Below are 112,870 nucleotides of genomic sequence, written 5' to 3'. Positions count from 1 at the left end.
AACGCACATAGACGACGCCGGTCTCCTTATTGGAGTTCTCCTTGAGGCCGATGACCTCGGAGCTCGCCGTCAGCGTGTCGCCCGGATAGACGGGCGCGAGAAATTTGAAATCCGCATAGCCGAGATTGGCGATGGCGTTCAGCGAGACGTCCGGCACGGTCTTGCCGAGCACGAAATGGAAGACGAGAATATCGTCGATCGGCGCTTCCCTATAGCCGATCGCCTGGGCGAAGGCCGCCGAGGATTGGACGGCGAAGCGCGGCAGATAGAGCGCCGTGTAGAGCGCGACGTCGCCCGCCGTCACCGTGCGCGGCGCGGCGTGGCGGATCACCTGACCCAGCGAGAAATCCTCGAAAAAATTTCCGACCTTCGACTTGCTCATGCCTCAACCATTTCTTGTCGCGCCGGTCTTCTCCAGCGCTGCGAGGAGCCGTGCGGGATCGCCCGCGATGAAGAGCTTTTTCAGCCGCGCCGTGTGGCCGGAGGCGATCGACACGGTTCTGCGCGGCGCGCCGATCGTCTCGGCGACAAGTTCGACCAGCGCGTCATTGGCGCGCCCATCCTCGGGCGCCGCCCGCACCCTGGCCTTGAGCACCGCCCGGCCGTCGGCGAGACGCTCGACGCCTTCCACGGCGTCGCGACCGCCCTTGGGCGTCAGCCGAACCCAGAGAACGACTCCGTCGCCCTCCGCGCTCCAGGCCGCGGCCTGTGTCATGTCAGCCTAGGCCGCCGAGCTGGCCGGCGACGAGATTGCGCAGGAATTGCAGCGCGAGCAGCAGGATGATGGGCGAGATGTCCATTCCGCCCAGGCTCGGCAGCACGCTGCGAATCGGCCGCAGCACCGGCTCGGTCAGCGCGTTCAGCGCGTTCCACAGCGAGTAGACGACACGCGATCTGGTGTTCACCACATCGAAGGCGATGAGCCAGGACATGACCGCCATTGCAATGACGACCCACCAATAGAGATCGATGATCGTGAAGATGAGATTGGCTACGGCATATTGCATCGTTGCGCTTCCAACGGTCGAATTCGTGAGAATTCTCTATCCTTCCTGCTCCGCCGCCGCAATCCCCGAGCGCCTCTGGCGCGGCCATGACGCGCTCGGCCTCGCGGTCCCGAGCCCGCCCCGAGCGGGAAAGCTCCGGCTCGGCCGTCGGGCGCAGGCATTTCGGACGGGGGAACGATTTCGACGCGGAGCGGATTGACAGCCGGATAGGCGCCGAAGTATCCAGCGCCTCGGAACGGGGCTGTAGCTCAGATGGGAGAGCGCTGCAATCGCACTGCAGAGGTCCGGGGTTCGATTCCCCGCAGCTCCACCAGGCCGAATTCGGCCGCCCGCTCACCTCTTCCCACGACCTCGATCGTCATGCCCGAGAGGTCGGGACGCGCTCGTCGAAGCGGCGACGTGGGAAAGCCGCCCTGAACAGCATTATGACGAGATTGAGCAGGACGAGCCCGACGAGCAGCGTCAGCGCCCAATCGCCTATGCTCGCGGTGGCGGGCGTCTGCAGCACCGAGTTGAGCGCGGTTTCACCCTTCGCCCATACGCAGCTCACCGCCTCGCAGAATGTCATCGACGCCAGCGGCTGTTCGCAGGACTCCATGATACGGCTCCCGATTTTGCATATATCGCACTGCAATTAGCGGCGCTGCGGACGACTTCAATCCCACATTTGGTTGCGCTGCGGCGTGGACGTCTGGGCGGCGCCGCGCCCACGAAGTGATTCGCACGAAAAAGTAGAGATATGCCGCGCCGCATCTATCGTCGCGTGCGGTAGAGTAACAAATTTGTCACCGCGCGGGCATTTTCGCTCGACATCGGCTAAGTATTCGCCCACTCTACCCGTGTTCGGAATTTCCGTTCATCCTGGGAAAACTCGGAGCCGGCCGACCGATTCGGACGAACAATCGTCCGACGGAAGTCGTTTCGCCCCTATCGACGCCGGAGACCCATGCGCCGCATCGTCCGCCCTTTCGTCAAGGAATTCAAATCTCGCTCCGCCAAGGCGGCGGCGGGTCGCCTCGGCCCGCTCGACGAGGCGACGCCCGATCCCAAGCCCGCATTTCTCGATCTTTCGACCTTCGCGCCGCGAGTCGTGGAACGCGAGGTTCATCACGACGACAGCTATGAAGCCGCGATGAAGGCGGCCGATCTCGTCTTCGGCAAGAAGGCCGAGCCCGTGACGACGGAAGCCACGCCCGGCGCGACGACGACGACCGGCCGCGTGCTTCCCAGCCTCATAGAGATCGTCGCGCCGCAGCCAGAGCCGGAGGAGCCGGTTCGCCGCGGTCCCGGCCGTCCGCGCGGCGTGAAGAAAGCCGTCGAGCCGAAGATCGAGGCCGAGATCGAAGCTGCGACGCCAGCGCCGGCGCGCGCGCGCCCCGGCCGTCCGCGCAAGACGGCGGAAGCGGCTCCGGCAGCGCCACGCCGCGCGCCCACGCCGGCGGCCATCGCCGTACAGCCGCGAGCGCCGATCGCCATGCCGGTCGCTGTGGAAAGGCCAATCCCCGTGGAAAGGCTTGCCGCCGTTGACAGCGAGCCGAAAGGCCGCCGCGTCCGCCGCCCCATTCAGCTGCGCTGGGTCCTCGACAAAGAGCTGCGCGCCGGCGAAAGGTGGAAGCGTCGCCTCCCCGAGGCCGCTCGCTGACCAGTTCCGAGCGCCGTCTTTCGGCAAGACGGCGCTAACCTTCGGCTACGCCATTCGCTCAAAATCCTTGCTCCTCGGGCCGATCGGCGTCATATACGGAGAGCGATGACGGACGCTCAAGAAACCACGCTGATCGAGGCCTTGAAGAAGGTCGATGCGCATGGCGACATCGCGCCGCCGCATGTGCAGGATCCCATGACCATGGCGCTGCGCCAACGCGCCATAGCGGCCGATCTCATGCGTTGGGACGATAGTCGCGGCCGCTATGTGCTCACCGGCACCGGCCGTAGCCGCATCAGCGCCCGCAATCGCGCGCCCGGCGCCGTGCTGCGCTTCCGCCGCCGCGACGAGAGCGACGGCGCCTCGCAGCGCAAGGCAGACTGAGGCGCGGCCGCCTCCGGCCCTACTTCCCCTTCCCGAAGGTTCCGTTTTTCACATCGGCCACGGCCGCGTGATATTTCTTCGTGATCTGCGCCAGATCGACGCGCGTCGGCGGCAGCTTCAGCCCCATCTCGTCCAGCGTGTCGACGACGATGCGCGAGATGACGAGATCGCGAAACCATTTGTGATTCGACGGAACCACGAACCAGGGCGCGTGCTTCGTGCTGGTGCGCGACAGCGCCTCCTCATAGGCCTCCACATATTGCGGCCAATATTCGCGCTCCGTGTAGTCGCTCTCGCTGATCTTCCAATTGCGCGCGGGATCGTCGAGCCTCTGCTTGAAGCGCGCGAGCTGCTCTTCCGGGCTGATGTGCAGATAGAACTTCAAAATCTTCACATTGCCGTCGCGCGTCAGCAGATGCTCGAACTCGTTGATCTCGTCATAGCGTTTCGACCAGACGTCCCGCGGAACGAGCTTGTGCACGCGCACGACGAGAACATCCTCGTAATGCGAGCGGTTGAAGATGACGACGCCGCCCTTGGACGGCGCATGGGCGTGGATGCGCCAGAGAAAATCATGCTCGTGCTCGATCGGCGTCGGCTGCTTGAAGCAGGCGACGGAGACACCCTGCGGATTCATGCCGGAGAACAAATGGCGGATGGTGCCGTCCTTGCCGGCGGCGTCCAGACCCTGCAGCACGATGAGCAGCGCCTGCGAGCCGTCGGCGTAGAGCAGATATTGCAGCTTGGCCATGCGCTCGACATGGTCCTTGATCTTGGGCAGCGCCTCCTCATGCGACTTTTGCTTGCCCGTGTCCGAGGGGTCGTAATCGGAGAGGCGGAGCTTTCCGCCCGGCTCGACCCCGTATTTCTCACGCCAATCCATCGGCTCTTTCCTCTCAATTGGACTTTTGGGCCGCCAGCACGAGCCCGCCGGCCAGCGGCCGCTCGACGGTGGCGACGCTCTTCTCCTGCCGTTTCATGCGATGGTCCACGACGCGCGCCACGATCTTGCGCACCAGGCCGAGGACGAACATGAAGGCGATGCAATAGGCCCAGACGATGCCGATGAGCCGCAGCGAGATCGGCGGCACGAGCCAGCCGAAATAGCACATGGCGGCGGCGAGAATCTGCGTCGCTACGATCGCGAAGAGAAGCTTCCACGCCGGAAAAGGCGGCATGAAGAACCAGCGCCGCGTGCGCGCGACCAGCAGCAGCAGATGGCCGCCGACGACCAGCTGCAGGAACATCATCGTCTGCAATTGCTGCGGCGTGAACAGCTGCATGGCCTCTTTCAGCGGCTCATGCGCCAGAGCGCGAACGCCGATGAGCAGCAGCCCGAAGGATTCGATGACGCAGACGAGGCCGAGCATTGTCGCTATGGCGAGCAGCCGCGGCATGCGCCAGCGTATGGGCCGCGGCTCCACCGGCGTATTGTCATAGGCGATGGTCATGATCGGCGCGTCGTCGAGCAGCGACATGACGACGATCATCGCCGCGGTGAGCGGCGTGAAGCCGAGGAAAACGCTCGACAACACGACGACGAACATGATGTCGATCGTCAGCGCCACACGATAGGTGGTGTAGCTCTCTATGCGTCCGAAGATGCGCCGCGCCTCGTCTATGGCGCTGGAGATGACCGAGAGGCCGGGCGCAGTGAGAATCAGCGCCGCGGCGCCGCGGGCGGCGTCGGTGGCGCCGGAGACGGCGATTCCGCAATCGGCCTGCTTGAGCGCCGGCGCGTCATTGACGCCGTCGCCGGTCATGGCGACGAGATGGCCCCGCTGCTGCAAGGCCTTCACGATCGCATATTTATGCTCGGGAAACACGCGCGCGAAACCGTCCGCCCGCTCGATGGCGTCGACGACATCGACGGAGAGATGATTGGGATCGAGATCTTTCGGGAAGATATCGGCGGCCGCGACGATGTGATCGCCGAGGCCGAGCTGACGCGCCGTCTCTATGGCGATCGCCGTGTCGTCGCCCGTCACCATCTTCACCACCACGCCCTTGGCGCGCGCGGCGGCGATGGTCGCCTTGGAGTCGGCGCGCGGCGGATCGAACATGGGCAGCACGCCGAGCAGCCGGAAGCTCGCGCCATCGTCCTCCGAGCGCGCCACGGCCAGCGAGCGCGAGCCCTTCTCGGCGAGCTCGGCGACAATGCTCTTCACGCGCTGCGCCACGCTGGCGTCGGGATGGACGAGATCGACGATCGCCTGCGGCGCGCCTTTGGAGACGATGATCGATTTGCCTCGGCGATCCGTGACCATCGCCTGGGTGCGCTTGCTCACCGGATCGAAGGGCGTGAATTTGGTCATCGAATAGGCTTTGAGCGCATCCTTGTCCTTCAGCGCATCGATGCAAGCCGTGTCTATGGCGTCGCGATCCTCGAGCTTGGAGGCGAGCGCGGCGGCGAGAATGCAATCCTGCGCATCCTTGGAATCGAAGAGGATCGGCTCGCTCGAGGTCAGCTGATTCTTCGTGAGCGTGCCGGTCTTGTCGGAGCACAGAATATCGACGCCCGCCATCTCCTCTATCGCCGAGAGCTTGGAGACGATCGCCTTCTCCTTGGAGAGCGCGAGCGCGCCTAGCGCCATCGTCACCGAGAACACAGCCGGCATGGCCACAGGAATGGAGGCGACCATCAGCACCAGCACGAATTGCAGAATGGAGAGCGCGTCCGCCGTGCTCCAGTCGTCGGCGACGACGAGATCGCGAAAGACCTTCACCGCGACGAGAACCACCGCGAGCGCGACGGCGACGACGATGAGAAAATCGCCGATCTCGAACATGGCCTTTTGCGCATGGCTCACCGCGCCGGCGCCGGCGACGAGGCTCGCCGTGCGGCCGAAAAATGTGTTGCCGCCCGTCGCCGTGACGACGCCGATCATCTCGCCCTGCTTCACTATGCTGCCGGAATAGGCCACATCGCCGACCTTCTTGCCGACCGGTAGAGATTCGCCCGTCAGCGCGGCCTGATCGATCGAGGCGTAATCGCCGGCGACCAGCCGCAGATCGGTGGGAACGACCACGCCGAGCCTTATCTTCACAATGTCGCCGGGCGCCAGCTCGGCCGCGGGCTCGGCGCTCCAATCGCCATCGCGCAGCACCGTGGCCTCGGGAGCGAGGCCTTTCTTCAGCGCCGCCAATGCGTTGGAGGCTTTGCGGTCCTGCCAGAATTCGAGCCCGGCATTGAACAGCAGCAGAGCCAGAATAATGGCGAAATCATTCCAATGGCCGATCAGCGCGGAGACGATCGCCGCGGCCTCGATCATATAGGCCATGGGTCCGGCGAAATAGCCGAGGACCTTGCGCCACAAGGGAATGCGCTTCTCGGGGAGCGCATTGGGGCCATAGGCTTTCAGCCTTCGACGCGCCTCCTCCGGCGAAAGCCCGCGCTTCGGATCGACGCCGAGCCGCGTGAGAACCTCATCCAGCGGCATTTTCCCGTAATCCGCAGCCGCCAACGGAACATCTGCGGCATGCGTCGGGCGCGTCCTGGTCGTCAGCGACATGGCGTGTCTCTTGTTGGGATTGCCTCTCGAGGGCGCGCCCGCGACGACGAGCGCTCTGCTGACATAGAGCCGCGCGCGCTCGGAAATAGTCTCCCCTTCATGGTGAATCGCGCCGAGGCGCTCCATTCACCATGACATTGACAAGCCGGCGCCCCTCGCCCAAGAGGACGATCGCCGGCGGGGGCCGCAGATCGAGAATTGGATCGCATTTGACGAAGCAGGCAATCGCGCTCCTTCCGCAAAAGGACGTCGCCATTGAGGACGGCCGCTTCTTCTCGCTCTCGAAGGAGCCCTGGCTGCGCGTGGAGGGCGACTTCGGCGCGCGTCCTTTCGTCGAGATCGTCTTTCGCGCGAGCCTGCTCGACGATCCTGTGCGGCCGGTGCTGCGCTTCGTGACGAAAGATCGCGTCATCGATCGCATTCTCCCCGGCCCCGTGGCCGGCGCCGGCGTCTGGATCGGCGCGCTGCCCCGCGGCGCGCGCGCGATTCTCATCAGCCCCACCAACAGGCCGGGCGCTTTCGGCTTTGCGATCGAGAGCTTGCGGCCGGTCGGCCTCGTCGAGGCGCTCGCCCGGGTCTGGCGCCGCAAGCCCGCGAAGCTCTGGTCCTATTTCCTGCCCACGCTCTTCGGCTATCGCGCGGAGGCGGAGAGCGCGATCGATTGGGCGAGCAATTTCGAGCCGCTCGACGCGTTCGAGAATTGGCGCGCGCGCCGCGCCCGTCCCTTCGAGCCCGCGGGCCTGGACGCGCCGCGCGGCGCGCCGGGCGGCGCGCCGCGCTTCGCCATTCTCCTCTCCGGCGCTGAGGCGACCCCAGAGCAATGGGCGCGCACGCTCGCCTCTATCGAACGCCAATCCTATCCTTCGCCCGCACGCCTCGCGCGCAGCGAGGCCGAGCTGCTCCCACTTCTCGCGGAGGCGGATTTCGTCGCGCATCTGCGCGCGGGCGATGAATTGGCCGATCACGCCTTCGCCGCGCTCGCGGCGCGGATCGCGCGCGCTCCGCAGACGAAGCTGATCTACGCCGACGAGCTGCTGCGCACAGAGAGCGGGCTGCGGCCGCGCTTTGCGCCCGATTGGAGCCCGACGCTGGCGGCGGCGCGCCCCTATTTCGGCCGCTGCGCCTTCTACGCCGCCTCGACGCTCGCCTCAGAATCGATCGACGCGGCAATGCGCAAGGCGCCCTTCCGCCTCGCCCGCGAGGAGATCGCGCATCTGCGCCGCTGGCTGCTCACGCGCGACGAAGAATCGGAACCGCCGATCGTCACGCCGCCTGCACCCGCAGAGCCGGCGCCGAGCGTCTCCATCATATTGCTGACGCGCGACCGCGCCGATCTCCTCGCCCCTTGCGTCGAGAGCGTCTTGCGCCTCTCGACGCATCCGTCCTTCGAGCTCGTCATTGTCGACAATGGCAGCCTCGAGCCGGAGACCTTCGCCATTTTCGAAAAGGCGAAGAAAGACCCGCGCGTGCGCGTGCTGTCGCGCCCGGAGCCGTTCAATTTCGCACGCCTCAACAATGACGCCGTCCGCGCCTCGCGCGGCGAGGTCGTCCTCTTCCTCAACAATGACACGGTCGTCGTCAGCCCGGATTGGCTGGAGACGCTGGGGCGCCGGGCCATGGCGCCGCAGACGGGCGCCGTCGGCGCGCTGCTGCTCTATCCCGACGGCCGCATACAGCATGCGGGCGTCACCATAGGGCTCGGCCAGGACGCCGGCCATTTCGGCGCGCTGGTCGCGCCGGAGGCGCCCTCATGGCTCGGCCGCGCCGGCCTTCCGCATGAGTGCTCCGCCGTCACCGCCGCCTGCATGGCGTTGGAGCGCCGCAAATTCGACGTGGTCGGCGGTTTCGACGAGATCAATCTGCCGATCGAGTTCAACGACACCGATCTCTGCCTGCGTCTCGCCGACCGCGACTGGACGTCGCTCTATGAGCCGGCCGCGCGGCTGCTGCATTATGAATCGGCGTCCCGCGGCTCGGCCAGGTTTCGTCCGATGAGCGTCTATGCGAAGGAGCGCGACTATTTCCGCGACCGCTGGCGAGACGCCATTCGCGACGATCCCTATTATCATCCGGCTCTGTCGCTCTATTCGCGCCAACCGGCGCTCTGGTAGGAAAAGAAAATGACGCGCCCGATCGTCTATGACGCGACTCATCTCGTGTCCTGCGGACGAGCTGCGGGCGCGGCCGGCATCGGGCGTATCGATCTCTCTTACGCCCAGCATTTCGCGGCGCATCCGCGCCTGTCCTGCGGCGCGCATTACGGCGCACGCGGCCCGCATGCGCTCGCGCCGTCTCGCCTCTCCCGAATCGTCGCCGATGTCGCGCCCGCTGCACCAGACGATTCGGCGGAATGGACGCGGCTCCGCGGCTGGCTGCTCGGCGAGGAGCCTACGCCGATCGCCTCGGCCCCTGCGGCGCGCGACGCTCTCGGCCAATTTCTCTGGCGCGCGCCGCTGCGTCTCGCCAATGACGGACCGAGCCCGCTGCCGCCAAATGCGCTCTATTTGAACATTGCGCAGCACGCCTGCGAGTTTCCGCTGCTGTTTCGGTGGCTGGAGCGACGGCCGGACATGCGCGCCGTCTTCTTCCTGCACGATCTTCTGCCGCTCGATCGGCCGGAGCTCTTCCGCCGTGGCTATGAGGCGCTGTTTCGTAGGCGAATCGACACGATCCTGCGCCACGCCAATGCGCTGCTGACGACGAGCGAAGCCGTCGCCGAGCGTCTCGAGCGCGAGATCGTGCGCAAAGGCGCGCGCATTCCGATTCATGTCGAGCCGCCGCCGTCGACGCAGGGCGAGGCCATGGTCGCGCGGGACGAAGATCTGGCGCGCTGCGATTATTTCGTGCTCGTCTCGACGCTGGAGCCGCGCAAGAATCACCTGATGCTGCTCAATGTCTGGCGCGCGCTGGCCGCAGGCCCGCGGCCGGCGCCCAAGCTCGTCCTCGTCGGCGGACGCGGCTGGGAGAATGAGCAGACCATCGGCATGCTGAATCGCTGCGAGGCGATCCGCCCCAGCGTTCGCTGGAAGAGCGATCTCTCCGACGCCGCGCTGCGCCGTCTGCTTTCCAACGCCAATGCGCTGCTGATGCCGAGCTTCGCGGAAGGCTATGGCCTGCCGGTGGTCGAGGCGCTCTCGCTCGGAACGCCGGCCATCGTCTCCGACATTCCCGTGTTTCACGAGATCGCGCGGGAGCGCGCGCTGTTTCTGTCGCCCATAGACGGGCTCGGCTGGAAGCGCGCGATCGAGGATTTCTCCACGACGGATTCCCCCCGCCGTCTCGCCGCCATCGACGCCGCGCGCCGATTCGAGGCGCCGAATTGGACGCGCTATTTCGAGCGTGTGGAAGCTTTTCTCGACAGTCTCTGATCTTCGCGCCCGAGCCGCCGAGCCCCTCTCGCCAGCAGCCCGGTCGGCCCCATCGCGACCGCGATAGACCTCGAAAATGCAAAGAGCCCGGCGCAGCGGCCGGGCTCCTCGTTTCCATTCACTCGCCCCTATCGGGCGACCGCCAAATCAGTATTTGGCGACGACCGGAGCAGCGGCCGGGCTGAACAGGTTGAAGTGGTAGTTCACGCCGGCGCGAACGACATGGCCGTTGAAGCGAGCCGAGGTGGCGGTGGTGGCGACCGGAGCTGCGATGCCCGTGAAGCCGATCACGCCCGAGGTCGAGACAGTGCCGAGATCGTAATAGAGATATTCGACCTTGGCGCTCCACTTCGGCAGGAACAGCCACTCGACGCCGCCGCCGGCCGTCCAGCCCACGCGGGTGTCGGAGAAGGCGCTCGACGAGGTGCCGACGAGACCGCCGACAGCCTGGAAGACGCTGCTGCTCAGATTGGCCTGGCCATAGGCGAGACCGCCCGTGCCGTAGACGAGCAGCGAGGGGGTGACGAGATAGCCGAGACGGCCGCGGACGGTGCCGAGGTAGTCGATCGACTTCGAAGCGCTGATCGTCGAGGTCAGCGGGCCGAAAGCCGCGACCGAGGACACGCCGCTGTTGCTGCCGGCGACGCCCTGAATGTCGGCCTCGATGCCGGCGACGAAGACGTTAGAGAACTGATAGTTGTAGCCGATCTGGCCACCGCCGATGAAGCCGTCGACGCTGGTGCCGAGCACGCCCGAGCCGGCGATGCCGACGATCGGGTTGAAGGGAGCCAGCGAGCCGGAAGCCACCGTCACCGAGCTGCTCTCGTCCCAGGTGTAGCCAGCGTTCAAGCCGACGTAGAAGCCGGTCCACAGAGCCGGCGGCGGCGGGGGCGGCAGCAGGGGGGCAGCCTTCTTGGACGGCAGGTCGGCAGCCAACGCCGAGCCCGCGGAAACGGCCAGCGCGAGCGCGGAGGCGGCGAGCAAAGACTTTTTCATCATACGGCCCTCAGTTAGATTTATCGGTCTTCGATCCGCCGCCGCCGGAGCCCCCCAGGGCGCCCAACGATCGATCGCCGACCGCGACAACCGGCCACCAGAGGTGCGCCGTCTGTGGTGAATAGCTACGGATCATTACGATTGTCGTCAACAAAGGCGGGGCCGTTGGAGGGCCGATCGGCGGATTTTGTCCAAGCCTGTGTCAATTGCGCAACAGTGCGGAAGGCCGTGCATAAATAATTCGCGCGCAACACTGCGCTTGCCAATAATTTGCCGCTTTGGCATATCTCAACTCGCGCTCGCCGGAGCGCCGAGATTCGGAAGCTTCGGCGTCAGCGCATCGAGCGCCTGCGGAGACGTGGCCGAGAGGCTGAAGGCGGCGGTTTGCTAAACCGTTATAGGGTTGTAAAGCCCTATCGAGGGTTCGAATCCCTCCGTCTCCGCCAGCGCCTCGGCGCCCTCAGTTCCCCGCAGTCTATGCCTCTGACGGTTGCGCTCCGCTTCGCGCTGGGGCTAGATTGGCGCGATTGCGGCCCGTGGGCGCGCGCCATTGCTTTTTCGAATCACAGGTTGGACCGCCCATGCGTAGACTTTCCGCGGCGCTCGCGGTTTCGGCCGCGCTCGCGTCCCCCGCCTCGCCCGTGATGGCGGAGCCGGCGATCGGCTCGGCCGCCACCATCGAGAAGGACGTGCGCGGCGAGATCGCCGAGCGCGCCGCCGCCAAGCTCGCCGTCGGCGACGAGATTTTCGCGCAAGAGGTTCTGCTGACCGGAACCGAGAGCCGCGGAAAATTCGTCTTCCAGGACCGCACCGATCTGCAGCTCGGCCCCTCCTCCCGCGTCAAGCTCGATAATTTCGTCTATTCGGGCGAGAATGGCGTGACCTTCAACGCCGCCAAGGGCGTGTTCCGCTTCGTCAGCGCGCCGGCCGGCCACAAGGACTATGTCGTGCGCACGCCCAATGCGACGATCGGCGTGCGCGGCACCGCCTTCGGCGTCCGCGTCGTCTTCGGCCGCACCGATGTGGTTCTCTACGACGGCGCCGTCGAGGTCTGCTCGATTCTCGGCGGCCTGTGCCGGACGCTCGCCTCAGCCTGCACCTTCGTCACCGTCACCGGCGATTTCGTCACTCCGCCGCAGCCGCTCGGACGCGAAGATTGGAGCTTCGACGACAGCTGCGGCGGCGCCGGCCAGCGCGCCGCGCGGACCTATCGAGCCGGGCCGGTCTTCTATCCGGGCGCCGGGGGCCTCGCCTCGGGCGGCGGCGGGGGCGTCGGGCGCCCGCTCGTCAGCCCGAACTGACCATTTCCCGTCTGCTCCTTTTTAAAGGATGTGGACTTTTTTCGTGGGGCGGCGGCGGGCGGCTCATTGCCGATGCGCCCGGCAACGCCTATAAAACAGCGGCGTTCCGTCCTCGGGCGCACAGCCCTTTTCAAAAAGAGACGATATGCCCTGGAGCAGTCAAGGCGGCGGCCCTCGCAAGCCGAACGACAATGGCCCTTGGGGCCAAGGACCCTGGGGTAGCGGCGGCCCGCCCGGCGGCGGTGCTCCGCCCGATCTCGAGGAGCTGCTGCGCCGCGGTCAGGACGGCCTGCGCCAGATGCTGCCGTCCGGCCTCGGCGGACGCGGAATCGCAATCCTCGCTCTGCTGACGGTGCTCGCCTGGCTCGCCAGCGGCTTCTACACGGTCGGGCCGAACGAGGTCGGGCTCAATCTGATCTTCGGCAAATATCGCGGCAAGACGCAGGCCGGCCTCAACTACAACCTCCCCTCGCCGATCGGGACGGTGATCAAGCTCGCCGTCACCGACCGCAACGCCGTGGACATCGGCTTTCGTGAGCAGCCGGCCGCCTCGCGCCGCGGCCCGCTCGCGCCCGAGGCGCCGGAAGAGAGCCTCATGCTCACCGGCGACGAGAATATCGCCGACGTCAAATTCCGCGTGTTCTGGCAGATCGATCCGGCCCATCCGGAGGATTTCGCCTTCAATGTCGCCAATCCGCCGGCGACGGTGAAGGCGATCGCCGAGAGCGCGATGCGCGAGATCATCGGCCAATCGCAGATTCAGAAGATTCTGACCGCCGACCGCAAGCTCATCGAGCCGGCCAGCCAGCAGCTGATGCAGAAGGTGCTGGACGATTATCACAGCGGCGTTCTGGTGCTGCAGGTGCTGCTGCTCTCGGTCGATCCGCCCGCCTCGGTCATCGCCGCCTTCCGCGACGTGACCGCCGCCCAGCAGGATCTCCAGCGGCTCGGCAATGAGGCCGAGGCCTACGCGAATCGCGTCGTGCCAGAGGCGCGCGGCGCCTCCGCCCGCATCTTGCAGGAGGCCGAGGCCTATCGCGAGCAGGTGGTCGCCGAGGCGCAAGGCCAGGCAGCCCGCTTCGACAAAATCTACGACCAATATAAGAAAGCGCCCTCGGTGACGCGCCAGCGCCTCTATCTCGAGACGATGGAGCGCGTGCTCGGCGGCGCCGAGAAGGTCATCATCGACGAGGCGCCGGGGAGCGGCTCGGTCGTTCCCTATCTTCCCCTGCCCGGCTTCTCCGCGGCGCAAGGAGGCCGCAAGTGAAGGGTTCTCTGGCTCTCTTCGGCGTTCTCCTCGCCCTCGTGGCGCTGATCGCGGCGGGCGGCGCGCTGTTCACCGTCACCCAGACGGAGCAGGCGCTGGTGCTGCGATTCGGCGAGCCGGTCGCCGGCCGCGGCCTCATCACCGAGCCCGGCCTGCATTTCAAGATTCCCTTCATCGAGAATGTGATCTTCCTCGACAATCGCATTCTCGACGTCGAGAGCCCCAATCTCGAGGTGCTCGCCTCCGATAATCAGCGGCTCGAGGTCGACAGCTTCATCCGCTACCGAATCGTCGATCCGCTGCGCTTCTACCAATCGGTGGGCGGCATAGCCGGCGCCAATAATCAGCTCGCCTCCGTGCTGAACTCGGCCGTCCGCCGCGTGCTGAGCGAGGCCAATCAGCAGCAGATCGTGCGCGACGAGCGCGCAGGGCTGATGGTGAAGATTCGTCAGCAGGCCAATCTCGAGGCGCGCAAGTTCGGCGTCGACGTCGTCGACGCCCGCATCCGCCGCGTCGATCTCCCGCAGCAGATTTCCGAGAAAGTCTACGGCCGCATGCAGACCGAGCGCGCCCGCGAGGCGGCGGAATATCGCGCGCAAGGCGCCGAGCAGGCGCAGAAGATCACCGCCAAGGCCGATCGCGACGTGATCGTGCTGAAGGCCGAGGCGCAGCGGCGGGCCGATCAGCTGAAGGGCGAAGGCGACGCCGAGCGCAACCGCATTTTCGCGGAGGCCTTCGGCAGGGACGCGGATTTCTTCTCCTTCTACCGCTCGATGCAGGCCTATGAGGCCGCCTTCAAAACGGGCGATACACGCTTCCTGGTCAGCCCGCGCTCGGATTTCTTCAAGTTTTTTGGCGCGCCCTCGGCCGGCAAGCCCATCGAGGAGCCGACGCCCCCGACGCCGCAAAAGAAATAGAGTCGCGAAGGCGATCAAAATAAGGTACAGAAGGTAGGATTTAAGCGAACGCCCAACTCTCGCCGTTTTGCTGGCAGAGTGCGAGCGCAGTCATCCGACAGTCTACGCAGCCCGTCGAGTCGCGCGAGACGCAAATCGCGCCTTCGCCGCAGCTCGAGGCGCCGTCCGGTCTCAGGAGAGCAATAGTATGACATCTGCCGCGTCCGTTTCGCTTTTCACGGCGCTGAGGCGCGCCCTCGCCGCGGGGCTCGTCGGCGCGCTCGTCTCCCTCCCGCTGGCGGCGACGCCGGCGCGCGCCAAGGGACCCGATTCGCTGGCCGATCTGGCCGCATCGGTGCAGGACGCGGTGGTCAACATCTCCGCCACTCAAACCGTCGACCCGAAGCGGCAGTCCAAGGACGCCGCTCCGAACGGCCAGCCCTCGACGCCCTTCGACGAATTGTTCGAGGAATTCCTCAAGCGCCGCCAGCAGCAGGGCCAGGGCGGCCCGGAGCTGCCGCGCCAGCGCAAATCCGCCTCGCTCGGCTCTGGCTTCGTCATCGACGCCTCCGGGATCGTCATCACCAACAACCACGTCATCGCGGACGCCAATGAGGTGACGGTCATCTTCACCGATGGGCAGAAGCTCAAGGCGGAGGTGATCGGCAAGGACCAGAAGGTCGATGTGGCGGTGCTGAAGGTGAAGCCCGAGAAGCCGCTGAAGGCGGTGAAATTCGCCGACAGCGACAAGGCCCGCGTCGGCGATTGGGTGCTCGCGGTCGGCAATCCCTTCGGCCTCGGCGGCTCGGTGACGGCCGGCATCGTCTCGGCCCGCAACCGCAATATCGACAGCGGCCCCTACGACAATTACATCCAGACCGACGCCTCGATAAACAAAGGCAATTCCGGCGGCCCGCTGTTCAATCTCGACGGCGAGGTGATCGGCATCAACACCGCCATTCTATCCCCCTCGGGCGGCTCCGTCGGCATCGGCTTCGCGACCCCGGCCAATACGGTGCAGCCGGTCGTCGAGCAGCTGCAGAAGTTCGGCGAGACGCGGCGCGGCTGGCTCGGCGTGCGCATCCAGAATGTCGATGACACCATCGCCGAGAATCTCGGCATCGGCCAGACGCGCGGCGCGCTGGTCGCGGGCGTCGACGACAAAGGCCCTTCCAAGACCGCGGGGCTGAAGGCCGGCGACGTCATCATCAAATTCGACGGCAAGGCCATCAAGGAATCGCGCGATCTGCCCAAGCTCGTCGCCGCGACGCCGGTGGGCAAGGAGGTCGAGGTCCTCATCGTCCGCAACGGCAAGGAGCAGACGAAGTCGATCAAGCTCGGCCGCCTCGAGGATGGCGAGAAGCTCGCCTCCAATGATTCGCCCAAGAGCGAGAATATCGAGAAGACCGCCGCGCAAAAGGCGCTCGGCCTCGAGCTCTCCTCGCTTTCCGACGAGCTGCGCAACCGCTTCCAGATCAAGGAAAATGTGAAGAACGGCGTCATCATCACCGGCGTCGATCCGCGCTCCGACGCGGCGGAGAAGCGCCTGCAGGCCGGCGAGATATTGCTCGAGATCAATCAGGAGCCGGTCGCCGATCCCGCCGATGCGGTGAAGAAGGTGAAGGCGCTGAAGGACGGCGGCAAGAAATCGGCGCTTCTGATCGTCGCCAACGCCCAGGGCGACACGCATTTCGTCGCTCTGACGCTCGACTGACGACAGCCCCAGGCTTTCGCCTTCGCGCGAGCGCCCTATCTGGCGAAAAGATCGCCCGCGTCGGAGATCGACGCGGGCGTTTTCTTTTGCCGGACAGCCTTTCCCATGCGCTCGATCATCGCCCGCGCCAATTTCCTCTCGGTCGTCCTCATCGGCGCCCTCGCGCTGGCGCTCGGATGGCTCGCCGCTCAATCGGAGCGGCCGCTCGCCAGCCCGCCTTTCGCTCTGCATGTCGCGCTCGGCGTCCTCGCCGGCGCTCTGCTCATCGCGCAGATCGCGCTGCGGCTCGCGGTTCCGCCGCCGGCCTTGCCCGCGCGCTGGTCCAAGGGGCGCCGCGTCGCGGCGGCCTTCTGCGAATTTCTCGTCTATCTCTCGCTCGCGCTTCTGGTCGCGACCGGGGCGCTCTGGGGCTATTTCGGCGGCGCGCCGCTGGAGGTCTTCGGCCACCCCCTGCCCGTTTCGTCCCCCGCCGACCCTCGGCTCTCCGATATTCTCGGCGCAACCTGGACGCGGCCGCTCGGCCTCGAGGGAACGACGGCCTCGGAGACGCTGCTGGCGGCGCATCGGCTGCTCGCCTATGCGCTCGCCGGCGCGACCATCCTCTATTTCGCGCTGGGGGGCTTCTCGCGATTCTCCCCCGCGCCGCCGCCGCCAGAATCGGCGAAGCTCGCGCCCGTGCTGATCGAGCGCTCGCCGACGGCGGGCCTCTCCGCGCGTCTGCGCCTGTTCGGCTGGCTGCAATTCTGGCCGCAGTTCGCCATAGCGCTGGCCAGCGCCGTGCTGCTGCAATTTTCCACCTCCGGCCGCGCCTTCAGCCCCAGCCAATCCGGCTATGGCGACGCCATCTATTGGAGCCTCTTCGCTTTTCTGCTGCTCTGCGCGGCGACGGCGCTCGCCTTTTTCTACACGCGCGCGGCCCCTTCCGTGGCGCAGGCGGATTATCTCGGCGTCCACAAGCTCACGGCCTTCTGGTTTCTCACGCTCGGCCTGGCGATCGGCCTCGTCGGCGTGATCCTCTCCTTCATCGGCCTGTCGCTCAGCGTTTCGCTGCTGGTCGCCAAAACCGTGTCGCAGCCGCCCGGAATCGCCATCACCGATCCCAATAAGATCATCCGCGCGCTGGATGTCTTCGTGCTGCTGGTGAATTTCGCGCTGCTGCTGGCGCATTTCATCGGCGTCGGGATCGCCGCCTTTCTCACCTCCGAGGCGACGCGCGCCCGCTTTCGCTTCACCATCGCCGAGCCGCCGCAGGAGAGCCGGGCCTGAGAGCCGGGCCTGAGCCTTCAACCCTCGCGAATGTCCGCCTCGACGAAATCCTCGCGTCGATAGCCCTGCGCGAACAGCAGCGCCGAAAGATCGGCGCGATCGACGCGAGCGGCCGCGGCTTCCGCCACTTTCGGCTTGGCGTGATAGGCGACGCCGAGGCCGGCCGCCGCGAGCATGTCGAGATCATTGGCGCCGTCGCCGACCGCGAGCGTCGCCTCCGCCGGCAGAGCCAGCCTCACGCGCAATTCCTCGAGCGCCTCGCGCTTGGCGGCCGCGCCCGCGATCGGCGGCAGGACCACGCCGGTGATTCTTCCCTCGCACGTCTCCAGCCGATTGGCGCGCGCCTCGTCGAAGCCGAGGCTGGCCGCGATGCGCTCGGCGAAAAGCGTGAAGCCGCCGGAGACCAGCGCCGCATAGGCGCCATTGGCGCGCATGGTCGCGATCAGCCGCCGCGCACCCGGCGTGAAGCTTATGCGTTCGGCGAGTATCGTCTCGATGATCGTGACCGGCAGTCCGGCGAGCAGAGCGACGCGCTCGCGCAGCGCCGGCTCGAACTCCAGCTCGCCGCGCATGGCGCGTTCGGTGATTTTCGCGATGCTCTCGCGAATCCCGGCGAATTCGGCCAGCTCGTCGACGCATTCCTGGCCGATCATGGTCGAATCCATATCGGCGACGAGGAGACGCTTGCGCCGCCCGGCCTTCGGCTGGACGATCACATCGGCGCCGGCCTCACGCGCGGCCGCCTGAAGCGAAAGACGCCGCTCCGGCAAAGCATCCGGCGCGAGGGGAAAAAAGACATCCGCAGCGACGCCCTGCTCCAGCCACTCCACCGCGCCGGCGGGCGCAGCGGCGCGCACGGCCTCGACCGTCAGCTTCGGGCCGCCGGCGCCGGCGATGAAAGTCGCGACATGTTCGACGAGGGCTTTTGACATTTCGCTCGTTTTGTCGTTGCGAAGGACCGATGACGAGACGCGCCATTCTCATCGCAGGACCGACGGCGAGCGGCAAGTCCGCTCTCGCGCTGGCGATCGCCCAGCGCCTCGGCGGCGCAGTGGTCAACGCCGATTCGATGCAGGTCTATCGCGACCTGCGCATTTTGACCGCCCGCCCGACGCTGGAGGAAGAGCGCAGCATTCGCCATGAGTTGTTCGGCCATGTCGACGCTTCGGTGAATTATTCCGTCGGCCGCTGGCTCGAGGATTTTCGGCGTCTTCTCGGCACGCTCGAGCAGGAGGGCGTCACGCCCATCATCGCCGGCGGCACGGGCATGTACTACAAGGCCGCGCTCTATGGCCTCTCGGACATTCCGCAAGTCCCGCCCGAGATTCGCGAAAAAATCCGCGCCGAGGCGGAAGGCCGGACGCCGGAATATCTTCATGCGCGCCTTTCCGAACGCGATCCCGAGACGGCGGCGCGGCTGCGGCCGACCGATCCGCAGCGCATTCTGCGCGCGCTGGAAGTCTTCGCGGCGACGGGCAAGCCGCTCGCGTCTTTCCAAGGCGCGCGCATGGCCTCGCTGCTGGATCCATCGCAATGCCTCGCCTTCTTCCTCGCGCCGGAGCGCGAGGAGCTGTATCGGCGCATAGACGCGCGCTTCGACGATATGCTCCGCAAAGGCGCCCTCGAGGAGGTGGAGGCGATGGGCGCGCGCGGGCTCGACCCCGCTCTGCCGGCGATGCGCGCGCATGGGGCTCCGCATTTGCTGCGCTATTTGCGCGGCGCGCTGCCGCTCGAGGAGGCGGCGACGCAGGGCAAGCTCGACACGCGCCATTATTCGAAGCGGCAATTCACCTTCGCGCGCCACCAGCTGCCGTCGTTCCGCTGGATCGCGCCGGGGGAGACAGAGGCGGCCGTCGAAGAGGCGGCGCGCTTCATCGGTCGGTGAGCGCGCGCCGCTCGGCGAGATTGGCGACGGCCAGCAGCGTCGCGCCGATCAGAGATATCCCGCCGATGAGCGCGAAAAAAATCCCGAGCCCGCTCGGCGCCAGCGCGCCGAACAGGAAGGACGTCGAGAAAATGCCGAGGTTGAGCAGGCTCGCGTGATAGGAGTTGATCGTGCCGCGAAACTGCGCCGACATTCCGCTGAGCCGGGCGTGATGCAGCGGCCCGCCGCAGCCATAGCCGAAGGCCCAGGGCAGGCCGATGAGCGCGAGCTGCGCGACCGAGCCGACCGGCAGCGCAAAAGCGAAAACGCCGACCGAGGCGGCAAGGCAGGCGATGGGCAGCGCCCGATAGGCGAGAAGCCGGCGCGCGAGCGGCCCGGAAAGATTGCCGGCGATGGTGACGAGGCCGAAGAAGCCCGCCAATAGGCCGGCGTCCGTGGGCGAGAGCGACAGCTTGCGCGCCGCGACATCGGCGACCACCACGCCGAAGCCCGCCACCGAGCCGAGCCAGAAATAGCTCGCCGCCAGACGTCGCAGGACGCCCGGCGTCGCCAGCGCGCCTCTATGGGTGGCGACGAAGGAGACCACTCCGCCGCCATGCGCGCGGCCGGGCCGGAACGCCGCCGAGACCGCCACAAAGGCGAGCGCCGCCAGCAGCGCCAGAAGATAATAGGCATAGCGCCAGCCGAAACGATCGGCGATCCATCCGGCGATGGAGGGCGTGACGACGAAGGCCGACATCAGCCCGACGAAGACGCGCGCCGTGCGAATGTCCACTTCCTCGGGCGAAGAGGAATCGGCGACGAAGGACAGAGAATTGGGCTGAACGAAAGCCCCGCAGAGGCCGGCCAGGCCGCTGAGCGCTATGGCCACGGAAAGATTGGAGGAATTGGCGAGCGCGGCGCTGAGCAGCGCGAAGCCGAGCAGCCCCGCCTGCAGCGGACGCTTGCGGCCGAATCGGTCGGACAAAGGCCCGGCGATGATGGCGAAACCGGCATAGGCGAGGCCATAGGCCGCAGGCAGATAGGCGATGGCCGCCGGCGGCACGCCGAAATCCGGGGCCATAGCGGTCATCAGCGGCCCGGCGACGACCTCCGCCGAACCGACCAGAAACAGAGCCGCGGCCAGAATGGAGAGCTGGCCGAGGGTCACGCGCGGGCTTTCGGCATAAAGGGCCTCAATGCGCCCGCTGCACGAATATCTGGAACAAGGTGAGCAGAATTTCCGCGAGAATCAGCACGACGACCGTCGCCTCCAGCCGCACGGAGCGATCGACGTCGATGATCTCGGTCAGCGCCCGCGCCGTCTCGCCGATGACGTCGACCTTGGCTTTGAGCGTCTGGCCGCGGGCCTCCAGCTCATATTCGTCCTCGAGCCTGGAGTACAGGCGCTCCAGATCCGGCCGGTCCCAGAGCACGTCCGGCTTGTCCTCGACGGCGACGCGGCCGGAGACGCGATGCTGCACCAGCAGCGTCTGGCCGATCAGCTCCAGCATGGCGCGGCGGCGGAAGGGCGGCCTTCCTTTGCTGGCGAGCTCGGCGGCGAAAGGCTCGATCGTATCGAAGACGGCGTTGACGCGGCGCTCGTCGCGGGCGAGCGCCACGCTCTTGGCCAGCGCGTCGGCGACCACCAGCAGACGCTCGCCGGAGGCGTCCTTGATCGCGAGGCGGCCATTGGCCAGCGTCTTGTCGTCGCCCTCGGGCGTGATCTCGAGCACCAGGGTCTCGTCGTCTCGGCGCGCGGCGGCGCCGGCGACGCGGGCGCCGACCTTGGCCAGAATCTCGTCCTCCTCGAGCGGCGACAAGCCGAACAACACGGCGACGCCGAATCGGTAGAGCACGACGAAGCCCGACTGCCCCGCCGGAAAGGCGAGCGGCGATGTGGAGACGAGATCGGCCCGCTCGAGCCCGCCCGTATCGATTCGCTCACCGAGCAGCAAGGCCCGCGCCGTCACGCAACGCGCCGCCGGCAGCGCCGAGACGCCCTGCGAGGCCGATTCGATTTCCGCCATAGACCGATTCCCTTCCAACCCCTCGCAGGATATCATGCGCGCCGCGCGGGCCGGGAGGCCGCTTGCAACCCAATCTCAAAAACGCTAGCAAGCCCGCGGATCGAGGACGCCCCATGCCTTACGTCGTCACGGAAAACTGTATCAAGTGCAAATATATGGATTGCGTCGAAGTCTGTCCTGTGGACTGCTTCTACGAAGGCGCCAACATGTTGGTGATCCATCCTGACGAATGTATCGACTGCGGCGTGTGCGAGCCTGAATGCCCTGCCGAGGCGATCAAGCCCGACACCGAGCCGGACCTCGAGAAGTGGATGGCGCTGAACGCGGAATACGCTCAGACTTGGCCCAATGTGACGGTCAAGCGCGACCCGCCTGCCGACGCCAAGGAATGGGACGGCAAGCCCGGCAAGCTGGAGGCGCATTTTTCGCCCGAGCCCGGCGAAGGCGACTGACGCGCAATCGTCCACAGCGGACGCGCTCGCGAAATCGTTAAGAGATTCAAAGGCGCCAGCGCGGCCGCTCGTAACCATGCGGAAAGGCGCCGGCGCCTTTCCTTTGATTTTTCCCGTACCACATGATATACGGAACATTAAGAATTAGCTTTCGGGCGCGAGGGGCGCAAGCGTCGCGATTTCCACAGCGGAAATAGCGGCCAGCCGCCGACGTCGAGAATGGGCGAAGATGGCGGCGCTCGCCGCCAATGTCGGCTCTATATTGTAGAAGCGTCGGACTTTCGCCAGCCAAAGCATGCGCGGTCATTGGCGCTGTCCTGGCCGGGGCGCGATGAGCCCATTCGGTCACGAGGCTTCCCGTCCCGTCTCCACAGCGGGGCAACAGAAGGAGTATCCGCGTATGCCCTCGTCCAGCAAGAAGACCGCAAAGAACCGCAAGGCGTCCGTCGCCGGAGCGCGACGCGGCGCGGCGAGCAGGACGGCGCGGACCTCGGCCGCCGCGGCGGAGCCTTCGACCAAAAAGCCCGCGAGCGCGAGCGCCGCCGGCAAGACCAGCAAGACTGCGGCGGCCAAAGCCGCCAAGACTTCCGCATCGTCGAAGAGCGCAGCCGCCAAAGCCGCGGCTCCGAAGGCCCCTGCTTCCGCCAAAAGCGCGAAATCCGCCGCCGGCAAGACGGCCGCGAGAACGAGCGCTTCGCGAGCGCCCGCCGCGAGAACGACAACGAGCAAGGCCGGGGCCAAGACGAGCTCCGCCGGGACCAAGACGGGCTCCGCCGGGACCAAGACGGGCTCCGCCGCCAGGACGCGCGCCGCCGCCAAGACTGCGGCCAAGGCGAGCGCCGCCCGCTCGGGCGCATCGCAGTCGGCCGCCTCGAGGAGCGTCAAGGCCGCCCCTGCAAAAGGCGTCGCCGCGCGCAAGGCTGCGGGAGCGGGCAAGGCCAGAGCCCGCGCCAGCGCCGCCCATAACAGCGACGCCAAGCGTAGCGCGAGCGCCACGACCACGCCCACGAAGAACGCCGAGGCTCCGCCTCACGCGAAAAGCATCGCTGCGCCGAGCATCGAGGCGCCGGTCGAGGCCACCCGCCCGCAGGCCTCGAAAGCGGCTCCGCAGGGAACTTCACATGAGACTTCAACCGCCGTTGCGGCCGGCGTAACCGGGGAGACGAGAATTACAACGTCCTTGCGCCAGAGCGCGATCAAAACCGATATCGAGCACTCCGACGTCGCCGCCTCCGCGCTCGTCCCCGATGCGGGGACGAGCGAGCCGAATGCGACGGCGCCCGTTTCAACTCCAGCTTCGAGCGAAACCATTCCAGTGCCAAAATCGACACAAGGAAAGGCGATCACCGCCAAATCTTCGCCGGCGCCCAGAGCCCCCGTCCCCGCCGCTCCCACGAGCGCCGCGACGGGCTCGGCCCTTTCGCCCAAGGCCATCGTCGCCGCGCGCACCGCGGCTGCGGCCCCCATCAAGCCGAGTCCCGCCGTCGCCGTGAAGGCGAAGACCTCGGCGCAGAAGCTCGGGTTCAAGACGAACGAGTTCATCGTCTATCCGGCGCATGGCGTCGGACAGATCATCGCGATCGAGACGCAGGAAGTGGCCGGCTTCAGCCTCGAGCTGTTCGTCGTCAGCTTCATCAAGGACAAGATGACGCTGAAGGTGCCGACCAGCAAGGTCGCGGCCGTCGGCATGCGCAAGCTGGCCGAGACCGAGGTCGTCGACAAGGCGCTCTCGACGTTGAGCGGCCGCGCGCGCGTCAAGCGCACCATGTGGTCGCGCCGCGCGCAGGAATATGAGGCCAAGATCAATTCGGGCGATCTCGTCACCATCGCCGAGGTGGTGCGCGATCTCTACCGGTCCGACACGCAGCCGGAGCAATCCTATTCGGAGCGCCAGCTCTATGAGGCGGCGCTCGATCGCATGGCGCGCGAGGTCGCGGCCGTGCGCAAGCTGCTCGATTCGGAATCGCTCAAGCTGATCGAGTCCTTCCTGCAGAAGGGTCCGCGCCGCGGCGGTCCGAAAGGCGACTCCGATGCGGACGCCGGCGACGATGCGAGCGACGACGAAGGCGAAGAGGACGACGTCGAAGAGCGCGCCGCCTGACGTCGCGCCTCCTCTTCTTTCGATTTTGCACGAAAAAACGCGGCCCGTCGGGGCCGCGTTTTTTTTTGGGGAAACGGCGAAGGCGGCGCGCTCACTCGGCGGCCGCGGCCGAGTCCGGCGTCTCCTGGGCTTTGGTCAGCGCCTTGCGCAGCTTGCACAGCGCGCGATTCTCGATCTGGCGCACGCGCTCCTTGGAAATGCCGAGACGATCGCCGAGCGATTCCAGCGTCACCAGGCTCTCGCTGAGCCGCCGCTCCTGCACGATGCGCAGCTCGCGCTCCGACAAGAGCTTCAGCGCATCGGCGAGCCAGCGCGCGCGACGATCGGAGTCGACGCGATCCTCGACGACCTCGTCCGGCAACGGCCGATCATCGACGAGAAAATCCATGCGCTCGGCGGAAGTGGAGGAATCGTCCTCCACCAATTGGCTGTTGAGCGAGACGTCGGAACCGGCGAGACGCGAGTTCATCAGCTCGACATCGGCGCGCGAGACGCCGATGGCGCCGGCGATGGCCTGAAAGGCGTCGCCCGCTTCCGACTGCGGCGCGTGCGCGAGCTTGGCGCGAAGCCGGCGAAGATTGAAGAACAGCGCCTTTTGCGAGGAGCTGGTGCCGCCGCGCACGATCGACCAATTGCGCAGCACATAGTCCTGGATCGAGGCGCGAATCCACCATGTCGCATAGGTGGAGAAGCGCACGTCGCGCTCCGGCGCGAAACGCGCGGCCGCCTCGAGCAAGCCGACATGCCCTTCCTGCACCAGATCGGCGACGGGCAGGCCGTAATGGCGAAAGCGCACGGCGAGCGCGATCACCAGCCGCATATGCGCGGAGGCGAGCTTGTCCAACGCATTCGTGTCCTTATGGTCTTTCCAGGCGACCGCCAGACGTTTCTCTTCCTCGCGTTCGAGAAAGGGCGCATCCATGGCCGCTTTTACGAGCTCGCGTCCAACTCCGGGCAAATAAGCCATTCTCGCTCTCCGGGGTGGCAGTCGCGCGCGAAAGGCTTTCGATCGAAGGGATCGATCGAGTAAAAAGCGCTGCGACGATGCCTCGATTGAGGAGAATCCCCGAGCGGCCACACAACCGGCGCCGCCGTCCGCCCCCCCGGGAATTCTAAGGCTTACAACATTTTCGGAGCGCGACGGTTCCATCCGCCGTGAGCGTTTCTCACTCGACGACGAGCTTGTATCTCTCGCCTGGCGTGAGGCGGCCTCCATGCTCGAGGCCGTTCAGCAATTGGAAATATTCGAGCGGACGATTGGGAACGACCATGCGCTGCGCCATGGATTCCGCGGTGTCGTCCGCGCCCGCGCTGACAATGGAGAGACGCAGCGGACGCGCGTCCAGCGATTCTTCCCAGCTCGAGCGTCGGAATGTCGCGACGGAGGCGGCGAAACGTCGCTCCGCCGCCTCGTCGAGCGCGCGTACGGCGAAAATCATTCGAAAGAGCTCGTCGTCGATCTGTATGACGGCGAGCTTGAAATTCCATTCGCCGGCGCGCGCGCTGGCGACCACCGCCGGCAATCCATTGACGTCGATGCGCTTCATCGATGAGCGCAGCAGCCCGTCCACCCAGCCCGATTCGACATAGGCCTCGAGCGTCTTGCCGACCGGCGCGCGAACACGGTCGAGCCGCAGCGCCTCGTCGTCGCCCTCCTTCACGCCGAAAACGGCCTCGCTCGAATTCTCGAGCAGAAAGCCTTCCGGCGCGACGAAGGAGAAGCGCAGCCGCGGATGCGCGAACTTGCGGCCGCGCACGAAGCCGTCATTGGGATCGTCGCCATAAGCGAGGCCGTTGATCGCGGCGAGATAGCCCTCGCGATCACGCGAGCCGACGCCGGGCGCGCTGATCTGGCGCGCCGCCGCGACCGCCTTGGCGATGCGATCGGGCGTCGAGGGATGCGTCGCCAATATGTCGAGGTCGGGCGTTTTCTTCTTGCCGTAGAGAACCGCGCGCAGCTCGGCCGATTTGCCGAGCGCGGCGAGGAAGCGCGACGCGCCGTACGGATCGAAGCCCGCGCGCGCCACCACGCGCACGCCGATGGCGTCGGCCTCCAGCTCCTGCAGCCGCGAGAAGCTCGCGAAGGAGAGCCGCTGCGAGGCGCGCACGTCATCGCCCTTTTGCTTGCTCTGGATAACGGCGGCGGCCTGGCTGATGACCTCCGCCTCGCGCTCGCGCTCGGCGCGCAGCGCGCTGTGCCGCGCGCTCACATGGGCGATCTCATGCGCCATCACCGCCGCCGCCTCGGAGGCGTCGCCGGCGAGCGCGAGCAGGCCGCGCGTGACATAGAGATTGCCGCTCGGCAGGGCGAAAGCGTTGACCACCGGCGTGTTGAGGATCGTCACGCGATAGGCGGCCTGGCCCGGCGTGTCGCTCGCCTGCGCGAGCTTGACCAATATTTCGTCGAGATAACGCTCCGCCACAGGGAAGCGATATTCGCCGCCGAATTGCGAAACCAGCTCCTTGTGCTCGGTGGTGGAAGGCTGCTCGCCGCCGACTGTGCGCGGCACGGCGGGGGGCAGCCGCGCATGTTGCGCGCCGCCGCCATTGAGCAGCTCGCCCTGCCGCTCGAGCTGAGCGCAGCCGGACAGGCCGAGAAGGACGAAGACCGCGAGAGCGGCGAGACGCGCGCCGGCCGCCGGCCGCACGTCACCGCCGGCCGGACGAGCCCAGGCCTTCGCCTCCGACACGCTCGTCGCCGAGGAGGAGCTCGATCTGCGCCGGAGAGAGGATCTCCATGCGCGGTCCAAAAGCTGTGTCAATCAATCCTCGCACGCGCACTCGCCGCCCCGTGAGCATTCTGGGCGACGTTCCGGCCCGCGCGAATGTCTCGAGATTGCGTTTCCAGATCACGACAGCGAAATCTCCGCGGCGCGGCCCGAAATTCAGATAGAGAGAGCCGCCCGCCTCGCCGATCGCGCCGACGACGCCCTCCACCAGAACCATTCCCTTCTTCCCGAAGAGCGTTTCGGGCCGGCCGGCGTCGAGGATGTGATACTCGCCCGAGGTCCAAAGTCCAAGCTTTCGTCTGCGCGCCTGCTCCTCCGCGGCGAGCAGCCCATTGCGGCAGGCGAATGCGGCCGGATCGGGGCGAAAGCGCGCGAGCCCGGCGCCGATCGCCGCTTCCGCCAGCGAGACGAGCGGCGCGTCGCTCCCCTCCCCTTCGACGAAGAGTCCCGCCGCAGCGGCTCCCCAGCGGCCCGGCGTCGCTGTCGGCGCGGCGAGGAAAACGAGCCGGCCGGCGTGCAAACGCTCGGCTAGGAAGCGCTGCAGGCTCGCGCGCGCGCCCACGCCCGGTGGTGGCTCGAGCCCCGAAAGGGTCAAGCGGCGGCCGTCCATCGTCCACAGCTCGAGATCGGCGCCCGGCGTCGCGATCTCGACCGGAACAGCGGATTCGAGCGCGCAGACGCCCGCCGCCTCCTGCGCCGAGACGGCGCCGGGCGCATGAAAGGCGCCCGCGCAGACGAAGAAGCGGGCGGCGTGGCGGAGCTTCGTCATTCCAGCGGACATTGCGAGCGAACATTGGAAGCAGGGGCGAAACAGTCGCGAGACTAGCGAGCATGACCGCACTTCGCCACATCTCGCGCGACGCTCGCCGCGGCTTCGTCAAATTTTGGTCGAAAGCCGGCTTATGCTACGCCTCGTCCCACTCCGCTCTCGCGATCGATTCCTCCCATGACCCTTTCGTCACGCTCCATTTTCGCCGGCGCCGCCCTCGGCGCCATGATGGCCGCAAGCACGGCGCTCGCCGCCGAATCCGATAATAGCTCTCGCCTCGACAAGCTCGGCCAGGGCATACAGAACATCGGCCAGAATATCGGCCGCCGTCTCGATGTGACGCAGCTATTCGGCCATCGCGATCCCGAGGAGGACGCCGCCGGCCGCGAGGCGAGCGCCTCGAGCGTGCGCATCGATCGGCTCGAGAACCAGATTCGCGCCCTCAACGGCCAGGTCGAGGAGCTGCAGCATAATGTGCGGCGGCTCGAGGAGCAGCTGCGGCGCGCTCAGGAGGGCGCGGCCTCCGCCCCTCCGCCGCAAGCGCCGCGCGTGGCGGCGACGCCGGAGACGTCCCTCCCCGGCCCGAGCTCTATCTCCCCGGTCGGACCGCGGCGCAACGACGCTCTCGACCCCGGGCCAACGCCGGGCGCGTCGGGCGGAACGCGCCACAATGACGCTTTCGACGCCGGCTCCAACCCCAATGCGCCGGGCGCGCCGCGTCCTCTCGGCTCGACGCCCCCGAGCGCGCCGCTGCCGGCGTCCGCCTCTGCAAACGGCCCCGATCTGCGCTCGCCGGGCGCTCCGCTCGATCTCGTCCATGGGCGGCTCGACGCGCCGGCGCCCCCGCCGGCCGTTCCGCCGACGCCCGGCCCTTCCGCCGCGCTCTCGCCGACGCCCACCGCGCCGCAGACGCCGAGGGATGAGTTCGACCTCGCCGTCGCCAAATTGCGTCAAGGCGAATATGAAGCCGCTGAAGTGGGTTTCGCCGGCTTTCTCACCCGAAACCCGAAGAGCCGGCTGGCGCCGCAGGCGATCTTCAACTTGGGCGAGAGCTACTTCTTGCGGAAGCGCTATCGCGAGGCGGCGGAGAAATATCTCGAGATCACCGCCAAGCATTCGGCGTCGCCGCAGGGGCCGGAGGCCATGCTGCGTCTCGGCCAATCGCTGCATGAGATCGGCGCGAACGAGCAGGCCTGCGCCTCCTTCGGCGAGATCGCGGTGAAATATCCGGGCGCGCCGGCGCGGGTGAAAGAAATCGCTCAGCAGGAAAGCAAGAAGGTGCGATGCTGACGGGCGCAAATGCCCGCTGAGCCGCCGCTTCCCGATCCAGACCATGCGCTGGCGCCCCTCGCCGGCCATGACGCTCTGCTGCTCGCCGTCTCCGGCGGGCCGGATTCCATCGCCCTCGCCCTGCTCGCGGCGCGCTGGACGCTCCGCGCGCAAAAGCGCGTCGAGATCGCCACCGTCGACCATGGGTTGCGCGCCGAAGCGGCGCAGGAGGCGGCGCAGGTCGGCGAATGGGCGCGCGCTTTGGGATTTGCTCATCATATTTTGCGGTGGGAGGGCGAAAAGCCCGCCACCCGCATTCAGGAGCGCGCGCGAGAGGCGCGCTATCGCCTGCTCTGCGCGCGCGCGCGGGAGATCGGCGCGAGCGCCATCGTCACCGCCCATCACGCCGACGATCAGGCCGAGACCGCGCTGTTTCGGCTGACGCGCGGCAGCGGCGTCGCCGGGCTCGCGGCCATGACCATGGAGTCGCGCGTGGACGGGCTGGCGCTGCTGCGGCCGCTGCTTCATTTTCGCAAGACGGAACTGGAGCGCCTCTGCGCCGCCGCGGAACATGCTTTCATCCGCGATCCCTCCAATGAGAACCCCGCCTATGCGCGCGTGCGGCTGCGCCGTCTGGCCGCTACTCTGGCCGCGGAAGGGCTGGACGCAGAGGCGCTGCTGCGCCTTTCCGCCCGCGCCGCCCGCGCCGAGGAGGCGCTCGCCTGGTCCGCCGCGCGCGCTGCGCTGGAGCTTTCGGCCGAGCGCGGCCCGGGACTGTTTCGCGCCGAGGCCGCGGCTCTGCGCGCGCTGCCGCGCGAGCTGCTGCTGCGCCTGCTGGCGACCGAGATCGCCCGCATCGGCGGCGGCGAGCCGCGGCTCGAGCGTCTGGAGCGCGCCGTCGAAAGGCTGGCGGCGGCGCTGACGGCCGAAGGGCGCTTCAAGACGACATTGGGCGGGGCGTGCCTCACATTGGCCGGCGGCGCTCTCGCGATCACGCCCGAGCCCCCCCGACGCGCCGAGATCGCGCCACGGCCGTAAAAAAGCCACTGCGCTTCGATCGTATGAGCCTCGGCGACACGCCCCTTCGCGCTGCGAAACGCAGGCGACGCGCGCATCGCGAGACGGCGAGAACGTTGCGGCGAGGCGATCTCTTGGCAATCGCTTCCGACGCGCCTAGATTACAAGAAACGACTTCTGTTTTCCGGGATGGCCCCGGCGGAATCGTCATTCGCAAGGTTCGACATGAACGCAAACTTCAGGAACATCGCTCTCTGGGCGATCATCGGGCTGCTCGTCGTGGCGCTCGTCATGCTGTTCCAGCAGCCGGGTCAGCGGACTCCGATCCGCGATATCACCTTCAGCGAATTGCTCACGCAGATCGATCAGGGCCGCGTCCACGATGTGACGATCGCCGGCAATGAGATCACCGGGCACTTCTCCGACAATCGGCCGTTCTCGACCTATGCGCCCAATGATCCGTCGCTCGTGCAGCACCTGACCGCGAAGAATGTCGCCATCAGCGCGCGTCCGCCGGCCGACGGCAACAGCTGGCTGATGACTCTGCTCATCAACGGCCTGCCGCTCATCGCTTTCCTCGGCGTGTGGATCTTCCTGTCGCGCCAGATGCAGGGCGGCGCCGGGCGCGCCATGGGCTTCGGCAAGTCCAAGGCCAAGCTGCTGACGGAAACGCAAGGCCGCGTCACTTTCGAGGACGTCGCCGGCGTCGACGAGGCCAAGGAGGATTTGCAGGAGATCGTCGAATTCCTGCGCGATCCGCAGAAGTTCCAGCGCCTCGGCGGCCGCATTCCGCGCGGCGTGCTGCTCGTCGGACCGCCCGGCACGGGTAAGACTTTGCTCGCGCGCGCCATCGCCGGCGAGGCGAATGTCCCCTTCTTCACCATCTCCGGCTCGGACTTCGTCGAAATGTTCGTCGGCGTCGGCGCCTCCCGCGTGCGCGACATGTTCGAGCAGGCGAAGAAGAACGCGCCCTGCATCATCTTCGTCGACGAGATCGACGCGGTGGGTCGTCACCGCGGCGCGGGGCTCGGCGGCGGCAATGACGAGCGCGAGCAGACCTTGAACCAGCTGCTCGTCGAGATGGACGGTTTCGAGGCCAATGAGGGCATCATCCTCATCGCCGCGACCAACCGTCCCGACGTGCTCGATCCTGCGCTGATGCGTCCGGGCCGCTTCGATCGTCAGATCAATGTGCCGAACCCGGACTTCATCGGCCGCGAGAAGATCCTCAAGGTTCACGCCCGCAAGGTGCCGCTGGCGCCGGATGTGGATCTCAAGGTCGTCGCGCGCGGCACGCCGGGCTTCTCGGGCGCCGATCTGATGAACTTGGTGAACGAGGCCGCTCTGCTGGCGGCGCGTCGCAGCAAGCGCATCGTCACGCGGCAGGAGTTCGAGGACTCGCGCGACAAGATCATGATGGGCGCCGAGCGTCGCACTCTGGTGATGTCGGAGGAGGAGAAGCGCCTCACCGCTTTCCACGAGGGCGGCCATGCGCTGGTGCAGCTCAACATGCCGGGCTCCATCCCGATCCATAAGGCGACGATCATCCCGCGCGGCCGCGCGCTGGGCATGGTGCAGGGCCTGCCGGAACGCGACCAGATCTCGCAGAGCTACGAGCAGCTCAAAGCCATGCTCGCATTGGCGATGGGCGGACGCGTCGCGGAGGAGCTGGTGTTCGGCCACGACAAGGTGACGTCGGGCGCCGCGAGCGACATTCAGCAATGCACGCGCATCGCGCGGGCGATGGTGACGCAGCTCGGCTTCTCCGACAAGCTCGGCACGGTTGCTTACGCCGAGCCGCAGCAGGAGCAGTTCCTCGGCTATTCGATGGGCCGCACGCAGACGCTCTCCGAGGCGACGCAGCAGACGATCGACTCGGAAGTGCGGCGTCTGGTGCAGGAAGGCTATGACGACGCCAAGCGCATCCTCACCGAGAAGCGCGCCGACCTCGACGTGCTGGCCAATGGCCTGCTCGAGTTCGAGACGCTGACCGGCGATGAGCTGATCGGCCTCCTGCAAGGCAAGCGCCCCGTGCGCGAGGATGTGCCGCCGGCCACGCCGCCGGCCCGCCCCTCGCCGGTGCCGTCGACGGGCCGCACCCGGCCTTCGCCGGAGCCCGATGCGGGCGGTCTGGAGCCGCATCCGGTCTGATCGCCACGAAATGAGACAAGATCGGAAGCCCGGCTCCAAAGGCCGGGCTTCTTCTTTTTCCAGCGGCCACCACGCCTCGGGCGCACTGCTCGTCACCTCCACCCTGGGCGCTCGTCTGACCGGCGCGCTCATCCGCGCGGGGCGAAGAGAATGAGGCCCGCCCCCGCGAGACAGATCGCCGCGCCGGCCATGTCCCAATGGTCCGGCCTCACGCCCTCGACCGCCCACAGCCAGAGCAGCGAGGCGGCGATATAGACGCCGCCATAGGCCGCATAGGCGCGGCCGGCGGCGTCCGTCTCGACGCGGGTCAGCAGAAAGGCGAAGGCAAAGAGCGAAAGCGCCCCCGGCGCGAGCCAGAGCGGCGATCTGCCGAGCCGCGCCCAGGCCCAAAAGGCATAGCAGCCGCCGATCTCGGCGAAGGCGGCGCCGATATAGGCGAGGAGCGTCGCCGCGCCGATCGGACCGCTCACGCGAGCAGCGTTTCGACCGCCTCCGGCGGGCGGCACAGCACGGCCTTGTCGCCGATGACGACGATCGGCCGCTCGATCAAAATCGGATTCTTCTCGATCGCGTCGAAAATCGCCTCGTCCTTCACAGAAAGGTCGCCGAGGCCGAGCTCCTCATAGGGCGTGCCGCGCTTCCGCAGAATGTCTCGTACGCCCTTGCCCATCTGCTTCAGCAGCGCCTTCAGCGTCTTTCGGTCCGGCGGCGTTTTCAGATATTGCACGATCTCCGGCTCGAGCCCGGCCTCCTTCAGCCGCGCCAGCACCTTGCGAGACGTGCCGCAGGCGGGATTATGGTAGATGACGACCTTCATCGAGCCCCCCGGATCATGTTAGCTTGCACGAGCATAGCCCCGTCCGCTCGGAGAGCGAAGCGGCGGCGCGGCGCGTTCCGGGCCGCGTTCGGGAATACGCATTAACCACAGGACGCGAAAGGCGATGGAAGCGGCCAGTATGGATCACGATATTTCTTCATATCCTTTTCCGATCATGCCCGCAGGGTCGGCGTTTGGACCGAAAACGCCCACAATCTCGAGTTCGACTGGCGCCGCAGCGGCGGCTCTCTCGCCCTTCCGGCGCCGCCGCCCGCGCCGTTTCCCGGAGAACGACAAGCAATGACGCGCAGCTATTTCGGCACCGACGGCATTCGCGGACGCGCCAATCAGAAGATCACGCCCGAGCTCGCCCTGAAGGTTGGCCAGGCGGCCGGCCTCGTGTTCAATCGCGACAGCGAGAGGCGCCACCGCGTCGTCATCGGTAAGGACACGCGGCTCTCCGGATATATGATCGAATATGCGCTGGTCGCCGGCTTCACCTCCGTCGGCATGGAGGTGCTGCTGCTCGGCCCCATGCCGACGCCGGCCGTCGCCATGCTGACGCGCTCCATGCGCGCCGATCTCGGCGTGATGATCTCGGCCTCGCACAATCTCTACGAGGACAATGGCATCAAGCTGTTCGGCCCGGACGCCTATAAGCTCTCCGACGAGACCGAGGCGGCGATCGAGAAGCTGCTCGACCGCGATCTGACCAGCCGGCTCGCCGGGCCGCACGAGCTCGGCCGCGCCAAGCGCGTCGAGGACGTGCGCGCCCGCTATATCGAATACGCCAAGCGCACGCTGCCGCGGAACATGAGCTTCGAGGGGATGCGCGTCGTGCTCGATTGCGCCAATGGCGCCGCCTATAAGGTGGCGCCGGAAGCGCTATGGGAGCTCGGCGCCGAGGTCATCACCATCGGCGACCAGCCCGACGGCTTCAACATCAATCGCGACGTCGGCTCGACCGCCCCGCAAGCGCTGCGCGACAAGGTGCGCGAGATGCGCGCCGATGTGGGCATTGCGCTCGACGGCGACGCTGATCGCGTCATCATGGTCGACGAGCTCGGCCATGTGATCGATGGCGATCAGCTGATGGCCGTGGTCGCGCGCAGCTGGCGCGACGAGGGACTGCTCGCCAAGCCCGGCGTTGTCGCCACCATCATGTCCAATCTCGGCTTCGAGCGCCATTTGCAGGGGCTCGGATTGAATCTCGAACGCACGGCCGTCGGCGACCGCTATGTCATCGAGCGCATGCGCGAGCTCGGCTACAATCTCGGCGGCGAGCAGTCGGGCCATGTGATCCTCTCCGATTACGGCACCACCGGCGACGGACTCGTCACCGCCATGCAGGCGCTCGCCGCGGTCAAAAAGCTGAATCGCAATGTGAGCGAGGTGTGCCGCTGCTTCGAGCCGCTGCCGCAAGTGCTCAAAAATGTGCGGGCGCGCGGCGCGCGGGCGCTGGAGCAGGAACCCGTCGTCGCAGCGATCGAGGCGGGACGCCGCCGCCTCGAGGGCTCGGGGCGCCTCGTCATCCGCCCCTCGGGCACAGAGCCGGTCATTCGCGTGATGGGCGAAGGCGACGATCCGGAGATCGTCGGCAGCGTCGTGGACGATATTTGCGACGCGCTCACGCGGGCGGAAGCGGCGTGACGTTTCGAGCGAGCAGCGAATAGAGCGTAGCGAGTAGCCGATTTGCTACTCGCCGTTCTCTCCTTGCTCTCACATAGGTACATCGACAGTAAGGTTAACTCCACTTTAAGCGTTCTCGCTCAATCTTCCTTCACATTGGCGAAAGCCAAGGGTCCGCGCCGCGGTCCTCTATCGTGAAGGGAAGATATTTATGGGCAAGACCAGAGCCCTCCTCATAGCGGCCGCGATCGCTTCCGCCATGAGCGCAGGCCCCATGAGCACTGGCGCATTCGCCGCCGATCTGCTGCTCCCGCCGCCTCCGCCGATCGTGGAGCCGCCGCCGCCCGCCGATTTCGGCGGCTGGTATCTGCGCGGCGACGTCGGCGTCGGCGTCAATCAGATTTCCGATCTGCGCTCGACCTTCAGTCCGACCGTGACGGTGATCGCCCCGCAATTCGAACAGCGTTCGATCGGCGACAGCGCCTTCATCGGCGCCGGCGTCGGCTATCAGTTCAACAGCTGGTTTCGCGCCGATGTGACCGGTGAATATCGCACCGCCTCCAATTATCGCTCGACGCAGAGCTACACCGACATTTGGACCGCCAATTGCGGATTCGTCGGCGCGCGCTGCCAAGACATCTACAATGCGCAGCATCGCGCGGCCGTCTTTCTCGCCAATGGCTATGTCGATCTCGGAACCTGGTGGGGCATAACGCCCTATGTCGGCGGCGGCGTCGGCGTCGCCGTGAACTGGCTCGACAATCTCACCGACTACGGACCCCAGACCGGCGGCTATGGCGCCGCCCGGGATTCGAGCCGCGCCAATTTCGCCTGGGCCGTCGGCGCGGGCCTCGCCTACAATGTCACGCCCAATTTCAAGGTCGAGCTCGGCTATCGCTATCTCGACATGGGCAGGTTCCAGACCAATGTGATCGGCTGCGCCGCCGCCGGCTGCGCGGGCGAGCGCCAGTATTTCGACGTCTCCTCGCACGACATTCGCCTGGGATTCCGCTACGCGTTGCTGGCGCCGCCGCCAGTGCTGCTGGCGCCTCCCGGCCCGCTGGTCCGCAAATACTGACCCGAAAGGTCTTCTCCGAAGACTCTGGGCGCGCGGCTCGCGAGAGCCGCGCGCCTTTTGTTTGCGTGTGCGCCGTCGCAATCCTCTGGACGAACGCCCGGTCCCCCTCGCGAGACGGCGTAAAATCGGCCATATCTCCCTCATGGCCAAGCGTCCCGCCAAATCCCCCGCCCCCGAGGGCGATGATCCCGCCCCGCCGCTCGCCGCCGGGCCGAATGTGCCGGAGCTTTCCGTCTCCGAGCTCGCCAATGCGCTCAAACGCACGGTGGAGGATCGCTTCGGCCATGTGCGGGTGCGCGGCGAGATCACCAATTATCGGGGGCCGCATTCCTCCGGCCACGTCTATTTCAGCCTGAAGGACCAGAACGCCCGCCTCGACGCCGTGATCTGGAAGATGACCTTCCTGCGCCTGCGCGTGAAGCCGCAGGAGGGGCTCGAGGTCGTCGCCACCGGCAAGATCAGCACATTTCCGGGCAAATCCTCCTATCAGATCGTCATCGAGACTCTGGAGCCGGCCGGCGCCGGCGCGCTGATGGCGCTGCTCGACGAGCGTCGCAAGCGCCTCGCCGCCGAGGGGCTGTTCGACGCCGAGCGCAAAAAGCCCCTGCCCTTTCTGCCCCTCGTCGTGGGCGTCGTCACCTCGCCGACCGGCGCGGTGATTCGCGACATATTGCACCGGCTGCTCGATCGCTTTCCGCGCCGCGTGCTGGTCTGGCCGGTTCGCGTGCAGGGGGAGACCTGCGCGGCCGAGGTCGCCGCGGCGATCGACGGCTTCAACGCTTTGCCCGCAGGCGGGCCTATTCCACGGCCGGATGTGCTGATCGTCGCGCGCGGCGGCGGCTCGCTCGAGGATTTGTTCGGCTTCAATGAAGAGATCGTGGTGCGCGCAGCGGCGGCGAGCGCCATTCCGCTGGTCTCGGCCATCGGCCATGAGACCGACACCACGCTCATCGATTTCGCCGCCGATCTTCGCGCCCCCACCCCCACGGGCGCCGCGGAAAAATGCGTGCCGGTGCGCGCCGAGCTGATCGAGCAGACGGCCAATCTCGCCCGCCGCCTCGGCGGGGCGGAGCGGCGGCTTCTCGACGCCAACCGTCGCCAGCTCGCCTCGCTGCAGCGTGTGCTGCCGGCGGGGGCGCAATTGTTGCTCGCTCCCGCCCAGCGCGCCGATCGCGCCGGCGAGCGGCTGCGCGGCAATTTGCGACGCGCGCTGGACGGCAGGCGGCTCGCGCTCTCGCGCGTCTCCCATGTGCTGGCCCGCCATTCCCCGCAGGCGGAGCTGGCGCGCGCCTCCGAGCGGCTGAAGGGCCTGCACGCCCGCCTGCGCCAGGGCCTCGCCGCCCGCCTCGCCCTCTCCCGCCGGGAGGCCGAGGGCGCGCAGAGGCGGCTCGACCATGCCGAGCAGCGGCTGCGCTCGGCCTTCATCCGCATTTTGGACGAGCGGCAGGCGCGGCTCGACCGGCTCGACCAGCTACGCAAGACGCTCGGCTATGAGCAGGTGCTGGCGCGCGGCTTCGCCCTGGTGCGCGACGAGACGGGCGCGCTGCTGCGGCAGGCGTCGGACGTCGCGCCGGGCCAAAGGCTGGACGTGCAATTTTCCGACGGCCATATCGCCGCGCAGGCGGACGGGGACGCGCCGTCGCCTGCTCCGGCCCCCGCCGCCCGGCCGAAGCGCGGAAAGGACAAGGGCGGCGGCGACCAGGGGTCACTCTTTTGAAACCACGCGGCAAACTTCCACTCGGCGTGCGCCATCGCCTCAGCGGCGCGGTTGCGCAGCGAAACGGCGCTCGCCATATGCTCGAACAGGAGGCCCGCTCCATGTTCAAGCGCTCGTCATCGCCACAGCACGATGGTCTGAGGCTCCAGGCAATGGACGCCGAGGACCTCTCCTGCCTCTCCGCTTTGCTTCAGGACGCGCTGGTCCGCGTCGGGGACATCGCCTTTCTGCCCGAGCAGCGGCGCTTCGCCTTTCTCGGCTGCCGCTATGATTGGGCCGCCGCCGAGCAGGGCAAACGCGAGCGCTGCCATTCCGGCGTCCATTTCGACGGGGTGCGGCGGGTGCGCCAGCTCAAAATCCCGCGCGCCGAGCCCGAAGCGATTTTGGACCTTCTCGCCGTCACCTTCGAGCCCGCCGCCGAGCCTCCCGGGGGCGTCGTCACGCTGATTTTCGCCGGCGGAGCGGCGATTTCCCTGGATGTGGAATGCGTCGAGGCCCGCCTTCAGGACCTCGGTCCGCGCTGGGCCGCGAAGGCCTGTCCGTCACATGAGCTTGACGAAGACGGCGAGGGAGGGTCATGACAACCGGAAATACCGGTTGGAGAAGAACATGACTTGGCGATTGGATGCGTCGGCGGCGGATTTCGAGGAGCGCTTCACCGCGCTGCTGGCGACGAAGCGCGAGGCCGCCCAGGACGTCGACGACACCGTCCGCGGCATTATCGAGGATGTGGCCGCCCGCGGCGACGCGGCGCTGATCGACTATTCCAAGCGCTTCGACCATATCGACCTCGCGCAGACCGGCATAGCGCTGACGAAAGCCGAGATCGACGCGGCAGAGGCCAAGGTCCCGAAGGAGACGCTCGAAGCGCTCGACCTCGCCCACGCCCGCATCAAAGCCTTCCACGAGCGCCAGCGGCCGCAGGACCTGCGCTATAAGGACGAGGCCGGCGTCGAGCTCGGCTGGCGCTGGAGCGCGCTCGAATCGGTCGGCCTCTATGTGCCGGGCGGCACCGCCTCCTACCCCTCCTCCGTGCTGATGAACGCCGTGCCGGCCAAGGTGGCGGGCGTCGATCGGCTGGTGATGGTGGTCCCCGCCCCGCATGGGGTGATCGACCCGCTCGTGCTGGCCGCCGCCAAGCGCGCCGGCGTCGACGAGGTCTATCGCGTCGGCGGCGCGCAGGCCGTCGCGGCGCTCGCCTATGGCACAAAGACCATTCGCCCCGTGGCCAAGATCGTCGGCCCCGGCAACGCCTGGGTGGCCGCCGCCAAGCGCCGCGTCTTCGGCCTCGTCGGCATAGACATGATCGCCGGCCCTTCGGAAATTCTCGTGCTCGCCGACAAGACCGCCAATCCCGATTGGGTGGCGATCGATCTGCTCGCCCAGGCGGAGCACGACGAATCGGCGCAGTCGATCCTCATCACCGACGATCCCGCCTTCGCCGACGCCGCCGCCGCCGCCGTCGAGCGCCAGCTGGCGACGCTGTCGCGCTTCGAGATCGCCTCCAAGAGCTGGCGCGACTATGGCGCGATCATCGTGACCAAGAGCCTCGCCGCTTCCATTCCGCTCGCCGACCGCATCGCGGCCGAGCATTTGGAGATCGTCTCGGAAGACGCCGAGGAATTGGCCGCCAAGGTGCGCAACGCCGGCGCGATCTTTATCGGCGCCTATACGCCGGAGGCGATCGGCGATTATGTCGGCGGCTCCAATCACGTTCTGCCGACGGCGCGCTCGGCGCGCTTCTCGTCGGGCCTCAGCGTGCTGGATTTCGTGAAGCGCACGTCGATCTTGAAGTGCGACGCCGCCTCGCTGAAGGCGATCGGCCCCGCCGCCGTCGCTCTCGGCGACGCCGAGCGGCTGCAGGCGCATGCGCGCTCTGTGGCCGTGCGCCTCGATCAGCGCGGGGCGTGAGGTGGCGACGAGCGCGACCAAGCGGCTGATCTCCGTCACGCTCGATGAGGCATCCATCGGGCGCGGCACCGCGGATCAGGAGCATGAGCGCGCCATCGCCATCTATGATCTCATCGAGGACAACAGCTTCGCGCTGGAAGGGCATGACGGCGGGCCTTACGCCCTCGTCATCGCCCTGCATGACGCCAAGCTCGTCTTCGACGTCCGCGACGAGGCCGGCGCCACCATCGTCACGCATATTTTATCGCTGACGCCCTTCAAGCGCCTGCTGAAAGACTATTTTCTCGTTTGCGAGACCTATTACGCCGCGATCCGCACCGCGACGCCGAGCCGGATCGAGGCGATCGACATGGGCCGGCGCGGGCTGCACAATGAAGGCGCGGCCCTGCTCGCCGAACGGCTGAAGGGCAAGATCGACTGCGACACGGACACTGCGCGCCGCCTCTTCACGCTGGTCACGGCCCTGCACTGGAAGGGCTGAGCCCATGCCGGACGAAGGCGGACCCGTATCACGGCCGAGCGCCGTGCTGTTCGCCTGCACGCAGAACGCCGTGCGCTCGCCCATGGCCGAGGCGCTGGGGCGACATTATTTCGGCCGCGAGATCTATTTCGCCTCCGCCGGCCTGAAGCGCGGCGAGCCCGATCCTTTCGCCATCGCCGCGATGGACGAGCTCGGCGTCGACATCTCCCGCCACAAGCCGCACACATTCGAGGATTTGGAAGATTCCAACTTCGATCTCATCGTGACCTTGTCGCCGGAGTCGCATCACAAGGCGCTGGAGTTCACGCGCACAATGGCGGTCGACGTCGTCTATTGGCCGACGCTCGACGCCACCGCGACCAGCGGCTCGCGCGAGACGATTTTGGATTCTTATCGCGCCGTGCGGGATTCACTGTCGAAGCGCATTTTGAAGCTGCTGTCGGTGGAGCATGGATCGGATTGACCGCCGAAGCGAGCGAGCCTGAAGGCTCGCGGTCCCAGGGCGCGCGCCGGACCGCGAGCCTTCAAGCTCGCATCGTCCACAATCACCCACGCGCCAGAATGGCGAAGAGCAGCGTGAGCTGACAGAAGAAGCCGATGAGGAACATCGGCGTGCGCAGCCATGGCAGGCCGAGCGTGTAGACGACATAATGCGCGGCGCGCGAGGCGAAGAACAAGAGCGCCGCCAGCGCCGTCGCCGACGTGCCGCCGCCGACGATCTGAATCGCCAATGCGAGCACAGCGAAGACGACGAGATTTTCGATCATATTCGTGTGAGCGTTTTTGGCGCGCAGCGCCCATGGCGCCTTGGTCGCGACCTCATGCCGAGGATCGCTGAATGTCGCGATCGGCCCCAGCTCCAATATGCGCTGCAGAATATAGGGAATCCACAAGACCGAGGCGAGGCCGGCGGTCAGCACGGTCCAATAGAGCTCGGGAGAAATTGCGTTGGTCATAGCGTGTCGCGCTCCTCATTCGTCGAAGACGAGAGGCAAGCTAGCGAAGCGCATCGTATTGGTGAAGTACGCAGAAATATCGCCTATACTGACATGCTATGTCGATACGGCAATAAATGATACTAACGTCGAATGGAGGGCGCATCCACCCTCCCCTATAGGGGGAGGGTCGGCCGGCGATAGCCGGACGGGGTGGGGTTCAACGGCGAAGACTCGGGGCGTCACCCCCTCCCGAGCGCATTCGCGCTCGACCTCCCCCCTCGAGGGGGAGGTGGAAACGCCGCCCTCGGCGAGAAATTGGGAGCACCGTCACATGCGCAAGCAGCGGCACGTAGAATATGACGAATGCCCGATCGAGGGCGCGATGGATATCATCGGCGGCAAGTGGAAGCCGTCGATCCTGTTTCGTCTCGCCGATGGAACCAAGCGCTTTTCCGAATTGCAGCGGCTGCTGAAAACGATCACGCAGCGCACGCTCACCCAGCAATTGCGCGATCTCGAGCGCGATCGCATGATCTCGCGCCATGTCTATGCGGAAGTGCCGCCGCGCGTCGAATACAGCCTCACCGAGCGCGGCCGCTCACTGGAGCCGGTTCTGGCGCTCTTGTTCCGCTGGGGCGTCGACAATGTGCTGGCGGAAAAGGCTACAGAAGCTCGACAAGCCCCCGCGCCGCGGCGATCAGCCGACGGTCCGACCAGCGCGGGCCGATCAGCGAAATCCCGAGCGGCGGCGCGCCCGCGGGCCGCGAAAGCGGAACGCTGATCTGCGGCAGGCCGAAGAAGCTCGCGAAGAGAAACGTGCGGAACATCCGATAGCGCTTGGCGTCGAGCTCGTCCTCGCTTTCGTCCAGCCGCGGCGAGGCGAAAGGCGTCGTCGGAACGACGATGAGGCTGTTCTCGCCGAACATCTCGGCGACGCGCGCGCGCGCGTCGCGACGAAAAGCGTCGGCCTCGGCTTTGGCGGCAGGCGTCACTTTCGACGCCATGTCGAAGCGCTCTGCAATGCCGGGGCCGAATTGCGGATGTTCCGCCGCGATCCAAGCGCCATGCGCGCCCCAGGCCTCAAAGGCTTGGAGATTGCGGAAATGACGCAGCGACTCGGTCCAGAACTCTTCGCCGAGCGCCGCGTCTCGCTCGGAAAATCCTTGCGCGACGATGGCGCGCGCCGGGGCCATGGCGGCGGCGGTCTCGGCGTCGCATTGCGCGAAAGCCTCATCGAGGAAGACGGCCTCCTCGAATGCGCCTTGCGTGAGATCGCGCGGCAGCAGCGCATCGCCGACCCGCGCCATGAGATCTATATCGCGCGCGAACCAGCCGATGACGTCGAGCGAGGCGGCGAGCGGAACGACGCCATTCACGCTGATCGCGCCATGCGAGGAGCGAAATCCGTAAATTCCGCAAAAGGCCGCCGGCGCGCGGCAGGAGCCGGCCGTATCCGTGCCGAGCGCGAAATCGGCGAGCCCAGCGGCGACGGCGGAAGCCGAGCCAGAGGAGGAGCCGCCCGGATGGCGATCCGGCGCGGCGGGATTTTTCGGCGTTCCGTAATGGGCGTTGGCGCCGAGCAGACTATAGGCCATCTCGTCCATATGCGCCTTGCCGACGAGCCGCGCGCCGCAGGCGAGCAGCCGATCGACGACGGGCGCATTCATCGCCGCGGCCGCGTGAGTCGCGGCCCATATCGGCTGGCCATTGGCGGAGACGAGGCCCTCGACGTCTATGTTCTCCTTGACGACGAAGCGCGCGCCCGAAAGCGGCCCCTGCGCCGAAGCCGAAACATCGAGCGAATGCGTCAGAGCGGACGAAGAGCCCGACATTCCGTTTCCTCCCATCGAGCGCCGCGCGATTATTCATTGCCGGTTCATCGCCGATGCTGATTTTCGACGACGATCCGACTTTTGCAAGATGCGGATTGAATTTTCACGAAACGACAGGTGCGGAAATGACAATCAAGAAATATGTCGCCGAGGCGATCGGCGCAGGCGCTCTGGTGCTGCTCGGATGCGGCTCGGTGACGCTGGGCGAGCTCGGCGGCGTGCTGGGCTCGACGCAAGGGATCGGCCCGCTCGCCGTGCTGCCCATCGCCTTCGCCTTCGGCCTCACCGTAACCGCCTTCGCTTATGGCATAGGCCCGGTCTCGGGCTGCCACATCAATCCGGCGGTCTCGATCGGCGTCTGGTCCGCGGGACGGCTCTCGACGTTCAATCTGATCGGCTACATCATCGCGCAATGTCTCGGCGCCATCGCCGGCGCGGCGATCCTCTATGCGATATTGAAAGGCCGCGAAGGCGGATATGACGTCGCCGCCGCCGGCCTCGGTCAGAATGGCTGGAGCAATATTTCGACGGCCTCGGCCTTTCTGGCGGAATTCGTCGGCACATTCCTGTTTCTCGTCGTCATCCTCGGCGCGACCTCGACCAATGGCGGCACCGCCTCGGCGGGCGTGGCCATCGGCCTCGCCCTCGTCGTCATCCATATCGCGCTCATTCGCGTGACCGGCACGTCGGTCAATCCGGCGCGCTCGCTCGGCCCGGCGGTGTTCGTCGGCGGCAAGGCGCTGGAGCAGCTGTGGCTGTTCTTCGCGGCTCCGCTGCTCGGCGGGCTGACAGCCGGCCTGCTGTTCCGCTGGCGCAGCCTGGAGCCCTGACGGGATCGCTCCGGCCTCCACACGATTGAGCCGGAGCTTTCGCGCATGGCAGGATCGCTCCTCTTTCACGAGGAGATCGATCGATGGCGCATCACCCGATCCGCGGCTTCGCTCTGGCCGCAATTTTCTCATCCCTGATCGCGGCGCCGGCCTTCGGCCAGAGCCTCGATCTCTCCAAATCGACCATCGTCGATCTCACCCATCCCTTCGACGCCAAGACCATTTATTGGCCGACCTCGCCCTCCGGCTTCGAGCTCAAATCGCTGCATAATGGCCTCACCGAGCGCGGCTATTTCTATGCGGCGAACAGCTTCTGCTCGCCCGAGCATGGCGGCACCCACCTCGACGCGCCGTTGCATTTCGCGCGCGGCCATTGGACGAACGCCGAAATTCCGGTCGATCGCTTCGTCGGGCCGGCCTTCGTCATCGATGTGAGCGCCAAGGCCGCCGCCGATCCCGATTACTTGCTGACGCCGGAAGACATCGCCGAATGGGAGGACGCGCATGGGCGCATTCCGCAAGGCGCCATCGTGCTGCTGCGCACCGGCTGGAGCGCGCGCTGGAGCGACCGCAAGGCCTATCTCGGCGATGATGCGCCCGGCGACGCCACACATCTGCATTTCCCCGGCTATGGCGCGCAGGCGGCGGCGCTGCTCGTCGTCGATCGCCGCGCCAAGCTCATCGGCATAGACACGGCGAGCGTGGACCATGGCCCGTCGCAGGATTTTCTTGTGCATCGCATCGTCGCCGGCGCCGACGCCGCCGGGCTCGAGAATCTCGACAATCTCGACAAATTGCCGGCGACCGGCGCGGTGGTCTTCGCTCTGCCGATGAAGATTTCCGGCGGCACCGGCGGGCCGGCGCGCATCGTCGCCGTCGTGGCGCAATGAGCCGCGCCTATTCGTGATCGGCGAGCCAATGCTCGAGCGCGTGAAAGCTCGCCTGCGCGCCATGAATCATCGCTGGCAGCAGGCCGCGCGCCGCGCCCGCCTCCAGCGCCGCGCAGCAGAGACGCCAATCCTCCGTCTCGCCGCCGGAGAAGAACCGCCGGCCGCGCGCGCAGCCGGCGCCGAGCAGCGGATCGAGCGCGGCGGCGAGAAAGGCCGCGCCGAGGCTCGATCCTTCGCGCACATAGAGCGCGCCGAGCCATTCGCCCGGCTCGCTCAGCGCCGGCGCCTCCGCCATGGGCAGACGCGCGATGAATTCGCCGCTCGCGCCGAGATCGAGAAGATCGCGCGTCAAAAGATGCGCGCGGGCGCCGATGCGCAGATCGACGCCATGGCCGAGCGCGGCCTCGATCAGCGCGCGCTCGAAAGGCAGATGAAATCCATAGAGCCGCCCGAGCAGGCGCGAATATTGCGGCGCTGCGATCGTCCCCGCGGCGAGCGCCGCCAACGTCGGATGCGCATGCAGCCGCAGATGCGCCGCCCGCGTCGCGCTGCGCAGCGCCGTGCGCGCCGGTGATACGATCTCGCCCGCGACGCTCACGCGCGCGACGCCCGCGGCCGCGAGGCCGCGCTTGTCGAGGCGTCTTGCGACATTGCGCGCGAGAGCGCGCCGACCAGCTCCTCCGACGCATAGGGCTTGGCGACGACGGGACGGCCGGCGAAGCGCGCAGGCGTCACGATGCGACTCTCGAAGCCCGTGGTGAAGACGAAAGGAACATGCGCCTGCGCCAGCGCGTCGGCGACCGGCCATACCGGCTCGCCGTCGAGATCTATATCGAGCAGAGCGACGTCGAAATCGGGCCGCAGCGCCGCGCGCAAGCCGTCCCAGACCGTGGCGCAGCTATGCGCGATCTCCATGCCCCATTCCTCCAGCAGCTCGCGGACGGAGATCGCGACGAGAGCGGCGTCCTCGACCAGCAGAACGCGCCGATGCGACAGGGCTCGCGGGGTCGGCTCCGCGTCGCCGTCGCCGCGCGGCGGCCGCTTCTCGCTCTCGCGCGGCCCCTTGGCGAAGGCGATCTGCGAGACGGGAATGCGCAGGCGGCATTCGACGCCGCTCGCCGCGAAGCTCAGCTCCGCCGCGCCGCCGAGATCGATCGCCAGCGTGCGCTCGATCAGCATGCGGCCGAAGCCGGAGCGCTCCGGCGGAACGACCTTCGGGCCTTTGCTCTCCTTCCAGATCAGCTCGACGCGCTCCTCGCCCTTCTCGCGGCGACGGCGCCAATCGACGCGCACCACGCCGCCCGGCGCAGAGAGCGCGCCATATTTGGCGGCGTTGGTGGCGAGCTCGTGAATCGCCATGCTGACGGCGAGCGCCGCCTTGGGCTTCAAGGCGATCGGCTCGCCGCTGATGTGGCAGACGTTCGTCTCCGCTTGGCGAAAGGGCGCGAGCTCGTCCTCGACGATGGCGCGGATCGACAGTCCTTCCCATCGGCTCTGCGTCAGCAGATTTTGCACGCGCGCCATCGTCAGCAGCCGGCTCTGCAATGTCGCGTTGAACTCCTCGAGCGAAGCGGAGGAGCGCGCCGTGAAGCGCACCAGCGATTGGATCACCGACAGCGTGTTCTTCACGCGATGCTCGAGCTCGGCCATCAGAAAATCCTGACGCGCCTGCGCCGCCTGCCGCTCGCGCACGGCGAGATCGAGCGCATGAACGAAGACCTCGAGGATAGCCGAGCGCAGCGACCGCGCGATTTCTATCTCCGTGTCGCTCCAGGCGCGCGATTGCAGGCGCACAGTCTCTTCCCAGGCCTCGAAGGAGGCGCGCGGCGTCAGCGTCTCGCCATCCGCCTCCACCGCCTTGGCGGGATTTCCCGCCCAGCGCACGACCTGCCGCAGCTCGCCGCGGAAAAACAGCACATAATCCTTCGGCGCGCGCGAGACGCCGATGGCGAGAACGCCGGAGGCGACGTCGCGATAGGCCTCCGCCGGCGCATAGGAGAGCGGCAGGCGATCGGTCGAGAGCACGCCCTGCTGCGCATGCTCGTGAATCCAGCCGACCAGCGCGCCGATCTGCGCGACGGAAGGCGCGCGGCCGAGCGTCGCGCATTCGCCCTCGACGCAGACCGCGCAGCCGTCGGCCTCGATCAGATCGAGCAGATTGGGCTGCCCGCCGAGCAGCGCGCCGGCGAGATCGCCACGGCCGGACATGGCGCCGACGAGACGGCTCTGCACCTCACCCGCGCGCATGCGCCGCTTTGACGTCTCACCGTCGAGGCGGCTCTGAAACTCGAGCGAGATCATCTGCGCGAACAGCTCGCAAGCGGCGCGACGGCGCAAATCGAGAAAATGCGGCGTGCGATGATGGCAGGCGACGAGGCCGAACAGCTTGCCGCCGACGACGATCGACAAGGACATGGAGGCGCGCACGCCCATATTGGCGAGATAGCGCAAATGCACAGGCGAGACGCTGCGCAACATGCTGTAGCTGAGATCGAGCGGGCGGCCGGTGGAGCGCGAGAGCGCCGGCTCTATCGGCGCCGGCGTGTAGCGCGCGTCCGGTATGAGGCGCAGCCAATTGGTCACATAGAGCTTGCGCGCCTGCTGCGGAATGTCGGAGGCGGGAAAGCGCAGACCGAGATAGGAATCGCAACTCTCCGCCGCCGTCTCGGCGATGACGCTTCCCGAGCCGTCCGGCAAAAAGCGATAGACCATCACATGGTCGAAGCCCGTGGCCTTCGCCGTCTCTCGAGTTATCGCCTCGGCATAGGCCTCTATGGTCTCGGCCGGCGCCGTCGCGGAGAGCATGTTCTGCACGAGCCCGAGCGGATCACGCTCGACGTCGGCGCGCCGCGGCTCCAGCTCGATGAGGATCACCCGATCGCCTATATGGACGACGCCCTCGAGCGCGGCCGCGCCGCCGCTCGCCTCGGTCTCGAAGGCGAGGCAGGAGCGCGGCCCCTCGTCGGCGACGAGGCGCGTCAGCCGCGTCGCCGCGACCGCGCCGAGCCGCGCCTCCAAATTCTGGCCGAGCAGAGCGCTATGCGAGGCGCCGAGCAGCGCCTGCGTGTCGCCGGCGATCTGGTCGATACGCATATCGTCTGGATCGAGGGCCAGAAGCACGCCATGTGGCTGGATCGCCCCCGGCGTGTGGATCGGCTCCCGATCGCAAATCGATAGCTCGACGCTCTGCGGGGCGTCTCCTGCCGTCATCGCGTCGCCGCTCCAGCGTCATGTGGGTCGAGCGGTCATATAAGGCCGGACGCCTCGGCCTGTAGGGGCGCCGGCGGCGCGTCTCACGGTGAATCAAAATTAACCATTGGTCCCTTAAGCTCCGCAACCATTGCCAGACCAAACAGGACTGAATTTCCATGCGCTTTCATGTCGGCCGCAATTATCGCGCGGACGGAGCCAGATATCGTAAGGCCGCGACGCCGCAAACCGCCAGCGATCTCGTTCTGGCGGCGCGCTCGGCCGCGCGCGACAGCGAGCCCGCGGCGCCGCGCAAATCGCCATTCGCACGCGCCGTCCTCGTCGTCGCGACGCTCGCTGCGCCGCCCTTCGCCGGACGCGCCTATCTCGACGCGACGCGGACCGAGCCGGCCACGATCGCCGCCGAGGAGACCAGGCCGACGATTCGGCAGGCGGGATTGCAGCCGGCGGGATTGCAGCCGGCTTCGCCTCTGCAAAAGGCCGAGCGCGAAGATATCGATCTGACGGCCACAGGCTCGACGCCGCCCCGACAGGAGGCTGCGGCCGCCGGCTCTGCGGCCACTGCGCCAGCGCCCGCCAGGACGCGACGAGCGGCGAGCGGCTCCGTCAGCCGTTCGGCCAGAGAAATTTCGAGAAGCCCGGAATCGTATCGGTGATGGTCTGCAGCTTGGGTCGGCCGACCGCCTGCTCGGCGAGCACGAAGACCGCTTTGGCGAGCATCTGCAGCTGCGCGGCGGAGAGCCCCATGCTGGTCAGCCGCGAGGTCAGCTCGACCACGTCCTTTTGATTTTTTCCGACCAGAGCCCCGAGGCCGCCGAGCGCCAGCCCGAGCAGGCCGCGGCGCGGCGCCGCGAGCGCCGCCTCGACCGTCTCGCGCCCGCCGGGAACGCGCGCGATCAGCTCCGCGCCTATGGCGGCGTCGCGCTTCTCCAGAAACGCGAAAATATGACCGATCGCGAGACGGGCGGTCGGCGCCGAAATGCCGACGTAATTGCCGATGGATGCGGCGATCTCCTCCATTTGCCCTCCGGTTCGTCGATGCGCGCGAGACGAGCGCCCGGCTTTTTAAGCTTTGACGCAGCGCCGCGCCATAGCCGCGCGCAAGTCATCGACAGACGACGGCGCCGCCGGAGCCTCTGCCCCGGCGGCGTCGCATCGTTCAGGGCGCCGCGATCACGCAGTCACATTCAACGCGGGCCTGACGGGGACGAGGCCGTCTCGAAGATCAGGGCTCGTGCTCGAGGAGATCGGGGATGCGCTTGGCGAGGCTGCGCATCACGCTGTCCGCGCCTTTGAGCATGATGTCATAGAGCGCGTCGGAGGTCGGCTCGGTGGAGATCCCCTCCTGGATGAAGTGGAAATGCGTGCCGCCATCGGGCAGAGCGGAGATCGTCCAGGTGACGGTCACATCCATATAGTGACCGAATCCCTTGAGCTCCTCATGGCCGCCCTTCCAGCGGAAACTGAGCTTCTCGCCGGGGACGACCTCGAGCACCTTGCATTGGAACTCGCCGTCCCAACGCTCGATCGGGCGGCTCCAGATGGTGAAGGAATGTCCGACCTCGGGCCGGATGTCATTGGGGAAAAACCAGACGGCGAGCCATTCCGAATCCGTCATGGCGCGCCAGACTGCGTCGACCGGATGCTCGAAATCTTTCTCGGTCGTGATGCTTCGCGTCTCGGTCACGGCTATCGCTCCTGTTTCAGAATTAGAAGCAACAACCCTGCCAAAATGCCGGGCGGCGGCTCACGCCGGCGCGCGCGCGACCTTGGCCGGACCGAGATCGACCTGGATCTCGTCGCCCTCTATCTTCAGCTCGTAAGGATGCAGGGCGTTGCGGACGAGATGCGTCACGCATTTGCCGTTGACGCCGTCGAAGCCCCAATTGTGATAATTGCAGAGCACGGTCTTGCCGTCGAAACTGGCTTCATTGAGCGGCATGTCGGCATGTGGACAGCGGCCGCGAAAAGCCTTCAGCTCGCCGCCGGCCGGCCAGACCAGCAGAACGCTCTTGCGGCCGGCCTGAAACAGGCCCATGGCCCCTTCGCTCACGGCGCTGGTGTTGCAGATAAAGGTGAACGCCATCGGGATCGCCCTCGTTTCAAGAAGCTTCCCGCCGCGACACGCAAGTTGCGGACCAACGCCCACATGGCGACGCCCCCTGCTCTCCCGGATGCGCACCTTCGAGCCTCGGAGATCTACCGTAAGCTCCCGGGCGGGATCGCAGGGCCGGCGCCACGAATATCAATGTGGCGCATAATTTCGCTAAAAACAGCGGACCGATTGTCGCAATCGCTCACAGACGATGCGCCGCCTCGGCATGGGCGATCAGCGACAGGAGATTTTCCAGAATGAGAACCGAGGTCAGCGGCCCTACTCCACCGGGAACCGCGGTGAGGCGAATGTCCAGCCCCTCGAGCGCGGCCGCATCCACATCGCCGGCGAGCTTGCCGTCGATGAAGCCGACGCCGGCGTCGACGACGAGCTGCCCATCCGCAAAATAATCGCGACCGAAGAAATGCGGACGGCCCGTCGCCACGAAGACGATATCGGCCGCGCGCGAGAATTTCGGAATGTCCGGCGTCGCCGAATGGCAGATCGTCACTGTGGCGCCGGCGTTGACCAGCATATTGGCGAGCGGCTTGCCGACGGTGCGGCCGCGGCCGATGACGGCGACCGTCTTGCCGGCGAGCGGCCCTTGCGTCTCCGCCATGGCGATGCAGGCGCGCGGCGTCGCGGGCGCGATGAAGCGCTGATGCGGCCCATTCTGCAGCAGCGCGCCGAGATTGCCGACGGAGAGCCCATCCGCGTCCTTGCTCGCGGGAATGAGATTGGTCACGTCGATCTCGTCGAATTCGGGCTTGGAGGACATAACCACGATGACGCCGTGAATATCCGGGCGCGCGCAGAGGTCACGCATATGCGCGGCTATATCGGCATAGGAGCCGGCATGTGAGAGATCGACGCCCTCGAAAGCGGCGCCGACTTCCTCCGCATGCTTGCGCTTGACGGCGACATAGCTCAGCGCCGCCGGATCGGAAGAGCAGACGACGGCGGCGAGCTTGGGCGTGACGCCGCGCGCCTTCAGCGCGACGATCGCCTCCGTGAGCGCCGCCTTGCGGGCGGCGACGATCTCCTTGCTGTAGATTTTCTGCATAGGACACGCCTTTCGCAGCGCCCGGCCCGGCTCCGCTATAATCCGAAAGACGCGCAATCTATGCGCGGCCTTTCGACGCTGTCACGAGCGTGGTCGCCGCATCGTCGCTCGCGGCGCGCCGGAAAAATTATCGGCGAGCAGACGGCCAAACGCCGCGCGCAAATACTGACATTACACAACCATAAATTGCAAATTATTCGTGCATGTCGCAAAACGGCGCAGTCGATCGGGACGCCTCGCGTCTTTGATTTCGCGTAATTTTCGATATTTCCTCCATTCGTGGGATTTGGAGGCATAACGATTGCGTTAAGGTAAACAGGATCGAGCGCACGTTTCATTTTGAAATGGGCAAACCCTCTATCCCTGTAAAAATATTGCGTATCTTCAATACATTGAGAGTCTTACGTTGTGAAGCTCTCGATCACCGCGCCAAAATGACACAGTGAAATAGACGATGAACAAGAAAAACGATCCATCGATCAATTATGATCCGAAGCAGGAGCGCGCCCAACGACGTCAGCCTCCTCTCCATTCCGACGACGGGGCGGCGAAGCCGGTGAACGCCGAGCCGCTAGCGGATAAGTTGCGCCATGTCCGCGCGATCCTGCGCGCCGTCGAAGAATCGCGCGAGCAGAATCTGACGACCAAGCGCCTCTTCGAGCCGACGGCGATCGATTGCCTCAAGCAGCTCGTCGAAGCGCTCGACAGAAACGAGGGCGTCGAAGCCGCTCTCGTCGATGCACGAACGATTTTGAAGACTGCCGGAATGGGCTGAATGAAACGAAAGACGCCGGGCCAATAGGCCCGGCGTCTCTTCCTGCTCGGAGCGGGCTCCAACGGCGCCAGAGCGCGCCGCCGGAGCCCTCTCGATCAATTGGCGGCGGCTTTTTTCAGGCCGATCGCCGCGCGCAGCTCGTCGATGGTCGCGACGCGCCCATGCAGGCCGGCGATGCGCTCGACATCGAGATGGAGCTTCTGAATATTGTCGTAGAGATTGACCGAGAACGGATTGGGCGTCGCCGGCGGCGGCGCGCCGACCGCGGCCGGCGTATAGGCGTCGGCCTCGATCACCAGCTTCTCCTTCGGCAGATAGACGAGCGCGAGATCATCCGAATGGCCGCTGCCGGCGATGTGATGAATCTCGATCGCATGCAGGTCGCCGAGCGCGTGCTTATGCTCATAGGTCTCGAACTTCGCCGCCTTCTTCGAGGCCGCGAGACGATCGGGACGCAGCGTATGCGGCGCGGCCCAGGCCTTCTCGTAATAGGCCTTGCTGATGTCCTGCGTCACAATGGTCGCGCCGGCGTCGACGAAAGTGCGCAGACCGCCCGAATGGTCGAAATGCACATGGCTGTTGACCACATATTTCACCGGCTTGCCGGGAATGATCTCGCCGATCTTCTGGAGCAGCGCGATCGAACGCTCCTCGCTGAGCGGCGCCTCGATCAGCACCACATGGTCCTTCTCTTCAACCGCGAGGCTGTGGTGCGTGCCGCCGGTGAGATAGAAGACGCCATCGGCGAGCTTCTCGGACGCCACGGTGACGACGGGCGCGGTCGCGCTCGCGACATTGGCGGGAACCGCAATGTCGACGGCGCCGTTGGCCTTGGCCGAAGCGACATTGACATGCAGAATCTCGTGGCCGCCTTCGCTGCGATGAATCTCGGCCGGGAAATGCAGCCCGCCGAAATCCTTATAGCCCGAGAAATGCGTCTCGATCAGCGTGTCGCCCAGCACCGGCGTGTCGACCCAGGTCTTGATCGCCGACACATGATTATCGGCTCCGATCGTGCCGACGAAGCGGCGTGCGCCAATGGCGAAGGAGACCTCGACGCCGGAGCCGGCGGTCTCCGATTTCGCATTATTGGCGAGAGCGGCTTTCAGAAAGCCCTGCGGCGTCGCCCAGATTTCGGCGACGCGCTCGTCCACTGCGGCCGGAGCCGGCGTCGCCACCGGAGCGGCGCCCGGAGCCGCGCCCTGCGGCGGCGCGACATTCCAAGCCTTGTCGCCGACGATGGACCATTCGAGCTTCTGCTCGACGGGAGCGGGACGGGCGCGGCCGTCGGGCGTCTGCGAGCGGGTGATGAGCACGCGCTCGGCAGCCTTGTCGAAGTCGATCGCCGCGCTATAGGCGGAGACGTCGAACTTCGGCCAATCGCCGCCGGGAATCGGGGCCTGGCCGAACTGATGCCAATGGCCGGCGCCGGCGAATTCCAGCGTTTTGACGCTGGCGGCGGAGGCGAGCGTCGCCGCCTCCTGCAGCGAGGCGGCGTGCGCCGCTCCCGCAAAGACCGACGCCGTCAGTCCTAAACCGGCGAGCGTCTTGAAACTGCGTATCGACATGAGAACCTCTCTCTTCTTCGGGTGGCGCAGATTTTCATCAGCGCGTCGTGACGCGCCGATGCGGGGGAAATGGCCGCGTCTTCTGCTCGCGGACTCTCGGCTGGCGGACCGAAGGGGGCGTCACGCCGCCGGCGCGGCGACGAAACCGCTCTCGCCGCCGCCTTCCGCGAGCGCGTGAGCGTCGGCCTCGTCGACACGATAGGAATCGATGCGCGCTGTCGCTGGCCCTTTCGCCGCGAGAGCGAGAAACTCGTCGACGACAACCGCGTGACCGGCGATCAGCGTCTCCACCGAGCCGTCGGCGCGATTGCGGACCCAGCCGGCGAGATGCAGCCGCCCGGCCTCGCGGGCGACAAAGACGCGATAGCCGACATTCTGCACATGCCCTTCGACGATGATGCGGGCGATGCGTCTCTCGCTTTGCGGCGACGTCACGGGATTCTCCCAGATAATGCGCGGTCTCATTTGGATGTCACGCGAAAGCCTGCGTTCTCCGGCGGCGCTATGGCCGCCTCCGCATGCGGCGTCCCCTCCGGCGCCCAGTCGTAAGGCACGGGCTGCGCGCGATAGACGCTGTAATTGAGCGTCGGCCTTCCCGTCTGAGCGTCCTTGCCGCGCCGCGGATAGGGATTGAGATATTCCCAGACGATCTCGCCCTCGGGCGTCACCTGGAAGAAGCGCCCGATCTGACCTTCGTCGATGAATGTATTGCCATTGGGCAGGCGCCGCGCATTGCTGATATGCGTGCTGCGGAAGGTCCAGCCGGGGTTGCCGGAGCTCGCGCCGGTATATTGCCAGACGATCTGCTTAGTGACCGGATCGATCTCCAGCACGCGCGAGCCGCCCGTGAAGGTGACGGAAGCGCGCGGATAGCCGGCCTCGCCCTGATTGTCGAAGACGAGAAGATTGCCGGCGCCGGGCAGACCCTTGGGAATTATATGCGCGTCATGCTGGCCGGAGATTTGATCGACTGGCCGCGGAACCTTGCGCGATGTCGTCGTTCCATCCTCCGACACCGGCGGGAAATGCGGCCCCAGCGTCCAGACGATCTTGCGCGTCTTGCGATCGACGATGGCGATGAAATTGCCGTTGCGTGAGTCGAAGATGAGATTGTCCGGCGCAAAACGCGCATCGCCCTCGTCATACCAATGATTGGGGCCGACGGGCTTCAGATCATTGACATGGAGATAGTCCGGATTCTTCGAGCCCTTTATCAGCTTCAGCTCATCGGCCGTGAAGCCGATCTCGTCGATATGATCCGAAGCCGCCCAGGTCCACACGATATCACCGTCTGGATTCGCCTCGTAAGCGACATCGTCCAGAACTTGCGGCGCTGCGAAGCCGGGAAGCGGATAGGAGATATTGGCGAGCAGCAGCGTGTTGCCATTGGGCAGGCGCGTTATGTCATGATGCTGGCGCGCGACGCCGCCCGGCGCCGCGGAGCCGAAGCTCCACACGGGCTTGCCGTCCCAATCGACCTCGCCGACCGTCTTGCGCACGCGCGTCTGGGCGCGGCCGGGCGTGAGATCGGTTCCCCTGCCCTCCTCGCTCTCCAGCGTGACGAATATATGCCCGCGCGCGCCCTCAACGAGCGCCGGATCGATGAAGGAAACGGGCTGGCCCGTATATTTCCACTCGCGCACGACCTTGCCGGTGAGATCGACGAGCCTCGTCACATCGTCGCCGCCGGCGAAGAGAACATAAGAATTATAGGCGCGCGCAGGATCGTAGATGGTCGCGCCCGTCGGATAGACGCTGGGCTCCGCCGAGGCGCCGGCCGCCGCCGCCGCGAGAGCGCCCACGCAGGCGCTGCGCAAAAACGACGTTCCGAAAAGGGTTTCGATCGAAAAGCGATGCCTGCCGCGGGCCATCGGACGCTCCCGTCTTGCTGCGATGCCGCCATTATATTCACACTTATCAGCTATGATAAATAGCAAAACGCTCGAGTTCTGCACATAAGAAGGAATTTGCCTCGCGCCTCGCCGAAAGAGACTCGCCGCCTCGCGGAACGACATGCTCTAAAGTGTTTTTCTATATGCGCGTCGCGCTTCCGCGCGGCGCCGACCGAGAATGCGCAGGCGCGGCTCTGCTCGAAAAATTGCACTTGGCGGATGGACAAGAAAAACTATATCTGTCGAGCTTATGTAGAAAGCGCCGGAGGCATTGTGACAATCTCATCCTCTCGACCGGGTTTCCGCGACGCCCCGGGGGAAATCGAAGTCGAGCGCGCCATCGCCGAAATCCGCGCCGGACGGTCGATCATTCTGCATGAGAATGGAGAGCGCATTCTCGCTCTCGCCGCCGAGGCGCTCGACTCCTTCTATTGCGAGAGCTTCGATCGTCTCGGCCGCGCCGACGCGCGCCTCGCCCTCTCGGCGCCGCGCTTGCGCCGCCTCGGCGCGCAGCGCCGCGAGGCCGGCGCCGTCGCAATGCCCGTGCTCGACGTCGCGCGGGCGCACGCCCTCGCTTTCGATTCCGATGCGCGCCTCGATGCGCCCGCCGCCGCTCTGTCCACGCTCGAGGAATGCGCAGTAGAGCTGATGCGTCTCGCACAAGTGCTTCCCGCGGCGATCATCGCCGGCGCGGAGGGCGCCGAAGCGGGGTTCGCCCGCCCGCTCGAGGTCGCCAGCGCCAATGTCGCCGCCTACCAGTCCACACGCCTCGCGGCTCTGCGGATCGTCTCACGCGCGCGCGTGCCGCTCGAGGGCGCGCCAGACAGCGAGTTCATCGTGTTTCGCGGCGGCGAAGGATTGCGAGATCAGGTGGCGATCGTCATCGGCGAGCCGAATTTCGCGCGCGCCGTCAATGTGCGCCTGCACTCGGCCTGCCTCACCGGCGATCTCTTCGGCAGCCTCAAATGCGATTGCGGCGATCAATTGCGCTATACGGCGCGCTTCATGACCGAGAATGGCGGCGGCGTGCTGCTCTATCTCGATCAGGAAGGCCGCGGCAACGGGCTCGCCAACAAGATTCGCGCCTACGACCTTCAAGCGCGCGGCTTCGACACCTATGACGCCGACGAGACGCTCGGCTTCGACAAAGACCAGCGGCGTTTCGCCTTCGCCGCCGAAATGCTGAAGCTGCTCGGCGCGCGCCGCGTGCAGCTGCTCACCAATAATCCCGAGAAGATCGACGCGCTCACGCAAGCAGGGCTCGAGGTTGTCGCCGACCAGCGCATAATGGGGCGCCGAAACACCCATAATGTCCGCTATTTGGCCGCCAAGCGCGACAAGGCTGGACATCTCATCGACCTCGACCGCGCCCCCGCCTGACGCAAATGGCGGGGAGCGCGCCGCCGAATATATTGATTATTCCTATATTCCATATATGCTTAAAATGGATCATCGGCGCGACGACAAAAACATTGGGCGCGCGCCGACGCACAATGCGATTCTCGTGGGGGTTTCGACGCAATGAGTTCCGATCTGACCGAAGCGGCCCCTCCTTTCATCGGAGCGGCGAGACGCTTGCTGCCGCGTCGGAACCTCACTCGCTGGATCGTCGCGGGGCTCGTCGGCGCTGTCGCGATAGGCGCATGGCGCTATTGGGCCGCCGAAACGCCAGCTTCTCCCTCGCCCGGCCGCGGACCGACCATCGCCGTCGCCGTCGCGGAGATCACGCGCGGGGACTTTCCGGTCGTCTTCTCGGGCCTCGGCACAGTGACCGCCTCCGCGACATCGGTGGTGAAAGCGCAGGTCTCCGGCCCGCTGGTGGAGGTTCGCTACAAGGAGGGCCAGATTGTCAAGGCCGGCGACATTCTCGCGCGCATAGACCCCCGGCCTTTCGATCTTGCCGTGGCGCAGGCGCAGGCCCAGCTCCAGAAGGACGAGGCGCTTCTGCAGAACGCCGAGCGCGATCTCGCCCGCTATGAGCTGCTGCGCACGAAGGTGAAGGACGCCGTCTCCGGCCAGCAGCTCGACACGCAGCGCGCGCTCATCGGCCAATATCGCGCCGCCGTCGAGATGGATCGCGCGCAGGTCGGACAGGCGAAATTGAATCTCAGCTACGCCGATATCGCAGCGCCGATCGACGGCCGCATCGGCCTGCGTCTCGTCGACCCCGGCAATATCGTGCAGACCAATGATCAGAACGGCATAGCCGTGGTGACGCGGCTCTCGCCGATCACGGTGATCTTCACTCTGCCGGAGGTGAGGCTGCAGAGCGTGCTGAAGCGTTTTCGCTCCGGCGAGGCGCTTGCCGTCGTCGCCTATGATCACGAGCATTCGCAGGCGCTCGCGCATGGCGTTCTCTATGCGATCGACAATCAGATCGACGCGACCTCCGGCACGGTGAAGCTGCGCGCCGAATTCTCCAATGAGGACGAGAAGCTCTACCCAAATCAATTCGTCAACGCCGAATTGACGGTGGAGACGCTGCTCAATGTCGCGCTCGCCCCGGCGCCGGCGATTCAGCGCGGCGCCAAAGGGCCTTTCGTCTATGTGCTGGAGAGCGACGACAAGGTCTCCGTGAAGCCGGTTCGGATCGGCCCGAGCGACGGCGAGCGCGCGGTGATCGAGGGCGGCCTCACGCCCGGACAGCGCGTGGTGGTGGAAGGCGTGGACAAGCTGCGCGACGGCGCCAAGGTGACGCTCGCCGCCGGACCGGGCGCGGAGAAGAAATCCCCTCCCGCCGAGGGGCGTCGTCCAGAAAAAGCCCCGGCGCCGTGAGCGCCTGCAGATGAGCGTCGATATTTCCCGCCCTTTCATCGAGCGCCCCGTCGCCACCACTCTGCTGATGGCGGCGATCTTCCTCGCTGGCGCGATCGGCTTTCGCCTCCTGCCCGTCTCGGCGCTGCCGCAGATCGACTATCCGACGATCGAGGTGCGCACCTTCTATCCCGGCGCCAGCCCGGAGGTGATGGCGGCCACCATCACCGCGCCGCTCGAGCGCCAGCTGGGGCAAATGCCCGGCCTCACGCAGATCGCCTCGACGAGCTCCGGCGGCGCTTCGATCATCACGCTGCAATTCAATTTGAAGCTCTCGCTGGATTTCGCCGAGCAGCAGGTGCAGGCGGCGATCAACGCCGCGCAGAGCTTTCTGCCGACCGACCTGCCGGCGCCGCCGATCTACGCCAAGATCAATCCCGCCGACGCGCCGGTTCTCACCCTCGCGCTGCGCTCCAAGACGCTGCCGCTGACCGAGGTGCAGGATCTCGCCGACAGCCGCATCGCGCAAAAGATATCGCAGCTCTCCGGCGTCGGCCTCGTCAGCGTCTCCGGCGGCAATCGCCCGGCGGTGGTGGTGCGGGCCAATCCGTCCAAGCTCGCCGCCCACGCCTTGTCGCTCGAGGATTTGCGCTCCGTCATCTCCAACGCCAATGTCAATCTTCCCAAGGGCAATATCGACGGCCGCACACAGCAATTCGCGATCGACGCCAATGACCAGATCCGCAACGCCAAGGATTATGAGGGCCTCGTCGTGGCCTATCGCAATGGCGGGCCGGTGCGGCTCGCCGATGTCGCCGAGGTGACGCCGGGCGCGGAGAATCGCGAGCTCGGCGCCTGGACGGATCTCGAGCCGGCGATCATCGTCAATGTGCAGCGCCAGCCCGGCGCCAATGTCATCGCCGTCGTCGATCAGATCAAGACGCTGCTGCCGGCGCTCTCGGCCTCCCTGCCCGCGGCCATCGATCTCGTCATACTCACCGACCGCACCACGGCGATCCGCGCCTCGATTCATGACGTGGAGATCGAGCTGCTCTTCTCCATCGCGCTCGTCGTCGCGGTCATCTTCCTCTTCCTGCGCAGCCCGCGCGCGACGATCATTCCGAGCGTCGCCGTGCCTTTGTCGCTCATCGGCGCGCTGGCGGCGATGTATCTGCTCGGCTACAGCCTCAACAACCTCACGCTGATGGCGCTCACCATCGCGACCGGCTTCGTCGTCGACGACGCGATCGTGATGATCGAGAACATCTCCCGCTACATTGAGAAGGGCGAGACGCCGCTCTCCGCAGCGCTCATCGGCGCGCGCGAGATCGGCTTCACCATCGTCTCGCTGACGATCTCGCTCATCGCCGTGCTCATCCCGCTGCTGTTCATGAGCGATGTCGTCGGCCGCCTGTTCCGCGAATTCGCGGTGACGCTCGCCGTCACCATAGTGATCTCGGCGGTGGTGTCGCTGACGCTCGCGCCCATGCTCAGCGCCAAGCTGCTGCGCGCCAATGACATGCATTCGCATGACGGGCCTTCCGCCGGCGGCTGGTTCGATCGGCTGATCGACGTCTATGGCGCGACTTTGCGTTTCGTGCTCGCCCATTCGCGCGCGACGCTCGTCAGCTTCCTCGCCACGCTCGCGCTCACCGGCGCGCTCTACGCCGCCATCGGCAAGGGCTTCTTTCCCGTGCAGGACACGGGGCTTGTGCAAGGGTTTTTCGAAGGCGGGCAATCGCTGAACTATGAGGCGATGACGCGCAAGCAGCTCGATCTCGTCGAGCTTCTGCTCGCCGATCCCGCCGTTTCGCGCGTCTCCTCCTATCTCGGCGTGGACGGCGTCAATCGCACGCTCAACAGCGCCCGCCTGCTCATCGAGCTGAAGCCGAAATCCGAGCGCGGCTCCATTTCCGCCGTCACGCGCCGTCTGCAGGACGCCGCGCGCGCTCATGCGATCGGCTCGCTCTTCCTGCAGCCGGCGCAAGACCTCTCCATAGACGCCGGCGTCTCGCGCGGCGAATATCATTTCGCTCTGCAGGACGCCAATCCGGCCGAGCTCTCCGACTATTCCCGCCGTCTCGTCGACAAGCTCTCCCTGCTGCCGCAATTTCGCGACGTGTCGTCGAGCGCGCAGGATGGCGGCCGCGCGCTTTTCGTCGAGATCGACCGCGACGCCGCCGCCCGCTACGGCATCTCCGTCGCGACGATCGACAATATTCTCTATGACGCCTTTGGCCAGCGCATCGTCTCGACTCTGTTCACGCAGACCAATCAATATCGCGTGATATTGGAGACGACGAAGCGCGCGACATCCGGCCTCGACACGCTCGCCGGCCTGCGCATTCCCGCCAATGGCGGACAGGAGACGCCGCTCGCCTCCATCGTGAAGATCAAAGAAATAACCGCTCCGCTCTCCATCGATCATCTCGCGCAATTTCCCTCGACGACGATCTCCTTCAATCTCGCGCCCGGCGCCTCGCTCGGCGCGGCAATGGAGGCGCTTTCTCTCGCTCAGACGGAAATTCAAACGCCGGCGAGCGTCATCACCGTGTTCCAGGGCGCGACGCAGGCCTTCAACGCTTCATCGGTGAGCACGCTGCTGCTGATCCTCGCGGCCATCGTCACTGTCTATATTGTGCTCGGCGTGCTCTATGAGAGCTATATTCATCCGGTGACGATCCTCTCGACCTTGCCCTCCGCCGGCATTGGCGCGCTGCTCGCCTTGATGCTCGCGGGCGATGATTTCTCCGTGATCGGAGTCATCGGCGTCATTCTGCTGATCGGCATCGTCAAGAAGAACGCGATCATGATGATCGACTTCGCGCTGCAGGCGGAGCGCGACGACGGGCTCGCGCCGCGCGAGGCCATCTACAAGGCCTGCATATTGCGCTTTCGCCCCATATTGATGACGACCATGGCGGCGCTGCTCGGCGCCCTGCCCTTGATGCTCGGCTCCGGCGAAGGCGCGGAGCTGCGCCAGCCGCTCGGCGTCGCCATCGTCGGCGGGCTGATCTTCAGCCAGATTCTCACGCTCTACACGACCCCGGTGATCTATCTCGCCTTCGACTTCTGGGCGAAATCTCTGCGGCCGCGTCCGGCGCCCGTCCCGGCCCGGGAGGCGGCATGAATCTCGCCGCGGCTGCGATCGCTCGGCCGGTCGCGACGAGCCTGCTGATGCTCGGCGTGGTGCTCGCCGGCGTCTCCGCATTCTTCCTGCTGCCGACGGCGCCGGTCCCCAATATCGATTTTCCGGTCATCTCCGTTTCCGCCTCCATGCCAGGCGCCAGTCCAGAGACGATGGCGGCCTCGGTGGCGACGCCGCTGGAGAAGAAGCTCGGCCAAATCGCCGGCGTCACCGAAATGACCTCCTCGAGCTCGCTCGGCTCGACGCGCATCTCTCTGCAATTCGATCTCGACCGCAACATAGACGGCGCGCAGCGCGACATACAGGCGGCGATCGCCGCGGCGCGCGCCGATCTGCCAGCGGCCTTGCGCAATAATCCGACCTTCCGCACCTCCAATCCTTCGGAAGTGCCGGTGGCGATCATCGCGCTCTTCTCGGAGCGGATGAGCTCCGGCCAGCTCTATGAGATCGCCGCCAATGTGCTGCAGCAGAAATTCGCGCAGCTCGACGGCGTCGGCCAAGTGACGGTCGGCGGCTCCTCCTTGCCCGCGGTGCGGGTGGAGCTGAATCCGCCCGCGCTGTTCGAGCATGGCGTCTCGCTCGAGGATGTGCGCACGGCGCTCGCCTCGGCCAATTACAACAGCCCCAAAGGCGCGCTAGAGGTCGGCGACCGCCGCCTCACCCTCTACGCCAATGATCAATCGCGGCGCGCCGCCGATTATGAGGGCCTCGTCGTCGCCTATCGCAATGGCGCGACGGTGCGGCTGCGCGACATCGCCGTGGTCGTGGATTCGGTGGAGGATCTGCGCAATTTCGGCATGAGCAACGGCCGCACCGCCGTGCAGGTGCAGATTTTCCGTCAGCCGGGCGCGAATTTCGTCGAGGTGCTCGATCGCATCAAAGGGCTGATGCCGCCGCTCGCCGCGGCGCTCCCCGCCGATGTCGAGATGACCCTCGTGCAAGATCGCACGCTGACCATCCGCACCTCGCTGCACGAGATCGGCCTGACGCTGATCGTCACCATATTTCTCGCTATCTTCATCGTCTATCTGTCGCTGAAGAACGCCCGCGCCACCATCGCGCCCAGCGTCTGCGTGCCCGTGTCGCTGATCGGCGCATTCGGCGCCATGTATCTCCTCGATTACAGCATCAACAATCTCTCGCTGATGGCGCTCACCATCGCCACCGGATTCATCGTCGACGACGCCATCGTCGTCGTCGAGAATGTCATGCGCCGCATAGAGGCGGGCCAGCCGGCGCGGGCCGCGGCGCTGGAGGGCGCGCGCGAGGTGGTTCCGACGCTCGTCTCCATGAGCCTGTCGCTGCTCGCCGTATTTCTGCCCATACTGTTCATGGGCGGCATCGTCGGTCGGCTGATGCGCGAATTCGCCATGACCTTGTCGGTCGCAATTCTCGTATCGCTCATCCTCTCGGTGACGGCGACCCCCATGCTGTGCTCGCGCGTGCTGCGCGATCACGCCGGCCCGCCGCGCTTCTTCCTGCTGCGCTGGAGCGAAAGCGCCTTTGCGGCGCTGCATCGCTCCTATGTGCGCACGCTGGATATCGCGCTGCGCTTCCCGCGCGTGACGCTCGCCGTGCTGCTCGCGACCATGGCGCTCAATTTCTATCTCTTCGATTGCGTGCCGAAGGGCTTCTTCCCGATTCAGGATTCGGGACGCATGCGCGGCGCGATCGTCGCCGATCAGAGCGTCTCCTTCCCGGTGATGAAGGAAAAGCTCGAGAAATTCGTCGCCATTCTCACCTCCGATCCCGGCATAGCCTCGGCCACCGGCAGCATAGGCGGCGGCTTCAGCCCCGGCGGCGCGATCAATGTCGCCGAATTGCTCGTCACCTTGAAGCCGCTCGCGGAACGCAAGGTCTCGGCCGATGCGATCATGGCGCGGCTGCGGCCAAAGCTCGCGCGCATCAGCGGGGCGAGCATGTTCCTGCAATCGGCGCAGGACATACGCATGGGCGGCAGGCCCAGCAACGCAATGTTCCAATATACGCTGCTCGCCGACGAGCTCGACGATCTGCGGCTCTATGCGCCGCGCATCGTCGAAATTCTGCGGCGCGGCGGCGCCCTCCTCGACGTGAGCTCGGATCAGCAGGACAAAGGCCTGCGCAGCGATGTCGTGATCGATCGCGCCAAGGCGGCGCGTCTCGGCCTCACGACGAGCGCTGTCGACAACACGCTCTACGACGCCTTCGGCCAGCGACAGGTGTCGACCATCTTCGAGCCGCTCAATCAATATCATGTGGTGATGGAATCGGCGCCGCAATTTCGCGACACGTTGGCGGCGCTCGACAATCTCTATATCGGCGCCAATCCGCGCGCGGCGAGCCGCATATTCTCGGCGCGCGATCTCGGCAGCCCGGGCAGCGCGGTCAATATGGCGACGCAGCCCATGGTTCCCTTCTCATCCTTCTCGAATTTCGCCGAAGGCGTCACGCCGCTGCAGGTCAATCATCAAGGCCATTTCGCCGCGATTACCATCTCCTTCAATCTGGGGCCGGGAAAATCGCTGCGCGACGCCGCCGAGGCGATCAGGGAAGCCATGGCGAAAGCCGGCGCGCCGGCGACGCTGCAAGGCGTCTTCGCCGGAACCGCCGCCGGCTATCAGGAAGCGCTCGCCAATCAGCCGATCATGATCGCGGCGGCGCTGGCCGCGGTCTATATCGTTCTCGGCATTCTCTATGAGAGCTTCCTGCACCCGCTGACCATACTCTCCACCCTGCCCTCGGCCGGCGTCGGCGCCTTTCTCGCTCTGCTCGGCTGCGGCGCGGAACTCAGCATCATCGCCATGATCGGCGTGCTGCTGCTCATCGGCGTCGTGAAGAAAAACGCCATTATTCTCGTCGATTTCGCGCTCGAGGCCACGCGGCGCGGGCTCTCGTCGAGGGAAGCGATCCGCGAGGCCTGCGTCGCGCGCTTCCGTCCCATTCTCATCACCACGCTCGTCGCCTTGTTCGGCGCGCTGCCGCTGGCGCTCGGCACGGGCGAAGGCGCGGAGATGCGTCGCCCGCTCGGCATCGCCATCGTCGGCGGTCTGCTGGTGAGCCAAGTGTTGACGCTCTACACGACGCCGGTGGTGTTTCTCTACATAGATACGCTGCGATCACGCATCGGCGCAGGCGCATTTCGCTGGAGCGGCTTTCGCCGAAGGCCCGCGCGCGAGACCGAGGCCCCGGCGCCGCTCTAGAGATCCTGGTTGGTCGCGCTTTCTTCACGCGAACCGGGTTCTACTTCGCTCGATAGCACTCTAGTGCGTCATGATCTGCGAGTTGAACAGCGTATGGGCGGCGACGGACGAAAGCGACGATCGCGAAGGCGATAGTGAGCTGTCCGGCCACATTGACGGCGAATGCGCTGGCGCCGATGGCGACATGCGGGTCCTTCACGCCGACCATATAGACCAGCAGCGGCACGGCGAGCACCGAGCCGCCGCCGATGAGTCCGAGCGTGAAGCCGAGGGCAGCGCCGCATCCGGCGCCGATCACAAATAAGCGCGAAGACATTGCCGTAGCGCGCGTATGGCGCAGCGACTTTGGATCGACGCGATGAAGCCGCTCTCTGCCGCCAGCGGATTTTTGGCGACGAGCTCCAGCGCGCGCTACGGCGGCGCGGCGTGCATCACGGCGAAATCGCGCTGCGCGCGCACCACGGCGCCTTGGCGTCCTTCTCCTCGAAGATCGCGATCTTGGCCGGCCCATAGACGGCGACGAGCTTGGATTCGAGGCGCAGATCGATGCCGTAGCGCTTCACATATTCCATCAGCGCCGGCACATGGGCGGCTGCGTGAACAATGAGCGTCCGCCGCGCAGAGTCTGCGCGAGGTAATCGAGGACCCGACCATGACATTGGTCGCGCCTATGGAATGCTGGACGAGACCGCCCGAGATTCCTCTGCGATGCGCGCGACCTATTACATCGACCCGCAGGGAATCGTGCGGGCGCTCACCTGGTATCCGCCGACGATCGGGCGTTCGGTGGAGGAGATGCTGCGCCTCGTCACGGCGCTGAAAAAGGCAGCCTCCGGCGAGGTGATGACGCCGGAGGGCTGGACGCCCGGCGGCGATCTTCTGCTGCCGCCGACCAACGCGGCTGAGGACGCGCTCGCGCCCGGCGCGACCGACAGCTGGTTCTATCGGACTTGCAAAGATTCAGGCAAATGACCGCACTGTACGAATCGCGCGAGCGCGCCAATGAGGCCGCCGAAAGGCTGAAGATTTTCGCGCAGCCGCAGCGGCTGATGATCCTGTCCTATCTCCTCGCCGGCGAGCACACGGTCGGCGAGATCGAGGCCGCGACCGCGATTCAGCAGCCAGCCTTGAGCCAGCAGCTCGCCGAGCTTCGCCGCGCCGAGCTGGTGGAGACGCGCCGCGCCGCCAAGCAGGTCTTCTACCGCCTGGCCGACGCCAAGGTGACGCTCTGCGTCAAATGCGTGGAGGCGATCTTCGAAAGCGCCGCCGATCCGCAAGGCGCCCTCGCCGAGGCGCTGCGCGCGCCGCCAGCCGAACGCGAGCCGCCGGGCAAGGCCGGGCGCGGCGGCGTTCGCCAAAATCGTCTAGCGAGGGCCGGGGTGTCAGGCTCCTCGCATCCGGCCCGCCTTCCATGATATTCATGAGACCATGACGAAAGCCGCCGAGACCCGAGGCGCGGCCAAGCCGCTGTTCTCCTATCGCAAGCATTGGGCGCATCGCTTCGGCGTCGCGCCTTTTCTGCCCATGTCGCGCGCCGAGATGGACGCGCTCGGCTGGGACAGCTGCGACATCGTCCTCGTCACCGGCGACGCCTATATCGACCATCCGAGCTTCGGCATGGCCATCATCGGCCGTTTGCTCGAGGCGCAGGGCTTTCGCGTCGGCATCATCGCGCAGCCGGATTGGCGCGACGCTTCCGCCTTCCGCGCGCTCGGCAAGCCGAATCTCTTCTTCGGCGTCACCAGCGGCAATATGGATTCGATGGTGAACCGCTACACCTCCGACCGGCGGCTGCGGCACAATGATTCCTACACGCCCGGCGGCGAAGGCGGCAAAAGGCCGGACCGTTCCGTCATCGTCTACGCCCAGCGCTGCCGCGAGGCTTTTTCCGATACGCCCATATTGCTCGGCGGCATAGAGGCCTCGCTGCGGCGCATCGCCCATTACGACTATTGGTCGGACAAGGTCCGCCGCTCCATTCTCTTCGACGCCAAGGCCGATCTGCTGCTCTATGGCAATGCCGAGCGGGCGCTGGTCGAGGTGGCGCATCGCATCGCCAAGCGCGGCATGGCGCAGGATTTCTCCGATGTGCGCGGCCTCGCCTTCACCCGCGACGCGACGCCGGAGGGCTGGCTGGAGGCCTCCGCCGAAGACATAGAGGGACCCGACGAAGGCCGCCTGCGCAAGGATGCGGACAGCGAGACCGTCGTCATTCGCCTGCCTGCTTTCGAGCAGGTCGCCAATGCCCCCGAATCCTACGCGCGCGCCTCGCGCGTGCTGCATAGGGAGAGCAATCCCGGCAATGCGCGGCCGCTGACGCAGCGTCATGGAACGCGCGACGTTTGGCTCACCGCGCCGCCCATTCCGCTGACCATGGCGGAGATGGACGGCGTTTATGATCTGCCTTTCGCGCGCGCGCCGCATCCTTCTTACACGCAAGCGATTCCCGCCTGGGAGATGATCCGTCATTCGGTGACGATCATGCGCGGCTGCTTCGGCGGCTGCTCCTTCTGCTCGATCACCGAGCATGAGGGCCGCATCATTCAATCGCGCTCGGAAGGCTCGATCCTCAAAGAGATCGAGACGATCCGCGACAAGACCGAAGGTTTCACGGGCATCATCTCCGACATTGGCGGGCCGACGGCGAATATGTATCGCCTCGCCTGCAAGGATCGCGAGACCGAGGCGCTGTGCCGGCGGCCCTCCTGCGTCTATCCCGATATTTGCAAGAATCTGGAGACCAGCCACGACTCGCTGATCCAGCTCTATCGCAAGGCGCGCGCGCTTCCCGGCGTCAAGAAAGTGATGGTGGCATCGGGCGTGCGCTATGATCTCGCGGTGAAGAGCCCGGCCTATGTGCGCGAGCTGGTCGAGCATCATGTCGGCGGCTATCTCAAAATCGCGCCCGAGCATACGGAGAGCGGCCCGCTCTCCAAGATGATGAAGCCGGGCATAGGCTCCTACGATCGCTTCAAACGTCTGTTCGACGCGGCGGCGCAGGCGGCCAAGAAGCAATATTTCCTCATCCCCTATTTCATCGCCGCGCATCCGGGCACGAGCGACGAAGACATGATGAATTTGGCGCTGTGGCTGAAAAAGAACGGCTATCGCGCCGATCAGGTGCAGACCTATCTGCCCTCGCCCATGGCGCTGTCGACGGCCATGTATCATTCGGGCTTCAATCCGCTGAAGCCGGTGCGGCGCGGCGCGTCGGAAAAGGTCGACGCTGTGAAGGGCCTGCGCCAGCGCCGCCTGCACAAGGCCTTTTTGCGCTATCACGATCCCGAGAATTGGCCGGTGCTGCGCGAGGCGCTGAAAGCCATGGGCCGCGCCGATCTCATCGGCCCCGGCAAGCATCATCTCGTGCCGGGCTGGCAACCGGTGGGAACCGGCAAGGCCGGCGAAGGCCGCCGCATGGGCCAGAAGAGCGCGCGGCCGCAGTCGCGGGAGTTCCGGACGAATGGGCTGCGCTCGCGCGGGTCGTAGAGATTGTGAGAGCCGGAAGCGCCCCCTCCCTCACCCTCTCCCGCGCGCGGGGGAGGGTGAGGGAGGGGGCTGCAACGCAACCAGCGACTCCCGTAGAGGCGCGAGATGCGCCTCCGACCATCAGAAGGGAATATCGTCGTCGAGCTGCTCCGACAAACGTCCGCCGCCGGCCGGCGCCGGAGAGCGCTCGGCGGGCGTGCGCTCCATCGGCGAGGAACGGCCGAAGCTGGAGCCGCCGCCGCTCGACTGATAGCCGCCGCCCCCCTCGTAATCGCCCTCGCCGCGGCCGCCGCCCTTGCTGTCGAGCAGAGTCAGCTCGCCGCGGAAACGCTGCAGCACCACATCGGTCACGCGGCGCTGAATGCCGTCCTTGTCCTGATATTCGCGCGTCTGCAGCTGGCCCTCGAGATAGATCTTGGAGCCCTTGCGGCAATATTGCTCGGCGATCTTCCCCAAATTCTCGTTGAAGATCGACACATTGTGCCACTCCGTGCGGTCCTTGCGCTCGCCTGTGTTGCGGTCGCGCCAGGATTCCGTCGTCGCCACGGAGAAAGAGACGACGCGGTCGCCCGAGGGCAGCGTGCGCACTTCAGGGTCACGCCCGAGATTGCCGACCAATATGACCTTGTTGACGCTGCCCGCCATGACCCTCTCCGCCTCGATGATGCTCGCGGCACCTTAGTCCGAAACGCGCGAGCGCGAAGACGTTCCGCCGCCTTGTCCACAATTCACGCGTTGTTCTTTTTTTGTTCTAGCACCTCCCGCCGCGACGCGCAACGCCTCGATGTCGTCTCCTACGGAAGCGGGGCCTCGGCCTCGCCGCGGCGCTGTCGCAGAAACATCAGCGCGGACTCCCGAGCGGCGGCGCCTCGCGCCGCCGGATCGCTTTAGGGCGTCACTCGGCGAGAATCGTCGTCTCGGGCCGATAGCCCTTGAGCTTCAGCCACGCGCGCGCCTCCTTGTGCGGCACCATATGATTGGTCGCGATGACATAGACGCCGACCTTCTCGCCCTTGCTCTCGTCCCTGTATCGCCAGCCGCGCTCCCCCAGCTTGGAATCGACGAGATGCTCCCAATAGGCGAGCAGCTTCAGATTTTCATATTCGATTTCATACTGCGTCTTCATCTCGTCGAGAAACTGCTGCGCAGAGTCGAATTTCTTCGCGGTCGTAGGGCTGCTACCGTCGGCATAGCCGAACACCGAGATCGGAAAATGCAGACCGACTCCCTTCTTTTTGAGCTGATGAAAAATCTGATGAAGATGGCGGTAATCTGGAATGTAATGGCCGCTCTTGTTCGACATCGATTTGATGAGGCCGTTGTCGACCTCTATCTCTCCGGCGCAGGCCACGGCGCCGCCGCCCAGCAATGAGGAATGGTGGTAATGGCCGACGATATGGGAGTGGATGTGAATATTGCCCTCCTGGCTCATCACGAAGACGCCCTTGCCGAGGCCGGAAAAATGCGTGACCATCGATTTCGTGCTGAAGGGCCTGCGAAATAGCGCGTCGTGAAACAGCCGCCCGCCATTGACATAGACGCGCGTCAACCCCTGCTGCGCCGCCGTCGTGTCATAGACGACCTTGAGCGCGCCCATATTCGCCATTTCGACATTGCCATCCGCATCGGCCGAGGCGCCTTCTTTCGAGAGCCAAGAACGCAGCTCGGCGATGCGCTTTTGCAGAATTGTCCTCTGCATCTCGAACTTCTGCCGCTTCGAGCTTTTTTCGAAAGCGCCAATGCGATCCTTCATCGTGGTTCCGACATTGGCGGCGGTCGACAGCTCGGTCTCCACTGTCTTCAGCTCCAATATCGCCTCGCGCAGCCTGTTTTGAATGCGCGACCAGACGACCGGCTCCGTCCGCAGCCCACTCGTGCCGACCTCGTTGCTGTAATGCGAGCTGACGCCCCTCAGTTCGGTATATTGCATCGCCGTCGATCCTTCCGCCTCGGGACGTCTCGTCGAGATCGCCCCGCCACTTCCAATGATCGAGAGCCTAGTCGGCGAAGGGCCGCGAAGATGTGGGAAAAGCCACCGAGCGAATGCGGCCGGGACGGCCGGATTTCGGCAAGACGATATGCCGCAAGAAAGCGCTCACTGTCGGGATGCGACCTCGGCCGAAGCGATTCGGAACGATCATTTCACCGTTCCGGCGGAGCAGATCGCCTGGGCCGGCGGAGAAACTTTCTATGCCGCGCCGCCCCAGCGGGGCAACTTTCTAATTTATTGATTTTGTGGTGAGCGCGATGGGACTCGAACCCATGACCCTCTGATTAAAAGTCTCACGGGATGGTGTTTTCGATCGTTTACCATGATAGCCGATCATTCCAAAAGCCTTTGAAAATCAGTGTTTCGAGATTTACTATGTTGCCTCGTCATTCCCGATGATTGCTATTCGGTGGCGACATGGTGGCGACACGGGCGGCGAAAGCGCTGCCCTACACGGCGAGGCCCGAATGCCAGCTCTCAGGATCACCAAGCGCTCTGTCGACGCCCTTCAGGCCGGCGAGCGTCCATTCATCGCCTTCGATTCCGACCTCGCGGGCTTCGGCGTGCGCGTCATGCCGACCGGCGTCATGTCCTATGTCGTCGAGTATCGGCCCCACGGGGGAGGCCGCAGAGTCGCCAAGCGGCGCGTCACCATCGGCAAGGTCGGCGCGGTCACGCCCGAACAGGCCCGCAAGGCCGCGGCCGATATGCTGGCGCAAGTCCGGCTCGGCGCGGACCCTGCCGCCGATAAGGCGAGCCAACGGCAAGCCGCGACCGTCGCCGAACTGGTGGAGGCCTTCCGAGCCGAGCATGTGGAGGGCAAGCTCAAAGCCTCGAGCGGCCTCTCCTATCGCGCGGCGCTCGACCGCCTGACGGCCGCCCATGGCTCTCTGAAGGCCGAAGCCCTCACGCGTGGGCAAGTCGCTACCCTGCATTCGAAGATGCGAGAGAGCCCCTATGCCGCAAACCGCGCCCTCGCCACATGGTCGAAGATGTTCTCATGGGGGATGAAACGCGGCCTCGTTCGCAAGGGCGAGAATCCGGCTCGGGAGATTGACCGATACCGGGAGGACAAGCGAGAGCGCTTCCTCACATCGGAAGAGCTGGCGCGCCTCGGCGACGCCCTGCGGGAGGCCGAAACGGTCGGACTGGTCTATCAGGTCGACGAATCGAAGCTGAAGGCCAAGCACGCCCCCAAGGCCGAGAATCGGCGCGTGAAGCTCGACCCCTACGCCATCGCCGCGATTCGCCTTCTTATCCTCACGGGAGCCCGCCTACGGGAGGTTCTGGACGCCCGATGGTCGCAGGTCGACCCCGAGCGGGGCGTTCTCTTCTTGGAAGACAGCAAGACGGGCCGGAAGCCGGTCTACCTCTCGGCGGCCGCCCAAAAGGTGCTGGCCGCCCTGCCCCGGATCGAAGGCAACCCTTTCATAATCGCCGGCCACGGTCCGCGAAAGAAGCGGGAGGCCGAGAAGGGGGCCAAGGGCTCGGACTCGGACACGCCGCAGGGCTCGCCGCGGGCCGACCTCAAAAAGCCATGGGCAGCCGTCTGCCGGGCCGCGGGGCTCGACGGCGTGCGGCTGCACGACCTGCGGCACTCCTTCGCCAGCTTCGGCGCTGGCGCGTCTCTCGGCCTGCCGATCATCGGCAAGCTGTTGGGCCACACGCAGGCCGCGACGACGGCTCGCTATGCCCACCTGGACGCGGACCCGTTGCGCCGAGCCGTCGATACGATCGGCTCGACGATCGTCGCCGCAATGGACGGCCGCAAGGGCGGGGAAGTCGTGCCGATGAAGAAGGCCGCGAAGTAGCGCCGCGCTCAATGCGCCAGTGTGTTCGAATTCGTTTGGAGTGACCATGGGCGAACCTATCAAGCTCGGGTGGTATCTTGAAGACAACGATCTGCATTCATACTACACCTCTTCCAGCTTCAGCTGATCGTTTATGCCGCGCTGGTGTTTTGTGCGCGGGCAGCGGCTCGGTCAACGAGACGGTTCCATCGGCTGCATTGTTTTTGCGGTACGTCTTTGTCGGGAATTTCGTAGAGGCAAAAGTGCCCGTTGTAGGAATGCCCGGTGACGAGGCCATGTTTGACCCAGCTCGTGAGGGTGGTCTCGTGGATATTCAGACGCGCCGCGGCTTCCTTCTTGGTCAGCATTCCCCGCTCTCTCAGTCGATCGTAACGGGGACGCAGTTTGTATTCGTGAACGAGATAGGCAACCCGTTTGGGGGTGAAGCGGGCGTCGTGGCGCCCGCGGCGCGCAGCCTCGCCCGGGCGATATCCTTGCTGGTTGAGGAGTTCGGCGATCTCGGAATAGACGTGGTCGTCGAGCAGCTTGTCGACCAGTTCGACGATGCCGGGCTGTGTCTTGATCTGCTGGGCGGACGATTTCGGGCTCGAGGTCGTGAGCGTCTGGATTTTGCCGCCCTTGAACCGAACATGAACCTTGGTGGTTCCTTCCGCCTGTAGCTTGACGAGGGTGACGTCTTCGATGACGTGGGCGAGCAGCCGCTTGCGTTCTCGGTTTGGGGTATCGGGATCAGCCCAAAGCTTCTTGAAGTCCACCGTCATGGCGATGAGCCGCTTACGGATGGCGTCGTCAAGAACGAATTGATCGTGCTCGTGGGCGCGCTGGCGCTCCTCGCGGGCGTTGGCCAATATGCGGAGTTTGTCGTTCCACTCGCCTTCGAGCGTGTCGGCGACGAGGCGATTGTTGGGGTCGACCAGCATGAAGCGGCGCTGAGCGAGATCGGCTTCGGTTTGGGCGCGCTCGATCGCACGGCAACGCAACCGGTCGGCTTCCTCATGACGCGCCTGAATCTCCCTGCGCACTTCGAGCGCCAGTTCGACGGCCAACGGCGTCATCTCGTCGGCAATCAGCATGCCGACAGCTTGATCGACGGGAGGTCCGGCGATCGACTGGCACGAGGGTTCGCCGCGATAGTTGTGGGGGCGATCGCAAACATACCACGCCTCCTGTCGGCCCCGCCGGGCGGCATAGCGGACCCTAAAATGCCCGCCGCATCGACCACAGATGGCCCGTCCTTGCAGCAGCGCCGGGCCTTCTCTCGGAATTGACGTTCGCGCCGCGTCATAGCCATGGCCGTTCGCCTTGAGAACCTTCAAGTTCTCCTGGTGCCGCTCCCAACTGATATAGCCGGGATGGGCGCCGGGAATGCGGGCCAGCCAATCGTCATCGTCTCTGGCGCGCACGGTTTTCTTGCCCTCGATCGTGCGCCGGAACTGTCGTCGGCCATAGGTGTAGGCGCCGGCGTAGCGCGGATTGGTTAGGACGCGCATCGCCGTGGAAGCCGTCAGTGGCCGAAAGACCGTCTCGCTGTTGTGCAGGCGCGAGGGGAATAGAAGACCTTCCTTGCGAAAGGTCTTGACGGTCTGGGACGCGGAGCCGACGCGCGAGAAGGTCTCGAAGAAATGAGCGATTGTCTCCCTGACCTGGAGGTCCGGATCCAGCGCCACGTTGCCGGAGAGGTCATAGACCAGCCCGGTCGGCAGCGGGCAGCGGAACTCGCCACGCTTCGCCTTGTTGAGGATACCGCCGCGCAGCCTCGCCTTGATGACATGGAGTTCGGCTTCGCTCATCGTACCCTTCAAACCCAACAAAAGCCTGTCGTTGAAGCTAGCCGGATCGTAGACGCCATCCTCGTCGAGGATCAGGGTGTCGGCAAGGGCGCAGATCTCCAGCAGGCGCTGCCAATCGGCGTTGTTGCGCGCCAGACGGGAGACTTCCAGGCCCATCACGATTCCGGCGCGTCCCAGGCCGACATCGCTGACCAGTCGCTGGAATCCCTCGCGCCAAGCCGCCGATGCGCCGGACTCGCCCTGATCGTTGTCGATGACGATGATCTGCTCGTCGCGCCAACCCAGGGCGACAGCGCGTCCGCGCAGCGCATATTGCCGCTTGGCGCTCTCGGCGTTCTCGACGACTTGCCGCATCGACGACTGGCGGATGTAGAGGTAAGCGCCGCGTTCGAGATGGTGACGCTGAACTTTGATCTGTGCGTTCATGGGAATATCCCCTCATGTAAGCCAGCGTGGTTTGTGCCGGCGGCGATTGTCGCGAGCACATGAACGACGGCGCCGCGCCCGCCCGGCCTCGATGAGACGAACGGGCGCTGGTCGATCGGTTCTGGAGTGGGGTCTGCCGCCGCCGTCAGCGCCTTCGCCCATCCCCACATCCCACGGCGCAGAAACAGCATGAGGCCGCTGCGGGCCATGAGCGGCAGCGCTTCGCCGAGAGCGGCGGCGCGCAGCACCTCGTAATCGGACGCAAGAGCCGACGACGGGATCGAACAAGTCGAGGTCGCGGCGATGTTCACCGGCCCGTTTTTTTTAACGCCCGCTCGATCGTTCTCGGATGAAGCTCGACATTGAGTTCGTTGCGGACCAGCCTGGCGAGTTCCCGGGCGCGAACAGGTTCGCCAGGAACCAGTCGCGCCTTCAGGAAGACCATGATGTCGTCGTCGAGCTTGTGGGGACCGCGGGGGCCTGGCTTGGCCTGGACCAGGCCGGCAATCCCGGCGGTGTCGAAGTTCGCCTTGGCCTGATAGTAGGTCGGCCTGGAGACGCCGTATTCGTCGGCAGCCTCCGTGATCGACAACTTGTCGACGGAGACGCGGCGCAGCATCTCGTATTTGACCTGCACGGCGTCGTGCGGATCGAAGAACTCGCCGCCGCGGAACTTCGGATCGCGCACCTTGTCCGGGGTGGGATTGAATGTGCCCTCCTCGATGAGGGCGTCCCTCTTCGATCGCTTGCTGTCGGGCATCGCTGGCGCCGGGCGCGTGATTCGATATTGACGTAAACATATTTACGCCGCCATCTGAACCAGCGTCAAGACCGCGCCTACCATTTTCCGCCAGCTTATGATCGATATTGTGCAGCTTTTTGTCCATGAGAATCACGTTCGGGGAAGGATTGCGGCGCAATCTGCTTTACAATGGCGGCATAATTGCCTTTACATACCGCTTCGCGGCCGCCTCACTGATTTGCCACTGAGGCGGCTAACCAGATCGGCAAGCTCCAGGAAATCGGAAACCCGCAAAAGCGATTGCCCATGACCCATGACGACGTCCGGGTCGGGGCTCGCAACATCAGTCCATCCCGGGGGGAGCGACCAAACGGCGCCGTTGCGATCTTGCAGCAAAAGCCGTTCGCCATATCGGTTGTAGCGCCTGCCGACGCACGGCAGTTGCTGAGCAAACAGAGGATGAAACGGATGCGTCACCAGCACTAACTGCTGAGCTGTGCTTGGGGCGGCTGCATTCTCTGGTGAGTTACAAGCAGCTCGAAGACGGCACATGGATTACCGAGGCCGTGCAAGCTGCATGGGATGGTCTCAGCCCTTCCGAGAAATGGCGCTCTGTCTGGTTTACGTTCATTCACGAAAAAGACCCGGATCGTGGAATCGAATTGATAAAACAGCTTTTGCGCGATGATGAAGAGTCAACGCCATTGGAAGGAAAGCGCCTCTTGGCCGAGCTGCTGGATTCGAAACACGATCTCTTGGACAGAATCCTCATTATTCGAGAACGAGAAACTGGATCATTGCGCCAGGGGGCTTTGAAAAAAGCGCACGCGGTCTTGAGCGAAATCGAAAGGACCGGATGCAGCAAAACCGCCGCGGCGAGAAAGCTCTTCGGAGACGGCTATCGGGCCGCACTTAGAAGCGTGGAATCATTCGATGGCGCATTTCGACGACGGAAACCATGGGCCCCCTGGAATGACCCGTGACGAATCTGGAACCGAGATTGGCGTAGACGGAGGACACTTCACGGGGCTTTCCTGAGTTCGCTGATTTTTTCTCCACATCGAAAAGGAGAGCCCGAGTGTCGGACTGTTTTCTCACCCGCAAAGAGGCCGGCGACTATATGTCGGCAACTTACCGCTTCGGAGCCGCGAAGTCTCTCGCCAAGGCCGTCGTGACCGGAGACGGGCCGCCCTATCGAAAGGCCGGCCGCCGCGTTCTCTATCGGCGCGAAGACCTGGACGCGTGGGCGGCGTCGAAGATCGGCGCGCCGCGCACGTCGACCTCGGAGTCGCGTAAGGCCTCCCGCGAGCGTCGCGCCGTCGTCTGAATTGTCAAAGCGCCAATGGGGCGCACAATGCGTAGGAGTGATAATATGCAAACTACCTTCGGCACGATTGCCGACAGATTCCCGACGTTCGATCGCGCGTATCGACGGAAGCCCTCACGGGTGCAACATCAATCCGAGTTGCGCCCCGTGTGGGCGAGGCGCTTCCTCGCCGCTGAAAAGCAATTCCTCAAGCTCTATCCGCAGAATCCCGACGACGTATATGTCGCGGCATGGGATGAAGCGCATATCTTGCAGGCCCTCGCGGACGACTACGGCGACGCAGTCGTCGAGGCGATTTTCGCTCTCGACGGCGAGCGCACACTCACCGCGCACGCGGCCGGTGTGCTGCGCGACATATCGGCGACGCGCGGCGACGATCTTGTCTTCGCCCTTTTTGCCGCGATACGCGAGCGTGCTGGGGCAACAGCACACTGACGAAGCGCCGTCTCTTCGGATCGCCGCGCAATCGTGCGGCGATCGAAACAAAACCGAAATAGCGCGTCCCGAGTGGAGCGCGAACACTTCAACGCCAGTGCTGCACGCTTTTGGAGTCGCCGATCGTCTCGGCGACGCTGGCAACGTGCGCGCCAATCCTCGAGCAATCCGTTTTGAAAGGACCACTCCACATGCCTCCGATGACGAAATTGCCCTATGACGAAGCCTCGGTCGAAACGCTGTGCGCCCTCTTGCGCCCGGAAGCGTTCGCGGATGCAACGCGCCGAATGATCGCCAAGGTTCCTATCGAGAAGCGCCACGACGAGCTTCGCCCCCCATGGAAAAAACAAAAAGCCGATTTGATACGGAAACTTCGAAACGGCGGCGTTCCTTGGTTCGACGCTCTAGCCTTCGCCGATGCCGCATCACGATACGGCCAACACTACGGCGACCTTCACGGCGACAAGCCGATTCTAGACGCAGGGAATCCGTCGTTTTGGACATCGCGCAAATCCGCAGGGTATCTCAACTTCGGAATTTTTTACTTCACCGACAAGCTGCATTGACCCCGAAAGCGATAGAGCGGCGAGCCGATAAGCCCACCGCCCCAAAATCTCAGTCCGGTCAGAATTTCTTCGCCGATCGCGTCTGCCCGAACGCCTCGGCTGCGTGCGCCAGTGTCCGCGTAACCAGAGTCTCGAAACCAATCCCTGAACATGCACACGATGCGAGGGTCATTATGCACGACCTGAAGAATCCTGACAACGGCCTTTCGGACGCTATTCCAGAGGAATTTCTGAGAGCGTGGCCGAAGGAAATCACTCTTTCGAAAGGCCCTCATAAGCGCTCTTCACGCTATCGACGGCTCACGCTCTCTCGCGAAGAGTTCATTACGCCTCTCACGACACACGAAGAGGGAGAGAAGGACGGCCCCGCAATTTCGCCCTACCCCTACAGGAACAACAATCGCCAAGGGATCAATGCAGGCGAAGCGCAATGGTTCGCTCTCGATATCGACGACGGCACGCCTGAAAACGAGATCGTCGTAAGTCTTCGGCTTGCGCGGCAGTGCGCTCTTGTCGTTTCGACATTTTCACATATGTCGACAGAGACGGATTTCTTTGTGAGCGAATATGACGAATGGCTCGAGAAGAAGCCCGATGCGGACGCCGACGACGCGGAAGAATTCATGCGGACTCGTCGAGCCGGCTATGTGGAAGCAGTCTGCCGCGGCGCGATGTTCGCGCATGACGATATGGGCAAGATCGCCATAAGACAGATTGAGAAGAACGGTAAGACGGGCGACGGAGTCACTGTCCTACATGCAGAGTGCCCGAAATTTAGAATTTTTGTGCCGCTCGCCGAGCCATTAGGGCCGGACGGCTGCAAACGCGCATGTCTCGCGCTCGCGGACGAATTGGGTTTGAGTTGCGATCCGAAAGCGCTTATGCCCACTCAGGTTTTCTTCCTGCCACGCTATCCCGCCGGCAGAGGGAAGCACGCTCGCGTTCGATATGTGAGCGGCAATCCCTTCGACGGAGCCGCAGCTCTCCCAACGGCCAGAGAAACGAAGGCGGATAGCCCCGACTACGCGGACGCTCGCCAGCGGGCTCCGCTGGCCCGGCAATCGCGCTGTCCAAAGCTGTTCAGCGACGATATCGACGCTTTGCGCAGCGCTGTCCGGGCTATCCCCCACGACCATCGAATCGAGATGAACGATTGGGTTGCGATGATCGGCGCGATTTGTGAAGAGACGGATGGCTCGGAGGACGGTCACGAACTCGTACACGAATGGTCGGAAAAATGGACAGGCGGCTACGACTACGATGAAACGGAAGGCGTCTGGCAACGCGCGCTGTCCAATCTCGGCAAGGACGCGAAGAAGTCGGGCGGTGGGACCATTCGCCAGTTCTTGAGCTGGTATGCGAAGGATTGGGAACAGCCTGATGGATTCGAATGGGGCGACGCGCCAGAGATCGATTTCCCAGACGAGCGCGAATTTTCGCCGGAGGAGCAAAAGCGAGGCTCGCCGCTGCAATTCCACTACGCTGACGCCCTGCATAAAATTCGCGAAGCGACCTACCTTGTGAAGGATTGGCTTTTCGAAGGCCAGCTCTCGGCGATCTATGGCGCGCCCGGCGCGAGCAAGACATTTCTTGCGCTCGATATTACTCTTCACATCGCACTCGGCCGGTCCTGGTTCGAACGGGAGGTAAAGCGAGGCGTCGTCATCTATGTGGCGCTTGAAGGAATCAGCGGAATTCGCAAACGCGCCGAAGCATGGTGTAAACACCACGACGTCGAGCTAAATTCTCTCCCGATCGTGTTCGCTGAAGGAATGCTCGATATCCGAAACGACAAGCGAGCCGTTGCGGCAATTGCCGATGAAGCCGAACGCGCGAGCGAGCGCTTCGGCCTTCCGGTTCGAATGATCGTTATCGACACACTGGCGCGCGCCATGGGCGGCGGAGACGAGAATTCCGCGGGCGACATGGGCGCGCTGGTTGCCGCGGCCGATTTGCTGCGCAAGCGGACACGCGCGCATCTATGCCTTATCCACCACGAAGGAAAGGACAAGAGCAGAGGGATGCGCGGTTCATCGTCGTTTTTGGGCGCGGTCGATACCGCAATCGTCGTCGGACAAAGTGCGAATGGCGCGGCCAGGATCGAAGCCAAGCTGACGAAACAGAAAGAGGGCGAATGTCAAAGGCCCCTGCGATACAATCTCGAAACGGTCTCTCTCGACCGCAGCGACGAAGACGGCGACGCGATTACGTCGGCAGTCGTCGCGCCGTCCTCTCGCATCGCGTTCGATGATGAAAGGGTGAGCCCGCGAGAGACGGCCGCTTTGGAAGTCTTGCAACGGCTTGTCGACCACGCCCCATATGAATTCGATGAAGAGGACTCCACGCCAGCTTGGATTAGAGTCCGATCATGGAGAAACGCGCTAGAAAAGGCAGGCTGGCCCGATGCGGGAAACGACGAAATGCCGCAAAATTCGCGCGAAAAAAGTGGACGAATCCGCACGAATATGGAGAAAAGTAGTGTGGCACAAAGGACTACAAAAGAGCACTCATTACGTCGACCTGACAAGGGCACAATCGGGCCTGGACGGAGACATGACAACTCGCTGACAAGTAACACATTCGATGTGGCGTTTATGAGATTGAAGAAAAGCCTTGTAAAAAAAGGGATTATCAGGATCGAAGGCGAAAATGTCTCTTTCACCAGGGGGATTGCCTGACGATCATCTGACATGAATCTGACAAAGCTCCAAGTGCTGTCTGACAACCTTACAGCCCCCTATAAGGGGCTGTAGGTGTCAGGCCTTGTCATCTGAAAAATGTGGACGAAAAATATAGCCCTCCACTGGTGACATTTTCATTGACGCGCCGTCGCCTGAACGTGGACTCCTTCGCACGCCACTGCGGCGAAGTGCACCTTCCTCGTCACGCCAGCCGGCTCGACATGCAACGCCGGCTGTTGTGTCGCACGCATCGTCAGAATTTATAGATCACGGCTGCACGGGTCTTTCCGGTCGTCGGTCGTGCATCCGTCGACGATCCGAGCACGGCGGCGTATTTTTCATAGAAGCTGTGGAGGTATTCCAGGCGCGCGCCGACATGCTCCGTCAGCATCGTTTCCATGCCGCCGCCGAGCTGAAAGCCCGTGAAGGCGTGCGATGCGCTGGTGCCGAACAACCCCACAGTCGTGAGCCGTCCATAGGTCTGCGACCACCCCGCCGTTCCAAACAGGAGCGTGTCGCCGAACAAATGGCCCGCACGCGCCCGAATGGAATAATCCCATTCATAGGCGGTCTGCGCGCTGGTCGGAGGGAACACTTGACTTGAAGTCGATCTCGCGCCGCCCGCGCTGCCGTCGACTTCGAGGCCGAAGACCGATCGCCCATACTGATAGTCGTAGCCGAGCAGGACACCGCCGACGCCCCCAGCGCCGCCGACGCCATCGGTCGAACTGTTCGAATCGGAAAACTTGGTGCTGGCCCACGCGACGCCCCCATGCGCGCCGATATGCGCGCCCGTCCAGCTCTCACGCAACAGCGGCCCCCTCGCGCCCGTGGGGGCGAATGGCGCGTCGCGCCCGTCCGACTCGGACGGTCTGAAGATGAGGCCGATGCGAGCGACGCCCGTATCCGGGTGAACGTAGGACGCGCCGCCGTCGAAACTGCGCTTTCCATAGACCCCGTGAAGATATTCGACGCGACCATAGAGATTGCCCGTCAGCCGGGTCTCGACACCCGCTCCGAACACGCCGCCGACAAATCGCGCGTTGCTGCCTCCAGATGAGCCGGAGTCGCTCTCTCTGGTGAACACTTCCGAGACGCCGGCAGTCACGTAAACGAGCGTGTCGTCGGACGTGAGGGTTCCGAGCCTCCCGCGTAACGCCCAAGAGGCGGCCTCTCGGAAGGTCGACTCGCCGGAAGAGCTACTGTCCTTTGCCGCCGTGGTGTTCACATTGCCGTCGACGGCGATACCCGCGACGATCGAAGGCGAGAATTGATAATCGAAGCCGGCTGTCGCGCCGACGCTCGCGCCGAACATGCCGACGCCATCGAAATTCGACCACTTGTCAGAGAGCCGGAACTTCGCCCAGCCGGTTCCGAGCGTCGCGCCGACATAGAATCCTGTCCAGCTCGGCGGAGGGGCGACCGGACGGGCCGGCGCAAAACCATCTTTGCTGACGATCGGCGCGTATGTTCGGCCGCGATACGATCGCCCGCGGATAGAGCCGGTCACGTCGTCATTGCGCCCGGCCTCGCGCGACTGTTCGCCAACGGGATAAGAGGGAAGCTGAGAAGAAGTCGGGGGTTCATTGTAGCGGACAGGCGAGCCCGCCGTCGCGGCGCTCTCGGACAAAAGAACGAGCGCCGTCGAAGCAAGAATTCTTTTCATAATCAAAACCCCCAGTAGCGTCAGCGCCACTATTGGGAGACATGGTTAACATTCCGTAATACGGTTGCACTTTCGTTCGGCGCTCGCTCCGAGAGCTAGAGACTCCATACCCGGAAAAGAGGCATAAAGGGCCGCCGACACGGTTTCTCGACGGGGCTCTGCGCCCGCCCCGGTCGCCGAATTTCGAAAGTAGGGACCCGTTCGACCAACTGAACGACGGTCGCCCGGGCGAATGGAATCCTCGTTTCGACCGCAATCTGACACGGCCGCTACTCCTGGTCGCAAAAGGCTGTTGGCGGGCGAACTTCCCGGAAACCGTTCTTGTCAGATTTGACAATTTTCGCGTAAGATCGAGCTGCTAAGTTAAAGCCGCCATGGAATTTTCGTAACGACACCATATAATGTTTATCATGTCTGACACGTCTCGCCCCGAACACCTGCCCGATTTCAAGAGTCCACCCCTGAATGAGGTGGTCCTTGGAGTCCAGTTTGAGCCCGCTCGGGAATACAAGCAGATACTGGCTACCGAGGTGTGGCAGCTTTTTAGATCGGAATATCCGTTCGTCGAAGAGACACAGGCGCTGCCACCGACTTTCGAAGTGTTCGGCCGTTCTGGTCCTGCTAGAGGTTTGCAGTTCGGACTGGTGACAGGTGCTCAGCACGATCGATTTTGGTTCGTCTCTCCGTCGAAGGAGCAACTTATTCAGTTTCAGATCGATCGCCTTTTGCACAACTGGCGCAAGGTGGGAGACAAGACGAACGAATATCCTCGCTTTGAGAAAATGATTTTCTCGTTTGAAAAAGAGCTTCGAACCCTTGAGGCATACTTCAATCAACTTGAACCACAGCGATTGATGTGTAATCAAGCTGAAATCTCATACATCAATCAAATTCGGATTTGCCCGAATGATGGCCTCCAAAAAATTGGAGACTGGCTTCGCTTTGTCGACTTTTTCGACGAGCCAAACGATATCACGTGCGTCACCCGAAGGGTGCTGTTTGATGCTCAAAATAATCAGCCTGTTGGTCGCTTGAGCTGCGAAATGAATTACGCACGCGATCCCAAAGGCGGAGGAACAATTGACCTGAACCTCACCGTGCGAGGCGCTCCTTCGGAGCAATCGATTGACGCAGCAATCAGTTTTTTGAAATACGGTCGTGAGGTGATAGGGACCGAGTTCGCGTCGATCACCACCGATTCCGCGCACAACGTTTGGGAGAGGGTGAGATGAAACCCCGCGAATCTACGGTCGCGTTTTCAGGTCCCTTTCGTACGGCGACACCTGCGCGCGTCTCGACCCACCCTGCTTTTTCGTCCCGATATCTGCGTGAACTGTCACACAGCTGGACCAGCCCAGTGACAGATCGACTCGATGAGCTTTGCAAACTTCCCTTCGGTTGGGATGGCTATTGCGCGATACCCGTTGCATTTTCCAATGCGAATTTCGCGCTCAATATGCTCAATTCCGTTTGCCCAACCGACATTTCGGCGTTGCCGCAAATCGTCCCCGGTATTAACGGCGACCTTCAAGTCGAATGGCACACTGGTGACACTGACATAGAGCTTCATGTCATACGGCCCAACAAAGTTCATGCATGGCGGTGTAGTAGGTTGACGCCGGAGGACGGCGAAGAGTTCAATCTGACGACCGATTTTACGATCGTTGCACACTGGCTTGCAGACTTATCGGGGGACACGGTTGACACTCGATCTTCCGCCGCGTGACGAGGATGGACACGTTGTCCCTCACGACCATCCCGGCATACATCCCGATGACGGTGTAATAAGGCGTATCGCCGAGCATCAACTCGTCTACGACGAGAAGCTCGGCAAGAAGCGCCCCTCGACGATTGCGTTTCAGCAGTCCACTGAAAAAAATGGCGGTATGTCTGTCGACCTTCAACGCTTAATTGAGGAGGCCGGGGTCGACGCGAGAACGTTCGTCGCCTCGCCCCCATGGATAGGCGCAGTGCGCTTCAGCGCCGAAACGCTTCGTCAAAAAGGGCTATTGGTCGGCTTTGATCCCCAGCTACCGGACAATCCGTATCATGGAGAGGTATGGGGAAACTTCAAGAAATCGTTGCAGAGGCAACTGGTAAGCTTGGCAGAGCCTTTCGTGCCCTGGCCCGACGGCTCGAATCACACAACTGGTTGACGCCAGACCAGAGGACCCACGCCTTCCAAGCGTTCGAGGACATCGTTGGACGATTCGCCTTGCACGGCGGGGCCGAGGCAAAGTCCATCCCATTCGCCGAGGCGGCCGTGGGCGAAAAAACGAGTTCGCGCATCTTTGAAATCTTTTCAACCGATCGGCGCACCCTACCGGTGAAGTAGCGCCGTTCTCCGGGGCATGAGGCTTTCAACGTCGCGCTCGCATTGGCAGTCCACGGTGGCAATGCGGCGACGATCGACACGGCGATTTCCTCGCCCGTGGCGACATGGTGGCGACATAGCGCCCCAGACTCTATCCTCACCCTTGCCAATAGCTACATAAGCTATTGATTTAAATGGTGAGCGCGATGGGACTCGAACCCATGACCCTCTGATTAAAAGTCAGATGCTCTACCGACTGAGCTACGCGCTCGCTGGAATGCCGCTTCGAAACCGCAGGGCGCGCCCGCGCGGTTCGTCGTGACCCCGGCGGCTCGACCCCTACCTGTTGGCGAGGGGCCGGTCAACCCCGGCTCGAGCGGATCGTGAGCGGATCGCTCCTCAGGCCATCCATTTCACATAGAGCACGAAGAGCCAGAACAAGATCGCCGAGACGATCGTCGTCGCGACGGCTTTTATCCACAGCTTGGGCGCCACGGGCGCGCCCGGATCCCCTCCCGCCGGCGTGTCGCCCTCCTCTTCCGAGGAGCGAACGCCGAAAGGAAGAATCGCGAACAGCACGATCCACCATATCGTGAGGTAGATCGCTACGGCGAGCGGCGTCGTAAATGGCAAATCCGCGCTCCTCGACCTCGCGCCGGGCCTTTCGGCCCTCGCTCGTTCAGGCCTGCTCGAGCTCCACCAAGGCCCCGTTGAAATCCTTCGGATGCAGGAAGAGCACCGGCTTGCCATGGGCGCCGATCTTCGGCTCGCCATCGCCCAGCACGCGCGCGCCGGCGGCTTTCAGCTGGTCGCGCGCCGTCAGAATATCATCCACCTCATAGCAGAGATGATGAATGCCGCCGGCCGGATTTTTGGCGACGAAGCCGGCGATCGGCGATCCTTCGCCGAGCGGCTGCAGCAGCTCGATCTTGGTGTTGGGCAGCTCGACGAAAACGACCGTGACGCCGTGCTCGGGAAGAGACTCCGGCTCGGAGACCTTGGCGCCGAGCGTATTTTTATATGTCGCCGTCGCCGCCGCGAGGTCCGAGACGGCGATGGCCACATGATTCAAGCGTCCGATCATGACGTTTCCCTGAAATTTCTCCAGAGACCTAAATGCGTCATCACGCCTCGATGATCAATACATGCACTTGCGGTTTCTTGCCCCACACCGCATTGACGCTGGCCCGCACGGCGCGCTCTACCGCCGTCGCGGCGGCGTCGAAATCCCGCCGCTTCTGCCGCGGCAGATTGTCGAAGGTGCGGAAGATGGCGTCGTCCACCACCTCGCCCATATCCGCGCCGTCGCGCCCCTTCTTCGGCAGGCCGGAGATCAGCACATCGGGATCGCCGACGAGATCGCCGCGCTTGTCGATGGCGAGCGCCAGCGACACCACGCCGGAAAAGCTCAGCCGCGCGCGCTCGCGCACCGCGCCGTCATCCTCGGAGACGAGCACGTCGCCGTCCTTCAGCAGGCGGCCGGTCGGCGCCTTGCCGACAATGGCCGGCGCGCCCGGAAACAGGCGCACGATGTCGCCATTGCGGGCGCTGATCGTCGTCTCGACTCCCTTGCTCTTGGCGAAGGCGGCATGGACGGAGAGATGATGCCCTTCGCCATGCGCCGGCACCGATATGCGCGGCCGCACCCAATCATAGAGCTGCGCGACCTCGCCGCGGCGCGGATGGCCGGAGCAATGGACGAGATGGTCGTGATCGGTAATGACCTCGACGCCCTGGTCGCAGAGCTTGTTGACGACCCGATGCACCTCGCGCGTATTGCCGGGAATGGCGCGCGAGGAGAAAATGACCGTATCGCCGGACGCGAGCTTGATGACCGGATGCTCCTTCTCGGCGACGCGGGCCATGGCCGCGCGCGGCTCGCCCTGACTGCCGGTCGCCAGCACCACGATCTTGTCGCGCGGCAGGGCCGTGAACATGTCGAGCGAGAGAAATGGCGGCAGGCCGTCGAGAAAGCCGCATTCGCGCGACACCTGAATCACGCGCTCCATGGCGCGGCCGGCGACGACGACGCTGCGCCCGGCCGCCTGCGCCGCCTCCGCCACGGCGCGGATGCGCGCGACATTGGAGGCGAAGGTCGTCACCAGCACGCGCTCCTTGGCGTCGCCGATGAGCTTGCGCAGCGTCTGCGCGACATCGCTCTCGGAGAAGCTGTCGCCCTCGCGCAGAATATTGGTGGAATCGCAGATGAGCGCGTCGACGCCCTCGTCGCCGAGCGCCGTCAGCCGCGCGGCGTCGATGCGATGGCCGACGCCGGGCTCGGGGTCGATCTTCCAGTCGCCCGTGTGGATCGCGAGGCCGGCCGGCGTGCGGATCGCCAGCGCATTGGCCTCGGGAATCGAATGCGCGACGGCGACGAATTCTATGTCGAAGGGGCCGATATCGAGGCGCTGGCCCGTCGCCACGGTGACGACCTTTATATTGGGCGAGCCCGCCTCCTGCAGGCGGCGCGCCTCCAGCAGGCTCGCGGCAAAACGCGTCGTATAGACGGTGCAGCCGAGCTTGGGCCAGAGGAAGGAGAGCGCGCCAATGTGATCCTCATGGGCGTGGGTGATCACCAGCCCGACGAGATCGCGGCGGATCTTCTCGACGAAAGTGACGTCGGGCATCAAGAGATCGACGCCGGGCAGCTCCGGGCCGGGAAAGGCGAGGCCGCAATCGACCATCAGCCATTTGCGCGTCTTCGGCGGGCCGAAACCGTAGAGAGCGGCGTTCATGCCGATCTCGCCGAGACCGCCCAAAGGCGCAAAGACGAATTCGCTCACTTCCTCATTCATCGGCCACGCTCCGGCTCGGGCCGGGCCGCCGCGAGGGCCGGCAAGAAGATGTCTCCCGCTTCTATGGCGCGACGGCCGCTGCGGGTCGAAATAATGAGGCGCCCGTCGGCGTCTATGGTCTCGAATCGTCCGGAGACCGTCTCGCGCGGAAGACGCGCCTCGATCTCCCCGCCCAATCCCGCCGCATGGTCGAGCCAGCGCTCGCGAAGCGCCGCGAAGCCGGAGCCGCCCGCCCAAAGGGCCAACGTCTCCTCCATTTTGTCGGAGAGCAAAGCAAGCAGGGCGCCGGCCGAAGGACCGCCCAATCGCGACAAATCGCTCGCCGGGTAAGGAAGATCGGCCGGCGCGGCGACGCAATTTACCCCTATGCCGATGACGCAGCCGAAGGGCGCCCCCTGCCCCGCAGGCTGGACGCCCTCGAGAAGAATGCCCGCCAGCTTCTCGCCGTCGAGCAGCACGTCATTGGGCCATTTGAGCGCGAGCCTTTCGGCGGCGCCGGTCGCCTCGATCAAAGCGGAGATCGTCGCGAGGCCTGCGGCGAAGCCGAGCTGCGGCGCCAGCGCCGCCGGGCCGAAGCCGGAGACGAGCAGGCTCGCGTGGAGATTTCCCTCGATCGAGCTCCAATTGCGGCCGAGGCGGCCACGCCCCTTGGTCTGGCGTGCGGCGACGATCCACAAGGGACCAGGGTCGCCCGACTCGGCTCGACGCTTGGCTTCGTCATTGGTCGAGTCGATTTCGTCGTAAATCTCGAGACGAACCCCGCGCGAGAGCGCGCGGTCGCCGAGCCTCGCGCCCTCCATCGGGCTCAGAACAGCGACTTGGCGGCGGCCGTCGCGGCCTCGACCACGGGAGCCGGATAGAGCCAGAAGCCGAGCAGGAACACGGTCGAGACCGCGAGCACCGCGCGCAGCGACAGAGGCGATTGGTCGAAAGCCGGCGCCGGCTCGTCGAAATAGATCACCTTGACGACGCGCAAATAATAGAAGGCGGAGATCGCGCTCGCCAGCACGCCCATGATGGCGAGCGGATAGAGCCCGGCGTCCACCGCCGCCAGCAGCACGTAATATTTCGCGAAGAAGCCGGCGAGCGGCGGCACGCCCGCGAGCGAGAACATCAGCATTGCGAGGAAGAAGGCCGCCGTCCCATTGTTGCGCGAAAGACCCGAGAGATCGGAAATCTTCTCGACTGGGCGACCCTCGACGCGCATCTGCAGAATGGCGGCGAAGGCGCCGAGCGTCATCACCAGATAAATGGCGAGATAGATGGCGACGCCGCGCACGCCCGCCTCATTGCCCGCCGCGAGGCCGACAAGGGCGAAGCCCATATGGCCGATCGAAGAATAGGCCATCAGCCGCTTGATGCTGGTCTGGCCGATCGCCGCAAAGGAGCCGAGCAGCATGGAGGCGATGGCGAGGAAGATGATGATCTGCTGCCATTGCGCGACAATGCCGGGGAAGGCGGTGACGACGATGCGCGCCGTGATGGCGACGGCGGCCATTTTCGGCGCCGAGGCGAAAAAGGCGGTGACGGGCGTCGGCGCGCCCTCATAGACGTCCGGCGTCCACATATGGAAGGGCGCGGCCGACATTTTGAAGGCGAGGCCGGCCAGCACGAAGACGAGTCCGAAGATCACGCCGAGCGACGGCGCGCCGGTGATCGCCTTGGCGATGCCGTCGAAGGAGATGGTCCCCGAGAAGCCGTAGAGCAGCGAGGCGCCATAGAGCAGCATGCCGGAGGAGAGAGCGCCGAGCACGAAATATTTGAGACCGGCCTCGGAGGCGCGGGCGTCGTCGCGGTCGAAGGCGGCGACGACATAGAGCGCCAGCGACATCAGCTCTATGCCGAGATAGAGCGCGATGAGATTATCCGCCGAAACGAGCAGCAGCATGCCGATCGTCGACAGCACCACCAGCACCGGAAACTCGAAATTGCCGAGCTTGGCGCGCTGCAGATAGTCGCGCGACATCAATATTGTGACGAGCGAGCCGATCAGCGTGAGCACTTTGACGAAGCGCGCGAAAGCGTCATCGACGAAGGCGCCCTCGAAGAGCGAGGCTTCCGACGTCTGGCCGAAGAACAGCGCCAGAATGGCGAGGCCGAGCAGCCCCGCCGCGAGCTCGTTGACGAGACCGAAGGCGCGCGTCCCGCGCCAGGCGCCGATGAGAATCAGCGCCAATACGCCGAGGGCGAGGATGGTTTCCGGCAGGAAGTGATGCGCGAGGGCGGTTGAGAACGACATCGTCAGCGACCGATCATTGAGCGGCCTGGGCGACGACATGCGCCGCATTGGCCAGGGCCGTGTGAGATTGCAGGAGATTGGCGACGGCGGCCGCGGAGGCGTCGATGATCGGCTGCGGCCGCACGCCGTAATAGAGGGTGAGGATGATCAGCGGCACGAAAAGGACGAGCTCTCGCGCCGAGAGATCGCTGATCGTCTGCAGCGACGGCTTCTCGAGCGCGCCGAAGACCACGCGACGGTAGAGATAGAGCGCGTAAGCCGCCGACAGGACGACGCCCGAGGTCGCGAACAGCGCCACCCAGCTATTGGCGACAAAGGCGCCGGTGAGCGTCAGAAACTCGCCGACGAAGCCGGACGTGCCCGGCAGGCCGACATTCGCCATGGTGAAGATCATGAAGGTGACGGCGTAGAGCGGCATGCGATTGACGAGGCCGCCATAGGCCGCGATCTCGCGCGTATGCATGCGGTCGTAGATGACGCCGACGCAGAGGAAGAGCGCGCCGGAGACGAAGCCATGCGAGATCATCAGGAACATGGCGCCCTGCACGCCCTGCGTCGTCAGCGTGAACAGGCCCATTGTGACGAAGCCCATATGTGCGATCGACGAATAGGCGATGAGCTTTTTGATGTCCTCCTGCACCAGCGCGACCAGCGAGGTGTAGATGACGGCGATCACCGACAGCGCATAGACGAGCGGCGCGAAATAGGCGGAAGCGTCCGGGAACATGGGCAAAGAGAAGCGGATGAAGCCATAGCCGCCCATTTTCAGAAGGATGGCGGCGAGGATCACCGAGCCCGCTGTCGGCGCCTCGACGTGGGCGTCCGGCAGCCAGGTGTGGACCGGCCACATGGGCATCTTCACCGCGAAGGAGGCGAAGAAGGCGAGCCACAGCCATATCTGCATCGACGGCGGGAATTTCGTCTCGAGCAGAGTGACGATGTCCGTCGTGCCCGTCTTGCCATAGATCGCCAGAATGGCGATCAGCATCAGCAGCGAGCCGGCGAGCGTGTAGAGGAAGAATTTGAAGCTGGCGTAAACGCGTCGCTTGCCGCCCCAAATGCCGATGATGAGGAACATCGGAATGAGGCCGCCCTCGAAGAAGAGATAGAAGAGCACGAGATCGAGCGCGCAGAACACGCCGATCATCAGCGTCTCGAGGACGAGGAAGGCGATGAGATATTCCTTGAGGCGGAACTTCACCGATTCCCAGGAGGCGAGAATGGCGAAGGGCGTCAGGAAGGTCGTCAGCAGCACGAAGGGAATGGAGAAGCCGTCCACGCCCATTTTATAGGTGAGGCCGGAGCCGAACCAGGCTCTCTCCTCGACGAGCTGGAAAGCGGCGCTCGCCGTGTCGAAACGCCCCCACACGACGAGCGAGAGCAGGAAGACGACGATCGTCGTCAGCAGCGCAGCCCATTTGGCGTTGCGAAGGGTCGCCTCGCTCTCGCCCTTCAGCGTGAGGATGAAGGCCGCGCCGACCAGCGGCAGAAAAGTGAGGCCGGTGAGAATGCCGAAGCCGAACATCAGCGCAGACCTCCTGCGACGAACCAGGTGACGACCGCCGCGACGCCGATCAGCATGGCGAAGGCGTAGTGATAGACATAGCCGGTCTGCAGCTTCACCGCGAGGCGGGCGCCGTCGACGACACGCGCCGCAATGCCGTCGGGGCCGAGCCCGTCGATGATGCGTCCGTCTCCGCCCTTCCACAGCAGCCGACCGAGCGCGAAGGCGGGACGCACGAAGATCGCGTCATAGAGCTCGTCGAAATACCATTTGTTGAGCAGGAAACGGTAGAGCCGCGGAAAGGCGTGCGCGATCTTCTGCGCCGCGCCGGGCGCGAGCTGATAGACGAAGAGCGCACCGAGGAAGCCGAGGATCATCATCACCGTCGCGGCATAGGACACCCAATGCGGGATCTCATGCATGGCGTGGAGAATGTGATTGTCGTGGCCGGTATAGAGCGCGCCCTTCCAGAACTCGTCATAGCCATGGCCGGCGAAATCGCCCATGAACACCGCGCCCGCCGCCACCGCGCCCACCGCTAGAACAGCGAGCGGGATCAGCATGACGATCGGCGACTCGTGCGGGGCGTGATGGCCGTGGCCGTGAGCGTCATGAGCATGATCGTCATGACCGTGAGCGTCCGCATGCGCGTGATCGTCGTGGCCATGCGCGGCATGAGCGTCCGCATGAGACTCCTTCGCCTTGCCGAAGAAGGTCATGAAGACGAGGCGCCAGGAATAGAAGGAGGTGAGGCCCGCCGCCACGACCGTCGAGACGAAGGCGAGATAGGCGACGCTTCGATGCTCGCCGGCGGCGAAGGCCGCCTCGATGATGGCGTCCTTGGAGAAGAAGCCGGCGAAGCCGAGCTCAGTTCCCGGAATGCCGACGCCGGTCAGCGCCAGAGTGCCGATCGTCATCATGGCGAAGGTGAAGGGAATCTTGTTCCACAGCCCGCCCATGTTCCGCATGTCCTGCTCGTGATGCATCGCATGGATGACCGAGCCGGCGCCGAGGAACAGTAGCGCCTTGAAGAAGGCGTGGGTGAAGAGATGGAACACGCCGAGCGAATAGGCGCCGACGCCTTCCGCCACGAACATATAGCCGAGCTGCGAGCAGGTCGAATAGGCGATGACGCGCTTGATGTCGTTCTGCACGAGGCCGATCGTCGCCGCGAAAAATGCGGTGATGGCGCCGATCAGCGTGACGAAAGCGAGCGTGTCCGGCGCATATTCGAAGATCGGCGACAGGCGCGCGACCATGAACACGCCGGCCGTCACCATTGTCGCGGCATGGATGAGGGCGGAGACCGGCGTCGGGCCTTCCATCGCGTCCGGCAGCCAGGTATGCAGCAGGAATTGCGCGGATTTGCCCATCGCGCCGATGAACAGCAGGAAGGTGGCCAGCGTCAGCGCGTCGAAATCGGCGCCGAACACATGAATCTTATGGCCGGCTATGCCGGGAACGGCGGCGAACACCTGCTCGAAGCTCAAGGATTGCGTGAGCTGGAAGATGAGGAAAATGCCGAGCGCGAAGCCGAAATCGCCGACGCGGTTGACGACGAAGGCCTTGATGGCCGCGGCGTTGGCCGACGGCTTCTGATACCAGAAGCCGATGAGGAGGTAGGAGGCGAGGCCGACGCCTTCCCAGCCGAAGAACATCTGCACGAGATTATCGGCCGTCACCAGCGAGAGCATGGCGAAGGTGAAGAGCGACAGATAGGCGAAGAAGCGCGGACGATCCGGATCCTCGTGCATGTAGCCGATCGAGTAGAAATGCACGAGAGCCGAGACGCTGGTGACGACGACCAGCATGACGGCGGTCAGCGAGTCGACGCGCAAGGCCCAATCGACGCTGAGCTTGCCCGAGGTGAACCAATTGGCGAGCACCGGCGCGCTCGCATGGCCATGGCCGAGCGCGACGTCGAAAAACTCGATCCAGGAGAAGCCGCAGGCGATGAACAGCAGCGTCGTCGTCACGAGCTCGGACGCCCGCGCGCCGATGCGCCGTCCGAACAGGCCCGCGATGAGAAAGCCGATGAGCGGCAGAAAGACGATTGCTTGGATCATCGGCGCTCAGCCCTTCAGAGAGTTGATGTCCTCGACCGCGATCGTGCCGCGGTTGCGGAAATAGGTGACGAGAATGGCGAGGCCTATGGCCGCCTCCGCCGCCGCCACCGTGAGGATGAACAGGGCGAAGACCTGGCCGGTCAGATCGCCGAGCGAGGCCGAGAAGGCCACGAGGTTGATGTTCACCGCCAGCAGGATCAGCTCGACCGACATCAATATGATGATGATGTTCTTGCGGTTGAGAATGATGCCGGCGACGCCGAGCGTGAACACGATCGCCGAGACGACGAGATAATGGGTGAGGTCGACGACCATTGCTGCGATCCCCTCAGACGCCCGCCCGCGAGGGCACTTTCTTGATCTCGATGACATTGTCGCGCGTGCGCGCGTTCTGCTCCTCGATCTTCTGCCGCTTGACGCCGGGACGGTGATGCAGCGTCAGCACGATCGCGCCGATCATGGCGGTGAGCAGCACCAGGGCCGACGCCTGGAAGAAGAGGAAATATTTCGTGTAGAGCACCTGCCCGAGCGCGGCCGTGTTGGAGACGCCGGCGACGATCGGCGCCGCAGCGGCCTCTTTCGCGCCGGGCGCGCTCTGCCAACCGAGCGCGAGCAGGCCGAGCTCGCCGAGCACCACGGCCCCGACCGCCGCGCCCACCGGCAGATGCTTGCTGAAGCCCTGGCGCAGCTCGGCGAAATCGACGTCCAGCATCATCACCACGAAGAGGAACAGCACAGCGACCGCGCCGACATAGACGACGACGAGGATCATGGCGAGAAATTCGGCCCCGGCGAGCAGGAAGAGCCCCGCGCCATTGACGAAGGCGAGGATGAGATAGAGCACCGAATGAACCGGATTGCGCGAGACGATCACCGCGAAAGCCGATGCGATCAGCACCGCCGAGAAAAGATAGAAGAATGCCACAGCCACTTTGTCGTCCTCTCTCGAGCGTCTCGTTGCGTCCGGCTCGCGTTGCTTCTCAGCGATAAGGGGCGTCGAGCGCGATGTTGCGCGCGATCTCGCGCTCCCAGCGCGCGCCATTCTCGAGCAGGCGCTCCTTATTGTAGTAGAGCTCCTCGCGCGTCTCGACGGCGAACTCCTGGTTCGGCCCCTCGACGATGGCGTCCACCGGGCAGGCCTCCTGGCAGAAGCCGCAATAGATGCATTTCACCATGTCGATGTCGTAGCGCGTCGTGCGGCGGGTTCCGTCATTGCGGCGCGGGCCGGCCTCGATGGTGATGGCCTGCGCCGGGCAGATCGCCTCGCAGAGCTTGCAGGCGATGCAGCGCTCCTCGCCATTGGGATAGCGGCGCAGCGCATGCTCGCCGCGAAAACGCGGCGAGATCGGGTTCTTCTCATGCGGATAGTTGAGCGTCGCCTTCGGCTTGAAGAAGTAGCGCATCGACAGGAAGAAGGCGGCGATGAACTCGGCGAGGAAGAGCGACTTGGCCGCAGAATCGAGCTTCATGACGTCACTCCCTTAGTTCGCGCCCGCCGAGCCGGCGAATTGCAGAATGCCGGCGACGACGATGACCATGACGAGCGAGATGGGCAGAAACACCTTCCAGCCGAGCCGCATGAGCTGGTCGTAGCGATAGCGCGGCACGAAGGCCTTCACCATGGCGAAGAAGAAGAAGAAGAAGGTGACCTTGAGAACGAACCAGATCACGCCCGGTATCAGGGTGAAGGGCGCGATATTCACCGGCGGCAGCCAGCCGCCGAAGAAGAGGATCGTCAGCAAGGCGCACATGGTCAGGATCGCCACATATTCGCCGAGCATGAACAGCATGTAGGGCGTCGCCGAATATTCGATCATGAAGCCGGCGACCAGCTCCGACTCGGCTTCCACCAGATCGAAGGGCGGGCGGTTCGTCTCGGCCAGCGCCGAGATGAAGAAGATGATGAACATCGGCAGCAGGCGCAGCCAATACCAGCCGAGAATGCCATATTGCGAATCCTGCGCGCGCACGATCTCGGTGAGATTGAGCGAGCCGGCGCAGAGCAGAACGGTGATGATGACGAAGCCGATCGAGACTTCGTAGGACACCATTTGCGCGGCCGAGCGCAGCGCCGACAGGAAGGGATATTTGGAGTTCGACGCCCAGCCGGCCATGATGATGCCATAGACGCCCAGCGAGGAGATGGCGAAAATATAGAGAATGCCGACATTGAGATCGGCGACCGCCCAGCCGTCATTGACGGGGATGACCGCCCAGGCGGCGACGGCGAGCATGGCCGTGACGAAAGGCGCGAGCAGAAACACGCCCTTATTGGCCGTGTCCGGGATCACCGGCTCCTTGAGCACGAATTTGAGCATGTCGGCGAAGCTCTGGAGCAAGCCCCAGGGTCCGACGACATTGGGTCCGCGGCGCAGCTGCACGGCGGCCCAGACCTTGCGGTCGATGTAGATCGCATAGGCGAGGTAGACCAGCAGAACGACCGTCAGAACGACGCTCTTCACGATGATCAGGAGAAGGTTCAGCAGCCAGCCGTCGATCACGTCCTTGCTCCTATTCCGCCGCTTGCTTCAGTCGATCCAGCGCCAGCGCCGAACATTCCGCCATTGTGGCCGAGGCGCGCGCGATCGGATTGGTGAGATAGAAATCCGTGATCGCAGGCGCGAAATCGTCCTTCCACGCGGTCGCCGGCTGCAACGCCACCGCCTCGAGATCGGCCGCCGAGGTGGAGCCGATCTGATCGAGCCGCAGAAGATGCGGATGCGCCTCGCCGAGCTTGGCGCGCAGCTGCTTTTGCGAATCGAAGGGCAGAGGCGCGCCGAGAGCGCCCGAGAGCGCGCGCAGTATCGCCCAATCCTCGCGGGCGTCGCCCGGCGGAAAGGTCGCGCGCAGCGCCTCCTGCACACGGCCTTCCGTGTTCACATAGAGGCCGAATTTTTCCGTATAGGCCGCGCCCGGCAGAATGACGTCGGCGCGATGCGCGCCCTTGTCGCCATGCGTGCCGATATAGACGACGAAGGCGCCCGGCTCGATCGCGATCTCATCGGCGCCGAGATTGAAGACGAGATCGAGCGCGCCGGCCTTGGCGATTTCCGCCGCATCGAGCCCGCCCTGCCCCGGCGTGAAGCCGAGATCGAGCGCGCCGACGCGGGACGCCGCCGTATGCAGCACGCTGAAGCCGTTCCAGCCTTCCGACAATCCGCCATGCTTCTTGGCGGCCTGAGCGGCGAGCGCCAGAATGGCGCGGCCGTCGGGACGCGCCAGCGCCCCCTGCCCGATCAGCACGAGGCGCTTGGCGGAGCCTGTCGGCGCGCTTTCGACGAAGCGCGCCAGAGCGTCGGGGCCAGCGCCGAGATAATCGTAATCATAGGTCAGATCGGCCTTTTCACCGATCAGCGAAATGTGGAAATCGCCCTTCAGCCAGCGCTTGCGGATGCGCGCATTGAGCACGGGCGCTTCCTTGCGCGGATTGGAGCCGATGATCAGCAGCGAATCCGCCTCGTCGACGCCGGCGATGGTGGCGTTGAAGAGATAGGAGGCGCGTCCAAAGCGCGGATCGAGCTTGGCGCCGTCCTGACGCGCGTCGAGATTGGCGCTGCCGAGCCCCTCGACGAGGAGCTTCAGCGCGTAGATTTCCTCGAGCGCGGCGAGATCGCCGACGAGCGCGCCGATCTTCTCGGCCTTCGTCGCCTTGGTCTTGCCGGCGACAGTGGCGAGCGCCTCCTGCCACGTCGCGGGACGCAGCCGGCCGTTCTCACGAATATAGGGACGATCGAGGCGTTGCGCCTTCAGACCATCCACGACCTGGCGGGTCTTGTCGGAGATCCACTCCTCATTCACCGCCTCGTTGAGACGCGGCAGAATGCGGATCACCTCGCGGCCGCGGGCGTCGACGCGGATCGCCGAGCCCAACGCATCCTGCACGTCGACGGTCTCGGTCTTCTGATACTCCCACGGACGAGCGCGGAAATTCTGCGGCTTGGGCAGAAGCGCGCCGACGGGACAGAGATCGGTCACATTGCCCTGCAGCTCCGACTTCATCGCCGTCTGCAGATAGGTGGTGATCTCCATATCCTCGCCGCGGCCGATTGCGCCCATGTCGCTGGTGCCGGCGATCTCCGCCGTGAAGCGCACGCAGCGGGTGCAATGGATGCAGCGGGTCATCGCCGTCTTGACGAGCGGACCGATATATTTGTCCTCGACCGCGCGCTTGTTCTCGGCGTAGCGCGAGCTGTCGCCGCCGAAGGCGAGCGCCTGATCCTGCAAGTCACACTCGCCGCCCTGATCGCAGATCGGACAGTCGAGCGGATGGTTGACGAGCAAAAACTCCATCACGCCTTCGCGCGCTTTCTTCACCATCGGAGTCTTGGTGAAGACTTCCGGCGGCGCGCCGTCTGGGCCGGGACGCAGATCCTTCACGGCGACGGCGCAGGAGGCCTGCGGCTTGGGCGGGCCGCCCTTCACCTCGACGAGGCACATGCGGCAATTGCCGGCGATCGACAGACGCTCATGGAAGCAGAAGCGCGGCACCTCGGCGCCGGCCTCCTCGCAGGCCTGCAGCAGCGTATATTCGGCCGGAACGTCGACCTCGACGCCATCGACGAGAATTCTGGTCATTGGAATGCCTTACTCCGCCGCCACGCGCACCGGATCGGGATGCGGATTGGCCGCATAACGATCGATGCGCTTCTCGATTTCGCCACGGAAATGATTGATGAGACCCTGGATCGGCCAAGCCGCCGCGTCGCCGAGCGCGCAGATCGTGTGTCCCTCGATCTGCTTCGACACGTCGAACAGCATGTCGATCTCGCGCTTGTGAGCGCGGCCTTCCGCCATTCGGGTGACGACGCGCCACATCCAGCCCGTGCCTTCGCGGCAGGGCGTGCATTGGCCGCAGCTCTCATGCTTGTAGAAATAAGAGATGCGGGCGATGGCGCGGATGATGTCGGTCGACTTGTCCATTACGATGACCGCCGCCGTGCCGAGGCCCGAGCCGAGCTTGACGAGGCTGTCGAAGTCCATCGGACAGTCGAGGATCTGATCCGCCGGCACGAGACGCACCGAGGAGCCGCCGGGAATGACGGCGAGAAGATTGTCCGAGCCGCCGCGCACGCCGCCGCAATGGCGGTCGATCAGCTCGCGGAAGGGAATGGACATGGCCTCTTCTACATTGCACGGCTTGTTCACATGGCCGGAGATGGAGAAGAGCTTGGTGCCCGTGTTGTTGGGCTTGCCGATGCCGGCGAACCAGCTCGCGCCGCGACGCAGGATCGTCGGCGTGACGGCGATGGATTCGACATTATTGACCGTCGTCGGGCAACCGTAGAGGCCGACATTGGCCGGGAACGGCGGCTTGAGGCGCGGCATGCCCTTCTTGCCTTCGAGGCTCTCGATCAGCGCCGTCTCCTCGCCGCAGATGTAAGCGCCGGCGCCGTGATGGACATAGAGATCGAAGGGATAGCCGTGAATATTGTCCTTGCCGATGAGGCGCGCCTCATAGGCCTCGTCGATCGCCTTCTGCAGCGCGACGCGCTCGGCGATGAACTCGCCGCGCACATAGATATAAGAGGCGTGCGCGCCCATGGCGAAGGAGGCGATCAGCGCGCCTTCGATCAGCGTATGCGGATCATTGCGCATGATCTCGCGATCCTTGCAGGTGCCCGGCTCCGACTCGTCGGCGTTGATGACGAGATAGGACGGACGCAAGGGATCCGGCGTCTTGGGCATGAAGGACCATTTGAGACCGGTGGAGAAGCCGGCGCCGCCGCGACCGCGCAGCCCCGAATCCTTGACCTCTTGAATGATCTTGTCGCGACCGAGCTCCAGCAGCGCCTTGGTGTTGTCCCAGGCGCCGCGCGAGCGGGCTCCGGCGAGGCTCTTGTCGCCTATGCCGTAGAGATTTGTGAAGATGCGGTCTTTGTCGGCGAGCATTGGTCGTTCACTCCGCCTGCGCTTTGGCGCCGTCGCCGTAGAAAGAAGTGAGGCTCGTCAGCGCGCCTTCCGGCTCCGAGGAGACGCGGCCCGTCTGCGAGCCGATCTTCACCGGCCGGCCGGCGGCGAGATCGTCGAGCAGCTTCTCGAAATTCTCGGCCGTCAAATCTTCGTAATAGTCGTCGTTGATCTGCACCATCGGCGCATTGCAGCAGGCGCCGAGGCACTCGACCTCGAGCCAGGAGAACAGCCCATCGGCGCTCACATGGCGCTGCGGGCCGACGCGGCGCTCCAGCACGGCGATCAGCTCGTCGGAGCCGCGCAGCATGCAGGGCGTCGTGCCGCAGAGCTGGATGTAGAATTTGCCGACCGGCTCGAGATTGAACATCGTGTAGAAGGTCGCGATCTCGAGCACGCGGATATAGGGCATGCCCAGCGTGTCCGCGACTTTCTCGATCGCCTTTTGCGGCAGCCAATAGTCGTTCTGCTTCTGCGCCTGCCACAGCGCCGGCACGACCATGGAGGCCTGACGGCCGTCGGGATATTTGGCGATCTGCGCCTCGAGCCACGCCTTGTTCTCGGGCGTGAACTCGAAGCTCGCGGGCTGCTCTTCGGCGAGACGACGTATGGACATCAGCGATCGACCTCCCCGAAGACGATATCGAGCGAACCAAGGATCGCCGAGACGTCGGCGAGCAGATGGTCCTTGCAGAGAAAATCCATGGCTTGCAGATGCGCGAAACCCGGCGCGCGCAGCTTGCAGCGATAGGGCTTGTCGGTGCCGTCGGAGACGAGATAGACGCCGAACTCGCCCTTGGGGGCCTCGACCGCCGCATAGACCTCGCCGGCCGGCACCTTGAAGCCTTCCGTGTAGAGCTTGAAGTGATGGATGAGCGCTTCCATCGAGCGCTTCATCTCCGCGCGCGGCGGCGAGCAAATCTTATTGTTCACCGTCGCCACCGGGCCGCGATTCTCGGCCTTCAGCAGCTTATCGACGCATTGCTTCATAATATAGGTCGACTGGCGCATCTCCTCCATGCGGATCACCGCACGGTCGTAGCAATCGCCATTCTTGCCGACGGGAATGTCGAACTCCATCTCCTCATAGCAGTCGTAGGGACGCGCCTTGCGCAAATCCCAGGGCGCGCCGGAGCCGCGCACCATCACGCCGGAGAAGCCGAATTTCCACGCGTCCTCGAGCGAGATGACGCCGATGTCGGCGTTGCGCTGCTTGAAGATGCGGTTGCCGATGAAGAGCTCGTCGAGATCCTCGAGGACCTTCAGGAACGGGTCGCAGAATGCGCCGATGTCCTCGACCAACCGATCCGGCAGATCACGGGCGACGCCGCCCGGACGGAAGTAATTGGCGTGCATGCGCGCGCCGCTCGCCCGCTCATAGAAGACCATGAGCTTCTCGCGCTCCTCATAGCCCCAGAGCGGCGGCGTCAGCGCGCCGACGTCCATAGCTTGCGCGGTGACGTTGAGGAGATGCGAGAGAAGTCGGCCGATCTCGGCGTAGAGCACGCGGATCAGCTGGCCGCGACGCGGCACCTCGACCTCGAGCAATTGCTCGATCGCGAGACAGAAGGCGTGTTCCTGATTCATCGGCGCGCAATAGTCGAGCCGATCGAAATAAGGCACGTTCTGCAGATAGGTGCGGGCCTCCATCAGCTTCTCTGTGCCGCGATGAAGGAAGCCGACATGCGGATCGCAGCGCTCGACCACCTCGCCGTCGAGCTCGAGGATCAGGCGCAGCACGCCATGCGCGGCCGGATGCTGCGGGCCGAAGTTGAGATTGAAATTTCGCAGGCTCTGGTCGTTCATCGTGACAGTCCCAGGCGGTGGAAGAGCGAATAGCGAGGCTGGCGAAGCGCGCCGATTTTCATGACGGGCGCTCTCACTTGCTCGCCTTCTCGTCGCCGGGGAGATCGTATTGCACGCCCTCCCAAGGCGAGAGGAAATCGAACTTCCGATATTCTTGGGTGAGGTTCAGGGGCTCATAGACGACCCGCTTGCGCTCGTCGTCGTAGCGCACCTCGACATAGCCGGACATCGGGAAATCCTTGCGCAGCGGATGACCGTCGAAGCCGTAGTCGGTCATGATGCGGCGAAGGTCTGGATGGCCGTCGAACAGCACGCCGAAGAGATCATAGGTCTCGCGCTCGAACCAGTCCGCCCCCGGATAGAGGCTGGTCAGCGAGGCGACGGGCGTCGCCTCGTCGGTCTGCGTCTTCACGCGGATGCGCTGATTATGCTTGGGCGAGAGGAGGTGCAGCACGACGTCGAAGCGCAGATCGCGCTCCGGGTAATCGGCCGCGGTGATGTCGGTGAAGCTGACGAAGAGGAATTCGGGTTCGTCGCGCAGCACGCGCGCGGCGTCGAGCCAGCGCGAACGCTCCACTTCCACGGTGAGCTCGCCATAGGCGATCTTGAGGCCCTTCACCACGCCCGGCAGGGCCGCGGCGACCTTCTCGCCGAGCTTTTCGAGTTCCGCGCTCATTTCTCACCCTCGCGTCACGGAAAGCCGGCGGCTGTTCGCGCGTCGGCTCGCATCGCATTCTTCATTCTTGCGCGCTCCCCTGGAGAAGCGCGAACCGATCACCGCTCGATCGTGCCGCTCCGGCGAATCTTCTTTTGCAGAAGCAGGACGCCATAGACGAGCGCTTCGGCCGAAGGCGGACAGCCGGGGACATAGATATCGACGGGAATGATTCGATCGCAGCCGCGCACCACCGAATAGGAATAGTGGTAATAGCCGCCGCCATTGGCGCAGGAGCCCATGGAAATGACGTAGCGCGGCTCCGGCATCTGGTCGTAGACCTTGCGCAGCGCCGGCGCCATCTTATTGGTCAGCGTGCCGGCGATGATGATGACGTCCGACTGGCGCGGGCTGGCGCGCGGCGCGAAGCCGAAGCGCTCGAGATCATAGCGCGGCATGGCCGCCTGGATCATCTCGACCGCGCAGCAGGCGAGGCCGAAGGTCATCCACATCAGCGAGCCGGTGCGCGCCCAATTGATGAGATCGTCGGTCGCGGTGACGAGAAAGCCCTTGTCGGCGAGCTCGTCATTGAGGCCGAGATAGAATGGATCGTCCGCGCCCACCGGCTTGCCGGTGCGCGGATCGACGAGACCCTTGGCGGAGGGCGCGACGAGAGCCGGGCTCTCGCGAGTGATCAATCCCATTCGAGCGCTCCCTTGCGCCATTCATAGACGAAGCCGACGGTCAGCACGCCGAGGAAGAACATCATCGACCAGAAGCCGAAGCTGCCCGCCTCCTTGAAGGCGACCGCCCAGGGAAAGAGAAAGGCGACCTCGAGGTCGAAGACGATGAAGAGCAGAGCGACGAGATAGAAGCGCACGTCGAATTTCATGCGCGCGTCGCCGAAAGGATTGAAGCCGCACTCATAGGCGGAGAGCTTCTCCGGGTCCGGCGCCTTGAAGGCGACCAGGAAGGGGAGAACCAGCAGCGCGCCGGCGATGATCGCCGCGAGGGCGATGAAGATCACGAGCGGCAAATATTGTTCGAGCAGGCTCGGCATGGCGATGTCCGACTTTTGCGGCGGGGGCGGCGATGTGACGCGGGGCGGGAGCCCCGGGCGCCGTCTGACCGCGCGTTCCGTAACCCAGCGTATAGGTCAAAGCAAGAGCCGAGCGCGTCTTTACCGAAGGGATTGGACGCGCGGACCTTACGCCCGCCCGCGCCCGGCGGAAAAATACCCGTCGGCGCCCATCGATCAGGCGGCGCCGCTGAAGAATTCGATGATCCGCGCGGCGGCCTTCATCTCCGCGAATCGCCGCGTCCGCCTTTCCATGGCCTCGTCGTCGGCGCCCCAGGCCTTGATCTGATGGTCCTCATCGACATGAGCGGCCGCCCAGGCGGCGTCCGCATCCATCTCGCCCAGCGCCACGGCGAGCGCGATGAGGCAGGAGCCGGTGAGCGTCGTCATGGCGTGGAGCGCCGCGAGACGGAAGGGGGCGTGCGCCCCCTGCCCCGCATAGGCGCGCACGGCCTCCGCCACCGCCGCAGTGGCCTCATGGGCCTGCGAGACGAACATCACGCCCGAGGTCACGGCGAGCTCGGCGCCGAGCCGCTGCTTGGCGAAGGCGAGCAGCGGATCCCAGGCCGCCGCTTGCGCCGCGGCGAGGCCGGCCGGCTCGTCGGCGCGATAGCTCACGAGGTCGGAGCCCGCATATTTGGCGACGTCGGCGGCGACCTCCTCGAGCCGGTCCGCGACCCCGTCGATCGCCGAATTAACCAGTCTCGTCAAAGGCATGGATGTGGGATTGAGCCTTTCGCCCTGCGCACCCCATTCCTCGGCCAGCGCCGAGGTCAAGGGCGAGGACGGGGTCGTCAATATTCGCCGCGCCGGCGTCTTGACCGTCCGCCCGTCGAGCAGGACGGCATAGCCGCCATCGGCCTCGCCGACGGCGGCCGATTGGTAGAATCGCTTCGGCAGCTCCGGCCTCGCGCCCCTCTGCACTGCATTGCGCAGCGGATTGCGCTCCTCATCGGGCACGAAAAGGCCGTCGGCGAGATTTTCGCTTTCATGGGACATGGGAGCTCTCCTCGGGCGTGTCTCGCGGGCTCACGCGTCTGGCGCGGACAATATGGGATCGTCCTGCCCCACATCGAAGCCGAAAAACGCCCAGCTATTCTTCATATGCGGCGGCAGCGGCGCGGTGACGTCGAGCGTCCCGCCCTTGGGATGCGGCAGAATAAGCCGCCGCGCCAAAAGATGCAGCTTGGGCTCGAGCTCCGCGGGCATGGCGCGCATGGGATCGCGGCGGCGCACCTCGTCTTCCGGGCGATGGCCATATTTGGGATCGCCGAAAATCGGGCAGCCGATCGCCTCCGCATGGGCGCGGAGCTGATGCGTGCGGCCGGTCAAAGGCTTCATCGAGAGCCAGGCGCAGCGCGGCGCCGCCTTGTCGACGATGGCGTAATAGGTCAGCGAATGCTGCGCCCCCTCGTCGCCATGGCGGGCGACGCGCATTTTCTCCCTTGCGTCGGCGGGGTCGGCGGCGCGCCGCTCGCCGCTGCGGCGGGAGCGCTCATCGACCATATCCGCGCCCTTGGCGAGATAGAGCGAGACGCGGCCCTGCGCCGGCTTCGGCACGCCCTCGACCAGCGCCCAGTAGATTTTATGCGCCTGCCGCGAGCGAAAGATTTCCCCGAGATCGGCGGCGGTGCGCCTGTTCTTGGCGATCAGCAGCACGCCAGAGGTGTCGCGATCGAGCCGATGCACCAGCACCGGCCGCTTGTCGCCCACCGCCAGCGATTCGAGCATTCCGTCTATATGCCGCTTCATGCCCGAGCCGCCCTGCACGGCGAGGCCATAAGGCTTGTTCAGAACAAGGAGATGCGCGTCCTCGAACAAGGTCATCTCGGCGAGCGCGCGAGCATCCTCCGGCCGCGCCCGCATCACCGCCGGCGCCGCGACCGTCTCCAGCTTGAGCGGCGGCACGCGAATCTTCTGATTCTGCTCGAGCCTCGTGGAGGTGTCGACACGCTTGCCGTCGACGCGCACCTCGCCCTTGCGGCAGATTTTGGCGAGATGCGACAGGGCCAGCGCCGGAAAGCGCCGCTTGAACCAACGGTCGAGCCGCAGTCCCGCCTCGTCCTCGTCGACGATCAGCGTCTGCACGGGCGTCGATTGCGGCGCCTGCGCCGCCTCCCCGGTCATGTCAAAGCCCTCACCAGATAAAGTCCGAGGAATAGGCCTATGATCGACAGCCCCACCGAGCCGCCCACATAGAGCCCGGCGGCGAGCGTGTCGCCGCGCTCGATCAGAGTGGCCGCATCCAGCGAGAAAGCGGAGAAGGTCGTATAGCCGCCGAGCACGCCCGTGGTCACGAAGAGCCGCATCGGCTGCGACCAGCCCGCCCCCGCCTTGAAGGCGAAATAGCCGGCGGCGAGGCCCATGATGAAGGAGCCGCTGACGTTTATGAGGAAAACGCCCCAGGGGAGCTGCGCGCCGAGCCAGCGCTGGCACGAAGTATTGACGATATGCCTCAAGGTCCCGCCCAAGCCGGACCCCAGAAAGATGAGAAGAAGCGCGCGCATGCGCGCCTTCTAGCGCAAGCGGGCGGCGACGTCACGGGAGCCCGACGCCATCAAATTGCGCAGCTTCGATTCAAGCCCGATTTACGTATTGCCGCTAACATGCGTAAGCTAGCCCCGACAGCTGTATCGCCGTCACGCAGAAACTATTGAGACTAAATAATATTCTACGGTCGTTATGCGGCCGCAACTCGTCTGCGCCCCAGTCCATGCGCGGCTGGCGAGCGCCGCGCATGTGGAGCGACGGCCGTGAGACGACCAGATTTGCGCCCCAAAATCGGGGCGGAGCAGCGCGCCGCCGAGACGATCGCCGAGCCGCGCTTCGACGGCCGCTTCAGCGTGCCGCCCGACCAGCGCCGCTACGCCTGCCGCACCATCGACATGTCGGCGGACGTTGTCGCCTTGCGCAGCGACTTCCGGCCCGCCGTCGGCGACCGCATCGCGCTCGATCTCGACCGCTGGGGCCGTTTCGACGGCGCGGTGATTCGTCTCTTCGAGGGCGGCTTCACCGTGGACCTCGAGATCGCGGATCAGCCGCGCGCCCATGTGGCGATGCAATTCGCCTGGCTGACGCGACACGCCGCGCCGAACGCCCCGCATTGCCGCGATCACGAGCGTCTGCGGCCCAAGCGCCGCTTCACCACCTTCACCGTGGCGCAAGTGACTCTGCCCTGCGAGATCGTGGATCTCTCGCGCAGCGGCGCCTCGCTGCGGACGGAGGTGCAGGTCCCCCCGGGCGAGAAGATCACGATCGGGAAGCGGACGCAGGCCGAGGTCATTCGCCAGACCGACGATGGGTTCGCGGTCCGCTTCCGCCGTCTGTTGCCTCTCGAGATATTCGACGAAGACATAGACCTGTGAATCACCGCCCAAATCGGGCGAAAACGTCGAAAGCCGCGTGAAAAGGCCGTCCTGCCCGATTGCAGGCCCCGCCCGCATGCGATAGTGAAGACGCAGAAGCCTCAACGCGCCCGTAGCTCAGCTGGATAGAGCGCTGCCCTCCGAAGGCAGAGGTCAGGGGTTCGAATCCCTTCGGGCGCGCCAGTAAATCAAGCACTTACGACGACAAGCCGCCAAGTCCGGCAAATCCGGTCACCAATAGGTCACCACGGCAAGGAAGGTCACAGGCGGCGGTGACAGTTGTAACCATATGGGGACGACTGGCGCTGATGGTCACCACGGCAAGGAAGGTCACAGGCGGCGGTGACCGCTGAAAATTTTCTGAAAACGCTCGTTTGGCGAACTGACAAAACTGACGAAACCTCGCGGCGGCAAAAGTGCGTTTTCGCGCCTCCCCCTTGCGACACTTGCGACGTTTGCGACGGTTCATCCGTCCCGCGCCATCGCGGCGAAGACTTCAGCCGCGAGCCCTTCGGCGAGGTCCGGCGGGAGGACAGCGGCCGGAAGCCATCGGCCGTCGGGAGCCCTGAAGCATGGCGCCTCACATGCCAGCCCGCCGCCCGGCCGCTTCACCACCTTCACGCCCTGTAGCAGGATCACGACGCCCGCGATCTCGACCTCGACGACGGCCATTGCGACCAGCTTGTCAGAGCCGGCGATCCGGTCGACGAATTGGACGGTGACAACGGCCTCGGTCGTGTCGCTCATACGAAGAGAAACCCGTCCGGCCGCTCGCCGGTCTCATAAACGCTCGGCCCGGCGTCATCATTGGACGCGACCGAGACGGCGATAGCGCAGGCGACCGCGCCGTCGATTCGCTCCCGCGCTTTCCCCTTCGTGAAGAGGCGGTTGCCGGCGCGATCGGTCTCGACGACGACGTTATCGAAACACCACCTGAGAACCGGGTGGCCGCCATGCTGGAATTGCCGCCCGACGATCGCGCGCTCGAGTTCCTTGATCGCCGGCGCCATCGTGACCCATCCTTGGCGAACCTCGACCGCGGGGAAGCCGTCTTCGGCGAGGTTGTTGAGCGTCGAGCGCGCAAGGTGCGGGTCGAGGCCGATCTCCTGGACGTTGAACCGGCCGCAGAGATCCCGGATGCAATCTTCAACGGCCCGGAAGTCGACGACGTTTCCGATCGTCGGCTCTATGTGTCCCTCGTCCGCCCATCGGACATAAGGAACCGCGTCGCGATCCTGCCGGCCCCTGAGATTGTCGCCGGGGCAAAAGAATTGCGGCATCACGGCGTAACCGTCACCCACGCGCCAGAGCGCCACCACGACGGTCAAATCCGAATTGCTGGACAGGTCGACGCCAACGTAACAGGGCTCGCCGGCAAGCGCCTCGAGGTCGAGCGGTTCCCCGCCCTCGTCATAGATCGCCATATCGACGAACGGATCTACAGAATGGTCCAGCCAAACATTCAAGTGCAACTGCTTGAACGCCTCCCGATCGGCCGGGCGCGCCTCGGCCTCGAGGGCGAGCTGGCGCAGCCCCTGGATATCGGGGAAGCCTTGGGCGAGGCCGGGATTAGCTCGGTGCCAAACCTCTTCGTCCCGCCAATCCGCGTCCGCCGCCGTCTCGAATAGAATCGGCAGAGTTCCGGGGTCGTCTATCTCTCCGCGCGCCACGCGCCGCGCGTAGTCGACGATTTCGTGAGCGACGTTTTGCTGGCCTCGGCCCGCCGTCGTGATGACGACGAGCAGCGAGCCGGGCGTCTTCACCAAACCCGTGCGGAGAACATCCCACAGGTCCCGTTTGGGCCATGCGTGGAGCTCGTCGACCAGTGCGAAGGTCGGCGTGCTGCCATGCTGGCGCGCCGCGTCGCATGAGATCGCGCGAAGGCTTGCGCCGCTCTTCGGATGTTCGATCCTGTGGCGGTAATCGATGAAGCGGAGCGCCTTCTCTATGCGCTCGTCTTCGCGGCAGATACCGGCGGCCTCTTCGAAGGCAATGCGCGCCTGTTCGCGATCCGACGCCGCGAAGAGCGCCAGGCCGCCCGGCACGCGCTCGGGACCGATGGCGTGTAGCAGGCCGAGCCCCGCGCCGAGCGAGGTCTTTCGGTTGCCGCGAGGTAGCAGCATGACGACATTGCGGACGATGCGCCGACCGTCAGCGTGGCACGGCCCGTAAATGCGCCGGACTATGCGCTCTTGCCAATCCGTGAGATCGAAGGCGCGTTTCGGAAGGCGGCTCTTCGGGTGGCGCAGGCGACGCAGGAAGCCGACAGCGCGCTCGCCATGGCCGAGAGGATCGGCGATCGGCGAGCCGTCGAAAATCCATTCGGGATAGGTCGAGGTCACAGGTCGAGGTCCGATAGGTCGTCGTCATCCTCGGCGATCGGCGCCTTGTTCCGGCTGGCGGGCGTAAGGCCGAGTTCCGCCGCGAGCCGGCGCGATTCCGTGAGCGCCTGAAACAGCGTTTGATGCGCTGGATGGCGCTTCTTCTCTCCGCGCGTCGTCTCGATCATATCGCCCTCGGCCGCGATGATCTTTTGCGAAGATCGGACAAGGCCGCAAGCGAGGCAGTAGGCTTCCAACACCTGCAAATCTTGCCGCGTGATCGTCTTGCGCTCCCGCAGGCCCGGAACCACGCGCCGCCACTCCGATTTTGCCTCGGAAGGCAACCACGCGGGCGCCGGCGGGAGACGAGAGAGGCCCCCGGCAATGGCCTCGAGTTTCGGCTTTGCGCCCCTCATATAAAGTTTCCTTTATGTGTGTTTGCTCAATTGTCGTCTATCGGGAGCGAGCCTCCTCAGTCGGTCACGCGCCGCCAGCTCGACCTCGGACCCCGCCCCCCGGCCTCGGCCTGAACGCGCCGTCGTGCGTCGCCGTCTTGCGGTCGTGACAGGGCTTGCAGAGCGGTTGCCAGTTCGATCGGTCCCAGAACAGCGCGCGGTCGCCTTTGTGCGGTCGGATGTGGTCGACGACGGTTGCGGGCGCTCCGCAGTGTGCGCAGTTCGGATGCGCCTCGAGGAATTCAGCCCGAGCCTTGCGCCAGTCGCCGCCGTAGCCGCGTTCGCCTGCGTTCGGTCTCCGCTCGTCGGCGCGCGCCTTCGACTCCTTGGCGCATTCGGGACAGCGCGGGCCGGCGAAGAGCTTGCGATGGTGCGGACAATGGCGCGGCGCAACGTAAGGCATTTTCGATCCCGTGAATGAAGCGCGGCTTTGCGCGATTGAGCGGTATGAAACCCATCACAAGGCCGGAGGCCCGCATCGCGCTTTTCGTTTTTCGGCTAGCCGTTTCGCCGTCAGGATTTGCCTCCGAAGATGTTGCGATGCGCGCCAGTTCATCCGTGGTCGCGCATCGCTGCCATTGCTGGCAATTACGAAGTCGCCTGCGTCACCGGCGCGATGTGAGAATGCGACAGCACGGCCGAAGCCGAGAACAGCGCAGCGCTCGCATTGTTCGCGGGCGTGATCGTCAGGCGCGTGTATCGCTTGTTGCCGACGTAGCCGAGCTTTCGAACCTGATTGTCCGAGTCATACTGAAAGCTCGCCGCAGCCTCGGGCGCCGTCCCGCTCGTCTGAGAGATCATGTCCGCGTCCGCCACGGCCGCAGCGTCGGACAGATTCGCGGCGTCGCCTTCCTCGAGCAGCGCGACGAAGGTCGCATCCGCGTCGGCGATGGAGCCCAGATTGATGATGTAGGTCACTGCGTCATAGCCGAGCCGGTCGATGATCTGCCCGACCTGCGCCGTATTGTCGGCGACGGATATCGGCGAGATAACCCGCTTCAGTTGAATGTTATTCGTCATGTCGCGCATTGGCGATGTCTCCAATCAATACCAGCCGACGACGGTCGCCGTCGTGCCGGTCGAAAGAATTCTCACGCCGCGGAAGGGCAGGATTTGCCCTTGCGTGAGCGTGTATGTGATGTCGGTTCCGCCCTCGTCGCGGATCGCCACGTCGCCCGCGACCTTGCAAAAGATCGCGCGCGGCTTGACGGCGAGGTCGGTCGAGTCCGAAGGCGTGACAGCGAAGTGTCGCGTCGCAACGTCAGACAAGCCCGGCTGGAATGATGCGAAGGTGTCGCTCATGTTCAGCTCGTCGCGATCTTCAGCTTGCGGATCGCCTCGGCGCGAACCACGGCGCCGCCGACGCGGCGGCGAGCATGGAAGCGCGTGAGGCCCGAGGTCGCGACGGAATACGGATCGCGCAACAGCGATAGGTTCACGCGATCGTAAATGCGATAGGCCGCCGTGAAGTCGCCGAAAGCGATCGGATATGCGTTGCCGGCGACCGAGGGCATGTCAACGGCCTCCACCACGGGACGGCCGAGGATCATTTCCGGCTGGCCCGCGATAAGCGCGGGTTGCCACAAATATTGCCCGTTCCCGTCTTTGAGCTTTCGCACGGCCGCGAGCGTCGAGCCGTTCATCATCCATGTGCCGCGCTGGCGATAAGCGGGCGCGAGAGCATAGAATAGGTCGATCAGGCCGTCCGTCTTCACGGCGCTGGCGTCACCGCCGGCCGTATAGCCGACATTGGTGTCGGACATGAAGCCGAGCGGCTTCTTCACGCCGTCGCCCGACACGAAGGCGAGCCCTTCGATACGGCCGAATTCTTCGGAGAGATCGAATGCAACTTCGGCGGCGATATCGACGGCCGCGTCCTCGAGCAATTTGTTGCTGACGTCGACGTAACAGGCCGCCTCTTCGATATCGATTTCGATCTGGCCATAGGCCGAGCCCGTCGCCGATCGCGTTTCCGTCTCGCCGGTCCAGGTGGCCGTAGGCGCGCCCGTGCGGCGGGGAACAATCACGCTGCCGCTCGACGTGGCGCCGACGCGCGCGGCCTGCCGAACCGGCGAGAACTGGACGATATTCTTGTCCACTTCCCGCGAGAATTCAGCCGGTGCCAGATAGCCGCCGGCCGTGTCGTCCGAGACGCGAAGGCTCTTGATCTCGGTATGGTCGAGCGCTTCACGGCCGCGGCGGATGAACGTCGAGAAAGCCTTCGTCTCGATCGCCGTGGCGTCCTCTTTCGGAGCGGGGCCGCCGGGGCGTTTCAATTTCAATTCGAAAGCATCCGCGCGCTTCTCCGCATCGGCGAGCTTCTTCTCGATCTCGTCGAGCTTCGCGCTCTTCGATTCGAGCGCTTCGATCTTCTCATTGATCGCCTTCACGTCCAGCTCGTCGACTACGTCGTCGTTTTCCATTTTTGCACCTTTTATGTTCGTGACCTTCGCCTTGTCGTTGGCGGCGAGCGTCACGACAGAAATCTCGCCGAGCCATGCAGTCTTGATCGTGCGGACGCCGCGCGCATCGCGTGTCGCGGCGATTGTGCGGAAGCCGATCGAAAGGCCCTTGATCGCCCCCGACTTAATGAGGGAATGCGCCTCGGCGCCGCGGCGGACGTTCAAGTCGAGACGGCCCTTGATATGCAGGCCTGCGGGCGTCTCATAAAGCGCGTCGATAGCGCCGATCGGCTCGGCCATGTCGTGTTGCCAGAGCAGCGCGGGCCACGTGCCGGCGGCCTTATGCTCGGCGAGCGACGCAGCGAATGCGCCAGGCGCGATGATGTCGCCGGACGAGTCGACGTTGCCATATGCAGCCGCGAGCCCTTCAAACGCGCCGGTATCTTCGCCGCTGACGAATTTGAATTCGAGCCTGTGGTCTTTGGTTTCGAGAGTCATAGCGTCGGCTCCTGCGTCTGTTGCTGCGGAGCCGGCGTCGCGTCGAGCGGAAGCACCTGGACGGAACGCATAGGCTTGTCGCCGCCGGCGACAGGCGGGAGACCTTCACGCCCGCGCGCCTCATTGAGCGTCAGCACGCCCGACTCGATTCCCGTCTTCAGCGCCGCGAAGCGCTTATCGAGATCGGCGCGCACGAAATTCTGCGTGCAAAATTCGATGCAATATCCGGCGTCGCGCTCTTCGTCAGTGAGAAGCGTTCTTTCGAGCGCGTCTTCAAAAAGCTCCAAGATCGGCGATATCGTGCGGTCGAGGAATAGTTGCGCCAGCGCGGCGGAATTGTTCAACGTCGCATGTTCGAGATCGTTCAACAGCACGGCGGGGATATTCAGCAAGCGCGCGATTTCGAGCGTCTGGAATTTCCGCAGTTCGAGAAACTGAGCGTCGACCGACGATAGTTGAAGCGGGGTGAACTTTGATCCCTGCTCGAGGATTGCAGTCCGTCCGGCATTGCCAGTGCCGCTGTAGATGTTCGAGAACGAGTCGCGAAGGCGAGCCATCGTCTCAGTCGTCAGCTTGCCAGCGATCTCGAGAACGCCGCCGGGGCGAGCGCCGCGGGAGAATAGGCGCGTCGCATGGCCCTCGAGGACGAGCGCCAAGCCGATCGCTTCAGCGCCGAGATTGATGAGGCCGAGGCCCTTCGCGCCGTCGAGCGTCGGGCCGCGCAAATGGACGATATCGCGATAGCTAAATGTCTCGACTCCGCCCTGTTGCAGCGCGACGCTATACGACGGCTCGCCGGTCACGATGTCGACGACGATGTTACAGCTACGCGGGTCGATGCGAGGCAGCTCGCGGGGCTCGCCTCTGACGCGATTGACCAGCGCCAAGCCGTCGCCCCATATGATCGCATCGGCGACAAGCTGGCGCTTCCACTCGGACTCGCCGAGCCATGGGACGGGGCGCTCGAGAACGCGGGCGACGGGATGGTCGCGCGGCTCGACCTTCTCTCGGCCGGTCGCCGCCTCGCGGTATAGTTCTACGTCCAGCGTCGCGACGGCTTCCGAGATTAGCCGGACGCCAGCGGCGACAGCCGGGACGCGCAAGGCCGTGAGGGCGTCGACATGCAAGCCGGAGCCGGACGCAGGCACGCCGAAAATGTCCAGCGCCGCCGGTGACGACAGCGGGACATTCAGCGCCTTGGCGGCGAGATGAACCACGCGGGATTTGAAGTTCTCGAGCATCGCGAGCAGTTCACCGCGCGCGCGAGGCATAGGTCAACAGCTCGGACTAAAGTAGTTTTTCTGGAATATTCTGGAATGCGCGCAATTATGATTGGTTCAGCGTTCGGTCAACCAATCTCGCCCCGTCTTTCTCCAAATCTCTGGCGAAAGAGCGCGCGGCTTCATAGCTCTGCCCAGTCCACACGGTTGCGGATAGATCGCCCTCCTCGTAATCGAGCCAGAATATCGTCGCCCCGATCGGGAATTCATTGCTTCTCGTCACAGTGCCGCAGTCGAGAATAACTCGTGGGCGGACGGTAGGTTTGAAAGGAATAACTGTCATTTGGGTGCCTCTTCAAAAGGGGATTGCGTCGCCGAAATAATCTTCGCCATTGCCGGCATGTCGGGAGAAGCCGCGATCGGCCGGCGCGGGGCGCTGCGGCTCGGTCTTCTCTTTCTTCGTGCGCGGCTTCGCGGCCGGGCGCAGCGCCAGCACGCTATCGGCGAACACGGTGAGATTGACACGCGCCTCGCCGCCTTCGGGCGTCCATAGCTCGGCCCTCATAGAGCCCTGGACGGATAGCGCGTCGCCGTCCGCGAGCCGCAACAGTTCGGCGCCAGCGCTTTCGGAAAAGCACATGACCTTCCACCACTGCGAACCGTCTCCATCCTTTGCGCGGATGGTGGCGACGACGAAGGGCTTGCCGGCCTTGGATGTCTTTTGCTCGGGCGCGCGGTAGAGCGTCCCGGATACGAGAACATGCGCGGTCAATGGCGTGTCCTTCCTCGAGGTAGGTGAATCGTGATCTCTTCGCCGGTCATGGCGGATCGGATGACGAGCGAGCCGGAGGGCTCATAGGGCGAGGCTCGCCACCAGTCGTGGCGATCGGCGTTCTCCCGCGCCATCGCGTCTAGCCGGCGGGCGACGGCCGCCTCGGGCGACTCCGGCTCTTCAACCACTAAACGAACGGCAGGCTCGGGAGAGGGAGCGCGCGCGACGAAATTTTCTGAGAAAGCGCCCTTTGGCGAACTGACAAAACTGACGAAACCTCCCGAGGCCGCTTCGGCCGGCCTCGAAATTTTCTCGGAAATGCTCATTTGGCGAACTGACAAAACTGACGAAACCCCTCGGACGTGGGTTTTGTCAGTTTCGTCAGTACCGCAGACGGGCGTTTCCGCGATTTTTTCGTCCGCCTCGGCGTAGGCGAGAGACAGCCATCTTCCCATCTTCATCCCTCAACTTTTAAGCGAGGATTCCAGATATATGAGACGGTCGGACGGCCTCCGTTCGACGAGGGTGACGCGGGAGCCTCCCGGCAATAACCGGCGGTCATAAGCAGGTCGATTGCGGATGCGACGGAATCCCGATCCGCGATCCCCGCCCATGCCTTCCGTTGCACGTCCCGCGCCGTGAACAGCTCCGGCAACTGCGCCCGGCGCTCGGCGATCAGCTTCGCGCCGTTCTCCACTGCAACAGCCCCGGCCGAATATAGACGGTTCGCATGGCTGCGCAGATAGTCCGCAAAGTCGAGGGCTCTCCCCGTCGCCTCAGCGCCGATCGCATCACGTCCGCCGTCGACAAGATGGAAGATCAGCGCCAGCGACGCGACCGTCTTCGGCATTTTGAGAAGATGACTTTCGAGGGCGGACGGGAGCTTGCCGGAACGCGCCTCCGTCTGAAGCTCCGTCATCCATTGCCGGAACATATCCTGAGCCTTGGCGTTGAAGCCGAAGACGGCCGGATCGGCGCAGCTTTTCGCAAAGTCGTGGAGATCGCGGA

At 64.9% G+C, this 112,870-nt stretch carries 112 protein-coding genes and 4 tRNA genes (2 of these 116 cut by a window edge); 46 read left to right on the top strand and 70 right to left on the bottom strand.

The window, feature by feature from the left end:
* The 3 genes in view from K369_RS01250 to K369_RS01240 are tightly spaced (at most 3 nt apart) and all read right to left on the bottom strand, a layout consistent with a single transcriptional unit that may run on beyond the window.
* Window positions 1-382, bottom strand: the start of a protein-coding gene (locus tag K369_RS01250; protein ID WP_036286622.1) for a MaoC family dehydratase. Its footprint begins 671 nt before the window's first position; only the first 382 of its 1,053 coding nucleotides appear in the window; its start codon is at window positions 380-382; its stop codon lies off the left edge, out of view.
* A 3-nt stretch (window positions 383-385) separates the two neighbouring features.
* Entirely contained in the window at window positions 386-715 is a 330-nt protein-coding gene (locus K369_RS01245; protein WP_036286621.1) for a DUF167 family protein, read from the bottom strand.
* Window position 716: 1 nt separating this feature from the next.
* Complete coding sequence (locus K369_RS01240) at window positions 717-1,007, bottom strand: YggT family protein (protein WP_036286620.1); 291 nt, start codon at window positions 1,005-1,007, stop codon at window positions 717-719.
* A 237-nt stretch (window positions 1,008-1,244) separates the two neighbouring features.
* On the opposite strand from K369_RS01240, the gene K369_RS01235 reads away from it, so the two are divergent.
* A tRNA-Ala gene (locus K369_RS01235) sits at window positions 1,245-1,320 on the top strand.
* A gap of 45 nt (window positions 1,321-1,365) precedes the next feature.
* Here K369_RS01235 and K369_RS01230 read toward each other — a convergent pair.
* Window positions 1,366-1,605 (bottom strand): hypothetical protein, encoded by a 240-nt coding sequence (locus K369_RS01230; RefSeq protein ID WP_018265882.1) that lies wholly within the window; start codon window positions 1,603-1,605, stop codon window positions 1,366-1,368.
* Between the two features lie 348 nt (window positions 1,606-1,953).
* Between K369_RS01230 and K369_RS24345 the strand changes: the two genes are divergently transcribed.
* Complete coding sequence (locus tag K369_RS24345; protein ID WP_051948677.1) at window positions 1,954-2,649, top strand: hypothetical protein; 696 nt, start codon at window positions 1,954-1,956, stop codon at window positions 2,647-2,649.
* Window positions 2,650-2,754: 105 nt separating this feature from the next.
* The gene (locus K369_RS01220; protein WP_024879645.1) at window positions 2,755-3,033 is read left to right on the top strand and encodes a hypothetical protein; all 279 of its coding nucleotides are present in this window, start codon (window positions 2,755-2,757) and stop codon (window positions 3,031-3,033) included.
* Window positions 3,034-3,052: 19 nt separating this feature from the next.
* Here the strand turns inward: K369_RS01220 and K369_RS01215 are convergent, their stop codons facing one another.
* Both K369_RS01215 and K369_RS01210 read right to left on the bottom strand, forming a co-directional pair.
* Window positions 3,053-3,916, bottom strand: coding sequence for a polyphosphate kinase 2 family protein (locus K369_RS01215; RefSeq protein ID WP_036286619.1), 864 nt, complete (start codon window positions 3,914-3,916; stop codon window positions 3,053-3,055).
* 13 nt (window positions 3,917-3,929) lie between these two features.
* A complete protein-coding gene (locus tag K369_RS01210; protein WP_245278049.1) occupies window positions 3,930-6,671 on the bottom strand; it encodes a plasma-membrane proton-efflux P-type ATPase in 2,742 nt (913 codons plus the stop codon).
* An 83-nt stretch (window positions 6,672-6,754) separates the two neighbouring features.
* On the opposite strand from K369_RS01210, the gene K369_RS01205 reads away from it, so the two are divergent.
* Window positions 6,755-8,656: a glycosyltransferase gene (locus K369_RS01205; RefSeq protein WP_036286603.1), complete on the top strand. Its 1,902-nt coding sequence runs from the start codon at window positions 6,755-6,757 to the stop codon at window positions 8,654-8,656.
* 9 nt (window positions 8,657-8,665) lie between these two features.
* A complete protein-coding gene (locus K369_RS01200) occupies window positions 8,666-9,913 on the top strand; it encodes a glycosyltransferase family 1 protein (RefSeq protein ID WP_036286601.1) in 1,248 nt (415 codons plus the stop codon).
* 147 nt (window positions 9,914-10,060) lie between these two features.
* Here K369_RS01200 and K369_RS01195 read toward each other — a convergent pair whose 3' ends face one another.
* Complete coding sequence (locus tag K369_RS01195) at window positions 10,061-10,909, bottom strand: outer membrane protein (protein WP_036287484.1); 849 nt, start codon at window positions 10,907-10,909, stop codon at window positions 10,061-10,063.
* 352 nt (window positions 10,910-11,261) lie between these two features.
* On the opposite strand from K369_RS01195, the gene K369_RS01190 reads away from it, so the two are divergent.
* From K369_RS01190 to K369_RS01165, 6 genes are all read left to right on the top strand, one after another.
* A tRNA-Ser gene (locus K369_RS01190) sits at window positions 11,262-11,355 on the top strand.
* A 135-nt stretch (window positions 11,356-11,490) separates the two neighbouring features.
* Window positions 11,491-12,210: a FecR domain-containing protein gene (locus tag K369_RS01185; RefSeq protein WP_051948674.1), complete on the top strand. Its 720-nt coding sequence runs from the start codon at window positions 11,491-11,493 to the stop codon at window positions 12,208-12,210.
* A 145-nt stretch (window positions 12,211-12,355) separates the two neighbouring features.
* The gene (hflK, locus tag K369_RS01180; protein ID WP_036286599.1) at window positions 12,356-13,477 is read left to right on the top strand and encodes an FtsH protease activity modulator HflK; all 1,122 of its coding nucleotides are present in this window, start codon (window positions 12,356-12,358) and stop codon (window positions 13,475-13,477) included.
* A complete protein-coding gene (gene hflC, locus K369_RS01175; RefSeq protein ID WP_036286597.1) occupies window positions 13,474-14,394 on the top strand; it encodes a protease modulator HflC in 921 nt (306 codons plus the stop codon). The genes hflK and hflC overlap by 4 nt, the downstream gene beginning before the upstream one ends.
* 187 nt (window positions 14,395-14,581) lie before the next feature.
* A complete protein-coding gene (locus K369_RS01170; protein WP_036286578.1) occupies window positions 14,582-16,087 on the top strand; it encodes a Do family serine endopeptidase in 1,506 nt (501 codons plus the stop codon).
* A 105-nt stretch (window positions 16,088-16,192) separates the two neighbouring features.
* The gene (locus K369_RS01165) at window positions 16,193-17,353 is read left to right on the top strand and encodes a DUF3611 family protein (RefSeq protein ID WP_036286577.1); all 1,161 of its coding nucleotides are present in this window, start codon (window positions 16,193-16,195) and stop codon (window positions 17,351-17,353) included.
* Window positions 17,354-17,370: 17 nt separating this feature from the next.
* Here the strand turns inward: K369_RS01165 and serB are convergent, their stop codons facing one another.
* Complete coding sequence (gene serB / locus K369_RS01160; RefSeq protein WP_156967632.1) at window positions 17,371-18,285, bottom strand: phosphoserine phosphatase SerB; 915 nt, start codon at window positions 18,283-18,285, stop codon at window positions 17,371-17,373.
* A gap of 29 nt (window positions 18,286-18,314) precedes the next feature.
* On the opposite strand from serB, the gene miaA reads away from it, so the two are divergent.
* Window positions 18,315-19,238: a tRNA (adenosine(37)-N6)-dimethylallyltransferase MiaA gene (miaA, locus tag K369_RS01155; RefSeq protein ID WP_036286576.1), complete on the top strand. Its 924-nt coding sequence runs from the start codon at window positions 18,315-18,317 to the stop codon at window positions 19,236-19,238.
* Here miaA and K369_RS01150 read toward each other — a convergent pair.
* Window positions 19,225-20,388, bottom strand: a complete 1,164-nt coding sequence (locus K369_RS01150; RefSeq protein ID WP_036286575.1) for an MFS transporter — start codon at window positions 20,386-20,388, stop codon at window positions 19,225-19,227. The two genes, miaA and K369_RS01150, sit on opposite strands and share 14 nt — an antisense overlap.
* Before the next feature lie 25 nt (window positions 20,389-20,413).
* Window positions 20,414-21,247 (bottom strand): RMD1 family protein, encoded by an 834-nt coding sequence (locus K369_RS01145; protein WP_018265897.1) that lies wholly within the window; start codon window positions 21,245-21,247, stop codon window positions 20,414-20,416.
* A 113-nt stretch (window positions 21,248-21,360) separates the two neighbouring features.
* Between K369_RS01145 and fdxA the strand changes: the two genes are divergently transcribed.
* Window positions 21,361-21,699 (top strand): ferredoxin FdxA, encoded by a 339-nt coding sequence (fdxA, locus tag K369_RS01140; RefSeq protein WP_018265898.1) that lies wholly within the window; start codon window positions 21,361-21,363, stop codon window positions 21,697-21,699.
* A gap of 345 nt (window positions 21,700-22,044) precedes the next feature.
* Here the strand turns inward: fdxA and K369_RS27370 are convergent, their stop codons facing one another.
* Entirely contained in the window at window positions 22,045-22,707 is a 663-nt protein-coding gene (locus K369_RS27370; RefSeq protein ID WP_156967631.1) for a hypothetical protein, read from the bottom strand.
* A gap of 307 nt (window positions 22,708-23,014) precedes the next feature.
* Between K369_RS27370 and K369_RS27445 the strand changes: the two genes are divergently transcribed.
* Complete coding sequence (locus tag K369_RS27445; protein ID WP_371033277.1) at window positions 23,015-23,800, top strand: CarD family transcriptional regulator; 786 nt, start codon at window positions 23,015-23,017, stop codon at window positions 23,798-23,800.
* 91 nt (window positions 23,801-23,891) lie between these two features.
* Here the strand turns inward: K369_RS27445 and K369_RS01125 are convergent, their stop codons facing one another.
* The 3 genes from K369_RS01125 to K369_RS01115 form a co-directional block, all read right to left on the bottom strand.
* Window positions 23,892-24,767, bottom strand: a complete 876-nt coding sequence (locus K369_RS01125; RefSeq protein ID WP_036286567.1) for an RNA polymerase factor sigma-32 — start codon at window positions 24,765-24,767, stop codon at window positions 23,892-23,894.
* Between the two features lie 199 nt (window positions 24,768-24,966).
* Window positions 24,967-26,490: a M48 family metalloprotease gene (locus K369_RS01120; protein ID WP_084570377.1), complete on the bottom strand. Its 1,524-nt coding sequence runs from the start codon at window positions 26,488-26,490 to the stop codon at window positions 24,967-24,969.
* The gene (locus tag K369_RS01115; RefSeq protein WP_245278048.1) at window positions 26,450-27,298 is read right to left on the bottom strand and encodes a thermonuclease family protein; all 849 of its coding nucleotides are present in this window, start codon (window positions 27,296-27,298) and stop codon (window positions 26,450-26,452) included. Before K369_RS01115 ends, K369_RS01120 begins: the two co-directional genes overlap by 41 nt.
* Window positions 27,299-27,475: 177 nt before the next feature.
* On the opposite strand from K369_RS01115, the gene ybgF reads away from it, so the two are divergent.
* From ybgF to ftsH, 3 genes are all read left to right on the top strand, one after another.
* Window positions 27,476-28,588, top strand: coding sequence for a tol-pal system protein YbgF (ybgF, locus tag K369_RS01110; protein WP_051948669.1), 1,113 nt, complete (start codon window positions 27,476-27,478; stop codon window positions 28,586-28,588).
* A gap of 9 nt (window positions 28,589-28,597) precedes the next feature.
* Complete coding sequence (tilS, locus tag K369_RS01105; RefSeq protein WP_036286563.1) at window positions 28,598-29,605, top strand: tRNA lysidine(34) synthetase TilS; 1,008 nt, start codon at window positions 28,598-28,600, stop codon at window positions 29,603-29,605.
* A 204-nt stretch (window positions 29,606-29,809) separates the two neighbouring features.
* Window positions 29,810-31,735 (top strand): ATP-dependent zinc metalloprotease FtsH, encoded by a 1,926-nt coding sequence (ftsH, locus tag K369_RS01100; RefSeq protein ID WP_036286562.1) that lies wholly within the window; start codon window positions 29,810-29,812, stop codon window positions 31,733-31,735.
* Between the two features lie 128 nt (window positions 31,736-31,863).
* On the opposite strand, the gene K369_RS01095 is transcribed toward ftsH, so the two are convergent.
* Both K369_RS01095 and arsC read right to left on the bottom strand, forming a co-directional pair.
* A complete protein-coding gene (locus K369_RS01095) occupies window positions 31,864-32,193 on the bottom strand; it encodes a YnfA family protein (RefSeq protein ID WP_036287461.1) in 330 nt (109 codons plus the stop codon).
* 8 nt (window positions 32,194-32,201) lie between these two features.
* The gene (gene arsC, locus K369_RS01090; RefSeq protein ID WP_036286561.1) at window positions 32,202-32,552 is read right to left on the bottom strand and encodes an arsenate reductase (glutaredoxin); all 351 of its coding nucleotides are present in this window, start codon (window positions 32,550-32,552) and stop codon (window positions 32,202-32,204) included.
* A 300-nt stretch (window positions 32,553-32,852) separates the two neighbouring features.
* On the opposite strand from arsC, the gene glmM reads away from it, so the two are divergent.
* The 7 genes from glmM to K369_RS01055 all read left to right on the top strand — a co-directional run bounded on the left by glmM (window position 32,853) and on the right by K369_RS01055 (window position 39,831).
* The gene (gene glmM, locus K369_RS01085) at window positions 32,853-34,202 is read left to right on the top strand and encodes a phosphoglucosamine mutase (protein ID WP_036286559.1); all 1,350 of its coding nucleotides are present in this window, start codon (window positions 32,853-32,855) and stop codon (window positions 34,200-34,202) included.
* Between the two features lie 253 nt (window positions 34,203-34,455).
* Window positions 34,456-35,259 carry an outer membrane protein gene (locus K369_RS01080; RefSeq protein ID WP_245278047.1) on the top strand — a complete coding sequence of 268 codons (804 nt, stop codon included), beginning with the start codon at window positions 34,456-34,458 and terminating at the stop codon, window positions 35,257-35,259.
* A 142-nt stretch (window positions 35,260-35,401) separates the two neighbouring features.
* On the top strand, window positions 35,402-36,976 hold the full coding sequence (xseA, locus tag K369_RS01075; RefSeq protein WP_036286552.1) for an exodeoxyribonuclease VII large subunit: 1,575 nt from the start codon (window positions 35,402-35,404) through the stop codon (window positions 36,974-36,976).
* Between the two features lie 77 nt (window positions 36,977-37,053).
* Window positions 37,054-37,557 carry a DUF2948 family protein gene (locus K369_RS01070; RefSeq protein ID WP_245278046.1) on the top strand — a complete coding sequence of 168 codons (504 nt, stop codon included), beginning with the start codon at window positions 37,054-37,056 and terminating at the stop codon, window positions 37,555-37,557.
* Window positions 37,558-37,585: 28 nt separating this feature from the next.
* Window positions 37,586-38,887 carry a histidinol dehydrogenase gene (gene hisD, locus K369_RS01065; protein ID WP_036287455.1) on the top strand — a complete coding sequence of 434 codons (1,302 nt, stop codon included), beginning with the start codon at window positions 37,586-37,588 and terminating at the stop codon, window positions 38,885-38,887.
* On the top strand, window positions 38,844-39,368 hold the full coding sequence (locus tag K369_RS01060; protein ID WP_018265915.1) for a UPF0262 family protein: 525 nt from the start codon (window positions 38,844-38,846) through the stop codon (window positions 39,366-39,368). The genes hisD and K369_RS01060 overlap by 44 nt, the downstream gene beginning before the upstream one ends.
* A gap of 4 nt (window positions 39,369-39,372) precedes the next feature.
* Complete coding sequence (locus K369_RS01055) at window positions 39,373-39,831, top strand: low molecular weight phosphatase family protein (protein WP_036286549.1); 459 nt, start codon at window positions 39,373-39,375, stop codon at window positions 39,829-39,831.
* Window positions 39,832-39,913: 82 nt separating this feature from the next.
* Here K369_RS01055 and K369_RS01050 read toward each other — a convergent pair whose 3' ends face one another.
* Window positions 39,914-40,324: an MAPEG family protein gene (locus K369_RS01050; RefSeq protein ID WP_051948666.1), complete on the bottom strand. Its 411-nt coding sequence runs from the start codon at window positions 40,322-40,324 to the stop codon at window positions 39,914-39,916.
* Window positions 40,325-40,637: 313 nt separating this feature from the next.
* Here K369_RS01050 and K369_RS25115 point away from each other — a divergent pair, with 313 nt between their 5' ends.
* Window positions 40,638-41,087 carry a helix-turn-helix domain-containing protein gene (locus tag K369_RS25115; protein ID WP_156967630.1) on the top strand — a complete coding sequence of 150 codons (450 nt, stop codon included), beginning with the start codon at window positions 40,638-40,640 and terminating at the stop codon, window positions 41,085-41,087.
* Here the strand turns inward: K369_RS25115 and K369_RS01040 are convergent.
* A complete protein-coding gene (locus K369_RS01040) occupies window positions 40,969-42,138 on the bottom strand; it encodes an amidase (RefSeq protein ID WP_036286543.1) in 1,170 nt (389 codons plus the stop codon). The two genes, K369_RS25115 and K369_RS01040, sit on opposite strands and share 119 nt — an antisense overlap.
* Before the next feature lie 131 nt (window positions 42,139-42,269).
* Here K369_RS01040 and K369_RS01035 point away from each other — a divergent pair, with 131 nt between their 5' ends.
* Both K369_RS01035 and K369_RS01030 read left to right on the top strand, forming a co-directional pair.
* Window positions 42,270-42,968: an aquaporin gene (locus K369_RS01035; RefSeq protein WP_036287447.1), complete on the top strand. Its 699-nt coding sequence runs from the start codon at window positions 42,270-42,272 to the stop codon at window positions 42,966-42,968.
* 83 nt (window positions 42,969-43,051) lie between these two features.
* Window positions 43,052-43,858, top strand: a complete 807-nt coding sequence (locus tag K369_RS01030; RefSeq protein WP_051948665.1) for a cyclase family protein — start codon at window positions 43,052-43,054, stop codon at window positions 43,856-43,858.
* A gap of 7 nt (window positions 43,859-43,865) precedes the next feature.
* Here K369_RS01030 and K369_RS24330 read toward each other — a convergent pair whose 3' ends face one another.
* Both K369_RS24330 and K369_RS01020 read right to left on the bottom strand, forming a co-directional pair.
* Entirely contained in the window at window positions 43,866-44,456 is a 591-nt protein-coding gene (locus K369_RS24330) for a biliverdin-producing heme oxygenase (protein ID WP_051948663.1), read from the bottom strand.
* On the bottom strand, window positions 44,453-47,068 hold the full coding sequence (locus K369_RS01020) for an HWE histidine kinase domain-containing protein (RefSeq protein ID WP_036286539.1): 2,616 nt from the start codon (window positions 47,066-47,068) through the stop codon (window positions 44,453-44,455). The genes K369_RS24330 and K369_RS01020 overlap by 4 nt, the downstream gene beginning before the upstream one ends.
* 158 nt (window positions 47,069-47,226) lie before the next feature.
* Between K369_RS01020 and K369_RS01015 the strand changes: the two genes are divergently transcribed.
* On the top strand, window positions 47,227-47,724 hold the full coding sequence (locus K369_RS01015) for a hypothetical protein (RefSeq protein WP_036286537.1): 498 nt from the start codon (window positions 47,227-47,229) through the stop codon (window positions 47,722-47,724).
* Here K369_RS01015 and K369_RS01010 read toward each other — a convergent pair.
* The 4 genes from K369_RS01010 to K369_RS00995 form a co-directional block, all read right to left on the bottom strand.
* Complete coding sequence (locus tag K369_RS01010; RefSeq protein WP_036286533.1) at window positions 47,675-48,088, bottom strand: hypothetical protein; 414 nt, start codon at window positions 48,086-48,088, stop codon at window positions 47,675-47,677. The genes K369_RS01015 and K369_RS01010 overlap by 50 nt on opposite strands.
* A gap of 205 nt (window positions 48,089-48,293) precedes the next feature.
* Window positions 48,294-48,755 (bottom strand): SRPBCC domain-containing protein, encoded by a 462-nt coding sequence (locus K369_RS01005; protein ID WP_018265926.1) that lies wholly within the window; start codon window positions 48,753-48,755, stop codon window positions 48,294-48,296.
* Between the two features lie 60 nt (window positions 48,756-48,815).
* Window positions 48,816-49,154, bottom strand: coding sequence for a Rieske 2Fe-2S domain-containing protein (locus tag K369_RS01000; RefSeq protein WP_018265927.1), 339 nt, complete (start codon window positions 49,152-49,154; stop codon window positions 48,816-48,818).
* A gap of 211 nt (window positions 49,155-49,365) precedes the next feature.
* Window positions 49,366-50,226 (bottom strand): bifunctional 5,10-methylenetetrahydrofolate dehydrogenase/5,10-methenyltetrahydrofolate cyclohydrolase, encoded by an 861-nt coding sequence (locus K369_RS00995; RefSeq protein ID WP_036286524.1) that lies wholly within the window; start codon window positions 50,224-50,226, stop codon window positions 49,366-49,368.
* 454 nt (window positions 50,227-50,680) lie between these two features.
* Between K369_RS00995 and K369_RS00990 the strand changes: the two genes are divergently transcribed.
* Window positions 50,681-51,001 carry a hypothetical protein gene (locus tag K369_RS00990; protein WP_036286522.1) on the top strand — a complete coding sequence of 107 codons (321 nt, stop codon included), beginning with the start codon at window positions 50,681-50,683 and terminating at the stop codon, window positions 50,999-51,001.
* Window positions 51,002-51,096: 95 nt separating this feature from the next.
* On the opposite strand, the gene K369_RS00985 is transcribed toward K369_RS00990, so the two are convergent.
* The 3 genes from K369_RS00985 to K369_RS00975 all read right to left on the bottom strand — a co-directional run bounded on the left by K369_RS00985 (window position 51,097) and on the right by K369_RS00975 (window position 54,440).
* Window positions 51,097-52,569: an MBL fold metallo-hydrolase gene (locus K369_RS00985; protein ID WP_036286520.1), complete on the bottom strand. Its 1,473-nt coding sequence runs from the start codon at window positions 52,567-52,569 to the stop codon at window positions 51,097-51,099.
* 120 nt (window positions 52,570-52,689) lie between these two features.
* On the bottom strand, window positions 52,690-53,004 hold the full coding sequence (locus tag K369_RS00980) for an acylphosphatase (protein WP_036287437.1): 315 nt from the start codon (window positions 53,002-53,004) through the stop codon (window positions 52,690-52,692).
* A 26-nt stretch (window positions 53,005-53,030) separates the two neighbouring features.
* Window positions 53,031-54,440, bottom strand: coding sequence for an aryl-sulfate sulfotransferase (locus K369_RS00975; protein WP_198032987.1), 1,410 nt, complete (start codon window positions 54,438-54,440; stop codon window positions 53,031-53,033).
* A gap of 294 nt (window positions 54,441-54,734) precedes the next feature.
* Between K369_RS00975 and ribA the strand changes: the two genes are divergently transcribed.
* From ribA to K369_RS00955, 4 genes are all read left to right on the top strand, one after another.
* Complete coding sequence (ribA, locus tag K369_RS00970) at window positions 54,735-55,841, top strand: GTP cyclohydrolase II RibA (RefSeq protein ID WP_245278045.1); 1,107 nt, start codon at window positions 54,735-54,737, stop codon at window positions 55,839-55,841.
* A gap of 141 nt (window positions 55,842-55,982) precedes the next feature.
* The gene (locus K369_RS00965; RefSeq protein ID WP_036286516.1) at window positions 55,983-57,236 is read left to right on the top strand and encodes an efflux RND transporter periplasmic adaptor subunit; all 1,254 of its coding nucleotides are present in this window, start codon (window positions 55,983-55,985) and stop codon (window positions 57,234-57,236) included.
* Between the two features lie 10 nt (window positions 57,237-57,246).
* Window positions 57,247-60,345: an efflux RND transporter permease subunit gene (locus K369_RS00960; protein ID WP_036286514.1), complete on the top strand. Its 3,099-nt coding sequence runs from the start codon at window positions 57,247-57,249 to the stop codon at window positions 60,343-60,345.
* Window positions 60,342-63,545: an efflux RND transporter permease subunit gene (locus K369_RS00955; protein WP_036286510.1), complete on the top strand. Its 3,204-nt coding sequence runs from the start codon at window positions 60,342-60,344 to the stop codon at window positions 63,543-63,545. Before K369_RS00960 ends, K369_RS00955 begins: the two co-directional genes overlap by 4 nt.
* A 40-nt stretch (window positions 63,546-63,585) precedes the next feature.
* Here K369_RS00955 and K369_RS00950 read toward each other — a convergent pair whose 3' ends face one another.
* Together K369_RS00950 and K369_RS25945 are read right to left on the bottom strand one after the other, a co-directional pair.
* A complete protein-coding gene (locus K369_RS00950; RefSeq protein ID WP_036286508.1) occupies window positions 63,586-63,861 on the bottom strand; it encodes a TSUP family transporter in 276 nt (91 codons plus the stop codon).
* A gap of 115 nt (window positions 63,862-63,976) precedes the next feature.
* Window positions 63,977-64,129, bottom strand: a complete 153-nt coding sequence (locus tag K369_RS25945) for a hypothetical protein (protein ID WP_156967629.1) — start codon at window positions 64,127-64,129, stop codon at window positions 63,977-63,979.
* Window positions 64,130-64,220: 91 nt separating this feature from the next.
* Here K369_RS25945 and K369_RS00945 point away from each other — a divergent pair, with 91 nt between their 5' ends.
* Genes K369_RS00945 through K369_RS00935 form a run of 3 tightly spaced genes read left to right on the top strand, consistent with a single transcriptional unit; the run spans window position 64,221 to window position 67,031 of the window.
* Window positions 64,221-64,517, top strand: coding sequence for a hypothetical protein (locus tag K369_RS00945; protein ID WP_051948659.1), 297 nt, complete (start codon window positions 64,221-64,223; stop codon window positions 64,515-64,517).
* A complete protein-coding gene (locus K369_RS00940; protein WP_245278044.1) occupies window positions 64,514-64,960 on the top strand; it encodes a metalloregulator ArsR/SmtB family transcription factor in 447 nt (148 codons plus the stop codon). The genes K369_RS00945 and K369_RS00940 overlap by 4 nt, the downstream gene beginning before the upstream one ends.
* Window positions 64,961-64,973: 13 nt before the next feature.
* Entirely contained in the window at window positions 64,974-67,031 is a 2,058-nt protein-coding gene (locus tag K369_RS00935) for a YgiQ family radical SAM protein (protein ID WP_036286507.1), read from the top strand.
* Window positions 67,032-67,151: 120 nt separating this feature from the next.
* Here the strand turns inward: K369_RS00935 and ssb are convergent, their stop codons facing one another.
* Complete coding sequence (gene ssb / locus K369_RS00930) at window positions 67,152-67,676, bottom strand: single-stranded DNA-binding protein (RefSeq protein ID WP_036286506.1); 525 nt, start codon at window positions 67,674-67,676, stop codon at window positions 67,152-67,154.
* 250 nt (window positions 67,677-67,926) lie between these two features.
* Window positions 67,927-68,961, bottom strand: coding sequence for a hypothetical protein (locus K369_RS00925; protein ID WP_036286505.1), 1,035 nt, complete (start codon window positions 68,959-68,961; stop codon window positions 67,927-67,929).
* 527 nt (window positions 68,962-69,488) lie between these two features.
* Here K369_RS00925 and K369_RS00920 point away from each other — a divergent pair.
* Window positions 69,489-70,832: a site-specific integrase gene (locus K369_RS00920; protein ID WP_036286504.1), complete on the top strand. Its 1,344-nt coding sequence runs from the start codon at window positions 69,489-69,491 to the stop codon at window positions 70,830-70,832.
* Window positions 70,833-70,963: 131 nt separating this feature from the next.
* Here K369_RS00920 and K369_RS00915 read toward each other — a convergent pair whose 3' ends face one another.
* The 4 genes from K369_RS00915 to K369_RS28085 form a co-directional block, all read right to left on the bottom strand.
* Entirely contained in the window at window positions 70,964-73,048 is a 2,085-nt protein-coding gene (locus K369_RS00915) for a recombinase family protein (protein ID WP_036286503.1), read from the bottom strand.
* The gene (locus K369_RS00910) at window positions 73,045-73,359 is read right to left on the bottom strand and encodes a hypothetical protein (protein ID WP_036286502.1); all 315 of its coding nucleotides are present in this window, start codon (window positions 73,357-73,359) and stop codon (window positions 73,045-73,047) included. Before K369_RS00910 ends, K369_RS00915 begins: the two co-directional genes overlap by 4 nt.
* Entirely contained in the window at window positions 73,356-73,808 is a 453-nt protein-coding gene (locus K369_RS00905) for a helix-turn-helix domain-containing protein (protein WP_036286500.1), read from the bottom strand. The genes K369_RS00910 and K369_RS00905 overlap by 4 nt, the downstream gene beginning before the upstream one ends.
* A gap of 189 nt (window positions 73,809-73,997) precedes the next feature.
* Entirely contained in the window at window positions 73,998-74,342 is a 345-nt protein-coding gene (locus K369_RS28085; RefSeq protein ID WP_371033276.1) for a DUF5372 family protein, read from the bottom strand.
* Here K369_RS28085 and K369_RS25940 point away from each other — a divergent pair.
* From K369_RS25940 to K369_RS24325, 5 genes are all read left to right on the top strand, one after another.
* Window positions 74,312-74,773: a hypothetical protein gene (locus K369_RS25940; RefSeq protein ID WP_156967628.1), complete on the top strand. Its 462-nt coding sequence runs from the start codon at window positions 74,312-74,314 to the stop codon at window positions 74,771-74,773. The genes K369_RS28085 and K369_RS25940 overlap by 31 nt on opposite strands.
* Window positions 74,774-74,868: 95 nt before the next feature.
* Entirely contained in the window at window positions 74,869-75,117 is a 249-nt protein-coding gene (locus K369_RS00900; protein ID WP_036286498.1) for a hypothetical protein, read from the top strand.
* 45 nt (window positions 75,118-75,162) lie between these two features.
* Window positions 75,163-75,552 carry a hypothetical protein gene (locus K369_RS00895; RefSeq protein WP_156967627.1) on the top strand — a complete coding sequence of 130 codons (390 nt, stop codon included), beginning with the start codon at window positions 75,163-75,165 and terminating at the stop codon, window positions 75,550-75,552.
* 209 nt (window positions 75,553-75,761) lie between these two features.
* Complete coding sequence (locus K369_RS26915) at window positions 75,762-76,118, top strand: hypothetical protein (RefSeq protein ID WP_210165040.1); 357 nt, start codon at window positions 75,762-75,764, stop codon at window positions 76,116-76,118.
* Between the two features lie 173 nt (window positions 76,119-76,291).
* Window positions 76,292-78,796 (top strand): AAA family ATPase, encoded by a 2,505-nt coding sequence (locus K369_RS24325; protein WP_198032985.1) that lies wholly within the window; start codon window positions 76,292-76,294, stop codon window positions 78,794-78,796.
* A 256-nt stretch (window positions 78,797-79,052) separates the two neighbouring features.
* Here the strand turns inward: K369_RS24325 and K369_RS00880 are convergent, their stop codons facing one another.
* A complete protein-coding gene (locus K369_RS00880; RefSeq protein WP_036286491.1) occupies window positions 79,053-80,465 on the bottom strand; it encodes an outer membrane protein in 1,413 nt (470 codons plus the stop codon).
* A 410-nt stretch (window positions 80,466-80,875) separates the two neighbouring features.
* Between K369_RS00880 and K369_RS00875 the strand changes: the two genes are divergently transcribed.
* Window positions 80,876-81,697 carry a TIGR04255 family protein gene (locus K369_RS00875; protein WP_198032983.1) on the top strand — a complete coding sequence of 274 codons (822 nt, stop codon included), beginning with the start codon at window positions 80,876-80,878 and terminating at the stop codon, window positions 81,695-81,697.
* A 104-nt stretch (window positions 81,698-81,801) separates the two neighbouring features.
* Here K369_RS00875 and K369_RS25935 read toward each other — a convergent pair whose 3' ends face one another.
* Window positions 81,802-82,035: a hypothetical protein gene (locus tag K369_RS25935; protein WP_156967626.1), complete on the bottom strand. Its 234-nt coding sequence runs from the start codon at window positions 82,033-82,035 to the stop codon at window positions 81,802-81,804.
* A 130-nt stretch (window positions 82,036-82,165) separates the two neighbouring features.
* On the opposite strand from K369_RS25935, the gene K369_RS25930 reads away from it, so the two are divergent.
* Window positions 82,166-82,621, top strand: coding sequence for a hypothetical protein (locus tag K369_RS25930; RefSeq protein WP_156967625.1), 456 nt, complete (start codon window positions 82,166-82,168; stop codon window positions 82,619-82,621).
* Window positions 82,622-82,974: 353 nt separating this feature from the next.
* On the opposite strand, the gene K369_RS00860 is transcribed toward K369_RS25930, so the two are convergent.
* The 22 genes from K369_RS00860 to crcB form a co-directional block, all read right to left on the bottom strand.
* Window positions 82,975-83,050 (bottom strand) — tRNA-Lys (locus tag K369_RS00860).
* A gap of 128 nt (window positions 83,051-83,178) precedes the next feature.
* Entirely contained in the window at window positions 83,179-83,412 is a 234-nt protein-coding gene (locus tag K369_RS00855; protein ID WP_036286481.1) for a DUF1467 family protein, read from the bottom strand.
* Between the two features lie 46 nt (window positions 83,413-83,458).
* Complete coding sequence (mce, locus tag K369_RS00850; protein WP_018265952.1) at window positions 83,459-83,863, bottom strand: methylmalonyl-CoA epimerase; 405 nt, start codon at window positions 83,861-83,863, stop codon at window positions 83,459-83,461.
* Window positions 83,864-83,903: 40 nt separating this feature from the next.
* Entirely contained in the window at window positions 83,904-85,574 is a 1,671-nt protein-coding gene (locus K369_RS00845; protein WP_036286479.1) for a ribonuclease J, read from the bottom strand.
* Window positions 85,571-86,374: a biotin--[acetyl-CoA-carboxylase] ligase gene (locus tag K369_RS00840; protein WP_036286477.1), complete on the bottom strand. Its 804-nt coding sequence runs from the start codon at window positions 86,372-86,374 to the stop codon at window positions 85,571-85,573. The genes K369_RS00845 and K369_RS00840 overlap by 4 nt, the downstream gene beginning before the upstream one ends.
* 5 nt (window positions 86,375-86,379) lie before the next feature.
* Window positions 86,380-87,813, bottom strand: coding sequence for an NADH-quinone oxidoreductase subunit NuoN (gene nuoN / locus K369_RS00835; protein ID WP_036287429.1), 1,434 nt, complete (start codon window positions 87,811-87,813; stop codon window positions 86,380-86,382).
* Between the two features lie 13 nt (window positions 87,814-87,826).
* A complete protein-coding gene (locus K369_RS00830; RefSeq protein ID WP_036286475.1) occupies window positions 87,827-89,338 on the bottom strand; it encodes an NADH-quinone oxidoreductase subunit M in 1,512 nt (503 codons plus the stop codon).
* Complete coding sequence (gene nuoL / locus K369_RS00825) at window positions 89,338-91,383, bottom strand: NADH-quinone oxidoreductase subunit L (protein WP_036286473.1); 2,046 nt, start codon at window positions 91,381-91,383, stop codon at window positions 89,338-89,340. The genes K369_RS00830 and nuoL overlap by 1 nt, the downstream gene beginning before the upstream one ends.
* Window positions 91,384-91,389: 6 nt before the next feature.
* Window positions 91,390-91,698, bottom strand: coding sequence for an NADH-quinone oxidoreductase subunit NuoK (nuoK, locus tag K369_RS00820; RefSeq protein ID WP_018265958.1), 309 nt, complete (start codon window positions 91,696-91,698; stop codon window positions 91,390-91,392).
* A gap of 13 nt (window positions 91,699-91,711) precedes the next feature.
* A complete protein-coding gene (locus tag K369_RS00815; protein WP_026191389.1) occupies window positions 91,712-92,314 on the bottom strand; it encodes an NADH-quinone oxidoreductase subunit J in 603 nt (200 codons plus the stop codon).
* Between the two features lie 49 nt (window positions 92,315-92,363).
* Window positions 92,364-92,852: an NADH-quinone oxidoreductase subunit NuoI gene (nuoI, locus tag K369_RS00810; RefSeq protein WP_018265960.1), complete on the bottom strand. Its 489-nt coding sequence runs from the start codon at window positions 92,850-92,852 to the stop codon at window positions 92,364-92,366.
* 12 nt (window positions 92,853-92,864) lie between these two features.
* On the bottom strand, window positions 92,865-93,884 hold the full coding sequence (gene nuoH, locus K369_RS00805) for an NADH-quinone oxidoreductase subunit NuoH (RefSeq protein WP_024879552.1): 1,020 nt from the start codon (window positions 93,882-93,884) through the stop codon (window positions 92,865-92,867).
* Between the two features lie 10 nt (window positions 93,885-93,894).
* Window positions 93,895-95,958, bottom strand: coding sequence for an NADH-quinone oxidoreductase subunit NuoG (gene nuoG, locus K369_RS00800; protein WP_036286466.1), 2,064 nt, complete (start codon window positions 95,956-95,958; stop codon window positions 93,895-93,897).
* 9 nt (window positions 95,959-95,967) lie between these two features.
* The gene (gene nuoF, locus K369_RS00795; RefSeq protein WP_036286463.1) at window positions 95,968-97,272 is read right to left on the bottom strand and encodes an NADH-quinone oxidoreductase subunit NuoF; all 1,305 of its coding nucleotides are present in this window, start codon (window positions 97,270-97,272) and stop codon (window positions 95,968-95,970) included.
* Between the two features lie 7 nt (window positions 97,273-97,279).
* The gene (nuoE, locus tag K369_RS00790) at window positions 97,280-97,906 is read right to left on the bottom strand and encodes an NADH-quinone oxidoreductase subunit NuoE (RefSeq protein ID WP_036286460.1); all 627 of its coding nucleotides are present in this window, start codon (window positions 97,904-97,906) and stop codon (window positions 97,280-97,282) included.
* Window positions 97,906-99,096, bottom strand: coding sequence for an NADH-quinone oxidoreductase subunit D (locus tag K369_RS00785; protein ID WP_018265965.1), 1,191 nt, complete (start codon window positions 99,094-99,096; stop codon window positions 97,906-97,908). Before K369_RS00785 ends, nuoE begins: the two co-directional genes overlap by 1 nt.
* Window positions 99,097-99,169: 73 nt before the next feature.
* Window positions 99,170-99,772, bottom strand: a complete 603-nt coding sequence (locus K369_RS00780) for an NADH-quinone oxidoreductase subunit C (protein ID WP_036286456.1) — start codon at window positions 99,770-99,772, stop codon at window positions 99,170-99,172.
* Window positions 99,773-99,870: 98 nt separating this feature from the next.
* Window positions 99,871-100,455: an NADH-quinone oxidoreductase subunit B family protein gene (locus K369_RS00775; protein ID WP_036286453.1), complete on the bottom strand. Its 585-nt coding sequence runs from the start codon at window positions 100,453-100,455 to the stop codon at window positions 99,871-99,873.
* Window positions 100,446-100,811, bottom strand: a complete 366-nt coding sequence (locus K369_RS00770) for an NADH-quinone oxidoreductase subunit A (protein ID WP_018265968.1) — start codon at window positions 100,809-100,811, stop codon at window positions 100,446-100,448. Before K369_RS00770 ends, K369_RS00775 begins: the two co-directional genes overlap by 10 nt.
* A 195-nt stretch (window positions 100,812-101,006) precedes the next feature.
* Window positions 101,007-101,828, bottom strand: coding sequence for an ATP12 family chaperone protein (locus K369_RS00765; protein WP_036286447.1), 822 nt, complete (start codon window positions 101,826-101,828; stop codon window positions 101,007-101,009).
* 30 nt (window positions 101,829-101,858) lie between these two features.
* Window positions 101,859-102,956: an RluA family pseudouridine synthase gene (locus K369_RS00760; protein WP_036286445.1), complete on the bottom strand. Its 1,098-nt coding sequence runs from the start codon at window positions 102,954-102,956 to the stop codon at window positions 101,859-101,861.
* Window positions 102,953-103,336 carry a fluoride efflux transporter CrcB gene (gene crcB, locus K369_RS00755; RefSeq protein WP_036286442.1) on the bottom strand — a complete coding sequence of 128 codons (384 nt, stop codon included), beginning with the start codon at window positions 103,334-103,336 and terminating at the stop codon, window positions 102,953-102,955. The genes K369_RS00760 and crcB overlap by 4 nt, the downstream gene beginning before the upstream one ends.
* 246 nt (window positions 103,337-103,582) lie before the next feature.
* Here crcB and K369_RS00750 point away from each other — a divergent pair, with 246 nt between their 5' ends.
* Together K369_RS00750 and K369_RS00745 are read left to right on the top strand one after the other, a co-directional pair.
* Window positions 103,583-104,194, top strand: a complete 612-nt coding sequence (locus tag K369_RS00750; RefSeq protein ID WP_245278043.1) for a PilZ domain-containing protein — start codon at window positions 103,583-103,585, stop codon at window positions 104,192-104,194.
* A gap of 106 nt (window positions 104,195-104,300) precedes the next feature.
* Window positions 104,301-104,377: transfer RNA gene (locus K369_RS00745), tRNA-Arg, on the top strand.
* A gap of 282 nt (window positions 104,378-104,659) precedes the next feature.
* Here K369_RS00745 and K369_RS00740 read toward each other — a convergent pair.
* The 11 genes from K369_RS00740 to K369_RS00685 all read right to left on the bottom strand — a co-directional run.
* Window positions 104,660-104,941, bottom strand: a complete 282-nt coding sequence (locus K369_RS00740) for a hypothetical protein (RefSeq protein WP_051948654.1) — start codon at window positions 104,939-104,941, stop codon at window positions 104,660-104,662.
* Complete coding sequence (locus tag K369_RS00735; protein ID WP_036286436.1) at window positions 104,938-106,536, bottom strand: terminase large subunit; 1,599 nt, start codon at window positions 106,534-106,536, stop codon at window positions 104,938-104,940. Before K369_RS00735 ends, K369_RS00740 begins: the two co-directional genes overlap by 4 nt.
* Entirely contained in the window at window positions 106,533-106,931 is a 399-nt protein-coding gene (locus tag K369_RS00730) for a phage terminase small subunit P27 family (RefSeq protein ID WP_036286433.1), read from the bottom strand. The genes K369_RS00735 and K369_RS00730 overlap by 4 nt, the downstream gene beginning before the upstream one ends.
* 64 nt (window positions 106,932-106,995) lie before the next feature.
* Window positions 106,996-107,373 carry an HNH endonuclease gene (locus K369_RS25110; protein ID WP_084570374.1) on the bottom strand — a complete coding sequence of 126 codons (378 nt, stop codon included), beginning with the start codon at window positions 107,371-107,373 and terminating at the stop codon, window positions 106,996-106,998.
* A gap of 185 nt (window positions 107,374-107,558) precedes the next feature.
* Complete coding sequence (locus tag K369_RS00720; RefSeq protein ID WP_245278042.1) at window positions 107,559-107,990, bottom strand: hypothetical protein; 432 nt, start codon at window positions 107,988-107,990, stop codon at window positions 107,559-107,561.
* A 24-nt stretch (window positions 107,991-108,014) separates the two neighbouring features.
* Window positions 108,015-108,272 carry a hypothetical protein gene (locus K369_RS00715; RefSeq protein WP_036286427.1) on the bottom strand — a complete coding sequence of 86 codons (258 nt, stop codon included), beginning with the start codon at window positions 108,270-108,272 and terminating at the stop codon, window positions 108,015-108,017.
* Window positions 108,273-108,274: 2 nt separating this feature from the next.
* Window positions 108,275-109,870 (bottom strand): phage major capsid protein, encoded by a 1,596-nt coding sequence (locus K369_RS00710; RefSeq protein ID WP_084570373.1) that lies wholly within the window; start codon window positions 109,868-109,870, stop codon window positions 108,275-108,277.
* Window positions 109,867-111,141, bottom strand: coding sequence for a phage portal protein (locus K369_RS00700; RefSeq protein ID WP_084570372.1), 1,275 nt, complete (start codon window positions 111,139-111,141; stop codon window positions 109,867-109,869). The genes K369_RS00710 and K369_RS00700 overlap by 4 nt, the downstream gene beginning before the upstream one ends.
* Window positions 111,142-111,445: 304 nt before the next feature.
* Entirely contained in the window at window positions 111,446-111,862 is a 417-nt protein-coding gene (locus tag K369_RS00695; protein ID WP_051948649.1) for a single-stranded DNA-binding protein, read from the bottom strand.
* Window positions 111,859-112,317, bottom strand: a complete 459-nt coding sequence (locus tag K369_RS00690; RefSeq protein WP_156967624.1) for a hypothetical protein — start codon at window positions 112,315-112,317, stop codon at window positions 111,859-111,861. The genes K369_RS00695 and K369_RS00690 overlap by 4 nt, the downstream gene beginning before the upstream one ends.
* Before the next feature lie 2 nt (window positions 112,318-112,319).
* A protein-coding gene (locus K369_RS00685) for a YfjI family protein (RefSeq protein ID WP_245278041.1) crosses the window boundary here: on the bottom strand, window positions 112,320-112,870 show its 3' end. It continues 1,081 nt past the right edge of the window; only the last 551 of its 1,632 coding nucleotides appear in the window; the start codon falls outside the window, past its right edge; its stop codon occupies window positions 112,320-112,322.

Source organism: Methylosinus sp. PW1, assembly GCF_000745215.1.
Classification (GTDB): domain Bacteria; phylum Pseudomonadota; class Alphaproteobacteria; order Rhizobiales; family Beijerinckiaceae; genus Methylosinus.
This window is presented reverse-complemented; position numbering and strand designations above follow the sequence as displayed.

Bases quoted from the DNA above. Each gene is read 5' to 3' on its own strand.
- K369_RS00690 (WP_156967624.1), bottom strand. From the start codon at position 112,317: ATGGGAAGATGGCTGTCTCTCGCCTACGCCGAGGCGGACGAAAAAATC.
- K369_RS01170 (WP_036286578.1), top strand. From the start codon at position 14,582: ATGACATCTGCCGCGTCCGTTTCGCTTTTCACGGCGCTGAGGCGCGCC.
- serB (WP_156967632.1), bottom strand. From the start codon at position 18,285: ATGTCAAAAGCCCTCGTCGAACATGTCGCGACTTTCATCGCCGGCGCC.
- K369_RS00940 (WP_245278044.1), top strand. From the start codon at position 64,514: ATGACCGCACTGTACGAATCGCGCGAGCGCGCCAATGAGGCCGCCGAA.
- K369_RS00990 (WP_036286522.1), top strand. From the start codon at position 50,681: ATGAACAAGAAAAACGATCCATCGATCAATTATGATCCGAAGCAGGAG.
- K369_RS01240 (WP_036286620.1), bottom strand. From the start codon at position 1,007: ATGCAATATGCCGTAGCCAATCTCATCTTCACGATCATCGATCTCTAT.
- hisD (WP_036287455.1), top strand. From the start codon at position 37,586: ATGACTTGGCGATTGGATGCGTCGGCGGCGGATTTCGAGGAGCGCTTC.
- K369_RS00960 (WP_036286514.1), top strand. From the start codon at position 57,247: ATGAGCGTCGATATTTCCCGCCCTTTCATCGAGCGCCCCGTCGCCACC.
- K369_RS00895 (WP_156967627.1), top strand. From the start codon at position 75,163: ATGCAAACTACCTTCGGCACGATTGCCGACAGATTCCCGACGTTCGAT.
- fdxA (WP_018265898.1), top strand. From the start codon at position 21,361: ATGCCTTACGTCGTCACGGAAAACTGTATCAAGTGCAAATATATGGAT.
- K369_RS01050 (WP_051948666.1), bottom strand. From the start codon at position 40,324: ATGACCAACGCAATTTCTCCCGAGCTCTATTGGACCGTGCTGACCGCC.
- K369_RS00845 (WP_036286479.1), bottom strand. From the start codon at position 85,574: ATGAATGAGGAAGTGAGCGAATTCGTCTTTGCGCCTTTGGGCGGTCTC.
- K369_RS00840 (WP_036286477.1), bottom strand. From the start codon at position 86,374: ATGGAGGGCGCGAGGCTCGGCGACCGCGCGCTCTCGCGCGGGGTTCGT.
- K369_RS01055 (WP_036286549.1), top strand. From the start codon at position 39,373: ATGCCGGACGAAGGCGGACCCGTATCACGGCCGAGCGCCGTGCTGTTC.
- nuoN (WP_036287429.1), bottom strand. From the start codon at position 87,813: ATGTCGTTCTCAACCGCCCTCGCGCATCACTTCCTGCCGGAAACCATC.
- K369_RS00935 (WP_036286507.1), top strand. From the start codon at position 64,974: ATGACGAAAGCCGCCGAGACCCGAGGCGCGGCCAAGCCGCTGTTCTCC.
- K369_RS00830 (WP_036286475.1), bottom strand. From the start codon at position 89,338: ATGTTCGGCTTCGGCATTCTCACCGGCCTCACTTTTCTGCCGCTGGTC.
- K369_RS00955 (WP_036286510.1), top strand. From the start codon at position 60,342: ATGAATCTCGCCGCGGCTGCGATCGCTCGGCCGGTCGCGACGAGCCTG.
- K369_RS01230 (WP_018265882.1), bottom strand. From the start codon at position 1,605: ATGGAGTCCTGCGAACAGCCGCTGGCGTCGATGACATTCTGCGAGGCG.
- K369_RS00945 (WP_051948659.1), top strand. From the start codon at position 64,221: ATGCTGGACGAGACCGCCCGAGATTCCTCTGCGATGCGCGCGACCTAT.
- K369_RS01115 (WP_245278048.1), bottom strand. From the start codon at position 27,298: ATGACGAAGCTCCGCCACGCCGCCCGCTTCTTCGTCTGCGCGGGCGCC.
- nuoK (WP_018265958.1), bottom strand. From the start codon at position 91,698: ATGGTCGTCGACCTCACCCATTATCTCGTCGTCTCGGCGATCGTGTTC.
- K369_RS00905 (WP_036286500.1), bottom strand. From the start codon at position 73,808: ATGCCCGACAGCAAGCGATCGAAGAGGGACGCCCTCATCGAGGAGGGC.
- K369_RS01015 (WP_036286537.1), top strand. From the start codon at position 47,227: ATGCGCTTTCATGTCGGCCGCAATTATCGCGCGGACGGAGCCAGATAT.
- K369_RS24325 (WP_198032985.1), top strand. From the start codon at position 76,292: ATGCACGACCTGAAGAATCCTGACAACGGCCTTTCGGACGCTATTCCA.
- ybgF (WP_051948669.1), top strand. From the start codon at position 27,476: ATGACCCTTTCGTCACGCTCCATTTTCGCCGGCGCCGCCCTCGGCGCC.
- K369_RS24345 (WP_051948677.1), top strand. From the start codon at position 1,954: ATGCGCCGCATCGTCCGCCCTTTCGTCAAGGAATTCAAATCTCGCTCC.
- K369_RS01245 (WP_036286621.1), bottom strand. From the start codon at position 715: ATGACACAGGCCGCGGCCTGGAGCGCGGAGGGCGACGGAGTCGTTCTC.
- nuoL (WP_036286473.1), bottom strand. From the start codon at position 91,383: ATGATCCAAGCAATCGTCTTTCTGCCGCTCATCGGCTTTCTCATCGCG.
- arsC (WP_036286561.1), bottom strand. From the start codon at position 32,552: ATGAAGGTCGTCATCTACCATAATCCCGCCTGCGGCACGTCTCGCAAG.
- K369_RS00775 (WP_036286453.1), bottom strand. From the start codon at position 100,455: ATGGGATTGATCACTCGCGAGAGCCCGGCTCTCGTCGCGCCCTCCGCC.
- K369_RS00975 (WP_198032987.1), bottom strand. From the start codon at position 54,440: ATGGCCCGCGGCAGGCATCGCTTTTCGATCGAAACCCTTTTCGGAACG.
- K369_RS01200 (WP_036286601.1), top strand. From the start codon at position 8,666: ATGACGCGCCCGATCGTCTATGACGCGACTCATCTCGTGTCCTGCGGA.
- K369_RS00920 (WP_036286504.1), top strand. From the start codon at position 69,489: ATGCCAGCTCTCAGGATCACCAAGCGCTCTGTCGACGCCCTTCAGGCC.
- nuoE (WP_036286460.1), bottom strand. From the start codon at position 97,906: ATGTCCATACGTCGTCTCGCCGAAGAGCAGCCCGCGAGCTTCGAGTTC.
- K369_RS00770 (WP_018265968.1), bottom strand. From the start codon at position 100,811: ATGCCGAGCCTGCTCGAACAATATTTGCCGCTCGTGATCTTCATCGCC.
- K369_RS25110 (WP_084570374.1), bottom strand. From the start codon at position 107,373: ATGCCTTACGTTGCGCCGCGCCATTGTCCGCACCATCGCAAGCTCTTC.
- glmM (WP_036286559.1), top strand. From the start codon at position 32,853: ATGACGCGCAGCTATTTCGGCACCGACGGCATTCGCGGACGCGCCAAT.
- K369_RS01060 (WP_018265915.1), top strand. From the start codon at position 38,844: ATGCGCGCTCTGTGGCCGTGCGCCTCGATCAGCGCGGGGCGTGAGGTG.
- K369_RS01220 (WP_024879645.1), top strand. From the start codon at position 2,755: ATGACGGACGCTCAAGAAACCACGCTGATCGAGGCCTTGAAGAAGGTC.
- K369_RS01010 (WP_036286533.1), bottom strand. From the start codon at position 48,088: ATGGAGGAGATCGCCGCATCCATCGGCAATTACGTCGGCATTTCGGCG.
- miaA (WP_036286576.1), top strand. From the start codon at position 18,315: ATGACGAGACGCGCCATTCTCATCGCAGGACCGACGGCGAGCGGCAAG.
- K369_RS01040 (WP_036286543.1), bottom strand. From the start codon at position 42,138: ATGTCGGGCTCTTCGTCCGCTCTGACGCATTCGCTCGATGTTTCGGCT.
- K369_RS00720 (WP_245278042.1), bottom strand. From the start codon at position 107,990: ATGACGAATAACATTCAACTGAAGCGGGTTATCTCGCCGATATCCGTC.
- K369_RS01125 (WP_036286567.1), bottom strand. From the start codon at position 24,767: ATGGCTTATTTGCCCGGAGTTGGACGCGAGCTCGTAAAAGCGGCCATG.
- K369_RS01020 (WP_036286539.1), bottom strand. From the start codon at position 47,068: ATGACGGCAGGAGACGCCCCGCAGAGCGTCGAGCTATCGATTTGCGAT.
- K369_RS01215 (WP_036286619.1), bottom strand. From the start codon at position 3,916: ATGGATTGGCGTGAGAAATACGGGGTCGAGCCGGGCGGAAAGCTCCGC.
- xseA (WP_036286552.1), top strand. From the start codon at position 35,402: ATGGCCAAGCGTCCCGCCAAATCCCCCGCCCCCGAGGGCGATGATCCC.
- K369_RS01000 (WP_018265927.1), bottom strand. From the start codon at position 49,154: ATGGCGTTCACCTTTATCTGCAACACCAGCGCCGTGAGCGAAGGGGCC.
- K369_RS00760 (WP_036286445.1), bottom strand. From the start codon at position 102,956: ATGACCGGGGAGGCGGCGCAGGCGCCGCAATCGACGCCCGTGCAGACG.
- K369_RS25115 (WP_156967630.1), top strand. From the start codon at position 40,638: ATGCGCAAGCAGCGGCACGTAGAATATGACGAATGCCCGATCGAGGGC.
- K369_RS28085 (WP_371033276.1), bottom strand. From the start codon at position 74,342: ATGTGCCGTCTTCGAGCTGCTTGTAACTCACCAGAGAATGCAGCCGCC.
- K369_RS01210 (WP_245278049.1), bottom strand. From the start codon at position 6,671: ATGGAGCGCCTCGGCGCGATTCACCATGAAGGGGAGACTATTTCCGAG.
- K369_RS00740 (WP_051948654.1), bottom strand. From the start codon at position 104,941: ATGAGCGACACGACCGAGGCCGTTGTCACCGTCCAATTCGTCGACCGG.
- K369_RS00780 (WP_036286456.1), bottom strand. From the start codon at position 99,772: ATGAGCGCGGAACTCGAAAAGCTCGGCGAGAAGGTCGCCGCGGCCCTG.
- tilS (WP_036286563.1), top strand. From the start codon at position 28,598: ATGCCCGCTGAGCCGCCGCTTCCCGATCCAGACCATGCGCTGGCGCCC.
- K369_RS01030 (WP_051948665.1), top strand. From the start codon at position 43,052: ATGGCGCATCACCCGATCCGCGGCTTCGCTCTGGCCGCAATTTTCTCA.
- K369_RS00925 (WP_036286505.1), bottom strand. From the start codon at position 68,961: ATGCAATATACCGAACTGAGGGGCGTCAGCTCGCATTACAGCAACGAG.
- K369_RS00715 (WP_036286427.1), bottom strand. From the start codon at position 108,272: ATGAGCGACACCTTCGCATCATTCCAGCCGGGCTTGTCTGACGTTGCG.
- nuoI (WP_018265960.1), bottom strand. From the start codon at position 92,852: ATGAAGCTCGATTCTGCGGCCAAGTCGCTCTTCCTCGCCGAGTTCATC.
- nuoF (WP_036286463.1), bottom strand. From the start codon at position 97,272: ATGCTCGCCGACAAAGACCGCATCTTCACAAATCTCTACGGCATAGGC.
- K369_RS01080 (WP_245278047.1), top strand. From the start codon at position 34,456: ATGAGCACTGGCGCATTCGCCGCCGATCTGCTGCTCCCGCCGCCTCCG.
- ftsH (WP_036286562.1), top strand. From the start codon at position 29,810: ATGAACGCAAACTTCAGGAACATCGCTCTCTGGGCGATCATCGGGCTG.
- K369_RS00710 (WP_084570373.1), bottom strand. From the start codon at position 109,870: ATGACTCTCGAAACCAAAGACCACAGGCTCGAATTCAAATTCGTCAGC.
- K369_RS00730 (WP_036286433.1), bottom strand. From the start codon at position 106,931: ATGAGGGGCGCAAAGCCGAAACTCGAGGCCATTGCCGGGGGCCTCTCT.
- K369_RS00700 (WP_084570372.1), bottom strand. From the start codon at position 111,141: ATGCCTCGCGCGCGCGGTGAACTGCTCGCGATGCTCGAGAACTTCAAA.
- K369_RS00785 (WP_018265965.1), bottom strand. From the start codon at position 99,096: ATGAACGACCAGAGCCTGCGAAATTTCAATCTCAACTTCGGCCCGCAG.
- K369_RS00765 (WP_036286447.1), bottom strand. From the start codon at position 101,828: ATGTCCCATGAAAGCGAAAATCTCGCCGACGGCCTTTTCGTGCCCGAT.
- K369_RS01185 (WP_051948674.1), top strand. From the start codon at position 11,491: ATGCGTAGACTTTCCGCGGCGCTCGCGGTTTCGGCCGCGCTCGCGTCC.
- K369_RS01165 (WP_036286577.1), top strand. From the start codon at position 16,193: ATGCGCTCGATCATCGCCCGCGCCAATTTCCTCTCGGTCGTCCTCATC.
- mce (WP_018265952.1), bottom strand. From the start codon at position 83,863: ATGATCGGACGCTTGAATCATGTGGCCATCGCCGTCTCGGACCTCGCG.
- K369_RS25935 (WP_156967626.1), bottom strand. From the start codon at position 82,035: ATGAAGCTCTATGTCAGTGTCACCAGTGTGCCATTCGACTTGAAGGTC.
- K369_RS00950 (WP_036286508.1), bottom strand. From the start codon at position 63,861: ATGTCTTCGCGCTTATTTGTGATCGGCGCCGGATGCGGCGCTGCCCTC.
- K369_RS01195 (WP_036287484.1), bottom strand. From the start codon at position 10,909: ATGAAAAAGTCTTTGCTCGCCGCCTCCGCGCTCGCGCTGGCCGTTTCC.
- K369_RS00965 (WP_036286516.1), top strand. From the start codon at position 55,983: ATGAGTTCCGATCTGACCGAAGCGGCCCCTCCTTTCATCGGAGCGGCG.
- K369_RS00875 (WP_198032983.1), top strand. From the start codon at position 80,876: ATGTCTGACACGTCTCGCCCCGAACACCTGCCCGATTTCAAGAGTCCA.
- K369_RS00995 (WP_036286524.1), bottom strand. From the start codon at position 50,226: ATGCAGAAAATCTACAGCAAGGAGATCGTCGCCGCCCGCAAGGCGGCG.
- crcB (WP_036286442.1), bottom strand. From the start codon at position 103,336: ATGCGCGCGCTTCTTCTCATCTTTCTGGGGTCCGGCTTGGGCGGGACC.
- K369_RS01145 (WP_018265897.1), bottom strand. From the start codon at position 21,247: ATGGCGGAAATCGAATCGGCCTCGCAGGGCGTCTCGGCGCTGCCGGCG.
- K369_RS00880 (WP_036286491.1), bottom strand. From the start codon at position 80,465: ATGAAAAGAATTCTTGCTTCGACGGCGCTCGTTCTTTTGTCCGAGAGC.
- ssb (WP_036286506.1), bottom strand. From the start codon at position 67,676: ATGGCGGGCAGCGTCAACAAGGTCATATTGGTCGGCAATCTCGGGCGT.
- nuoG (WP_036286466.1), bottom strand. From the start codon at position 95,958: ATGACCAGAATTCTCGTCGATGGCGTCGAGGTCGACGTTCCGGCCGAA.
- K369_RS01070 (WP_245278046.1), top strand. From the start codon at position 37,054: ATGCTCGAACAGGAGGCCCGCTCCATGTTCAAGCGCTCGTCATCGCCA.
- K369_RS00915 (WP_036286503.1), bottom strand. From the start codon at position 73,048: ATGAACGCACAGATCAAAGTTCAGCGTCACCATCTCGAACGCGGCGCT.
- K369_RS00985 (WP_036286520.1), bottom strand. From the start codon at position 52,569: ATGTCGATACGCAGTTTCAAGACGCTCGCCGGTTTAGGACTGACGGCG.
- hflK (WP_036286599.1), top strand. From the start codon at position 12,356: ATGCCCTGGAGCAGTCAAGGCGGCGGCCCTCGCAAGCCGAACGACAAT.